The organism is Bradyrhizobium brasilense, from assembly GCF_029714345.1.
GTDB classification, from domain to species: Bacteria; Pseudomonadota; Alphaproteobacteria; order Rhizobiales; family Xanthobacteraceae; genus Bradyrhizobium; species Bradyrhizobium australafricanum.
In genome coordinates, this window is the sequence record NZ_CP121669.1 from 508,540 (window position 1) to 623,882 (window position 115,343).

At 64.6% G+C, this 115,343-nt stretch carries 90 protein-coding genes and 1 tRNA gene (1 of these 91 running past the window's edge); 47 read left to right on the forward strand and 44 right to left on the reverse strand.

From position 1 onward, the window contains the following. Positions 1–401: the beginning of a LysR family transcriptional regulator gene (locus tag QA635_RS02400; protein ID WP_092090019.1), read on the reverse strand. The gene continues 556 nt to the left of window position 1, outside the view; 401 of the gene's 957 nt are visible here — the first part of the coding sequence; it begins with the start codon at positions 399–401; its stop codon lies beyond the left edge, outside the window. Positions 402–501: 100 nt separating this feature from the next. Between QA635_RS02400 and QA635_RS02405 the strand changes: the two genes are divergently transcribed. Further along, entirely contained in the window at positions 502–1,683 is a 1,182-nt protein-coding gene (locus tag QA635_RS02405; protein ID WP_283066617.1) for an MFS transporter, read from the forward strand. A 22-nt stretch (positions 1,684–1,705) separates the two neighbouring features. Further along, complete coding sequence (locus tag QA635_RS02410; RefSeq protein ID WP_283066618.1) at positions 1,706–2,740, forward strand: aldo/keto reductase; 1,035 nt, start codon at positions 1,706–1,708, stop codon at positions 2,738–2,740. 19 nt (positions 2,741–2,759) lie between these two features. Here the strand turns inward: QA635_RS02410 and QA635_RS02415 are convergent, their stop codons facing one another. After that, a complete protein-coding gene (locus QA635_RS02415; protein ID WP_283066619.1) occupies positions 2,760–3,662 on the reverse strand; it encodes a helix-turn-helix transcriptional regulator in 903 nt (300 codons plus the stop codon). Positions 3,663–3,957: 295 nt separating this feature from the next. Here QA635_RS02415 and QA635_RS02420 point away from each other — a divergent pair, with 295 nt between their 5' ends. After that, positions 3,958–5,598 (forward strand): flavin-containing monooxygenase, encoded by a 1,641-nt coding sequence (locus tag QA635_RS02420; RefSeq protein WP_283066620.1) that lies wholly within the window; start codon positions 3,958–3,960, stop codon positions 5,596–5,598. A gap of 131 nt (positions 5,599–5,729) precedes the next feature. Then, positions 5,730–6,923, forward strand: coding sequence for a methyl acetate hydrolase AcmB (acmB, locus tag QA635_RS02425; RefSeq protein ID WP_225645232.1), 1,194 nt, complete (start codon positions 5,730–5,732; stop codon positions 6,921–6,923). 27 nt (positions 6,924–6,950) lie between these two features. Here acmB and QA635_RS02430 read toward each other — a convergent pair whose 3' ends face one another. Together QA635_RS02430 and QA635_RS02435 are read right to left on the reverse strand one after the other, a co-directional pair. Next, positions 6,951–8,084, reverse strand: a complete 1,134-nt coding sequence (locus QA635_RS02430; protein WP_283066621.1) for a threonine synthase — start codon at positions 8,082–8,084, stop codon at positions 6,951–6,953. Between the two features lie 38 nt (positions 8,085–8,122). Beyond that, the gene (locus QA635_RS02435) at positions 8,123–10,168 is read right to left on the reverse strand and encodes an acetoacetate--CoA ligase (RefSeq protein WP_283066622.1); all 2,046 of its coding nucleotides are present in this window, start codon (positions 10,166–10,168) and stop codon (positions 8,123–8,125) included. Positions 10,169–10,350: 182 nt separating this feature from the next. On the opposite strand from QA635_RS02435, the gene QA635_RS02440 reads away from it, so the two are divergent. Together QA635_RS02440 and QA635_RS02445 are read left to right on the forward strand one after the other, a co-directional pair. Further along, positions 10,351–11,352, forward strand: a complete 1,002-nt coding sequence (locus QA635_RS02440; protein ID WP_283066623.1) for a glycoside hydrolase family 3 N-terminal domain-containing protein — start codon at positions 10,351–10,353, stop codon at positions 11,350–11,352. Positions 11,353–11,448: 96 nt separating this feature from the next. After that, entirely contained in the window at positions 11,449–11,601 is a 153-nt protein-coding gene (locus QA635_RS02445) for a hypothetical protein (RefSeq protein WP_283066624.1), read from the forward strand. 126 nt (positions 11,602–11,727) lie between these two features. Here the strand turns inward: QA635_RS02445 and QA635_RS02450 are convergent, their stop codons facing one another. Then, positions 11,728–12,123, reverse strand: coding sequence for a hypothetical protein (locus tag QA635_RS02450; protein ID WP_229161714.1), 396 nt, complete (start codon positions 12,121–12,123; stop codon positions 11,728–11,730). A gap of 600 nt (positions 12,124–12,723) precedes the next feature. Here QA635_RS02450 and QA635_RS02455 point away from each other — a divergent pair. Further along, the gene (locus QA635_RS02455) at positions 12,724–13,326 is read left to right on the forward strand and encodes a helix-turn-helix domain-containing protein (RefSeq protein ID WP_425249122.1); all 603 of its coding nucleotides are present in this window, start codon (positions 12,724–12,726) and stop codon (positions 13,324–13,326) included. A gap of 132 nt (positions 13,327–13,458) precedes the next feature. On the opposite strand, the gene QA635_RS02460 is transcribed toward QA635_RS02455, so the two are convergent. From QA635_RS02460 to QA635_RS02470, 3 genes are all read right to left on the reverse strand, one after another. Then, positions 13,459–13,707, reverse strand: a complete 249-nt coding sequence (locus tag QA635_RS02460) for a hypothetical protein (protein WP_283066629.1) — start codon at positions 13,705–13,707, stop codon at positions 13,459–13,461. A gap of 155 nt (positions 13,708–13,862) precedes the next feature. Then, complete coding sequence (locus QA635_RS02465) at positions 13,863–14,582, reverse strand: Crp/Fnr family transcriptional regulator (RefSeq protein WP_283066631.1); 720 nt, start codon at positions 14,580–14,582, stop codon at positions 13,863–13,865. Positions 14,583–14,772: 190 nt separating this feature from the next. Further along, the gene (locus tag QA635_RS02470) at positions 14,773–15,483 is read right to left on the reverse strand and encodes a Crp/Fnr family transcriptional regulator (RefSeq protein ID WP_229161718.1); all 711 of its coding nucleotides are present in this window, start codon (positions 15,481–15,483) and stop codon (positions 14,773–14,775) included. 550 nt (positions 15,484–16,033) lie between these two features. Here QA635_RS02470 and QA635_RS02475 point away from each other — a divergent pair. From QA635_RS02475 to QA635_RS02500, 6 genes are all read left to right on the forward strand, one after another. Further along, on the forward strand, positions 16,034–17,557 hold the full coding sequence (locus QA635_RS02475; RefSeq protein WP_028336362.1) for a flagellin N-terminal helical domain-containing protein: 1,524 nt from the start codon (positions 16,034–16,036) through the stop codon (positions 17,555–17,557). A gap of 391 nt (positions 17,558–17,948) precedes the next feature. Then, entirely contained in the window at positions 17,949–20,708 is a 2,760-nt protein-coding gene (locus QA635_RS02480; RefSeq protein WP_283066635.1) for a hybrid sensor histidine kinase/response regulator, read from the forward strand. A gap of 73 nt (positions 20,709–20,781) precedes the next feature. Continuing rightward, positions 20,782–21,255, forward strand: a complete 474-nt coding sequence (locus QA635_RS02485) for a chemotaxis protein CheW (protein ID WP_283066637.1) — start codon at positions 20,782–20,784, stop codon at positions 21,253–21,255. A gap of 43 nt (positions 21,256–21,298) precedes the next feature. Then, on the forward strand, positions 21,299–21,688 hold the full coding sequence (locus QA635_RS02490; protein ID WP_018269419.1) for a response regulator: 390 nt from the start codon (positions 21,299–21,301) through the stop codon (positions 21,686–21,688). A 37-nt stretch (positions 21,689–21,725) separates the two neighbouring features. Next, positions 21,726–22,583 carry a CheR family methyltransferase gene (locus tag QA635_RS02495; protein ID WP_283066640.1) on the forward strand — a complete coding sequence of 286 codons (858 nt, stop codon included), beginning with the start codon at positions 21,726–21,728 and terminating at the stop codon, positions 22,581–22,583. Positions 22,584–22,586: 3 nt separating this feature from the next. Then, on the forward strand, positions 22,587–22,904 hold the full coding sequence (locus QA635_RS02500; protein WP_076834731.1) for a pilus assembly protein PilZ: 318 nt from the start codon (positions 22,587–22,589) through the stop codon (positions 22,902–22,904). Between the two features lie 144 nt (positions 22,905–23,048). Here the strand turns inward: QA635_RS02500 and QA635_RS02505 are convergent, their stop codons facing one another. Beyond that, entirely contained in the window at positions 23,049–23,351 is a 303-nt protein-coding gene (locus QA635_RS02505) for a hypothetical protein (RefSeq protein WP_283066641.1), read from the reverse strand. Positions 23,352–23,505: 154 nt separating this feature from the next. On the opposite strand from QA635_RS02505, the gene QA635_RS02510 reads away from it, so the two are divergent. The 3 genes from QA635_RS02510 (at position 23,506) to QA635_RS02520 (ending at position 26,874) form a co-directional block, all read left to right on the forward strand. After that, a complete protein-coding gene (locus QA635_RS02510) occupies positions 23,506–24,138 on the forward strand; it encodes a response regulator transcription factor (protein ID WP_018269422.1) in 633 nt (210 codons plus the stop codon). Positions 24,139–24,313: 175 nt separating this feature from the next. Then, positions 24,314–26,053 (forward strand): L-arabinonate dehydratase, encoded by a 1,740-nt coding sequence (araD, locus tag QA635_RS02515; protein WP_283072164.1) that lies wholly within the window; start codon positions 24,314–24,316, stop codon positions 26,051–26,053. A gap of 101 nt (positions 26,054–26,154) precedes the next feature. After that, positions 26,155–26,874, forward strand: coding sequence for a ribonuclease activity regulator RraA (locus QA635_RS02520; protein ID WP_283066644.1), 720 nt, complete (start codon positions 26,155–26,157; stop codon positions 26,872–26,874). A gap of 381 nt (positions 26,875–27,255) precedes the next feature. Here QA635_RS02520 and QA635_RS02525 read toward each other — a convergent pair whose 3' ends face one another. The 5 genes from QA635_RS02525 to QA635_RS02545 all read right to left on the reverse strand — a co-directional run bounded on the left by QA635_RS02525 (position 27,256) and on the right by QA635_RS02545 (position 34,209). Next, complete coding sequence (locus tag QA635_RS02525; protein ID WP_283066646.1) at positions 27,256–29,364, reverse strand: S9 family peptidase; 2,109 nt, start codon at positions 29,362–29,364, stop codon at positions 27,256–27,258. 192 nt (positions 29,365–29,556) lie between these two features. Continuing rightward, positions 29,557–31,275: an ABC transporter permease gene (locus QA635_RS02530; protein ID WP_283066647.1), complete on the reverse strand. Its 1,719-nt coding sequence runs from the start codon at positions 31,273–31,275 to the stop codon at positions 29,557–29,559. A 201-nt stretch (positions 31,276–31,476) separates the two neighbouring features. Next, complete coding sequence (locus tag QA635_RS02535) at positions 31,477–32,541, reverse strand: substrate-binding domain-containing protein (RefSeq protein ID WP_283066649.1); 1,065 nt, start codon at positions 32,539–32,541, stop codon at positions 31,477–31,479. 22 nt (positions 32,542–32,563) lie between these two features. After that, positions 32,564–33,616 carry an ABC transporter ATP-binding protein gene (locus QA635_RS02540; RefSeq protein WP_283072165.1) on the reverse strand — a complete coding sequence of 351 codons (1,053 nt, stop codon included), beginning with the start codon at positions 33,614–33,616 and terminating at the stop codon, positions 32,564–32,566. 284 nt (positions 33,617–33,900) lie between these two features. Next, positions 33,901–34,209, reverse strand: coding sequence for a GIY-YIG nuclease family protein (locus tag QA635_RS02545; RefSeq protein ID WP_283066651.1), 309 nt, complete (start codon positions 34,207–34,209; stop codon positions 33,901–33,903). A gap of 284 nt (positions 34,210–34,493) precedes the next feature. On the opposite strand from QA635_RS02545, the gene QA635_RS02550 reads away from it, so the two are divergent. Continuing rightward, entirely contained in the window at positions 34,494–35,426 is a 933-nt protein-coding gene (locus tag QA635_RS02550; protein WP_283064566.1) for an IS110 family RNA-guided transposase, read from the forward strand. A 173-nt stretch (positions 35,427–35,599) separates the two neighbouring features. On the opposite strand, the gene QA635_RS02555 is transcribed toward QA635_RS02550, so the two are convergent. The 4 genes from QA635_RS02555 to QA635_RS02570 all read right to left on the reverse strand — a co-directional run bounded on the left by QA635_RS02555 (position 35,600) and on the right by QA635_RS02570 (position 40,575). Continuing rightward, the gene (locus tag QA635_RS02555; RefSeq protein ID WP_283066653.1) at positions 35,600–36,784 is read right to left on the reverse strand and encodes a pyridoxal-phosphate-dependent aminotransferase family protein; all 1,185 of its coding nucleotides are present in this window, start codon (positions 36,782–36,784) and stop codon (positions 35,600–35,602) included. A 131-nt stretch (positions 36,785–36,915) separates the two neighbouring features. After that, positions 36,916–37,749: an LssY C-terminal domain-containing protein gene (locus QA635_RS02560; protein ID WP_283066655.1), complete on the reverse strand. Its 834-nt coding sequence runs from the start codon at positions 37,747–37,749 to the stop codon at positions 36,916–36,918. 183 nt (positions 37,750–37,932) lie between these two features. Next, positions 37,933–38,658, reverse strand: coding sequence for a thermonuclease family protein (locus tag QA635_RS02565; RefSeq protein ID WP_057021088.1), 726 nt, complete (start codon positions 38,656–38,658; stop codon positions 37,933–37,935). Positions 38,659–38,883: 225 nt separating this feature from the next. Then, positions 38,884–40,575, reverse strand: coding sequence for a hypothetical protein (locus QA635_RS02570; RefSeq protein ID WP_283066658.1), 1,692 nt, complete (start codon positions 40,573–40,575; stop codon positions 38,884–38,886). A gap of 411 nt (positions 40,576–40,986) precedes the next feature. Between QA635_RS02570 and QA635_RS02575 the strand changes: the two genes are divergently transcribed. Then, entirely contained in the window at positions 40,987–41,838 is an 852-nt protein-coding gene (locus QA635_RS02575; protein ID WP_283066660.1) for a caspase family protein, read from the forward strand. Between the two features lie 208 nt (positions 41,839–42,046). On the opposite strand, the gene QA635_RS02580 is transcribed toward QA635_RS02575, so the two are convergent. The 4 genes from QA635_RS02580 to QA635_RS02595 all read right to left on the reverse strand — a co-directional run bounded on the left by QA635_RS02580 (position 42,047) and on the right by QA635_RS02595 (position 48,942). Further along, positions 42,047–42,925, reverse strand: coding sequence for an efflux RND transporter periplasmic adaptor subunit (locus QA635_RS02580; RefSeq protein WP_283066662.1), 879 nt, complete (start codon positions 42,923–42,925; stop codon positions 42,047–42,049). Positions 42,926–42,932: 7 nt separating this feature from the next. Then, entirely contained in the window at positions 42,933–43,844 is a 912-nt protein-coding gene (locus QA635_RS02585) for an alpha/beta fold hydrolase (protein ID WP_283066664.1), read from the reverse strand. Between the two features lie 469 nt (positions 43,845–44,313). After that, the gene (locus tag QA635_RS02590; protein WP_283066666.1) at positions 44,314–46,761 is read right to left on the reverse strand and encodes an adenylate/guanylate cyclase domain-containing protein; all 2,448 of its coding nucleotides are present in this window, start codon (positions 46,759–46,761) and stop codon (positions 44,314–44,316) included. Positions 46,762–46,890: 129 nt separating this feature from the next. Continuing rightward, complete coding sequence (locus QA635_RS02595; RefSeq protein ID WP_283066668.1) at positions 46,891–48,942, reverse strand: AsmA family protein; 2,052 nt, start codon at positions 48,940–48,942, stop codon at positions 46,891–46,893. A 211-nt stretch (positions 48,943–49,153) separates the two neighbouring features. On the opposite strand from QA635_RS02595, the gene QA635_RS02600 reads away from it, so the two are divergent. After that, a complete protein-coding gene (locus QA635_RS02600) occupies positions 49,154–49,828 on the forward strand; it encodes a Crp/Fnr family transcriptional regulator (RefSeq protein WP_057021095.1) in 675 nt (224 codons plus the stop codon). 246 nt (positions 49,829–50,074) lie between these two features. On the opposite strand, the gene QA635_RS02605 is transcribed toward QA635_RS02600, so the two are convergent. Beyond that, positions 50,075–50,935, reverse strand: coding sequence for an AraC family transcriptional regulator (locus tag QA635_RS02605; protein WP_283066670.1), 861 nt, complete (start codon positions 50,933–50,935; stop codon positions 50,075–50,077). A gap of 185 nt (positions 50,936–51,120) precedes the next feature. Between QA635_RS02605 and QA635_RS02610 the strand changes: the two genes are divergently transcribed. Genes QA635_RS02610 through QA635_RS02635 form a run of 6 tightly spaced genes read left to right on the forward strand, consistent with a single transcriptional unit; the run spans position 51,121 to position 58,170 of the window. Next, positions 51,121–52,698 carry an ABC transporter substrate-binding protein gene (locus QA635_RS02610; protein WP_283066672.1) on the forward strand — a complete coding sequence of 526 codons (1,578 nt, stop codon included), beginning with the start codon at positions 51,121–51,123 and terminating at the stop codon, positions 52,696–52,698. Further along, complete coding sequence (locus tag QA635_RS02615; protein WP_137483743.1) at positions 52,695–53,696, forward strand: ABC transporter permease; 1,002 nt, start codon at positions 52,695–52,697, stop codon at positions 53,694–53,696. Before QA635_RS02610 ends, QA635_RS02615 begins: the two co-directional genes overlap by 4 nt. Then, positions 53,696–54,529: an ABC transporter permease gene (locus QA635_RS02620; protein ID WP_283066675.1), complete on the forward strand. Its 834-nt coding sequence runs from the start codon at positions 53,696–53,698 to the stop codon at positions 54,527–54,529. Before QA635_RS02615 ends, QA635_RS02620 begins: the two co-directional genes overlap by 1 nt. Beyond that, the gene (locus QA635_RS02625) at positions 54,526–56,214 is read left to right on the forward strand and encodes a dipeptide ABC transporter ATP-binding protein (RefSeq protein ID WP_283066677.1); all 1,689 of its coding nucleotides are present in this window, start codon (positions 54,526–54,528) and stop codon (positions 56,212–56,214) included. Before QA635_RS02620 ends, QA635_RS02625 begins: the two co-directional genes overlap by 4 nt. Beyond that, positions 56,211–57,512: an ArgE/DapE family deacylase gene (locus QA635_RS02630; RefSeq protein WP_283066678.1), complete on the forward strand. Its 1,302-nt coding sequence runs from the start codon at positions 56,211–56,213 to the stop codon at positions 57,510–57,512. Before QA635_RS02625 ends, QA635_RS02630 begins: the two co-directional genes overlap by 4 nt. Before the next feature lie 22 nt (positions 57,513–57,534). Then, positions 57,535–58,170, forward strand: coding sequence for a pyridoxamine 5'-phosphate oxidase family protein (locus tag QA635_RS02635; RefSeq protein ID WP_283066680.1), 636 nt, complete (start codon positions 57,535–57,537; stop codon positions 58,168–58,170). A gap of 376 nt (positions 58,171–58,546) precedes the next feature. Here QA635_RS02635 and QA635_RS02640 read toward each other — a convergent pair whose 3' ends face one another. The 4 genes from QA635_RS02640 to QA635_RS02655 all read right to left on the reverse strand — a co-directional run bounded on the left by QA635_RS02640 (position 58,547) and on the right by QA635_RS02655 (position 65,229). Beyond that, positions 58,547–61,699 carry an efflux RND transporter permease subunit gene (locus QA635_RS02640; RefSeq protein ID WP_283066682.1) on the reverse strand — a complete coding sequence of 1,051 codons (3,153 nt, stop codon included), beginning with the start codon at positions 61,697–61,699 and terminating at the stop codon, positions 58,547–58,549. Between the two features lie 13 nt (positions 61,700–61,712). Beyond that, positions 61,713–62,630, reverse strand: a complete 918-nt coding sequence (locus QA635_RS02645) for an efflux RND transporter periplasmic adaptor subunit (RefSeq protein WP_028335192.1) — start codon at positions 62,628–62,630, stop codon at positions 61,713–61,715. Positions 62,631–62,877: 247 nt separating this feature from the next. Further along, complete coding sequence (locus QA635_RS02650) at positions 62,878–63,531, reverse strand: OmpA family protein (RefSeq protein WP_283066685.1); 654 nt, start codon at positions 63,529–63,531, stop codon at positions 62,878–62,880. A 138-nt stretch (positions 63,532–63,669) separates the two neighbouring features. Continuing rightward, complete coding sequence (locus tag QA635_RS02655; protein WP_283066687.1) at positions 63,670–65,229, reverse strand: caspase family protein; 1,560 nt, start codon at positions 65,227–65,229, stop codon at positions 63,670–63,672. Positions 65,230–65,615: 386 nt separating this feature from the next. On the opposite strand from QA635_RS02655, the gene QA635_RS02660 reads away from it, so the two are divergent. Together QA635_RS02660 and QA635_RS02665 are read left to right on the forward strand one after the other, a co-directional pair. Continuing rightward, positions 65,616–66,422 (forward strand): N-acyl homoserine lactonase family protein, encoded by an 807-nt coding sequence (locus tag QA635_RS02660; protein ID WP_283066689.1) that lies wholly within the window; start codon positions 65,616–65,618, stop codon positions 66,420–66,422. 54 nt (positions 66,423–66,476) lie between these two features. After that, a complete protein-coding gene (locus QA635_RS02665) occupies positions 66,477–67,373 on the forward strand; it encodes an NAD(P)-dependent oxidoreductase (RefSeq protein WP_283066691.1) in 897 nt (298 codons plus the stop codon). A 238-nt stretch (positions 67,374–67,611) separates the two neighbouring features. On the opposite strand, the gene QA635_RS02670 is transcribed toward QA635_RS02665, so the two are convergent. Next, positions 67,612–68,172 (reverse strand): MarR family winged helix-turn-helix transcriptional regulator, encoded by a 561-nt coding sequence (locus tag QA635_RS02670; protein ID WP_425249123.1) that lies wholly within the window; start codon positions 68,170–68,172, stop codon positions 67,612–67,614. A gap of 169 nt (positions 68,173–68,341) precedes the next feature. Here QA635_RS02670 and QA635_RS02675 point away from each other — a divergent pair, with 169 nt between their 5' ends. From QA635_RS02675 to fahA, 5 genes are all read left to right on the forward strand, one after another. Then, the gene (locus QA635_RS02675; RefSeq protein ID WP_283066692.1) at positions 68,342–69,970 is read left to right on the forward strand and encodes an FAD-dependent oxidoreductase; all 1,629 of its coding nucleotides are present in this window, start codon (positions 68,342–68,344) and stop codon (positions 69,968–69,970) included. 9 nt (positions 69,971–69,979) lie between these two features. Further along, positions 69,980–70,207, forward strand: coding sequence for a DUF2783 domain-containing protein (locus tag QA635_RS02680; RefSeq protein ID WP_050401747.1), 228 nt, complete (start codon positions 69,980–69,982; stop codon positions 70,205–70,207). 28 nt (positions 70,208–70,235) lie between these two features. Next, a complete protein-coding gene (locus tag QA635_RS02685) occupies positions 70,236–71,189 on the forward strand; it encodes an MBL fold metallo-hydrolase (protein ID WP_283066697.1) in 954 nt (317 codons plus the stop codon). 2 nt (positions 71,190–71,191) lie between these two features. Beyond that, positions 71,192–72,538, forward strand: coding sequence for a homogentisate 1,2-dioxygenase (hmgA, locus tag QA635_RS02690; RefSeq protein WP_283066698.1), 1,347 nt, complete (start codon positions 71,192–71,194; stop codon positions 72,536–72,538). A gap of 107 nt (positions 72,539–72,645) precedes the next feature. Further along, entirely contained in the window at positions 72,646–73,917 is a 1,272-nt protein-coding gene (gene fahA / locus QA635_RS02695; protein WP_283066700.1) for a fumarylacetoacetase, read from the forward strand. Positions 73,918–74,154: 237 nt separating this feature from the next. Here the strand turns inward: fahA and QA635_RS02700 are convergent, their stop codons facing one another. Beyond that, positions 74,155–74,466, reverse strand: coding sequence for a DUF1272 domain-containing protein (locus tag QA635_RS02700; RefSeq protein WP_028335203.1), 312 nt, complete (start codon positions 74,464–74,466; stop codon positions 74,155–74,157). An 81-nt stretch (positions 74,467–74,547) separates the two neighbouring features. Continuing rightward, complete coding sequence (locus QA635_RS02705) at positions 74,548–75,024, reverse strand: Lrp/AsnC family transcriptional regulator (protein ID WP_050384067.1); 477 nt, start codon at positions 75,022–75,024, stop codon at positions 74,548–74,550. Positions 75,025–75,147: 123 nt separating this feature from the next. Here QA635_RS02705 and hppD point away from each other — a divergent pair, with 123 nt between their 5' ends. Next, positions 75,148–76,266, forward strand: coding sequence for a 4-hydroxyphenylpyruvate dioxygenase (hppD, locus tag QA635_RS02710; RefSeq protein ID WP_283066705.1), 1,119 nt, complete (start codon positions 75,148–75,150; stop codon positions 76,264–76,266). A gap of 184 nt (positions 76,267–76,450) precedes the next feature. Here hppD and QA635_RS02715 read toward each other — a convergent pair whose 3' ends face one another. The 4 genes from QA635_RS02715 to QA635_RS02730 all read right to left on the reverse strand — a co-directional run bounded on the left by QA635_RS02715 (position 76,451) and on the right by QA635_RS02730 (position 81,526). Next, complete coding sequence (locus QA635_RS02715) at positions 76,451–77,563, reverse strand: CaiB/BaiF CoA transferase family protein (RefSeq protein ID WP_283066707.1); 1,113 nt, start codon at positions 77,561–77,563, stop codon at positions 76,451–76,453. A gap of 233 nt (positions 77,564–77,796) precedes the next feature. Next, positions 77,797–78,597, reverse strand: coding sequence for an FAD binding domain-containing protein (locus tag QA635_RS02720; protein ID WP_283066709.1), 801 nt, complete (start codon positions 78,595–78,597; stop codon positions 77,797–77,799). A 13-nt stretch (positions 78,598–78,610) separates the two neighbouring features. Then, positions 78,611–80,950: a xanthine dehydrogenase family protein molybdopterin-binding subunit gene (locus tag QA635_RS02725; RefSeq protein ID WP_076834783.1), complete on the reverse strand. Its 2,340-nt coding sequence runs from the start codon at positions 80,948–80,950 to the stop codon at positions 78,611–78,613. Positions 80,951–81,040: 90 nt separating this feature from the next. Continuing rightward, a complete protein-coding gene (locus tag QA635_RS02730; protein ID WP_283066710.1) occupies positions 81,041–81,526 on the reverse strand; it encodes a (2Fe-2S)-binding protein in 486 nt (161 codons plus the stop codon). Positions 81,527–81,930: 404 nt separating this feature from the next. Here QA635_RS02730 and QA635_RS02735 point away from each other — a divergent pair, with 404 nt between their 5' ends. The 4 genes from QA635_RS02735 (at position 81,931) to QA635_RS02750 (ending at position 86,553) form a co-directional block, all read left to right on the forward strand. Further along, positions 81,931–83,646, forward strand: coding sequence for a PQQ-dependent dehydrogenase, methanol/ethanol family (locus QA635_RS02735; protein ID WP_283066711.1), 1,716 nt, complete (start codon positions 81,931–81,933; stop codon positions 83,644–83,646). Between the two features lie 27 nt (positions 83,647–83,673). After that, the gene (locus tag QA635_RS02740) at positions 83,674–84,873 is read left to right on the forward strand and encodes a c-type cytochrome (protein ID WP_341850452.1); all 1,200 of its coding nucleotides are present in this window, start codon (positions 83,674–83,676) and stop codon (positions 84,871–84,873) included. A gap of 135 nt (positions 84,874–85,008) precedes the next feature. Beyond that, on the forward strand, positions 85,009–85,689 hold the full coding sequence (locus QA635_RS02745) for a response regulator (protein WP_016843264.1): 681 nt from the start codon (positions 85,009–85,011) through the stop codon (positions 85,687–85,689). 90 nt (positions 85,690–85,779) lie between these two features. Continuing rightward, entirely contained in the window at positions 85,780–86,553 is a 774-nt protein-coding gene (locus QA635_RS02750) for a LuxR C-terminal-related transcriptional regulator (RefSeq protein WP_283066717.1), read from the forward strand. Between the two features lie 106 nt (positions 86,554–86,659). Here the strand turns inward: QA635_RS02750 and QA635_RS02755 are convergent, their stop codons facing one another. Both QA635_RS02755 and QA635_RS02760 read right to left on the reverse strand, forming a co-directional pair. Further along, the gene (locus QA635_RS02755; protein ID WP_283066719.1) at positions 86,660–88,033 is read right to left on the reverse strand and encodes an ATP-binding response regulator; all 1,374 of its coding nucleotides are present in this window, start codon (positions 88,031–88,033) and stop codon (positions 86,660–86,662) included. Continuing rightward, on the reverse strand, positions 88,030–89,202 hold the full coding sequence (locus QA635_RS02760; RefSeq protein ID WP_283066721.1) for an FIST N-terminal domain-containing protein: 1,173 nt from the start codon (positions 89,200–89,202) through the stop codon (positions 88,030–88,032). The genes QA635_RS02755 and QA635_RS02760 overlap by 4 nt, the downstream gene beginning before the upstream one ends. Before the next feature lie 465 nt (positions 89,203–89,667). On the opposite strand from QA635_RS02760, the gene QA635_RS02765 reads away from it, so the two are divergent. Then, positions 89,668–91,701, forward strand: coding sequence for a methyl-accepting chemotaxis protein (locus QA635_RS02765; RefSeq protein WP_283066723.1), 2,034 nt, complete (start codon positions 89,668–89,670; stop codon positions 91,699–91,701). Between the two features lie 191 nt (positions 91,702–91,892). On the opposite strand, the gene QA635_RS02770 is transcribed toward QA635_RS02765, so the two are convergent. Then, positions 91,893–92,261: a DUF3175 domain-containing protein gene (locus tag QA635_RS02770; RefSeq protein WP_283066725.1), complete on the reverse strand. Its 369-nt coding sequence runs from the start codon at positions 92,259–92,261 to the stop codon at positions 91,893–91,895. Between the two features lie 184 nt (positions 92,262–92,445). Between QA635_RS02770 and QA635_RS02775 the strand changes: the two genes are divergently transcribed. From QA635_RS02775 to QA635_RS02810, 8 genes are all read left to right on the forward strand, one after another. Next, a complete protein-coding gene (locus QA635_RS02775; protein ID WP_283066727.1) occupies positions 92,446–93,936 on the forward strand; it encodes an MFS transporter in 1,491 nt (496 codons plus the stop codon). A 3-nt stretch (positions 93,937–93,939) separates the two neighbouring features. Further along, positions 93,940–94,773, forward strand: coding sequence for a trehalose-phosphatase (otsB, locus tag QA635_RS02780; protein WP_410469707.1), 834 nt, complete (start codon positions 93,940–93,942; stop codon positions 94,771–94,773). Positions 94,774–94,975: 202 nt separating this feature from the next. After that, complete coding sequence (locus QA635_RS02785; protein WP_225163499.1) at positions 94,976–96,427, forward strand: trehalose-6-phosphate synthase; 1,452 nt, start codon at positions 94,976–94,978, stop codon at positions 96,425–96,427. Positions 96,428–96,875: 448 nt separating this feature from the next. Further along, positions 96,876–96,965: transfer RNA gene (locus tag QA635_RS02790), tRNA-Ser, on the forward strand. Positions 96,966–97,380: 415 nt separating this feature from the next. Next, positions 97,381–98,385 carry a TAXI family TRAP transporter solute-binding subunit gene (locus QA635_RS02795; RefSeq protein ID WP_283066730.1) on the forward strand — a complete coding sequence of 335 codons (1,005 nt, stop codon included), beginning with the start codon at positions 97,381–97,383 and terminating at the stop codon, positions 98,383–98,385. 32 nt (positions 98,386–98,417) lie between these two features. Next, a complete protein-coding gene (locus QA635_RS02800; RefSeq protein WP_283066732.1) occupies positions 98,418–99,011 on the forward strand; it encodes a hypothetical protein in 594 nt (197 codons plus the stop codon). A 37-nt stretch (positions 99,012–99,048) separates the two neighbouring features. Further along, the gene (locus QA635_RS02805; protein ID WP_283066734.1) at positions 99,049–99,663 is read left to right on the forward strand and encodes a DsrE family protein; all 615 of its coding nucleotides are present in this window, start codon (positions 99,049–99,051) and stop codon (positions 99,661–99,663) included. A gap of 123 nt (positions 99,664–99,786) precedes the next feature. After that, positions 99,787–102,648 (forward strand): hypothetical protein, encoded by a 2,862-nt coding sequence (locus tag QA635_RS02810; protein WP_283066736.1) that lies wholly within the window; start codon positions 99,787–99,789, stop codon positions 102,646–102,648. Between the two features lie 124 nt (positions 102,649–102,772). Here QA635_RS02810 and QA635_RS02815 read toward each other — a convergent pair whose 3' ends face one another. The 3 genes from QA635_RS02815 to QA635_RS02825 form a co-directional block, all read right to left on the reverse strand. Next, positions 102,773–104,200 carry an HlyD family type I secretion periplasmic adaptor subunit gene (locus tag QA635_RS02815; RefSeq protein WP_092079172.1) on the reverse strand — a complete coding sequence of 476 codons (1,428 nt, stop codon included), beginning with the start codon at positions 104,198–104,200 and terminating at the stop codon, positions 102,773–102,775. Further along, positions 104,187–106,835: a type I secretion system permease/ATPase gene (locus tag QA635_RS02820; protein WP_283066740.1), complete on the reverse strand. Its 2,649-nt coding sequence runs from the start codon at positions 106,833–106,835 to the stop codon at positions 104,187–104,189. The genes QA635_RS02815 and QA635_RS02820 overlap by 14 nt, the downstream gene beginning before the upstream one ends. 576 nt (positions 106,836–107,411) lie before the next feature. Beyond that, positions 107,412–108,860 (reverse strand): hypothetical protein, encoded by a 1,449-nt coding sequence (locus QA635_RS02825; RefSeq protein ID WP_283066742.1) that lies wholly within the window; start codon positions 108,858–108,860, stop codon positions 107,412–107,414. A gap of 581 nt (positions 108,861–109,441) precedes the next feature. On the opposite strand from QA635_RS02825, the gene QA635_RS02830 reads away from it, so the two are divergent. Then, positions 109,442–110,179, forward strand: a complete 738-nt coding sequence (locus tag QA635_RS02830) for a class I SAM-dependent methyltransferase (protein ID WP_057021161.1) — start codon at positions 109,442–109,444, stop codon at positions 110,177–110,179. Positions 110,180–110,311: 132 nt separating this feature from the next. Here QA635_RS02830 and QA635_RS02835 read toward each other — a convergent pair whose 3' ends face one another. The 4 genes from QA635_RS02835 to QA635_RS02850 all read right to left on the reverse strand — a co-directional run bounded on the left by QA635_RS02835 (position 110,312) and on the right by QA635_RS02850 (position 115,052). Continuing rightward, positions 110,312–111,106 (reverse strand): hypothetical protein, encoded by a 795-nt coding sequence (locus QA635_RS02835; protein WP_283066746.1) that lies wholly within the window; start codon positions 111,104–111,106, stop codon positions 110,312–110,314. 46 nt (positions 111,107–111,152) lie between these two features. Then, positions 111,153–112,466, reverse strand: a complete 1,314-nt coding sequence (locus tag QA635_RS02840) for an O-antigen ligase family protein (RefSeq protein WP_283066749.1) — start codon at positions 112,464–112,466, stop codon at positions 111,153–111,155. 132 nt (positions 112,467–112,598) lie between these two features. Beyond that, a complete protein-coding gene (locus QA635_RS02845) occupies positions 112,599–113,738 on the reverse strand; it encodes a glycosyltransferase family 4 protein (protein ID WP_283066751.1) in 1,140 nt (379 codons plus the stop codon). Between the two features lie 63 nt (positions 113,739–113,801). Then, a complete protein-coding gene (locus QA635_RS02850; RefSeq protein ID WP_283066753.1) occupies positions 113,802–115,052 on the reverse strand; it encodes a glycosyltransferase family 4 protein in 1,251 nt (416 codons plus the stop codon). Positions 115,053–115,343: the final 291 nt, after the last annotated feature.

Genomic DNA, 115,343 nt, shown 5'->3' on the forward strand with positions numbered 1-115,343 from the left:
AGCGTGTCGGTCAGCACGATGTCGAGCGTGATATCGGGATGTTCGCGCATGAAGCGCGGCAGCAACGGCATCACATGCAGCATGCCGAACGGGATGTTGCTGTTCACGGTGAGATGACCGCGCGGCACGCATGAGGCGGCTTCGCGTTCGGCCTCGTCGATATCGGCGAGGATGCGCTGGGCGCGCTGGTAGAAGGCCTGGCCTTCCTCGGTGAGCTGCAGCTTGCGCGTGGTGCGGTTGACCAGCCGCGTGCCGAGCCGGGTCTCGAGCCGGGAGACCAGCTTGCTGACGCCGGACGGAGTCTGGCGCAGGCTGTTCGCGGCAGCGGTGAAGCCGCCGAGATCGACGACGCGGACGAATACGTCCATCTCGCCGGAGCGGTTGGTATCTGTGCGGGCCATATTGAATTCAAGTCACAAATGATTGGATTGCGGCCATTCTAATCCTTCCTCGCCCGGACCGCTATCTCGCTTTGCGGAATCCTTTTGTCCGGAGCGACACATGCCTGCTGCAGTTCTTGCCTTGACCGCCGGTGCCTTTGGTATCGGCACCACCGAATTCCTCATCATGGGACTGCTGCTGCAGGTCGCCGCCGACATGCAGGTATCCGTATCCGCGGCAGGCCTGCTGATCTCCGGCTATGCGCTCGGCGTGTTCGTCGGCGCGCCGATCCTGACGCTGGCAACACGGCGGATGCCGCGCAAGGCGGTTTTGCTGGCGCTGATGGCGATCTTCACGCTCGGCAATGCGGCGTGTGCGCTGGCGCCGAGCTACGGGCTTTTGATGGCGGCACGCATTCTCACCTCGCTGGCGCACGGCACCTTCTTCGGCGTTGGCTCCGTGGTGGCGACAAGCCTCGTCCCGGAAGACAAGCGCGCGTCGGCGATCGCCACGATGTTCATCGGGCTCACGGTCGCGACCCTGCTCGGCGTGCCCTTCGGCGCCTGGTTCGGCCTGATGCTCGGCTGGCGTGCGGCGTTCTGGGCGGTGGCGGCGATCGGCGTCGTCGCGTTCATCGTGCTGGCGGTGCTGGTCCCCGGCCATGTCGGCGCCAACGACAAGCCTGCGCCGCTGCGCGAGGAGCTCGCCGTACTCGGCCGCCCGCAGGTGCTGCTCGGGCTTGCCATGACGGTGTTCGGCTTCGGCGGGCTGTTCGCGGTCTTCACCTATGTGCAGCCGATCCTGACGCGGCTCACCGGCTTCTCCGACGCCGCGGTGTCGCCGATCCTGCTGGTGTTCGGTGCCGGCCTTGCGATCGGCAATGTCGCGGGCGGCCGGCTCGCCGACAAGGGACTTGCGCGGGCGCTGCTGGTGTCGCTCGGCGGCCTCGCCGCCGTGCTCGTCGCGCTGACGGCGGTCGTCTCGATCAAGGCATTGGCGGTCGTGCTGCTGTTCATTCTCGGCATCGCCGCGTTCGCGACCGTGGCGCCGCTGCAGCTCCGCGTACTCGAAGCCGCCGGCGTCGAAGGGCGGACGCTGGCCTCCAGCCTGAACATCGCGGCGTTCAATCTCGGCAACGCGCTCGGCGCCTGGGCCGGCGGCGTCACCATCGATCGCGGCCTCGGCCTCGGCGCGCTGCCGCTGGTGGCCGCCGTCATCACTGCAATCGGCCTGTTGCTCGCGCTGTGGAGCCTGCGCCTCGATCGGCCGATCGCGCTCGCCGCGCAGTGCCCGGCGGAATGAATCGGATCAAGGGAGCATGACCATGGAATACCGCAATCTCGGTGCATCAGGCCTGAAAGTCCCGGTGCTCAGCTTCGGCACCGGCACGTTCGGCGGACAGGGGCCGTTGTTTTCGGCCTGGGGCCGCAGCGACGCCAGCGAGGCGCGACGGCTGATCGACATCTGCCTCGAGGCCGGCGTCAATTTGTTCGACACCGCCGATGTCTATTCGAACGGCGCGTCGGAGGAGATCCTCGGCGCCGCGATCAAGGGCCGTCGCGACAAGGTGTTGATCTCGACCAAGACCGGCCTGCCGATGGGCGACGGCCCGCTCGATGCCGGTACGTCGCGATATCGCCTCGTCGCCGCGGTCGACGCCGCGCTGCGCCGGCTCAACACCGACTATATCGACCTGCTGCAGCTTCATGCTTTCGATGCCTTCACGCCGGTCGATGAAGTGCTGTCGACGCTCGATGCGCTGGTGCGCGCCGGCAAGCTGCGCTATGTCGGCGCCTCGAATTTCTCCGGCTGGCATCTGATGAAATCGCTCGGTGTCGCCGAGCGGCACGGCTGGCCGCGCTACGCGGCGCACCAGGTCTATTATTCGCTGGTCGGCCGCGACTATGAATCCGAGTTGATGCCGCTCGCGCTCGACCAGGGCGTCGGCGCGCTGGTCTGGAGCCCGCTCGGCTGGGGCCGTCTCACCGGCAAGATCAGGCGCGGCCAGCCATTGCCCGCCAACAGCCGCCTGCACGAGACCGCGCAGTTCGGGCCGGCGGTCGACGACCAGAAGCTCTACGCGATCGTCGACGCGCTGGACGCGATCGCCACAGAGACCGGCCGCAGCGTGCCGCAGATCGCGATTGCCTGGCTGCTCACGCGTCCCAGTGTGTCGTCGGTCATCATCGGTGCACGTGATGAGGTGCAACTGCGCGACAATCTCGGCGCGGTCGGATGGTCGCTCTCGCCGGACCAGATCGCGCGTCTCGACCGCGCGAGCGCGGTGATGCCGGCCTATCCGTACTATCCCTACCGAATCCAGGAAGGCTTTGCGCGGTTGAACCCGCCACCGGTGTGAGTCCGTCGCTGGCCCGGTCTCACGCCTGGATGGTGTGCTCGCAGACCTGCCGGCGGTATTCCGCCGGCGTGACGTTCATGTGCTGCCGGAACACGCGATTGAGGTGGCTTTGATCGGCGAAGCCGGCGAGCAGCGCGATCTCCTTCAGCGCGACGCGGTCCTTGCGCAGATGCTGGCACGCATGCTCCACCTTGCGCCGCAGGACATAGGCATGCGGCCGCATGCCGTAATGCACGCGGAATTTGCGGGCGAACTGGACCGGCGTGCAATTGCAGATGTTCGCGAGCTCCTCCAGCGTGATGTTCCGGAAGATGTTCTGCTCGATATAGTCCTCGATCAGCCGGGCATGCGCCGGGCGAAAGCGTCCTTGCGCGCAGGGCATCTTGAACTCGATCGCCGCATATTTCCGCAGGATGTGCACGCTCGCCTGCAGCGCCAGCGCATCATAGCAGAGCCGTCCGCCGGGACCGCCCGCGGCGACTTCCTGGACCATTTGATCGTTGATCCAGGTCAGCATTGGGTCTTCGACCTTGAGCAGGTCGTGAATCTCGATCGTTTCGGCGTCGCGGTCGAAGGCATCGCTCGCGGTCTTCGTCATGAGGGCAGGGGAGATGTAGAAATGGCTGACCTCAATGTCGTTGTTCCAATGCCAGCTTGACGGCTCTGCGCGCGTCATGAGCGACGTGACGCCGCGACCGACGTGATCCTGCTTCCACGCGCCGGTGACGCGGCGGTTCATCGACGTTACGCCGTCGCGATAGAGCACCAGGAGGAAGTTTGCCGACGGCGGGACCCAGATGTCCGACGGCGCATAGCGGAAAATTCGCAGCCGGAAATCGCTTCTCCCGACTGACAAACTATCCAGCTTCATCTCGCCGGGAGCGTAGCGCGGCAGCTCCTCGACCGTGATCAACTGGCCCATCGCGTGAGCCTCCTCCCTGGGATTGGTGGCGCGGTTGACCGCTTGTTCTTGGCCGGACGGCTGAGCGCAGAATAGGCCGCTTTCGCCATTTGCCAAGCCGACCAACGGCAGGTGCTCGATTGCACGGTCGCGTTCCAGAGATTGTCGGTTTCATCCAAGCCGCGCGGCCGAACGGCCCGTAGCCTGCTCTGCGTTTCGGCGATAGCGGCCGAGACCAAATTGACGCAACGCACCATCATCCGGCGACACCGCGGATGGGAAGGTGCGTGCGAGAAGCCAGACACAGGAGGAAATCATGACCGAGACCGTCACAAGGTCGAATGGAAGCAATGGTGCGCATGCAACCACCAAGCTCGACGCCGTGGTCGTCGGCGCCGGCGTCGCCGGTCTCTATCAATTGTTCCGCCTGCGTGAGCAGGGATTGAGTGTGAAGGCGATCGACGCCGGGTCTGGTGTCGGCGGCACCTGGTACTGGAACCGCTATCCCGGAGCACGCTTCGATTCCGAAGGCCACACCTATCAGTACCTGTTCTCCGAGGAGCTCTACAAGGGCTGGAGCTGGAGCGAGCGATTCCCCGGCCAGCCGGAAATCGAGCGCTGGCTGAACTACGTCGCCGACCGCCTCGACCTCAGGAAAGATATCCAGTTCGGCACCACGGTGAAGAGCGCGCATTTCAATGAGGCGACGCAACGCTGGCAGGTCGCGACCGACCAGGGCGACGTGATCGATACCCAGTTCCTCGTCACCTGCTGCGGCATGCTCTCGGCCCCGCACGTGTCCTTCCCGGGACAGGAGACGTTCAAGGGCAAGCTGTTCCACACCGCGCGCTGGCCCAAGGGGCCGATCGAGCTCGCCGGCAAGCGCGTCGGCGTGGTCGGCAACGGCGCGACCGGAATCCAAGTGATCCAGTCGATCGCCGGTGAGGTCGGCCATCTCAAGGTGTTCATCCGCACCCCGCAATACATCATCCCGATGAAGAACCCGAAATGGGATGCAGCGGACGCCGAGGCCTACAAGTCGAAGTTCAAGTTCCTCACCGAACGGCTGCCGAAAACGTTCACCGGCTTCGAATTCGACTTCGAGCACGCCTGGGCCGACCTGACACCACAGCAGCGCCGCCAGGTGATCGAGGACTGCTGGAACGACGGATCCCTGAAGCTGTGGGTCTCGTCCTTCGCCGAACTGTTCTTCGACGAAGCCGTCAATGCCGAGATCACCGAATTCGTCCGCGAGAAGATGCGCGAGCGGATCAAGGACCCCAAGCTGTGCGAACTGCTGATTCCTGCCGACTACGGCTTTGGCACGCACCGGGTGCCGCTGGAGAGCAATTTCCTCGAGGCTTTCCACCGGCCCAATGTCGAGATCGTCAGCGTCAAGAACAATCCGATCGCCCGCATCACGCCTGAGGGCATCCAGACCGCCGACGGCACGGTGCACGAGTTCGACGTCATCATCCTGGCGACCGGCTTCGACGCCGGAACGGGAGCGTTGACGCGGATCGATATCCGCGGCCGAGACGGGCGATCGCTGAAGGATGATTGGGGCAGGGACATCCGCACCACGATGGGCTTGCAGGTCCATGGCTATCCGAACCTGTTCACGACAGCGGTGCCGCTCGCGCCCTCGGCCGCACTCTGCAACATGACGACCTGCCTGCAGCAGCAGGTGGAGTGGATCGCCGATTGCATCAGATATTTGCGCGGCAAGAACCTGAATGTCATCGAGCCGACCAGGGATACCGAGGATCAGTGGGTGGCGCATCACGACGAGACCGCCAACGCAACGCTGATCGCGAAGACCAACTCCTGGTACCTGGGCTCCAATGTCGAGGGCAAGCCGCGCCGGGTGCTGTCCTATTGCGGCGGTGTCGGCACCTATCGCCAGAAATGCGACGAGGTCGCCGCGAGCGGCTATAGCGGTTTCGTCACGCAGTAGGGCTGATTTCGTAGCCCGGATGGAGCGAAGCGCAATCCGGGACCAGTGACACCAGCTGCACCAACCCCGGATTTCGCTTCGCTCCATCCGGGCTACGCAGGTCAACATCACAAGAATATTGGAGGAAGACAATGAGCACGAATTTCAGTGCAGCAGCAGATGCGATTCTCGACGGCGTCGTGACTTCAAACCCGCGCGTTCCCGGCGTCGTTGCGATGGTGACCGACCGCCATCGCAACATCTATGAAGGTGCCGCCGGCAAGCGCCGTCTCGACCAGCCCGCCGATATGACCGCCGATAGCGTGTTCGCCATCTTCTCGACCACCAAGGCGATCACCGGGACGGCCGTCCTGCAACTCGTCGAGGAAGGCAAGCTCGATCTCGACGCGCCGGCCAAAACCTATGCGCCCGACATCGGCAAGCTCCAGGTGATCGAGGGTTTTGACGACAAGGGCGAGCCGCGGCTGCGTCCGCCGAAGCGCGACATCACCACCCGCATGCTGATGGTCCATTCCGCGGGTCTGAGCTACGACTTCATCAATCACACCTATAACCGGCTGGCGCAGGAGAAGGGGCAGCCCAGCGTCATCACGGCGTCCAAGGCTTCGCTGATGACGCCGCTGCTGTTCGATCCGGGCGAGCGCTGGGAATACGGCACCAACATGGATTGGTGCGGCCAGATCGTCGAGGCCATCACCGGCCGTCGGCTCGGTGAGGTTTTCAAGACGCGGATCTTCGAACCGCTCGGGATCATGGACACGACGTTCGAGCTTACCGACGCGATGCGCCGCAAGCTCGCCGGCATCCACGCCCGCAACGCCGACGGCTCGCTCACGCCGATGGATTTCGAGCTGCCGGCCAATCCCGAGATCCACATGGGTGGCCACGGACTTTACGGCACGATCGGCGACTACATGCGCTTCATCCGGATGTGGCTGAACGACGGCGCCGGCGAGCACGGGCGTGTCCTCAAGGCGGAGACCGTGCGGATGGCGGAGAAGAACCATCTCGGCAACAACAAGGTCACCGCGATCACCGGCGTGATCACCTCGCTCGCCAACGACGCCGAGTTCTTCCCCGGTCAGTCGAAGTCCTGGGCGCTGAGCTTCATGATCAATGAGGAGCAGGCTCCGACCGGCCGCCCCGCCGGCGCGCTCGGCTGGGCCGGTCTCGCCAATCTGTTCTACTGGATCGATCGGCAGAACGGTTTCGGCGGATACTGGGCGACGCAGATCCTGCCGTTTGGCGATCCGACGTCCTTTATCGGCTACATCAATTTCGAGACCGCGTTCTACGAATCCCTGAGGCTGCGCAAGGCGGGATAGGGACGGCCAATCGGAGCGCGCTAAAGGCTAGCCCGCTCCGAGCAGCTCCGTGATCAGCCCCGCCGCCTTGATCCCGGTGCCGCTGATGATGACGACGGTGCGCTCCGCCGACCGGATCGCGCCGCGCGCCTTGAGGACGTCGAGCGCGGCGGCGGCCGAGGCCGAGGTCGGCTCGACGAACAGGCCGGTCTGCGCCAATCGCTTCAACGCCGCCACGATGCCGTCCTCGGGAATTGCCACCGTGCCGCCGCCGCTCTCCTTCAGCGCCGCGATCATCTGCTTCAGCCGCAGCGGGTGCTTGATCGCGGTGCCCTCGGCGATGGTCTTGCGGACCGCGCGATCGACCGGCGTATCGACGCCGGCGGCGAAGCTGGCATCGACCGGCGAGCAGTTGAGCGGCTGGGCCGCGAACAAGCGCGGCAGCCGTGCGATCTGTCCGGCCGCGAGCAGTTCCCTGAAGCCGATATAGCAGCCGAGCAGGCTGCTGCCGGCGCCGACCGGCATGATGACATTGTCCGGCGCGGTGAAGCCGAAATCTTCCCAGATCTCGTAGGCCAGCGACTTGGTGCCCTGCAGGAAGAACGGCTGCCAGTTGTGACTGGAGTAGAAGATCTGCTTCGACTGGCGGATCGCTTCCGCCTCGGATTCCTCGCGCGGGCCTTCGACCAGCTGCACCTCGGCGCCGAAGGCGTGCATCTGCGCCACCTTCATCGGCGACGTCGTCGCCGGCGCAAGGATCCTGACCCGCATGCCGCCGGCCGCGCCATAGGCTGAAACCGACGCGCCGCCATTGCCGGAAGAGTCCTCCAGCACCGCATCGACGCCGAGCTGGCGCAGGAACGACAGCATCACCGTGGTGCCGCGATCCTTGAAGCTTGCGGTCGGATTGAACCATTCGAGCTTGAAATGCGGCCGCAGGTCATCCCACGCCTTCTCGACGGCCGGCGTGCAGCCTTCGCCCATCGTGATCGGCCGTTTGATCTCGACCGGCAGCGCCGCGCGATAGCGCCACAGCGACCGCGTCGTGCGATCGATGTCGTCGCGGGAGATGCCCGGCAACGGCGTTATCAGGAGCGGCTTGCCTTCGTCGGAGCACCAGCGCGGGATATCCAGCGGATAGAGTTTTCCGTTGAGCGGGTCGATGTAGTTGGGTGAAGGCATGTCGTGAAATCCCAAACGCGAGTGGCATTCAGCGGCCGTTACGCCGCGCCGGCCTGCTTGCTCAGATAGCTCTTTGCAAATTCGAGATACCAGTCGAGGCATCCTGGATTGGCCATCGCATCGCGATTGATGACCTTTTCGACGGGGTGGCCGAGCAACAGCTTCTTGACCGGCAGCTCCTGCTTCTTGCCGGACAGCGTGCGCGGAATTTCCGCCACGACGAAGATGTCGTTGGGCAGGAAGCGGCGCGACAGCCCGGCCTCGACCGCCTTGTTGATCTTGGCTTTCATCGCGGCATCGAGCGCGATGCCCTCGCGCAGCACCACGAACAGCGGCATGTAGCTGTCGCGGCCGAGATATTCGAGGTCGACGACCATCGAATCCAGCACCTCCGGCAGCGCCTCGATCGCGGAATAGAGCTCGCTGGTGCCCATCCGCAAGCCATGGCGGTTGATGGTGGCGTCGCTGCGGCCATAGATCACGCAGGAGCCGTCGGGGTTGATCTTGAGCCAGTCGCCATGCCGCCACACCGGGCCGCGGCCACTTCCGTCGAAATTGTCGGGGTAGGTCTCGAAGTAGCTGGAAAGGTAGCGCGCGTTGCCGGGATCGTTCCAGAAGCGCAGCGGCATCGAGGGCAGTGGCTCGGTGCAGACGAGCTCGCCGACCTCGTCGATCACCGCGCGGCCCTGCTCGTCGAACGCTTCCACCGCGCAGCCGAGCAGGCGGCATTGCATGATGCCCGGCGTCTGCGGCAACTCGCGATTGCCGCCGATGAAGGCGCCGGCGAAATCGGTGCCGCCGGAAATATTGGCCCACCACATGTCGGCCTGCGCGGCGTTGCCGTTCTGCTTCGCAAGCGCGGCGAAGCGCTCGTTGAACCAGGCCTGGGTATCGGCGCTGAGCGGCGAGCCGGTCGAGCCGAGCGTGCGCAGGCCGGAGAGGTCGCCGACGGCGGCGAGATCGATTTCCGCCTTGGTGCAATTGGCAAAGAACGCCGCGCCGGCGCCGAAGAAGGTGGCCTTGGCGTCGGCGACGAAGCGCCACAGCGTGGTCCAGTCCGGCTTGTCCTTGGTGCCGCCGGGACTGCCGTCGAAAATGCAGCAGGTCGTGCCGTTGAGCAGGCCGTTGGCCTGGCAATTCCACATGATCCAGCCGGTCGAAGAATACCAGTGGAAGCGTTCGCCGAACGAGTTTGGCTGATAGCTGCAGCCGATGTCGTTGTGCAGGGTCGAGAGCGGCAGCGCCACGACGATGATGCCGCCATGGCTGTGCAGGATCGGTTTCGGCAATCCGGTGGTGCCTGAGGAATAGACGATCCAGAGCGGATGATCGAACGGCAGCCATTCCGGCTCGAAGGCGTCGATCGCCGCGCTCCGGCCCGCGAGGATCGCTGACAATCGCGTCTCGGACGGCGCGGCGTCGCTGTGCAGGATGACATGCTGCACGGTCGGCAGCGCGCGCCGCAATTCCTCGATCACACCTTGCCGGTCGTGGCGCCGGCCGGCATAGGTCACGGCGTCGCAGGCGATCAGCACCTTCGGCTCGATCTGCTTGAAGCGATCGATCACCGCGGGCGCCGCCATATCGGGCGCGCAGACGCTCCAGACCGCGCCCAGGCTCGCGGTCGCGAGGAACGCGATGATCGTCTCGGGAATGTTTGGCAAGTAAGCGGCGATACGGTCGCCGGCGCGCACGCCGTTAGCCTTCAGATGCAGCGCCAGCGCTGCCGATTTGCGCTGCAGCTCGGGCCAGCTCGTCTCCGAGAGCTTGCCGTCCTCGCCGCTCGAGATCAGGGCCGGCAGTCCCGCGGCATGCGCCGGCGCGACATGGCGGAAGACCTGGCGCGCGTAGTTCACCGAAGCGCCGGGAAACCACACCGCGCCCGGCATCTTGCGCTCGGCCAGCACCGCCGAATGCGGCGTCGGCGAGCGCAGGTCGAAATAATCCCAGACGCTCTGCCAGAAGCCGTCGATATCGGTCACCGACCAACGCCGCATCGCCTCGAAATCCGCAAATTCAAGGCCGCGCGTCTGCTTCAGCCATTGGCGGTAAAGGGCCATTTGCGGGACGTAAGCTGCTGTCATGGGCGTTTCCGAAAGTCCTTGTGTTGTGGCAGGCGATCGAGGCCCGCCAGCGTGTCTTAACATAGTGATGCGAGCACGGGGAACGCAGTCGAACTGCTGCCTGCGTCATATTCTTACCGCCGCCGCGGCGTGCTATTCCATCGGGCGCGGCTGATTCCGTGCGGCAACCGAATCGAGTGGCCATGTCCGTCGGCGAACTCTTCATCCTCGGCTTCTACGGCAAGGTCGTTCCGCCCTGGCTGAAGGAATTTGCCGCGCAATTCGGGCTCGGCGGGGTGATCCTGTTCGACTATTCCTGCCAGACCCGGCAGTACGACAACAACATCGCCTCGCCCGCGCAGGTGCAGTCGCTCTGCGCCGAGATCGCGGCGCTGCCGTCGCGGCCGCTGGTCTTCATCGACCAGGAGGGCGGCCTGGTGCGCCGGCTCAAGGACAGCTGCGGTTTTCAGCCGCTGCCGAGCGCGAAGGAGTTCAATCTGCTCGCGCGCGCGGAAAAGCAGACGGTGCTGGCCGCAAGCTACGGCGAGCTGCGCCGGCTCGGCATCCGCTACAATTTCGCGCCTGTCATCGACGTCGACTACAATCCCGACAATCCCAACATCGGCAGGATCAAGCGGTCCTATTCGCCCGATATCGGTGAGGTCGAGGCCAATGCCCGGCTGGTCGACTCTGCGGCGCGGCAGGCGGGAGTAGGCCTCTGCCTGAAGCATTTTCCGGGCATCGGCGGTGCAAGCGTCGATTCACACCTGGAGTTCATGGACATTTCCGATGCGCTGCGTCCCGAGCAGGAGGAACTGTTCTACGCGCTGGCGCCGCGCACCTATGGCGATGCGGTGCTGGTCAGCCACGCCATCGTCCGGCAGTGGGACGCGCAGCATCCGATGACATTGTCATCGGCCGGGCTCGGCCGGCTTCGCCGTCGCTTGCCCGAGACGCTGCTGATCACCGACGACATGCAGATGCAGGGGTTGCAGAAGGCGCTCGGCACAAGCGCGGCCAGCCTGCAGTCGATCACCGCCGGCATGGACATGATCTGCATCGGCAACAATCTGTTCGACCAGGAGCAGGAGATGGCCGGCATCGCCGCGGCGGTCGCGGGTGCGGTGCAGGATGGATCACTCGATCAGGCCGCGGTGCGGCGATCCATTGCGCGCGTGCAAAAGCGCAAGGCGCTGTTCGCCTGACGGCGTTGAACCAAATTTTGCGTCGGGCGACCACAAGGTGTGGAACCAAATTTCATTGCCGCGATTTAACAATGACGCTCATCGGGGCTGACAACCATGAAGATGCTCAAGCGTCTCTTCCGATTGATCTGGCTGCGCCGTGTCGCACGCAACCCAGCCGATTTTCCGCCTGCCTCCATTGATCCTGACGAATTCAGCCGCCTGCTTTGCAGCGGGCGCGCCGAGGATTTGCGGACGCTGGCAAAGTGATTGAGCCAGCGCTCGCGGGCCCACGCATAGCGGTGGATCGGATCCAATCGCCAACCCGGTCTTCGGCCAAAACCGGCAAGTCCGTCGCGCGGCCGTGACTCCCGGCAGCGGTCTCGATGCGACCGGCTACTGCTTTGCTTTTTCATGATTGCCGATCCCGACCGCCTTGTAGTCGTAGGTCGGGTAGAACTCGGTGTGGTAGGCGCCCCAGGCGCTGTTCTCGATGACGCGGTTGACCTCGCGCAGCCGCGATGCCGGCAACCGCAGCGTCACCACCTGGCCGATCCCCATCATCACGTACCAGCTGACGACCTCGACACCCTCGGGCGGAAACGCCTTGTAGAAGCCCTGCCGCTCAAGCTGGGCATTGAGCTCACCGAGCGGTCGCGACTGATCATGCTTGAAGAAGATGGTGAGCATGACGGCGTTGTCGGGCGTCGGCGTTGCATCGCTGGTCGGCGCGGTCTGGGCCTGCGCGCCTGCGCCAAGCAGCAGTGCCGCGGCGAGCGCCGCAATCGTCATCCAGGAAATCCAGGATCCGTTCCACCCTCGCTTCATGGCTGCGCCCTTGTTGCTGATCGAGAGGCAGCGATCATCGCGACGCCTGCCAGGGCTGTAAATTGACATTCGCCTGATCCGGTCCCCACCCGATGCGCACCCGATGCTGCCCGGCTTATGTGAACCGTCTCATAGGTGCGCGCGCCCGCGTGCGGTATGCCGACGCCATCCCGATGCCCAGAGGGATGATCGATGACGACCCGGCGAATGGCGTATTGGTGGTTCAGGTTCGTTCTTTCGGGGCGGTTCCTGCAGAAATTCCTTCGGCTCCGGCGCCCCTGAGGCGATGCCGGCCGCTTTTTTCAATCCGGAACCAGGGGTCGGAAACGGCTGCCCGAACCGTTGAAGCTCAATTCCGGGCCGCGAATCCCGCCGGTGGCAGCTCGCTTACCCGTCCCGTAAGAATACTGTAATTCGACTCAAATATGCGAGGTTTGTTGCCAAATCAGCGGTAATCTGCGCCTGCTTGGCAGGTCGGGGCCCAAGGTCACAGTTGCGTCACCCGTAGTTCTACGGAGTCCCGTGTTAACGCGGCCACAAGTTCACCTTTGGTAAACCATACTTATGACGCAACATGACAACCGAGCCGAGGCGCGCCTTCCGGCATGGACGGGTGGAACCGCGACCCTCGAGCCGCAGCCGCTTGAGGCTCAGGGAGCCGCAGTGCCGCGGCCGCAGGCGGACGCCGGTGCCGCGATCGTCCGGCAGTTCAATGGGCCGGTGACGGCGCTGCTGCTCTATATGAACGAGCTCAAACAGCACAGTCAGCAATTCGCACACGCGCCCGGCAATGGCGTCTATCTGCGGCAGGTGATCGAGAACGCGCTCGAGCAGACCGAGCGCGTGTCCGCGATGCTGAAGCAGATTTCCGACCTCTATCCCAATGCCGTCCCGGCCACCGATCTCAAGCCGCCGGGCGACGACAAGCCGGCAGGCTCCCGGTCGCCGGATGTCATGTTCGCGCCGGAAGCCGGCCGCAAGCCGTTGACCAAGCGCGAGCGTGAAGTGCTCAGCCTGATCAGCGACGGCTATTCCAACAAGCAGGGCGCGCTGCGGATGAACATCAGCCCGCGCACGTTCGAGAGCCATCGCGCCGAGGCGATGCGCAAGCTCGGCGCGCGCAACACCGCCGATCTCGTCCGCAAGGCCTTGCTGCATTCCGCATAGAGCGATTTCAAGCGAAGTGGTTCGCGTAAAGGAGACGCGTCAAAACTGAAATCCGGAGCCGCGTTCCGATTCTATTGGGACGCTCTGACCGGCGTTCGGTTCGTTAGAACCAGGTTCTCAGAAATCGTCTTCTCAGAAATCGTCTTCCGCGGCGAAGCACAGGCGCGGCGCGAGCCGAGCGGCCGGCGCGGATGTTTTCGGTTCATCCGGAACGATCGTGACCACCCACGCCGCCGTCGCGCCAGACTTGCTTTCGACGATCGCGCGCACGCGTCCCGTAACGGTGGCGCCGGCCGACCGTATGGTGGCGGTCCGGCCGTTGAACTGGGCCATGCGGAAGCGCCGGGCTTCCTTCCGGTCGGTCGTCTGGTACGTGAACATCGGCTCCCCCGTGCGTCCACGTGAATGTGAGGAAACAGCGTTATCCGACGATGAAAATCGCACGCCGTAGAAGTACGGCTTGCACAGCGGTCAGAGCGCTTTTGAGCGAAGCGGGTGCCGGTTCGCGCGACGACAACTCGGCAAGATAAAGAACTCTAGCGGCCGACTTCCTGACAATTCAGCAGTCCGGCATATTGCGCCTTGACCGCGGCGTAGCATTCGCACGCGGTCTTGATCAGCCCATCCGCGTTGGTGATCTCGATGTGCCCGCGGCTGTAGTGGATGAAATTGGCCTGTTGCAGGGTATGCGCGACCAGCGACACGCTGTTGCGGCGCGCGCCGATCATCTGCGCCATCGCCTCCTGCGTCAGGACGATCTTGTTGCTGCCGGAGAGATCGCGCGTGTGCAGCAGGCATCGCGCCAGCCGTGACTCCACGGTGTGCGCGGCGTTGCAGCCGGCGGTTTGCTGGATCTGGGCATAGACGGCGAGCCCGTGCCGGATCAACCTCGCGCGAAGCGTCGGGCTCTGGCCGGCAGCTGCGCGCAACGGCTCGAGTTCCACAGTCGAGGCGATGCCGGGCACCAGCACCGTGGCGTTGTTGAGGACAGGCCCTTCGACGAGCGGGGCGAATGCGCCATAGATGCTGTCGCGGCCGACCATCGCGACCTGCACGCGCTCGCCTCTCGCCAGCTTGACCACCAGCGAGATCACGCCCTTGTGCGGCATGTATGTCCGCTTGAGCATCTCGTCGGTCTCGACCAGGACCGAATCGGCCGCGAGCTCGACCGTCCGCAGATGCGGCCGAATCAATTCGAAATCGCTCGCCGAGAGCGACGCCAGGAATCCGTTGGGTGATCGAGGAACCGTTTCCAAAGCAACCTCCAGCCTGCCGGCAAAGCTTGTCTCTGGGCCCAGGCTGGCGCGTGCAGCTGGACGTTCATGCAACCTATTCTGGCACGTCAAGGTTCCAATGGAAACATGTCTTGCTTCCAATAGGAATGCGCCTATCGCCGCACATTCGGGTTGTGTGCGCGGTCACAGTTGGGGCTGGGCGGCGCGCCGGTCAGTCTTCCGGCCCGATCAATTGTTCAGCGTGCGCCTTGACCGTCGTATAGCATTCACACGCCGCCTTCCGCAGGCCGTCGATATCGGTGATCTCGATATGACCGCGGCTGTAACGCAGGATACCGGCCTGCTGAAACCCATGCGCGACAATCGAAACCGCATTGCGCCGGACACCGATCATCTGCGCCAGCATCTCCTGGGTGAGCGGCAACGCCTCGCTGCCGCACAGATCGCGTGCGCGCAGCAGCCACCGTGACAGCCGTGCCTCCACCGGATGCGAAACATTGCAGGCGACGGATTGCTGCGTCTGCGCCATCAGCGCCTGCTCATAGAGCGCAACCAGGGTCCGGAAATCCGCGCTGCGATTTGCTGCCTCGCGGAAATCCTCCGCTCGCATCATCGAGGCCGAGCCTGGCACCACGACAATCGCGTCGGCAAGCAGCGGCCGCTCGTGCAGGGCGGCAGACGCGCCCACGACGCCGTCGCGACCGACGGTTGCAATCTCGACAGATTGCCCGTCGGACAGATTGATCATCATCGAGACCACGCCGCTATACGGAAAATAAACCCGCTGCACCGGCGCGCCGGCATCGGCGAGCGCCGTTTCCTTGGTCAGGTCGACGGTTTCCAGAAGGGGATGAAGTTGCGCGTACTCCGTGGGGGGAAGTGCTTGCAACAGACGATTGGGCGGACGCGATACCGCGGACATTGCTGCTCCTGCCGAGGGCGGGAGCACTACGGTCTCGCATCACCTACTCTTGGCGTGTGGAAGGACTGCGAACATAGCTTGCCTGTCCAATTGCACAAGGGTTGTGGTGTCGAAACTATACCCTCTGGAGGGCAGACGGCGTGGCCGCCGCCGGCACCGGTGATCGACGTCGATTCGCGCGGCGCGAGATAGGAGCGCGACTTTGTCTCTCATTTATTGATTTCCATTAACTCTGTTCCTCGCCGGACTTTGCATCGTGGCGACTTGCAACGCCGGCTATCGACGCGCCGGGCCCGCCGCGCCGGGATGCCACAAGTCCTGCACATGTGCAGGAAATTCGCGGCCATGACTTCGGTCCGGCGCCGACCGCGCGCTGCTGCGGCCAGCCATCGCGCCCGCCGCCCGTCGAATCACCGGCAAGGCCGTCCTGGGTATTTGTACGGACCAGCCCTTTAACGAACGGGTAGCGCGGACGGACCAGTGTGACGTGGGTCGCCGTGCGAAATTTACGGCGTCGCGTCAATCGTGTTCATCCAGAAGGGTATCCAGTATGTCCGGCATCGTTCTTTCGGCATCGGTCCGTCAAAACCTGCTTTCGCTGCAGTCGACCGCTGACCTGCTCGCCACCACGCAGAACCGCTTGTCCACCGGCAAGAAGGTCAACACTGCGCTCGACAATCCGACCAACTTCTTCACGGCCCAGTCGCTCGACAACCGCGCCAGCGACATCAACAACCTGCTGGACGGCATCGGCAACGGCGTGCAGGTGCTGCAGGCCGCTAACACCGGCATCACCTCGCTGCAGAAGCTCGTCGACAGCGCCAAGTCGGTCGCCAACCAGGCCCTGCAGGCCGCGGTCGGCTACTCCGCGAAGTCGTCGGTGACGACCGCCGCGATCCCCGGCGCGACCGCTGACAACCTGCTCGGCACCGCGACCCCGACCAATGCAACCCTCACCAGCACCGCCGCCTATACCGGCATCGACCTCACCGCGGCCGGCGCGAACCTGACGTTCCAGATCAACAGCCAGACTGTGACCTTGAACTCGGGCACGAACTACTCCGCCACCCAGGTTCGCGACGCCATCAATACGCAGGTCGGCGCCAGCGCCAAGGTCGCCGCCTCGATCGACGGCACCGGCAAGCTGGTCCTGACCAGCACCAACACCGCCGGCGCCGCGGACTCGCTCACGGTCGGTACGTTCAGCTCGGGCGACGCGACGCAGCTCGGCCTCCCGGCCGGTGCGACGGCGACCGCAAACGGCACGGCTGGCGCGAGCCCGCTGGACACGCTCACGCTGACCATTGGCGCGACCGGCAACGGCACCGCGACCAACATCACCTTCGGCACCGGTGCCGGCAAGGTGAAGTCCCTCAACGACCTGAACGCCGCGCTGGCGGCCAACAACCTGCAGGCCTCGCTCAGTGCGGCCGGTGCGCTCACCATCAGCACCACCAACGATGCCGCTTCGGCGACCATCGGCACGATCGGCGGCACGGCGGCCGGCGCCGGCAAGCTGTTCAACGGCCTCACGGGCAGCGCTCCGGTGCAGGACCCGACTGCGCTGGCGAACCGCGCCAACCTGGTCAACCAGTACAACAACATTCTGGACCAGATCACCACGACCGCCCAGGACGCGTCGTACAACGGCATCAACCTGCTCAATGGCGATCAGCTCAAGCTGACCTTCAACGAGACGGGCTCCTCGACGCTGAAGATCCAGGGCGTGACCTTCGACGCCACCGGCCTCAACCTCACCAAGCTGACCGCCGGCACGGACTTCGTTGACAACGCTTCGGCCAACGCCACCCTGAAGACGCTCAACTCGGCCAGCGGCCTGCTGCGCACCCAGGCTTCGACCCTCGGTTCGAACCTGTCGATCGTGCAGATCCGCCAGGACTTCTCGAAGAACCTGATCAACGTGTTGCAGACCGGTTCGTCCAACCTGACGCTGGCCGACACCAACGAGGAAGCGGCCAACAGCCAGGCGCTGTCGACCCGCCAGTCGATCGCGGTGTCCGCGCTGGCGCTGGCCAACCAGTCGCAGCAGAGCGTTCTGCAGCTGCTCCGCTAAGCGTAGCCGCAACAGACATCGACTATCGAGGCGGCGGAGGAAACTCCGCCGCCTTGTGCTTTGGTTGCGCCTAATCAGTCCGCCGGCTTCAACCAATGAGCGATCGCGTTCCGACCCAGGCGGTCGGCACGTCGCGAACGTTTCGCGGGACTTAGCGGTCCTCAATTCCAATTAGTTCAAATTGCGATGACCGGTGGAACGGCCTCTTTCCCGTTCGGGTGGTAAGGGCCTGTCCTTGTGAAAGTGGCCGTGATGTCGTGATGCGTCGTCGAACTGCCTGAAGGGCTTCATCGTCCGTATTTGCACGGACGGCAAAATTAACGTCGCCGTGAAGCCGGCCAAGTTATCGATGCAAGGCGAGCGTTCCGTAGCACCTTGAGGGGACCTATCCATGGACGATCTGTTGCGCGAGTTCCTGACGGAGAGCAGCGAGAGCCTGGATACGGTCGACAACCAGCTGGTGCAGTTCGAGCAGGATCCGAACAACGCGAAGATCCTGGATAACATCTTCCGGCTTGTGCACACCATCAAGGGCACCTGCGGCTTCCTCGGGCTGCCGCGGCTCGAGGCGCTGGCGCATGCCGGCGAGACCTTGATGGGCAAGTTCCGCGACGGCATGCCGGTGAAGGCGGAAGCCGTGACGCTGATCCTGTCCTCGATCGACCGCATCAAGGAGATCCTGGCAGGGCTCGAGGCGACCGAGGCGGAGCCTGAAGGCAACGACCGCGATCTGATCGATCAGCTGGAAGCGATGGTCGAGCACGGCATGGCGGCGATGTCCGATTCGACGCAGTCGATATCGTCAGGCTCGACGCAGTCGATGGCGGCTGCTGCTGAAGAAGACGTGCCGGTCGTCGAAGCTCCGTCGGTGCAGGCGGCAATGACCGAAGGCACGCTGGTGGTGCAGACGCTGGAGCGTCCGCTGCGTCCGGGCGAGGTCTCGCTCGACGAGCTCGAGCGCGCCTTCCGCGAGACCGAGACCGAAGTCGCCGCGCCGGCGCCGGTCGTGAAGCTTGCACCTGCTGCCGCCGCCGCCGAGCCGGCTGAGGCTGTCAAGAAGCCGGCCCGCAAGGCCGCCGGTGAGGATGTCCAGGAAGGCGACAAGATCGCCAACCAGTCGATCCGGGTCAATGTCGACACCCTCGAACACCTCATGACCATGGTCTCCGAGCTGGTGCTGACCCGCAACCAACTGCTGGAGATCTCCCGCCGCAACGAGGACACCGAGTTCAAGGTGCCCTTGCAGCGGCTCTCCAACGTCACCGCCGAGCTGCAGGAAGGCGTCATGAAGACGCGCATGCAGCCGATCGGCAATGCCTGGCAGAAGCTGCCGCGCATCGTCCGCGATCTCTCCGGCGAACTCGGCAAGCAGATCGAGCTCGAGATGCACGGCGCCGACACCGAGCTCGACCGCCAGGTGCTCGACCTGATCAAGGATCCGCTGACGCACATGGTGCGCAACTCCGCCGATCATGGCCTGGAGACCACCGCCGAGCGCGTCGCCGCCGGCAAGCCGGAGCAGGGCACCATTCGTCTTTCCGCCTATCACGAGGGCGGCCACATCATCATCTGCATCGCCGACAATGGCCGCGGGCTCAACACCGAGCGGATCAAGGCCAAGGCGCTCCAGAACGGTCTCGTCACCGAGGCCGAGCTGGAGAAGATGACCGAGGCCCAGATCCACAAGTTCATCTTCGCGCCGGGCTTCTCCACCGCCGCCCAAGTGACCTCGGTGTCCGGCCGCGGCGTCGGCATGGACGTGGTGCGCACCAATATCGACCAGATCGGCGGCACCATCGACATCAAGAGCGTGGCCGGCGAGGGCGCCTCGGTCACCATCAAGATCCCGCTGACCTTGGCGATCGTCTCGGCGCTGATCGTGGAAGCCGGCGGCGACCGTTTTGCGATTCCCCAATTGTCTGTGGTCGAGCTGGTGCGGGCCCGCGCCAACTCCGAGCACCGCATCGAGCGGATCAAGGACACCGCAGTGCTGCGCCTGCGCAACAAGCTGCTGCCGCTGATCCACCTCAAGAAGCTGCTCAAGATCGACGACGGCGCGACCACAACCGACGCCGAGAACGGCTTCATCGTGGTCACGCAGGTCGGCAGCCAGACCTTCGGCATCGTGGTCGACGGCGTGTTCCACACCGAGGAGATCGTGGTCAAGCCGATGTCGACCAAGCTGCGGCACATCGACATGTTCTCCGGCAACACCATTTTGGGCGATGGCGCCGTGATCATGATCATCGACCCCAATGGCATCGCAAAAGCCCTCGGCGCGTCCGGCTCCTCGGCCCATGACCTGGCCGACGACAATGCGAACGCCCATGCCGCAAGCGGCGAGCAGCTGACCTCGCTCTTGGTGTTCCGCGCCGGCTCCTCGCAGCCCAAGGCGGTACCGCTCGGCCTCGTCACCCGGCTGGAGGAGATCGCAACCGACAAGATCGAGCTCTCGAACGGCCGCTACATGGTGCAGTACCGCGAGCAGCTGATGCCGCTGGTGCAGATGGCCGGGGTCGAGGTGCAGTCGCAGGGCTCGCAGCCGATCCTGGTGTTCGCCGACGACGGCCGCTCGATGGGGCTCGTGGTCGACGAGATCATCGACATCGTCGAGGAGCGGCTCAACATCGAGGTCGCGGGTTCGCAGGACGGCATTTTGGGCTCGGCCGTGATCAAGGGCCAGGCCACCGAGGTGATCGACGTCGGCCACTTCCTGCCGATGGCGTTTGCCGACTGGTTCTCGCGCAAGGAGATGCGCCCGTCGGCCTCGGCGCAGTCGGTGCTGCTGGTCGATGACTCAGCGTTCTTCCGCAACATGCTGGCGCCGGTCTTGAAAGCCGCCGGCTACAAGGTCAGGACCGCGGGCGGCGCGCAGGAGGGGCTCGCGGCGCTGCGTTCGGGACAGAGCTTCGACGTCGTGCTGACCGACATCGAGATGCCCGAGATGAACGGCTTCGAGTTCGCCGAGAACATCCGAAGCGACCACAACTTCAACCAGCTGCCGATCATCGCGCTGTCGGCGATGGTGTCGCCGGCGGCGATCGAGCGCGGCCGGCAGGCCGGCTTCCACGACTATGTCGCCAAGTTTGATCGTCCCGGGCTGATCGCGGCGCTGAAAGAGCAGACCGCCGAACTGCGCCGGGCGGCTTGAGGGAAGAGAGCATGATCCGGAAAAGTGTGAAGCGGTTTTCCGATCGGATCATGCTCAAACAAAAGGTTCATCGATGACCAGCAAGACCGAGACGACTGAGGGCGCCATGGCCGAATACGTCACCGCCGTGATCGGCGGGCAGCTGTTCGGCCTGCCGATCTCGCGGGTGCAGGACGTGTTCATGCCGGAGCGGCTGACGCGGGTGCCGCTGGCCTCCAGCGAGATCGCCGGCGTGCTCAATCTGCGCGGCCGCATCGTCACCGTGGTCGACATGCGCGCCCGGCTCGGGCTGCCAAAGGCCGACGACGGCCAGCTGCCGATGGCGGTCGGCGTCGACCAGCGCGGCGAATCCTATGGCCTGTTGATCGACCAGATCGGCGAGGTGCTGCGGCTCTCCGAAAACAGCCGCGAGGACAACCCGATCAACCTCGATCCCCGCATGGCCAAGCTCGCCGGCGGCGTCCACCGCCTCGACGGCCAGCTCATGGTCGTCCTCGATATCGATCGCGTGCTCGAACTGGTGCCCAAAACAGCTGCTGCAGCGTAACACTCCACCGCGGAGACGGTGGATTCCACAAGGAGGCCAACACATGAAGACATGTCTCGTCGTCGACGATTCCGGCGTGGTGCGAAAGATCGCGCGCCGCATTCTGGAAGGAATGGAGTTCACCGTCATCGAGGCCGAGGACGGCGCGGTCGCGCTCGAGGCCTGCAAGCGCGCGCTGCCGGATGCCGTGCTGCTCGACTGGAACATGCCGGTCATGGACGGTTTCGAATTCCTCGTGCAGCTCCGCCGCATGCCCGGCGGCGATCAGCCCAAGGTCGTGTTCTGCACCACCGAGAACGGCATCGACCACATCTCGCGGGCGCTGCATGCCGGCGCCAACGAATACATCATGAAGCCGTTCGACAAGGACATCGTGATCGCGAAATTCCAGGAAGTGGGCCTGCTGGCGCTCGACGCGTCGGCCGAAGCCTGACACCCAGTTTCACCATTCAGTCCCTTGTGAGGCTCCCGTGACGCCCCCCGACTACGAGTATCTGCGTAAGCTCCTGAAGGACCAGTCCGGTCTCGATCTGTCCGCGGACAAGCAATATCTGATCGAGAGCCGCCTGCTGCCGCTGGCGCGCAAAAGCGGCCTGTCCGGCATCCCCGACCTGGTCGCCAAGATCAAGGCGGGCTCGTCCGCGCACACCGTCCAGGTGGTCGAGGCCATGACCACCAACGAGACGTTCTTCTTCCGCGACAAGGTGCCGTTCGAGCACTTCCGCGACACCATCATGCCGGACGTGCTGAAGGCACGCGCCGCGCGCCGCAGCGTCCGGATCTGGTGCGCCGCCGGCTCGACCGGCCAGGAGCCCTATTCGCTGGCGATGTGCCTGAAGGAAATGGGCGCGGCGCTTGCCGGATGGCGCGTCGAGATCATCGCGACCGATCTGTCGCAGGAGGTGCTGGAGAAGTCGAAGGCCGGCATCTACAGCCAGTTCGAGGTGCAGCGCGGACTGCCGATCCAGATGCTGGTCAAGTACTTCAAGCAGTCGGGTGAGTTCTGGCAGGTCAATCCCGAGTTGCGCGCGATGGTCCAGCACCGCCAGCTCAATCTGCTGCACGATTTCTCCCAGCTCGGCACGTTCGACGTGATCTTCTGCCGCAACGTGCTGATCTATTTCGATCAGGACACCAAGATCAACATCTTCAACCGTCTCGCCCGGTTGATGGAGGCCGATGGCTTCCTGGTGCTGGGTGCCGCCGAAACCGTGGTCGGCCTGACCGACACGTTCAAGCCGCTTCCCGAGCGGCGTGGCCTGTATCGGCCGAGCGGGGTGCGGGCCGGGCTCGCCATGCCGAAGCCGGCCATGGCGGTCGGATATTGAGCAATGACCGAGGACGGCAAATCCATTGAGCGGGTCACCTTCAGCCGGGGTGTCGATGTCTGCATCATGGCCATCGACGGCACCTGGCGGCGCGACTGCCAGCTCAATGCCATCTCGGACACCGATGCCTCGCTGACCGTCGAAGGTTCCATTCAGGGGCTCAACCTGAAGGAGTTCTTCCTGCTGCTGTCCTCGACCGGACTTGCCTATCGCCGTTGCGAACTGGTCCGCGTCAACGGCACCGAAATGGATGTCAGCTTCCTCAAGGGCAAGCCGAGCAAACGCCGATCGGCCGCGGACGAAGAGCGGGCCAGGGCCTGACGTCAAGAGAGCCTGATCCGACCGGGCGGGCAAGGCCCGCGGCCAATCCGGACGATGCGTGGAACAGACCGCCGCCTGATGGGTTGGGCGTCGTCGGGACAATCGAGGTGATGGGGCCGAGCCCGTCGGTTACGGCGGGTCAGTTCAAAAGACGCGCCGGTGCCCCGGAATCGCGCAGGCGGTCGAGCGCCGCGTCGAGCCAGCATCGCATGCCTTCAGGGCGGTAGATGCTGTTAGATAGTGCGGGGTAACGTCGTCGAGAACGACGGTGTCGACGTCGGCCTGCCGCGCGGCCAGCACGGCCTCGCGCGCAATCGCCGCTTCGATCAGCCGCAGGCTCGCCTGGACATGGCCAATCAGCGCGACCAGGTCCGTCACGATCAGACCGTAGGGATCATGGCCCTCGTCCAAGCGCGCTGCAACGCGGTCCGACGCTGCATTTTCCATGCATGTTTCTCCACTGCCCCCCACTTTTAGGGAACGCGGTGCTACTTGTGCGTTAAGCGGACGTCCCGTACAAATACGGGTCCATTGATCGAGATGGTCGAGTTAGTTCTTGTGCGGTCAGGGCAGCACGCTTCACCACTGATGGACGATGCATATGGTTGAGAATGGCGCTCCGCGCGGGGAAATCTTTGTAGTCGACGACGATCCTGCCGTTCGCGAGACGCTTTCAGTGGTCCTCTCGACCGCTGGTTACAAGGTGATCTGCTTTGCGGACGGCGCGGCGTTGCTCGCGGTGGCGCGCAGCAGGACGCCGGCCTGCATCCTGCTCGACGTGCATATTCCCGGTAAATCCGGCCTCGATATCCTGAGAGAGCTGCATGGCGAGGATTATCCGGCGCCGATCTTCATGATCTCCGGTCAGGGTGACATCGCGATGGCGGTCAGCGCCATCAAGAACGGCGCGCTCGACTTCATCGAGAAGCCGTTCCGCGGCAACGAGATCGTGAGCCGTCTGAACGAGGCGATCGACGCCTACACCAGGCGCCAGGCCGAGACGTCGGCGTCGCGGATCGCCGCGCTGCACTTCCCTGGTCGCGAGCCGCTGACCCGCCGCGAGCGCGAGGTGCTCGAGCAGTTCACCGCGGGCGCCTCTAACAAGGAAGCCGGGCGCCACCTCGGCATCAGCCCACGCACGATCGAGGATCACCGCGCAAACATCATGAAGAAGCTCGGCGCGCGCAACGCCGCCGATCTGGTCCGCATCGTGATGACGGCGCAGCAAAAGTAAGCCAGGGCCGGTTTACGTTCCGATCGCCACATTGCGGAGCCTGTGCGGCGCACGTTCAGCGAACGGCACGTCTGCGCCGGGCGCGGGACGACACGTCAGAAAATCGAGTATATGCCTGACGCAGGGCAAGCGCGCCGGGACCGCGCGCGTGCGAGCAATGTCGAGACCCATGGCGATGACGAAGAAGAACAAGACCCCTGATCAACTGCGCAGCGCGCGCTGGTTTGCGCCCGACGATTTGCGCGCCTTCGGCCACAGATCGCGGGCGATGCAGATGGGTTACGCGCCGGAGGAGTGGCGCGACCGGCCGGTGATCGCGATCATCAACACCTGGTCGGATGCGCAGCCCTGCCACATGCATTTCAAGAGCCGGGTCGACGACGTCAAGCGCGGCGTGCTGATGGCCGGCGGCTTTCCGCTCGAGCTGCCGGCGCTGTCGCTGTCGGAATCGCTGTTGAAGCCGACCACGATGCTCTACCGCAACATGCTGGCGATGGATGCCGAGGAACTGCTGCGCGGCCATCCGGTCGACGGCGTGGTGCTGATGGGCGGCTGCGACAAGACCACGCCCGGCCTGCTGCTCGGGGCCACCAGCATGAACCTGCCGGCGATCTACCTGCCCGCCGGACCGATGCTGCGCGGCAACTGGAAGGGCCGCACGCTGGGCTCCGGCTCCGACGCCTGGAAATACTGGGACGAGCGCCGCGCCGGCAAGATCTCCGATAAGGACTGGGTCGACATGGAGGCCGGCATCGCCCGCAGCTACGGCACCTGCATGACCATGGGCACGGCCTCGACGATGACCGCGATCGCCGAAGCCATCGGCATGACGCTGCCGGGTGCCTCGTCGATCCCCGCGGCCGACGCGAACCACATCCGCATGAGCTCGGAGGCCGGCCGCCGCATCGTCGAGATGGTTTGGGAGGATCTCACGCCGCAGAAGATCCAGACCCGCAAGGCCTTCGAGAACGCGATCACGGTCGCGATGGCGATGGGCTGCTCGACCAACGCCATTATTCACCTCATCGCGCAGGCGCGCCGCGCCGGCCAGGACATTTCGCTCGACGATTTCGAGATCGCGAGCCGCAAGGTGCCTGTCATCGCCAATGTGCGGCCGAGCGGCGACCTCTATCTGATGGAGGATTTCTTCTACGCCGGCGGGCTGCCCGGCCTGATGAACCGGATCAAGGCGCATCTGCATCTCGACTGCATGACCGTGTCAGGCAGGACGCTCGGCGAGAACATCGCAGGCGCCGAAGTACACAATGACGACGTGATCCGCACCGTCGACAACCCGATCTACAAGGAGGGCGCACTCGCGGTGTTGATGGGCAATCTCGCGCCCGATGGCTGCGTCATCAAGCCAAGCGCCTGCGATCCGCGTTTCCTCAAGCACACCGGGCCTGCGCTGGTGTTCGACGACTATCCGTCGATGAAGAAGGCAGTCGATGATCCCGATCTCGACGTCACAGCCGATCACGTGCTGATCCTGCGCAATGCCGGTCCACAGGGCGGGCCGGGCATGCCGGAATGGGGCATGCTGCCGATCCCGACCAAGCTGGTGAAGCAGGGCGTGCGCGACATGGTGCGGCTGTCGGACGCGCGGATGAGCGGCACCAGCTACGGCGCCTGCATCCTGCACGTCTCGCCGGAATCCTATATCGGCGGCCCGCTGGCGCTGGTGAGGAACGGCGACCGCATCACGCTCGACGTCGCCGCGCGCACCATCAATCTCGATGTGCCGGAGGCGGAGCTGGCCAGGCGCCGCGCCGAATGGAAACAGCCCGAGCAGCGCTTCGAGCGCGGCTATGGCTGGATGTTCTCGAAGCACATCAAGCAAGCCAATGAGGGCTGCGACTTCGATTTCCTCGAGACCGGCTTTGGTAAGCCGGTCGGCGAGCCGTCGATTTACTAGTTCATCACACCGTCGTTCCGGGGCGCGAAGCGAACCCGGAACCTCGAGATTCCGGGTTCACGCTTCGCGTGCCCCGGAATGACAGCCGGGGACAAAGCATCATGTCAAAACTCAGCGACACCACCCGCAACAAGCTGAAATCCGTTTCCACCGCGACGGTCGCGACCGCGCTGTTCAAGCGCGGTTTCCGCATCCAGATGATCCAGGATGTTCATCCCCTCGGTCCGGATCAGCCGACCATGGTCGGCGAGGCCTTCACGCTGCGCTACATGCCGGCGCGCGAGGACCTCAACAAGATCGAGGTGTTCCGCGATCGCTCGCATCCGCAGCGCAAGGCGATCGAGGATTGCCCGGCAGGCAGCGTGCTGGTGATGGACAGCCGCAAGGATGCGCGCGCCGCGTCGGCCGGCGCGATCCTGGTGACGCGGTTGATGAAGCGTGGCTGCGCCGGCGTCGTCACCGACGGCGGCTTCCGGGATTCGGCCGAGATCGCGCGGCTCGGCTTCCCGGCCTTTCATCATCGCCCGAGCGCGCCGACCAACCTCACGCTGCACCAGGCGATCGAGATCAACGTGCCGATCGGCTGCGGCGATGCGCCGGTGTTTCCCGGCGACGTCATCCTCGGCGACAGCGACGGCGTCATCGTGATCCCGGCGCATCTCGCCGACGAGATCGCCGAGGAGACGTTCGAGATGACCGCGTTCGAGGATTTCGTCACCGAGCAGGTCCAGAACGGCCGCGGCATCTTCGGGCTCTATCCTGCGACCGACGAACAGACGCTGAAGGATTTCGCGGCGTGGCGGAAGGCGAAGGGGCGGTAGCGGCTGCCACGCATTCCGCTGTCGTCCCTGCGAAAGCAGGGACCCATAACCCCAGGGAGGGGTTTGGCGAAGACCGGCAGTTGCGTTGCGTGCCGTGGGACTGCGACTTCCTTGCTCGATAGATCACGCGGTATGGGTCCCGGCCTTCGCCGGGACGACGATGGGGAGGGGACCGCGCAAGCCAACCGAGCGTGTAGCCCGGATGGAGCGAAGCGCAATCCGGGGTTCCTGCTTACCTCGCCCCGCCTGCGGGGAGAGGTCGGATCGCATCGCCAGATGCGATCCGGGTGAGGGGGAGTCTCCGCAAATTCATTTCATCGAGTTTGCGGAGGCGGCCCCTCACCCCAGCCCTCTCCCCGCAAGAGCGGGGCGAGGGAGAAGTTACACCTCCGCCTTGTCAGCCATCCCGACCGCCCACAGCGCGAACGCGTAGACGATCGCGACCTCGTCGAGGCGGTTGAAGCGGCCGGACGCGCCGCCGTGGCCGGCGCCCATGTTGGTGCGCAGCAGCACCGGGCCGCCGCCGCGCATGGTGGCGCGCAGCCGCGCGATCCATTTCGCCGGCTCCCAATAGGTGACGCGCGGATCGGTGAGCCCGCCCATCGCCAGGATCGCCGGATAGTCCTTGGCCGCGACATTGTCGTAGGGCGAATAGGACAGGATGGTGCGGAAATCCTTCTCGCTCTCGATCGGATTGCCCCATTCCGGCCATTCCGGCGGCGTCAGCGGCAGCGTGTCGTCGAGCATGGTGTTGAGCACGTCGACGAATGGCACTTCGGCGACGATGCCGGCGAACAGTTCGCCGGCGCGGTTGGCCACCGCGCCCATCAGCATGCCGCCCGCCGAGCCGCCATGGCCGACGATGCGCTTGGCACTCGTGTATTTCGTCTCGATCAGCGCACGCCCGGCGGCGGCGAAATCGTCGAACGTGTTGGTCTTCTTCTCGCGCTTGCCGTCGAGATACCAGCCCCAGCCCTTGTCGGCGCCGCCGCGGATATGCGCGATCGCATAGACAAAGCCGCGGTCGACCAGCGACAGCCGGTTGGCGGCAAACGATGCCGGCATCGCCATCCCGTAGGAGCCGTAGCCATACAGCAAGAGCGGCGCCTTGCCTTCACGGACGAAATCCTTGCGATGCAGGATCGAGACCGGCACCTGCGCGCCGTCATGCGAGGTCGCCATGATGCGGGTGGTGACGTAGTCCGCCGGGTTGTGGCCGGACGGAATCTCCTGCCGCTTGCGTAAGCTCCGCGTCCGCGTCGCCATGTCGTAGTCATAGACTTCCGACGGCGTCGTCATCGACGAATAGGCAAAACGTAAATTGGTGGTGTCGAACTCGTAGCCGCCCATGGTGTCGAGCGAATAGGCCGCCTCGTCGAAAGCGATCGCGTGCTCCTCGCCGCTCCTGAGGTCGCGGATGATGATCGCCGGCAGCGCATTGGCGCGCTCCAGCCGCACCATGTGGCCGGCATAGAGCTCGACGTCGAGCACATAGACGCCTTCGCGATACGGGATCAGGTCGCGCCAGTTGCTGCGCTCGGGCGCGGTGAGCGGCGCGGTGACGACCTTGAAGTCGATGGCGTCGTCGGCGTTGGTGAGGATGAACAGCTCGTCGCCGCGGTCGGCGATCGAATATTGCACGCCTTCCTCGCGTGCCGCGACCAGCCGCGGCGGCGCGTCGGGACTGGAGAGATCGATCAGCCGCTGTTCCGAGGTCTCATGGTCGCCGCCCGCGATCACGCAAAAGCGGCCGCTCGCGCTCTCGTGCAGGTGGGTGAACCAGCCGGAATCCTGCTCCTCATAGATCAGGGTGTCGTCGGCCTGTTTGGTGCCGAGCTTGTGCCGCCACACCTGCATCGGCCGGTGATTGTCGTCGAGCTTGACGTAGAAGAAGCTTTTGGAATCCGCGGCCCAGACCACGCCGCCGTCGGTCTCCTCGACGAGGTCGTCGAGATCACCGCCGGTGGCCCAGTCGCGCACCCGGATCGAGAAATATTCGGAGCCCTTGGTGTCGGCGCTCCAGGCGTGCAGGCGGTGATCGTTGGAATGCCGGCTGCCGCCGAACTTGAAATATTTGTGGTCCTTCGCCAGCGCGTCGCCGTCGAGCACGACATGGGCGTCGCCGCCGTCGCGCGGCGTGCGGCAGTACAGCTCGTGCTGGCCGCCCTCGCGGAACTTGCGGAAATAGGCGAACGGGCCGTCCGGCGATGGCACGCTGGAATCATCCTCCTTGATCCGCCCACGCATTTCCTTCACCAGCCGCTTCTGCAAGCCGTCGGTGTGGCCGAGCAGGCTCTCGGTGTAGCCGTTCTCGGCCTCGAGATAGGTGCGGATATCGGGATCAAGGATCGAGGGATCGCGCAGCACCTCCTGCCATTTCGGATCCTTGATCCACGCATAGTCGTCGGTCACCGTGATGCCGTGGGTGGTGAAGGAATGCGGCCGGCGCGGCGCGACCGGGGGCGATGTTGTGGTGGCGGATTTGGTCACACGATCCTCATGGTGCGGGGTTCCGCTCTATATCGGGATGAATGTGGCGATTGCCAGATGGGGCGGGCGATTGGACGTCCTCACTATCCCCGTCATTGCGAGGAGCGAAGCGACGACGCAATCCATGGCTCCGCGTATGCGGACCGATGGATTGCTTCGCTTCGCTCGCAATGACCGTGAGGACAGAGCGAGCTACCCGTTCCGCAGCCGCGCGCCCGCATTGCCGCCGGACATCGGGATCCGGTTCACCGCCAGCACCACGGCGAAGGTGATCACCAGCATCGCGATGCCGAGCACCGCGATCGCGGCAAGGTCGCCGCCTTCGTTGAGATCGTAGATCAGGACCGAGAGCACCTTGGTCTGCGACGTGAACAGCACGATCGCCGCCGACAGTTCCCGCATCACCCCGATGAAGATGAAGCACCAGGTCGCGATCACGCCGGTACGCAACAGCGGCGCGGTGATCTGGCGCAGCGCCTGCAACCGGGTCGCGCCAAGGATGCGGCTCGCCTCCTCGAGCTCGGGATGGATGGTCGCGAACGCCGCCTGCAATTGCTGATAGGCCGAGGGCAGGTTGATGGTGAGGAACGCCAGCAGCAGGATCCACAGCGTGCCATAGAGCACGAAGGGCGGCCGCGTGTAGCTCAGGAACAGGCCGACGCCGAGCACGATGCCGGGCACCGCGACCGGCGCGGTGGCGAGGAAGCCGAGCACGCGGTGGCCCGCGATCACCTTGCGCGTCGTGACATAGGCGATGACGAGCGCGAGGATGGTGCCGATGGTCGCGGTCGCGGTGCCGAGGATCACGGTGTTCTTGAGCGCGAGCTGGGTCGACGACAGCTCGGTGAACACGAAGACGATGTTGTGCAGCGTCGCCGTCGACGGCGTCACCAGCGTGGTCGCGTTCGGCGAGAACGCGGCGTTGAGCAACGCGAGGTAAGGCAGGAACACCGGGTTGAGCAGCACCAAGAGGCAGAAGCCGAGCGCGGCCCAGCGCCAGCCGCGCAATTCGACCCGGCGCGGCGCGCCATATTTGCCGCCGATCACCGAATAGCCGCGGCGGCCGAGCAGCGCCTTCTGGCCTTGCAGCAGCAGGATGGTCAGCACCAGCAGCGGCACCGCGGCGGCGGCCGCGAGCTCGAGCTTCGGCGGGTACTGGAACAGGCTCCAGATCTTGGTGGTCATGGTGTGGAAGCCGGCCGGCAGCGCCAGGATCGCCGGCGAGCCGAACAGCGTCATCGCCTGCAGGAACGCGATCAGCGCGCCCGCGACCAGCGCGGGCAGCGCGAGCGGGATCGTCACCCGCCGCGCGGTGGTCCAGGCATTACCGCCGAGGATCGCGGAGGCATCTTCCAGCTCGCCCGGCATGGTGTCGAGCGCATTGGCCACCAGCACGAACACGAACGGGAACGTGTAGCAGGAGATCACGAAGATGATCCCGGTCATCGAATAGATGTTGAACAGCGCGTCGGCATCTTCGCCCGCGAACAGCCGGTAGAGCTGGTTCAACAGCCCGGAATTCGGCGCAGCCAGCAGTTCCCAGGCGACCGCGCCGAGAAACGGCGGCGTCACGAACGAGGCCGTCACCAGCGCGCGGATGGTCTGCCGTCCCGGCATGTCGGTGCGCGACACCAGCCAGCTGATCGGCGCCGCGACGATGCAGCAGATCAGCGCCGACGTGGTCGCGATGATCGCGGTCGTCAGCAGCGGATCGAGGAAATCCGGATTGCTGAACAGCGTGACGAAGTTTTGCAGCGTCGGATGCCGGCTCTTGTCGGTGAAGGCGAACACCGCGAGCCACGACAGCGGCAGCAGGATCAGCAGGATGAGCACCGCCGCGAACAGCCACAGCACGGGGCGTGTCCAGTCGATACGCGGTTTGGAGGCGGGGGAGGTGGTTGTTAGAGTCATGCTATCCCCGATTTGCGCGCCATCCATTCCCTCTCCCCGCTCTTCGCGGGGAGAGGGTTGGGGTGAGGGGCTGCTTCCACGCGTGTTGACGTTGGTGAGACCTGTACTCCCTCACCCGGATTGCATCTTGCGATGCAATCCGACCTCTCCCCGCAAGCGGGGCGAGGTGAAGAACGACCGTGCGACTGACGCTCGGCATCCTCACACCCGAAACAGCCGCGCATAGCGCGTCTTGATCTCTTCGGTCATCGCTTCCACCCCCGCCGGATCCTCTTTCATCAGCTTGATGTCGGAAAGCTTGCGCCGGCCGGCCTTCGGCTGCACCTGGGCGTGCAGCGAATATTGGCCGGTGAAGTCGACGAAGAATTGCTGGGTCTCGCGGGTGTGCAGCCAGGCCTGGAACAGCTTTGCGGCGTTCGGATGCGGTGCACCGGCAAAGATGCCTGTGGGACCCGAGATCGTCGGCGTGCCTTCGGTCGGATAGACCGGCTCGACCGGCTGTCCGGCTTCCTTCAGGAGCACGATGCCATACTCATTGCCGTCGGCCATCACCGCGCGTTCGCCGAGCGAGAGTTTCTTCGGCGGATCAGTCGAGGACTGCACCTGCATCACGCGCTGCTTGGAGAGCTTCTCCAGATACGGCCAGCCGAGCTCGCGCACGATCTGGAACGTGGTGGTCATGATGGTGCCGCTATAGGCCGGATGGCCCTTCACCATCTTGGCCATCCACTTGGGATCGAGCAGGTCGGCATAGCTCTTCGGCGCGTCCTCCGCCTTCACCAGATTGGTGTTGTAGGCGATCGACGACAGCCACAGCCGCGTGGTCACGGCCATGCCGTCGGGGTCGCGATAGTTGTCGGGAAAATGCTTCGCGACGTCTTCGGGCACGAACGGCATCAGCCAGCCGCTCTTCTTCCACGGGATAAAATGCGAGGCATCGGCGCTGTTGACGACGTCGGCGGCGTGGATGTTGGAATCGAATTCCTGCGCCACGCGCTGGAACAGCCGCTCCGAGCCGGAACGCTCGATCTGTACGGTGATGCCGGGATAGGCGGCCTCGAACGCCTTGCCGAGCTTTTCGCCGACCGGCAGGTCCATCGACGAATAGAACACGAGCTTGCTTTCCCTGGTCGCGGCGGCGACGAGATCGGGCGTGATCGCGACCGGCTCGGGCGCGGCGGCGCGTGCCGGTGACGCGAACACCGTGCCGACCGCAAGCGCCGCAGAGCCTTTCAGGACATCGCGTCTGGAAATCGGCTTCCGCATCGCGTGGCTCCGTTTCTTGTTGTCATCGGCTCAGCGCCCGGCAGCGCGCGGGCGGCAAGGTCAGCCAGACCTCGCTGCCCTTCTCGACTGCGGTTTCGGTCGGCGTGGTCACCCGCAGCGATGTGCCGTCAGCGGTTTCCACCATGTAGTCGCGGTTCATGCCGAGATAGACCTGCCGCGTCACGATGGCTTTGAGCGTGTTCTGCGCCGCCGCGGGCGGTTGCGTCGCGAGCTGGATCTCGTGCTGGCGGATCGCGACCGGCGCACTCTGGCCGGTCGTCAGCGTGGCGCCGACCACCTCGAGCGTTGCGCCGGCGAACTCCACGTGGTTCGCATCGCGCGCGGTGCCCTTGATCACATTGGCGGCGCCGATGAAGCGCGCGACGAACTCGGATTCCGGCCGCGCATAGATGTCCTCAGGGCTGCCGAGCTGGTCGATCTTGCCGGCATTCATCACCGCGATCAGGTCGGCGGTCGTCATCGCCTCGGACTGGTCGTGGGTGACATAGACCGTGGTGTAGCGATATTCGTCGTGCAGGCGGCGGATCTCGAACCGCATCTCCTCGCGCAGATTGGCGTCGAGATTGGACAAGGGTTCGTCGAGCAGCAGCGTCTCGGGACCGACGATCAGCGCGCGCGCCAACGCGACGCGTTGCTGCTGGCCGCCGGAGAGCTCGCCCGGATAGCGCTGCGCCAGTGGTTCCAGCTTGGTGGTCGCCAGGATCGCGGCGAGCTTCTTGGCGATGGTGTCGCGATCCATTTTGCGCAAGCGCAGGCCGTAGACGATGTTCTCGGCCACCGTCATATGCGGCCACAGCGCGTAGCTCTGGAAGATCATCGACATGTTGCGCTGCTCGGGCGGCAGCGTGCGCGCCTTCGACGACACCACGCGCTCGCCGACGCGGATCTCGCCGTTGGATGGTTCGAGGAACCCGGCGATCAGCCGCAGCGTCGTGGTCTTGCCGCAGCCGGACGGCCCGAGCAGGCAGACCAGCTGGCCATGATCGATCGTGAGCGAAACATCATCAACCGCGACAAACGATCCAAACCGCTTGACCAGGCCGCGCAATTTCACCGATGCCAAGCGGTCCCTCCATTTTGTTGTGTCGCAGGGATCCGTGCCCGGCTGTTGCCGGCAGTAAAGCGGAAAATGATGACGACGAAAAGTGCTCGTGCCCCGTCAAAAAGTCGTGGCACCTCTTCGTTGCGTCATTCCCCGACCACTCTTCCGTCATCCTGAGGAGCGCGCTCTTGCGCGCGTCTCGAAGGATGCACGGCCCGGATCTCTCGGCGTGCTCCGATTCTCTCGCGGCGGGGGCATGGCCGCCGATCCTTCGAGACGGCCGCTCCGCGGCCTCCTCAGGATGACGGGGAAGGGGTCGTTCTGCGTCGATGAGCCAGTCGGCTGATCGTGGCCCAATCCAACCGAATCAATGCTTCCTTCTTCGCTCGACTCCAGCCCTTGATCTGCCGTTCCGCAGCGATGCCATCGGTGATGCGCTCAAAATACTCTGACCAGACGAGGACGACCGCTCGGCGATTATGAGTGTAGCCGGGGAAGGCACCCGCATTATGCTGTTCGATGCGCGGCGCGAGATCGTCACCCGTGGCGCTGCCGACGTAGAACGAGTTGTCGGCGCAGCGAAGCATGTAGACGTAGATGCCCATCTTCACCAGTCCCGCGCGCGCAATTCACGGATTGATCATGCGGCAAGCGTAGTCACGGTCAATGGGATAAGCATCTATCCTTTCCGCGACCTCGATCCCGTCATCCTTGTAAGCCACGACGCACTGGATCGGATAGAGTGTCCGGTGCGGTAACGGACGGGAGACCGCTTCATCCCAGGGCTTTGAAGCCCGGACCTCAGCGCGGCGCCCCGTCCGTTGTTCCATTGAACCCGAACAGTCGCGAGGGCCGCCTGGCGAGCCCGGTTGCGCAAGGATGGGTGCAGATGGACGCGATCTACGTTGGCATTGATGTGTCGAAGGACCGACTGGACGTGCATGTCCGTCCGAGCGGAGAAGCCTTTGCCGTGGCGCGTGACGGCAAAGGCCTGGAAGAGCTCGTTGCGCGCTTGCAGGCGATCTCGCCGGCGCTGATTGCGGTGGAGGCAACCGGCGGCTTCGAGACGATCGTTGCTGCGGCGCTGGCCGGCGCCCGGCTGCCGCTGGTGGTGGTCAACCCGGCCCAGATCCGGCACTTCGCGCAGGCGGTTGGCCAGCGCGCCAAGACGGACCCGATCGATGCGGCGGTCATCGCGCGGTTTGTCGAGGCGGTGCAGCCGGAGCCGCGTGCGATGCCGGATCAGGAAGCCCGGCTGCTGGCCGAACTGGTCAGCCGCCGACGGCAGATCATCGAGATGATCGTTGCCGAGCGTCAGCGCGAGAAGCGGGCCGAGAACGTCCGCGTCCGCAAGAGCCTTGCCCGCCATATCAAGGTCCTCGAGAAGGAGCTGCCGGAGATCGACAACGACATCGACACGCTGGTGCGCGGCTCGCCAGTCTGGCGCGCCAAGGAGGAGTTGCTGGTCAGCTTTCCTGGCGTGAGCAACACCCTCGCACGGACCTTCCTCGCCGAGGTGCCCGAGCTCGGCACGCTCAATCGGCGTCAGATTGCGAGCCTCGCCGGTCTTGCCCCGTTCACCCGCCAGTCGGGCCGCTGGAAGGGCAAGAGCATGATCGGCGGTGGAAGGGCCAAGCTGCGCGCCGGGCTCTACATGGCCGCCCTGTCGGCCAGCCGATACCATCCGCAGCTCAAGGTCTTCTACCGACGCCTGGTGACCGCTGGAAAGCCCAAGATGGTCGCCCTCATCGCCGTTGCACGCAAAGTCCTCACAACCCTCAACGCCATGCTCAGGGACCAAAAACCATGGCAATCCGCTTGACGAAGAACACAGTCGCTGAGGTGCGAGCGGAGCGAGCCTCGAAGGATCGACGGCCCGGCTATTTCCGCGCACCCCGACTAGCTCGCGGCTACAGCGCGGCCGTCGATCCTTCGAGACGCCCGCCTTTGGCGGGCTCCTCAGGATGACGGGTTAAAGCCTCAGACCGCCTCGGCCTACGCCTTCACGTTCTCGCCGAGCCACTGGATGGCGGCGTCGGCGCCGGCCTTGCCGTGCGGGATGTTCAGCGCTGTCAGCGCGACCTCGACGACGCCGAGGGTGCCGAGGATCATCGGGGCGTTGACGTGGCCCATATGCGCGATGCGGAAGGCCTGGCCCTGCAAATCGCCGATGCCGGTGCCGAGCACCACGCCGCATTTCTCCTTGGCATAGCGCTGGATCGCGGCGGGATCGGCGCCCTTCACGGTCACCGTCGTCACGGTGTTGGAACGCTCGGCGGGCTCAGTGATGTTGAAGCCGAGCACCTGTCCTTCGCCCCAGACCGCGACCGCGCGGCGCACCGCTTCACCGAGCAGCCGATGCCGCAGATGCGCATTCTCCAGGCCTTCGGCGTGCAGCATGTTGATCGCCTCGCGTAGCGCGAACAGCAGATGCACCGGCGCGGTGCCGGCATATTTACGGTAGTGCTCGCTGCCCTCGCGCTCGGTCCAGTCCCAATAGGGCGTGCGCAGATCGGCCTTCTTGTGGGCGTCCCAGGCGCGGTCATTGGCGGCGACGAAGCCGAGGCCGGGCGGCGTCATCAGGCCCTTCTGCGAGCCCGACATCGCGACGTCGACGTACCATTTGTCCATCTCGAACGGCATGCAGCCGAGCGAGGCCACGGTGTCGACCATGAACAATGCAGGATGGCCGGCGGCCTTGATCGCCTTGCCGATCGCCTCGATGTCGTTATAGGCGCCCGACGCGGTGTCGACCTGCACCACCAGGATCGCCTTGATCGTGTGCTCCTTGTCGCGCCGCAGCCGCTCCTCGACCTCGGCCGGACGGATCGCGCGGCGCCAGTCGCCCTTCAGCACCTCGACCTCGGCGCCCATCGCGGCCGCGGCCTGGCCCCAGCCGATCGCGAAACGCCCGCTCTCCAGCACCAGCACTTTGTCGCCGCGCGACAGCACGTTGGAGAGCGTCGCCTCCCAGGCGCCGTGGCCGTTGGAGATGTAGATGTAGGACTTGCCCTGGGTGACGAACAGCCTCGAGAGGTCGCGCAGCAGGCTCTCAGTCAGTTCGACCATCTCGTTGGAGTAGATGTCGAGCGCCGGGCGATGCATTGCCTGCAGCACCTGATCGGGCATCGTGGTGGGCCCGGGGATGGCCAGAAATTCCCGGCCCGCGCGAACGGTCATCGTCCTGTTCCTTTTGGATAAAGCGCGCAAATCATGCGTGTGAGGGGTCAAGCGCGGAGACTATTCCATCGCGGCTTCGATTGCGAGCAGGACGAAGCAATCCAGCGTTTCCAAAACCGCGGGACACAATGCTATTTGCCGATCGATTCGACGACCGCGCGCCAGACCTGGTCCTTGAACTCGGTCGCGGCGGGGCTCGGGAGCTGCTCGACGGTGCCGTGGTTCTTGCGGCAGGCCTCGACCAGCCGCAGCACCCAGATTTCGCCGTCGGTGTAATAGGGATCGCCGCCGCCATTGCGACCGTTGAAGGTCGGGCCGATGCCGGTGACCTGATATTTCGCGGTGACCATGCCGGCGGACTCGAGGTCAGTGGCGAGCAGCGCGCGTTCGGCGTCGAGATCGGCCGCGATGTGATGCGTCACCGCGCCGGTGTAGTGGCTGACGCCGACGCTGCGGTCGAGGGTCGCGGCGCCCAGCCACACCGGGCGCTTCTCCTCGCCCTGATCGAGCACCCTCCAGAACCGGACATGGTTGCGGCGGTCCGCGCTCGATCCGACCGGCCGCTCGAAGGCGAGGTCTTCGCGGCGGTCGAGATAGAACAGATTGCTCACCGGCGCATCCTTGTAGGGACGATCGAGCAGCACGCTGCCCACGATCTCGATCGAGGATTTCAGCGTCACCGGATCGGCCGGGTACCAGCCGGCCTCGTGCATCGCGCAGACCACATCCCTCTTGTCGCCGATCAGCCCGACATTCATCGGATCGCCGGGAATGCCCTGCGCGGTGCGCGTCACCATCGGCAGATTGGCGAGCCCCTTCTGGTGCTCGTAATGCGTCCACAGCGCCGGCAGCAGCAGATAGGCCGCGATCAGGTAGATCGCCAGGACGAACAACAATGCCATCTGCGCTTGCCTGAGGCGGCTGCGCCGGCGCGCGGAAGGCGGATCGATCTCGACATCGCTCATGCCGCGGTCCTTCACCTCTCCTGCTTGCGGGGGAGGTCGGATTGCATCGAAGATGCAATCCGGGTGGGGGCTTTCTCCTCATAAGGAGCGTCGCAAGCGGTGACACCCCCACCCCAAACCCTCCCCCGCAAGCGGGAGAGGGAGCGCGGTGCCGATGAGGCTACAATTCAATCAGACTTCCGACTAGCGCCGCGTCTCGCGGCAGCCGGCGGCTTCGGCCTCCTCGACCGAGCAGAACCAGCGCGTGCCCTTGCTGATCTTCATTTCGATTTTGGCGTACCAGCGGCTGGTCCGCTGGTGAAAGATGCATTCGCCGGAGCGGTTGACGTTGCCCTTGATGGTGCAGTCGGGTGACGGCGCCACCGGGCCGGAGGCCGAGGCGAGCAGGATCGCGTTGGCGCCATCCGGCGGCTTCACCGCGCCGAGCACGGTGGTCTTCTTGTTGCGGACCCGCCAGTCCCACGGCGCGATGAAGGCACCCTGCCACATCCCGGCTTTTGCCTCACGCGCGGCCTTCTCGTCGGCTTCGTAGTCATGCGAGGCGCGGGTGTAGGCCAGCGCCCAGCCGCTCGCGACCAGCCATTTCTGGATGTCCTCGCCGTCGACCTCGCAGCGCGCGATGGTGCGGCCGCGGCGATCGACCGAGCGGGCGTGGCAGGTCCAGGTCTTGTTGCCGGCATGCTTGATCAGCTCGTCGCGCGCCGCGACGCCGCAGGTCCAGCGCTCGCCCTTGGTGTTGAGGCAGAGCTGGTCGGTCGACGGCGCGTCGACGCCTGCGAGCCGGATGCGGACGCTGCCGATCATGAGCTGGTCGCCGTCGCGGATCTTCGGCACGCCGGTGATGTCGGCGGCGACAGCCAGCGTCGGCAGCGAGAGCAGCAGGCCCGCGGTGAGCAGCGTCTTGAACATCGGCGTTCCCGGCCAGGTTCTTGTCGTTCAGATGGTTTTTAGCGTGCGGAGGTCAGTGCCCAACGATTGTGCGGGCAATTGGGCAACCGTGCCAGTGCTGTTGCGTTTCCGCCAGTTTCAACTTCGCGTCATCCCCCTGCGAATGCGCTATTCGCCTTCGAGGTCCCGTAGCCCGGATGGAGCCAACGGGTCGCGCGAACGCGCGCCCCGTTGGCTCCATCCGGGCTACGAAAGGTTCGCCATTCGCTTCCTCGCCAGCGCCAGCGCCATCAGCACGAAGGCCGAGGTGACCTCCGGCCCGCCGACCAGGATGCGGGTCGGCGTCTTCATCTTATTCCACTCATAGGCCCGGTAGGGCCCCTTGCGGCCGCCCTCGCCGAGCCCTTGCACGATGCAGTGCATCGCCGGCGTGAAGGTCGAGACCTCGGCGCCGAGATGCGCCAGCGCCATCAGCGCCAGCGCGGCGTCGAACGGGTTCATCTCGTGGGCGATCAGCTCGTGCGTGACATAGCCGAGCACGCGGGCGCGGATCAACGCGAACACGTTGCCGGGATCGATGATGCGCTGCGCCGCCAGCGGCAGCGCGACGAAGGCGGCGTAGCAGCGGCCGAAATAGGCCGAATAGAGCTCGGGCAGATAATAGATGTGCGAGCGCGGATTTTTGAACGCGCCGCTTTCGACCAGATTCTTCTGGAAGGCGATGATGCGATGCACCGTCTCCAGCCGCTGCGGCGTCTCGATGATCTGCCAGCGGGCGAGGTTGCGGAACGAGACCTCGAGGATGTCGAGATTCAGCGTCGGATCGAGGTCGTTGCCATAGGGCCGCTCGCCGGCGAGATTGTCGATCCAGGTGACGACGCCGCCCTCGTAATCAAGATGATCGTTGAGCGGCACGGTGACGCGCGGCTCGTTGGCGCCCGATCGCACCTGGTAGCCGCGGTAGAAGTCGAGCAGCGGCTGCTGCAGGATCGGATCGTCGGAGCCGGCCTGGGTCGCGGCCGAGAACGAGCACGCCGTGGTGTCGCAGTCCGGCACATAGATGCCGAAGCCGAGATCCTGCTTGATCTGGGCGAAGAAGCGCGAGAAGCGCGGATGCCGGCCCGGCGCCAGCGCGGTGATGACCTTCACCGTCGAGCCGTCATGCGACGGCACCTCCTCGGCGCTGGTCTTGAGGCAGAAGTCCACCATGTCGGCGATCGCGCGCCGCGCGGTAACAGCTTCATCCGGCGAGGCAAGCCCGGTCTCGACGAAGCCGAGCAGCGCCTCGGTGAAGAAGGCGTCGTAATAGGCCGAGCGGTGGCGGATCTGCACCGGCTCCCACATCGGCTCGGCGATGCCGCGCCAGGCCGGGTTGATCAGCGCGCGCGCCGGCGAATGCGCGATGAAGATCCGCGCCAGATTGAACAGCAAGGTCGAGTTCTTGTAGCCGCGCGCGTTCAGCCCGGTCAGCGCCATCAGCAGCTCGCGCCCGCCGACGTCGGGGTCGCCGATCAGGTTGAAGGCGGCATAGGTCGGGATGAAGCCGTTCCTGCCGAACGAACGCAGCAGATGCGCGCCGGTCAGGCGGATCACGCGGTCGATCTCGGCGATCTCCGGCGGGCGGCCAGGTGCGGTCGCGGCCGGCGGGGCCGGGTGGCGCACACCGATACCGTCCATCAATGCTGCGACGGGCGTGCCGATCGCGGCCCAGTCCGGCGCCGCGACGTCGCGCGCCGCGGTGAGCGCCGCGCGCAGGCCGGCGAGGCGGTCGGGATCGTTGAGCGCGGGCAGGCCGGTGCGGCGGAGCAGCGCGCGCAGCGGCGGGTTGCCGAGCGCGGTCCGGTAGAATTTTCCGAGATGGGCATCGCCGCCGCGATAGGCCTGCAGCACGGGGTCGCAGACGTCGTACAGCGACGGACCGTCCTTCTTGACGGTCATCGACCGGCACACCGCGCCTGCGATCTCGTGAAGGCCCAAGAAGCTCAAAGAATCCCCTTTCCCGAGGAACCGGTTAACGCCGCCGCCCGACGGAGTTTCCTGTCGCTCTGCCCCAAACTCGCAAGCCTTTGGAAAGCTACATGAATCGCCACAAAACACAAATGTGACTGAGGTCACGTAACGGGATCTTAACGGCGTCAATGGCCTCTGCCGGGCGGCAGCATGCGGCAATTCGGGTTGCCCCGGGCGGCCGTCCGGGTTAAAGGAGCGTTTGTTGCGGCGCCGCAAATTGAGTTCAATTCAACGGCACACACACCTCAACCCCATTAAACCTGAACGTCTTTGACGCGACTAACTGGCGCGATCTTCGCTTGAGCGCCATCGGGATAAGAATTGGGACTTAGGAACGCTATGGACCTTAGGCAGCTTCGCATTTCCCGCCGCACCATCGCCGTCTGCGTCGCGGTGGCCGGCACGGTGTCGCTGGCGATTGGCGCCCATGCCGCGCTCAACAAGCGCACCCTCGATGTCGCCAAGGGTGGCGACAAGGTCGCCCCCACCGAGCTGACCGGCAGCATTGCGGCAGGCACTTCCCGCCTCGCACTGATCATCGGCAACGGCCACTACCCGGACGCCGCGGCGCCGCTGGCCCAGCCGATCAACGATGCCCGCACCCTGTCGTCGGCGCTGCGCCGCGAGGGCTTTGACGTTGACGTGGTCGAGGATGCGACCAAGGACGACATGTTCCGCGCGGTCGAGCGCATGAAGGCCAAGATCCGGCCCGACACCGTCGTGATGCTGTTCTTTGGCGGCTACGGCGTGCAGGTCGGCCGCGAGAGCTACATGATCCCGGTCGATGCCACGATCTGGAAGGAAGCCGACGTCAAGCGCACCGGCGTCAGCGTCGAGTCCGTACTCGATGCGATGAAGGAGCGCGGCGCCAAGGCCAAGCTCGTCGTGCTCGATGCCTCGCGCCGCAATCCCTATGAGCGTCGCTTCCGCGCGTTCTCGCACGGTCTCGCCCCGATCAGCCCGCCGGAGAACACCATCGTGCTGAGCTCGGCGACGCCGGGCAAGGTCGCCGACGACAGCAAGGCGCCGAACAGCGTGCTGGTCTCGGAGCTGCTCAACAACCTCAACGCCCAGGCCGGCGCCGAAAGCGCCTTCAACAAGACCCGCGTCGCGATCTCGCGCGCGAGCGAAGGCGAGCAGGTGCCGAGCGTGTCGTCCTCGCTGCTGGAAGACATCAAGCTCGGCGGCTGAGCTTCCTTTGCTCTATCCACACGTCGTCCCGGCGAAAGCCGGGACCCATAACCACAGGGCCGCATTGTTGAAGCGAGCCGTGGCGACAGCTCTTCAGACAATTCACATTGGTGGTTATGGGTCCCGGGTCGCGTGGAGCCTGTCATCGGGCGGCGCTTTGCGCCGACCCGTTAGCTTGCCCGGGACGACGCTGTAGATGGAGCGCCGCCTACTTCGCATCCGCGCTCGCGCCGACCGGCCGCACCGGATCGCCCTCGCGCAGCAGCGCGCCGGCGCGGGCGACGACGATGTCGCCTTCCTGGATGCCGTCGCGGATCTCGACCTGGCCGGCCGACATCAATCCGGTCTCCACCCGCCGCGTCTCGACGCGGCCGCCGCGCACCACCTGCACCACGGTGCCGGCGGTGGAATAGAGGATCGCGGTCAGCGGCACCGCGACGCCGCAGCTCTGCCCGGTCTTGATCTGGGCGCGGCCGGACGAATTCACCAGCAGCCGCTTGTTCGCGCCGATGCCGATGAACACCTGGCCGAGCTGGCTGTTCGGCTCGACTGTCGGCGCGATCCGCCGCACCTTGCCGTCGAGATCGCCGGCGCCGAGGACCTTGAGCTGCGCCGTCTGCTCGGTCTTCAGCTTGGCGATGTCGCGGGTCGGCACCATGCCGACCAGGTCGTACTCGCTCTTGGCGATGATCGAGAACAGCGCGTCCTTGCCCGAGACCGGGCTGCCTATGATCGCCGACGACGCCGAGATCGTGCCCGCCACCGGCGCCGTGACATTGACCGAGTTGGCCCCATCGGTCAGCTTCGCCAGCACTTGCCCTGCGGTGACAGTGTCGCCGGGATCGACCATTACCTCCGCCACCTTCAAGCCGAAACGCTCGGGCCGGATCTGCTGCTCGTCGCGCGGCAGCACGATGCCCGAAACCTCGACGATATTGCCGAAGCAGAATTTCGAGGCCTTCAGCACCGTCACCGCCGCGCCCCTCGGCACGGCGTCGGCTTCGCCCGCAGCACGCGCGGGAGCGCCGGCGAGCAGAAGCAGCGCGGAGGCGGCAAGGGCTGAGGCGCGCGTGCGAGGCAAAATCATCGGCAAACTATTCCCAAAATGAGGGCCTCCTGAATACCAGATGCCGCCTGGCCGAGCCAGCCGGCTCCGCGGCCTCGGCCGGTCCCGCATCCGCCGCCAGCTCCAGCTTCGCCAGCTCCAAATTCGCCAGCTCCTCGGCGCGCCAGATATGCCGCAGGATCTCCGGGTTGACCCGATCGGCATGCGTCACCGGCAGCATGTGGCCGGCACCCGGCAGATGCCGCAGCTCGGCGCCATCGATCAGCGCGGCGAGCTTGGCGACAATGCGCTGGGTCACATAGGGCGACAGCCCGCCCGACATCAGCAGCGCCGGCACCTTCAAGGCACGCGCGGCTTCCGCCACGGCGTCAAGGTTCAGCGCGGCGCTGAAATCGCAAGGCAGCTTGTCGGCCTGCTCGATCATCCGCAGCCGCCCGCTCGGCGAGAACTGCTCGCGCGGGCCGGAGCCGGCCCAGAACGCGGTGAATGCCTCGACCGCCTCCATCACGGCGCCGTCGACAATATCCCTTGAGACGATCTGCGCGATGCGCGTGAAGCGGTCGTACAGCCGCGCATCCGCAGGCGTGTCACGAAGCAACGTCGGCAGCACCGGCTCGATCAGCGTCAAGCTGCGAATGTGCTGCGCATAAGGCGAGGCGGTCGCCAGCCGAAACGCGATCGCCCCGCCATAGGAATGCCCGATCAGATGGATCGGCCCGTCGGCCCTGGCGAGCCAGGGTTCGAGCCGCGCGATCTCGCCGTCCAGCGTCCGCGGCCAGTCGCGCCCGCAGGCCGCAACGCCATAGCCGGAAATATCCGGCGCCATGAACCGGTCGCCGCCGAGCGCGGCCGCAAGCTTGGTCCATTGCCGTCCCGACCCCAGCGAGCAATGCAGCGCCACCACCGACGCCGCCGCGTGCGTCCCATCCAAACCCGTCATCAAACCCATCCTGCTTGTTCTTGTTGTCGCCGGGCGCGCGTTCGCACGCGCCCGTCATGACGCGAGCGAGGTGGGGGAGGGGTTATTCCTGGGAGGGGTGGGGGAGGTCGGGATCGTGATTGGGGAGGCAACAGGATTCACTGGATGGTGATGTTGAGGCTCGTGGCAGTCGGCGCCCGGCGCTTCCCTGCGCCCCCTCCGGTGTGAGGGCGGTTGATCGCATGACTCGGGCGCGGTGACGTCGCGGGATGCGGGCGTGTGCTTCTCCCCTCGGGTCTTTCCCTTGGCTATTTGATTGTTGAATCAGGAACGGGGCCACATATTCAATGTCGTCCCGGCGAAGGCCGGGACCCATTACCCCGAATGATGGTTGTGGTGCGAAGCTGGGGCCGCAGAGTCGCGCACCAATTTCACCCTGTGGTTATGGGTCCCGGCTTTCGCCGGGACGACGTGGGAGAGAGTGTGCCGCTTACTCCGCCGCCGCCTCAGCGCTCGGCTCGCCCTTCCAGCTGAGAATCTCCGCGGCGAGGATTGGGTGGTTGAATCCCTTCAGCGCGAGGTCGTCGATGGCGCGGCCTTCGACGAAGGGCTCGACCATGCCGTAGACGCGGCGGCTCACCACGATCTGGCCGGCTTTGGCCTCGCCGCACAGGCGGGAGGCGAGGTTGGTGACGCTGCCGATCGCGGCATATTCCAGCCGCTGCTCGAAGCCGACCTGGCCGAGCGTGGCATAGCCGAGCGCAATGCCGATGCCGAAGCCGAGGCTGTGCCCGCGGTTGCGCCATTTCTCGGTCAGCGGGCCGACCGTGTCGCGCATCTCCACCGCCATCTTCACGGCGCGCGCGGTGTGGTCCGCGAGCTGGATCGGCGCGTTGAACAGGATCATCACGCCGTCGCCGGCATATTTGTCGAGCGTGCCTTCATACTTGAAGATCAGCTTGCCGAGCGCGGCGTGATATTCGCGCAGCACATTCATCGCCTCTTCCGGCTCGGTCGCCTCGGTGAAGGCGGTGAAGCCGCGCAGGTCGCAGAACACCACGGTGACCTCGCGGCGGTGGCTGTCGAGCAGGCCCTCGGGATTGTCTGACGAGGCGATCAGCTGCGCCACCTGCGGCGCCAGGAAGCGCTCGAGCCTTCGGATGCGCTCGAGCTCGCCGAGCTGGGTTTCGACCCGCTGCTCCAGCGACTTGTTCCAGTCCTTGAGCGCTTCGGTCTGCTCGCGCAGCTTGTCGGCCTGCTCGCGCACGGTGGCGTTGGCCTCTTCCAGCGCGTGGCTCTTCTGGTCCACCTCGGTGAACAGCCGCGCATTGCGCATTGCCAGCACCGCCTGGTGCGCAAAGGTCTTCATCAGGCCGATCAGGCTCGACGGGAAATCGCCGGCCGCCTTGCGCAGCACCACCAGCGCGCCGAGCACGCCCTGCTGGTCGACCAGCGGCACCACGAGCACGGAGCGGAAGCCGGCGCCGACCACGACATCGCGCAAGGGATGATCGGGCGGATAATCGAGACTTGCCGCGAGATCGGGAAACGCCAGCGGCTCGCCCTTCGCGGCGGCCTCGCCGAGCGGGCTGTTTGCCGCATCGATCGCGCGATGACGGCCTTCGGCTCCGCTGTCGATGCCAATCGATTGCGTCAGGTTGAAGCTGCGTTGCGCGGCGTCATAGCCATAGATCAGCACGGCGTCGGCGTGGGTGATCTCGAGCGCGCGGGCGCCGACCGTGGGCAGCACGGCGGCAAGATCGAGCGAGGACGCCACCGCGCGGCCGACCTCCTCCAGCACCTTCAGCTCGTTGATCGATTGCGCGAGGTCGCGGGTGCGCTCCTTCACCTTGGCTTCGAGGTCGGAATAGGTCTCGGCCAGCTGGGTGGCCATGCTGTTGAATTGGCCGGCGAGCTCCTCCAGCTCATCGGATGTCTTCACCTCGATGCGATGGCCGAAATCGCCGGCGCCCAGCCGCCGCGCGCCGGTGCGCAGCGCCGTGATCGGCTCCAGCATGCGCCGCGCCAGGATCGTGCCGGCGATGATCGCGACCACGAGGCCGAGCGCGATCAAAAGCGCGATACGCACCAGCTGGTCGCGGATCGGCGACAGCGCCTGCGCGGTCGGCTGCTCGACAAATACGTGCCAGCCGAGGTTCGGCGCGGCCGTTGCTGTCGACAGCACGGCGTTGCCGTCGACATCCTTGCCGGAGGCGATCGGCCTGCCGCTCGGCGACAGCACCGCAGCGACCTGCGGCAGCGCAGCGAGGTCCTTGCCGACCTCCGGACCTTTCGACGAACTCGCCAGCACGCGGCCCTTGCCGTCGACCACATAGGCATGAGCGAGCCGGCCGATCTGGGAATCGCCGAAATAGTCATTGAGGAAGCGCAGGTCGATCTCGGCCATGGTGACGCCGGCATTGAAGCCGGAATGCTGTTCGCCGATCGACATGAACGGCCGCCCGTCGCGAAAATACGCCGGCGCATAGGCGGTGCCGCGGGCGATGGTCTCGGTGAATCTGATATCGCGGGAGAAGTCGGCGTTGGAATTCACGGTGGTGGTCTGGCGCGACAGCCGCAGCAGCTCCCGGCCCTGGCCGCTGATCAGGGTGAGCTGGCTCACCGCCGGCACCTGGCCGAGCAACTGCGCGTAGTCGGCGCGGCGCAGCTCGATCGTATTGGAGGAGGCGCGGGTTACCCAGGAGATCTGGCGCTCGAGGTCGGAGATCGACTGCTCGATGCGCTTGGCGGTGGCGTCCGCCTTCTCGCTCATCGCGTCCGTCAGCGTGCCCTTGATGCCGCGGTAGCTGATCCAGGTCTCGAGCGCACCGTTGACCGCGAGCACGAACACGACGAGGCCGACCAGCGCGAGGACATATTTGGCGAACAGGCCGCCGCGCAGGAACCAGTTCTTGCCCTTGTCCGTAGCCGCGTTCATCCAGCCTCGTCCGGCCCCCAATCGGGTGCGCCGCATGATCCGCCGCTGTTTAGCACGGATCGGCGAGGCGGGGCGGCCGCTCGGGCCGCATGGTTATCCCTTCATATCGGCGGGGGATATCCGGGAATATCAGCGATTGAACAGCTGACGCAGCACGTCCTTCATCGCCGGACTGTCGTGCTGCTCGGCGGTCTCGTCGGGCGGAGGGGGCGGTGGCGGGGCCTGGTCGGGGGCCGGCGGCGCGGGCTGGCTCAGGTCGCGGCTCGGCCGCGATGCGTTGCCCTGGTTGAGGGTGGAAAGGCCTTGCTGCAGCAGATTGCCGATGGTGTCGCCTAGCTGCCCGCCGAGCGGGTCGCTCTGGCCGGCGGCACCGCCGCCCTGGCCGCTGCTGCCGGGCTGCGCGCCGCCCTGCACGCCATTGAGCAGATTGGTCAGCCCGTTGATGCCCTGACTCAGCCCCTGGCCGTTCGCCCCGAACAGGCCCTTGCCCATCTCCTTGAGCTTGCCATAGGCCGCCTGCGGATTGTCGAGGATGCCCTGCATCTCCGGATAGATCCGCGGCGATACCCAGGGTCCCTCGAGCATCACGGGGATGCCGAGGCCGACCGGATTGCCGGCGCGGCCCTGGCCTTCGGTGGTCATCACGAGCTGCGGCTCGACGCGGAACCCGATCTGGCGGGTGTTGAGGTCGATGGTGCCGACCCCGGTCATCTTCACCAGCGGGCCGATCAGATTGAGATCGGTGGTGACGGCCTGGCCCTTGTCGACCTTGAACGATGCCGAGAGCTGGCTGAGATCGGTCGACAATTCCTGGCTCTCCTGCCAGCCCGACAAGGTGCTGGTGGTGAGGCTCCGGATCATCTGCGCTACGTTGAGGCCGAGGATCTTGCCGTCCTGGAGCACGACGAAGGCGGTGCCGGCGAGATTGCCGACGATGGCGCGCTCGCTGCCGCCTTGTGAGGTCAGCGCGATCTTCGCCTGCATCTTGCCGTCGAGCTTGTCGAACTCGGCAAGGCTCTTCAGCACCGGCAGCGCGCGCACGCCGGCGAGGTCGAGCCGCAGCGTGTAGGTTGGATTCGTAGCTCGCGCGTCGATGGTAACGTCGCCATCGGCGGTGCCCTCATAGGCGCCGAGATTGGCGAACCGGCCCTTGAGCACGCCGCTGTCGATGGACGCATCGATTGCCGCCTGCGTGAAGCGGCCGTCGCCGATCACAAGCTCCGCCGCCGAGATGCGCGCCTGCGCGTCGACATAGTTGAGCCCGGCAAGATCGACCGACGCGTTGCTCCAGGTATTGGTGCCCAATGGTTGCGTGGTGCCGGACTGGCCCGTCGGCATCGCGATCGCAATGCGCTGGAAGTCGAGATCGAGCTTCACCAGCGGCTTGTTGCTGGCGAAATCGACCGACGCCCAGCCGGTGAAGCCGCCATCGCCGAGCGTGCCGGACACGCCGTTGAACATCACCACCGTGCCGTTCAGCCGCGCTTCCGCATTCGCCTTGATCGCCGCGGGCAACAGGCCGGGTGCATCGATGCTGAATTCGGCCGGCACGCTCTGACGCTCCAGCGGTGCTTGCGGCGCGGTGGCGCGGATATCGAATTTCAGCGGCTTGTCGCCGGCGCGTGCGTCACCCGTGACGACGATCTTGCGGTCGTCGCCGATGGTCGCGTCCGCATTGAGCGTCTCGATCCGGCTCTCGATCCGGTCGCGCACATTGGAGAAGACGATGGTGCCGCCGCTGACGCTGACATGCCGGATCGTGATGCCGCCGCTGCCATCGGACGCGGAGGATTTCGCCGGCGGATTGTGGTCGCGGGTGCGCTCGCGCTGCAGCGGCAGGTTGATCACCGGCTTGACGATCGCGAGGTCGGTGATGTCGGGCCGGCCCGACCACAGGCTCGACAGCGTCATCTCGGCCTCGACGCTGCTTGCTGCGAACCGGTTGTTGACGTCGCGCCCGCGCGGGTCCTGCAGCACGACGTCGCTCAGCGTCAGATTGACCCTCGGCCAGAGGCCGATCTTGGCGCCGCCATTGATGGTGAGCTTGTAGCCGGTCTCGCGCTCGACCCGATCGGTGATGGTCGATGCGAGGAACGAGGACGGGATCCCGACCACGGCCACCAATGCGATGATCACGATCACGGCAGCGATGGCGGCCCCGGCGAATTTCAGTGCTCTCATGTCGTTGTTCCAGGCCGGGCAAGCGGGGTTCCGTTGCAGAAAGTCGCGGCCGATCACACGAGTTTATCCCGCAAGCGGGATCTGGCTCCAATGACCGGAAAAATAATCCGTTACCGCATGAACTTATGTGACCTCTCCCACACTCTTATGAGGGTGATTTTTGCTAACCGGGCGTCAGGGGACTGCTCGGATGGATTTGGAAGGCAGTACAATGAGCAAACAGGCCGAATTTGCGGTCATTCTGAAGATGAATCCGATGTTCGCCGATCTCGGTGCGGACGAGTTGCAGCGGCTTTCCGGGCTCTGCCACACCCAGCAACTCGCAACCGGTGAGGTGCTGTTCCAGAAAGGCGATCCCGGCGATGCCCTGTTTGGGGTCCGCCGCGGCCAGATTCGGATCGAGACCGGTGCTTCCGACGGCAGCCGGCTCACACTCAACTTCATGGGATCCGGCGACCTGTTCGGCGAAGTCGCCGTGCTCGACGGTCAGGACCGCACCGCGGATGCGACCGCGGGCGAGCCCAGCGAATTATTCGTGTTGCGGCGGCAGGATTTCCTCGGCTTCCTCGAGCGCGAGCCGAAGGTTGCGGTCAGGCTGATCGAATTGCTGTGCCAGCGGATTCGCTGGCAGAGCGAGCGGATGGAAGAATCCGTGCTGCAGCCTTTGCCGGTCCGCCTCGCACGGCGGCTATGCGCGCTGGCCGAGGATTTCGGTTCCGAGGTGCACATCTCGCAGGAACAGCTCGGCATCTTCGTCGGCGCCGCGCGCGAAAGCGTCAACCGGCAGCTGCAGACCTGGCGCAAGGACGGCATCGTCGACCTGCAGCGCGGCCGGATCATGCTGCACAACATGACCAAGCTGACCGCGGTTGCGCGCAACGACTAGAGCAAGCCGCATGCAACGCGCGCGGGAAGATCCGATTCTCTCGCGCGCTTTGCTTGCGAATGTTGACGCACTCCTGCCTAAAAGACGTGCTTGCATGATGAGGCCGGTACCGCTTTCATCCGGCCGCCGGTCCTTGGGGTGACACCCAGCCTTGCTGGCCTCACGCCATCCACCTGCAAACCCCTGCGGTCTCTCCCGTTGATCGCAGGGGTTTTGCATTTCGATAGATGCGTGACGCGAGGGCGCCTACCGCAACACCACTTCGGGATCGGCCCAGCGCAGATACTGGCGCGGTGCGGCGCCGAGCTCGCGCTTGAACATCGCGGCGAAAGCGCTCGGACTTTCATAGCCGACGTCGAGCGCAACGCAGGTGACGGCCTCGCCGGCGCCGAGCCGCGCCAGCGCTTCGAGCAGCCGCACCCGCTGGCGCCAGGCCGCAAAGCTCTGGCCGGTCTCGCGCCGGAACAGACGCGTCAACGTCCGCCGGCTGAGCTGGCAGCGATCGGCCCATTCGTCGAGCGTGAGATCGGAACTCGGATCGACCAGCACGGCCTCGCAGATCGCGGCGAGCCGCGGATCGGGCGGCACCTGCACATGCAGCGACACTTCCGGCATCCTGCCGATCTCGTCGAGCAGGAAATCGACCAGCCTGCCGTCGCGCCCTTCCGGATCGTAACGGGTCGGCATGTGCACCGCTTCTTCCATCAACGCCTCGACCAGCGCGGAGACTTTGATCAGGCGGCATGTCGCCGGAGCATTCCTGATGCGGTCAGGCGTGACATAGATGGTCTGGATCTCGACCTCGCCCCATGCCCGCGACTGGTGCGCGATGCCGGCTGGAATCCACAGGCCGTGGCCGGGCGGCACGACGAAATGGCCGCGCTCGGTCATCATCGAAGTCACGCCCGCGGTCTGCAGGATGAATTGATCGCGTCGGTGCGCGTGTCGCGCGCTGGTGCTTTCGTTCGGATAGGAGGCCGCCATCGCCGCGAGCGGCCGTTCGACCTGTTGCAGCTGTCCGGCATAGTGCGCGGCGGCTGCGGGACCCGATTGCTTGCGGCAAACGCGCAAGCCGGTGGTGTCATTTCGTCGCGCTGCGACTTTCAAGTGTCGTGAGCTCCTGATCGATCGTCGTTTTCGCAGGGTGCTCATGCATCTTCCGGGCCATTTGGCCCGATCGCGATGGTTGTTGTCCCCCTTCAGGTAGCGCGGGATATGGCGTTTGGCAACAATGCCTCACCCCGCGGCATTCGCCGAAATCGAATGTGAGAGCGCGGAGACGGAGAGGTCCGATGAATAGACGCGAATTCACCAAGGCAATGCTGGCCTGCGGTGCAGCCATCCCGTTCGGCATCACGCGGGCGGCGGGCCAGACCCGCGGTGGAACGCTCAGCACCATCATCCAGCCCGAGCCGCCGGTTCTGGTGACCGCGCTGAACCAGCAGCAGCCGACCTTGACGCTCGGCGGCAAGATTTACGAAGGCCTGCTGAAATATGGCGCCGATCTCAAGCCGATGCCGGGCATGGCGCAGTCCTGGGAGATCTCGCCCGACGGCCTCACCTATACGTTCAAGCTGTTTCCCGGCATCACCTTCCACGACGGCAAGCCGATGACCTCGGAGGACGTGGTTTTCAGCTGCATGAAGCTGCTGGTGGAGACGCATCCGCGCGCACGGCAAAACTTCGCCCGCGTGGCGTCGGCGGAGGCGCCCGATCCGCTCACCGTCGTGTTCAAATTGAAGCAGCCGTTCGCGCCCTTCATCGGCTGCTTCGATTGCACGTCTGCCCCGATCGTGCCCAAGCACATCTATGACGGCACCGACTACCGCAAGAACCCGGAGAATGACAAGGCGATCGGCACCGGCCCCTTCAAGCTGAAGGAGTGGGTGCGCGGCTCGCATGTTCATCTCGTCCGCCACGATGGCTACTATCAGAAGGACCAGCCCTATCTCGACGAGATCGTCTACCGCGTGATTCCGGATGCGGCCTCGCGCGCGCTGGCGCTCGAGAACGGCACGGTGCAGCTCGTGCAATGGTCCGACGTCGAATTCTATGACGTGCAGCGCTTCAAGGCGCAGAAGAACCTCGAATTCACCACCAAGGGCTACGAATATTTCGCGCCGCATCAGTGGCTCGAGATGAACAACCGCATCGCGCCGATGAACGACAAGCGGTTCCGGCAGGCAGTGATGCACCTGATCGATCGCGAGGCGTTCAGCAAGCGGGTCTATTTCGGCAATGCCAAGGTGGCGACCGGACCGATCTCGTCGAAGACGCGGTTCTACGATCCGAACGTGAAGCGCTACGAGTTTTCGGTCGACAAGGCCAAGGCCCTGCTCGACGACATGGGATTGAAGCCTGGCGCCAACGGCAAGCGGGCCGAGATCAAGTACATCGTGCCGCCCTATGGCGAAGTCTATCAGCGCTCCGGTGAGTTCTTCCGCCAGAGCTTCGCGCGGGTCGGCATCGATCTCGTGCTGGTCGGCACCGACATGGCGGGCTGGGCCGAAAAGGTCGGCAACTGGGACTATGAGATGACCCAGAATCTGCTCTACCAGCTCGGCGATCCCGCGCTCGGCGTTGCCCGCACCTACGTCTCGTCGAACATCAAGAAGGGCATCCTGTTCTCCAACACGCAAGGGTACTCGAATCCCGAAGTCGACAAATTGTTCGAGGAGGCCGCGGTGACGCTCGACGAAGCCAAGCGCCAGGAGCTCTACAGCAAGGTGCAGCAGATCTTGGTCGAGGATGTGCCGGTGGCCTGGACGCTCGAGATCGAATATCCCATCATCTACGACAAGGCGTTCAAGAACATCGTGACGACGGGCATCGGCTCGCACGAAACCTTCGGGTCGGTCTACAAATCGTGACCCGGCTCGGGAGCGCAGCGGCGATCGGACTTCAGGCGGTCAGCCGCATCGCCCAACTCGTCGCCGTGATCCTCGTCATCGCGACGTTCAATTTCGTGCTGGTGCGGGCGGCGCCCGGCGATCCGGCCCAGGTCATGGCCGGGCAATCCGGCGCGTCCGATCCAAAACTGCTCGACGATCTGCGCAAGGAGTACGGGCTCGACAAGCCGTATTTTGTGCAGCTTGCGAGCCACCTCGGCCGTGTCGTCAGGCTCGACCTCGGCTATTCCTACCGCCAGCGCCGTCCAGTCGTCGATCTGATCCTCGAACGGCTCCCGGCGACGCTTCTCTTGACCGTGACGGCCTTTTGCCTCGCGCTCCTGATCGGCACCGCGCTCGGCGCGCTGGCCGGGCTCGCGGCGGGCAGTGTGCTCGACACGGTGTTCACCGTGCTCTCGCTCGTGCTCTATGCGACGCCGGTGTTCTGGCTTGGCCTGATGCTGGTGCTGGTGTTCTCGGTGACGCTCGGCTGGCTGCCGCCGTTCGGTTACGAGACCATCAACGTCCAGCTCTCGCCGGTCGAGCATGCGCTCGACATCATGAAACACATGATCATGCCGGTCACGTCGCTGGCGGCGATCTATCTGGCGATCTATGCGCGGCTGATGCGCTCCTCGATCATCGAGGTCGCGCAGCAGGATTTCATCAAGACCGCGCGCGCCAAGGGCTTGTCCGGAACGCGCATCGTGGTCGGCCACATGCTGCGCAATGCGCTGGTGCCGGTCGTCACTGTCGCCGGCATGCAGGCCGGCGCGCTGGTCGGCGGCGCCGTGGTGATCGAGACGGTGTTTGCCTGGCCGGGCCTCGGCCGCCTGACCTTCGAGGCGCTGCTGCAGCGCGACTATCCGGTCCTGCTCGGCATCTTCCTGATCCTCTCGATCGTCGTGATCGCGCTCAACCTGCTCACCGACCTGGTCTACCGGCTGATCGATCCCCGCATGACCACGGGGGCGGCGTGATGGACACGGTGCGCGCCTTCCTGCGTCATCCGAGCGGAATGATCGGCCTTGTCCTGCTGCTCGTCGTTGTTGTCGTCGCGATCATCGCGCCGATCGCATTTCCGGTCTCGCCCTGGGAGATGGTCGGCGCGCCGTTCACACCGCCCGGCGAGGACGGATTATGGCTCGGCGGCGATACGCTCGGCCGCGACGTCGCCGCCGGCGTCGCCTATGGCGCACGCGTGTCGCTCCTGATCGGCATCGCCTCGGCGCTCGCGGCGATGGCCATCGGCGTCGTGATCGGTGCGATGTCAGGTTATTTCGGCGGCAAGATCGATCTGGTGCTGATGCGGATGACGGAGTTGTTCCAGACCATTCCGGCCTTCGTGCTGGCCATCCTGCTGGTCGCGACCTTCAATCCGTCGCTGCTGACGATCATCCTGACCATCGGCGCGGTGAGCTGGCCGCCGCTGGCGCGGCTCACGCGCGCCGAATTCCTCCGTCTGCGGCACCGCGAATTCGTCGAGGCCGCGCTGTGCCAGGGCGAACGCACCTGGCGCATCGTGCTCGGCCATATCCTGCCGAACGCGATCTCGCCGATCCTGGTGGTGACGTCGCTGACGGTTGCCACTGCGATCCTGCTGGAAAGCGCGCTGTCCTTCATGGGGCTCGGCGATCCCAATCTGATGTCGTGGGGCTTCATGATCGGCGCGGGCCGCACCGTGATCCGGAACGCGTGGTGGATGAGCGTGTTTCCCGGCCTCGCCATCCTCGTCACCGTGCTGGCGATCAACCTGTTCGGCGAGGGACTGTCTGATGTCCTCAACCCGCGCGTCTCGAGGCGCCGCTCATGAGCGAAGCCATGCAGTCCGGCGCGCCCGTTCTTGCCGTCGAGGGCCTCTCGATCGCGCTCCCCAAGGGAGGCGACCGGCCCTTCGCGGTCGAGAACGTCTCCTTTGAGATCAAGCCCAACGAGGTGGTTTGCCTGGTCGGCGAATCCGGCTCCGGCAAGTCGATGATCGCGCATGCGGTGCTGTCGCTGTTGCCGCGGGGCGTCGACCTCGCGTCCGGCTCTGTGACGGTCGCAGGGCAGGATCCGTCGAAGCTCGACGGCCGCGCTCTCCGCAAGCTGCGCGGCGGCAACGCCGCGATGATTTTTCAGGAGCCGTTGTCCTCGCTCAATCCGCTGAAGCGCGTCGGCAGGCAGATCGAGGAGATGATCCTGGCGCACCAGCGGCCTGCGCCCTCGGTGACCGAACTCCGCGAGCGGGTGCTGACGCTGCTGACCCAGGTCGGGCTGCCGAATCCGCAGCTGCTGGAAAAGAGCTACCCGTTCGAGCTTTCCGGCGGCCAGCGCCAGCGCGTGATGATCGCGATGGCGATGGCCAACCGCCCCGCGCTCCTGATCGCGGACGAGCCGACCACCGCGCTCGATGTCACGACCCAGCGCCAGATCCTGCGCCTGATCGACGATCTCCGGCGCGAGCGCGGCATGGGCGTGCTGCTGATCACCCATGATTTCGGCGTTGTCGCCGACGTTGCCGACCGCGTCGTGGTGCTGCGCCACGGCAAGGTGGTCGAGCAGGGCACGGCCAGCGAGGTGCTTCGCAATCCGCAGGCCACCTACACGCGCGAACTGATCGACGCGGTGCCGAAGGCGCGCCTCGCCGACATCCACGAGGCCATCCTGCGTCCCGAGCCGCTGCTCGAGGTCATCGGCCTGCAAAAGACCTTTCGGGTCAAGCGCGGCTGGCTGCAGCCGCCGCGCGAGGTGATCGCCGCTGATGGCGTCTCGCTGACGCTGCACGAGGGCGAGACGCTTGCGGTGGTCGGTGAATCCGGCTCCGGCAAGTCGACGCTCGGGCGCATGATCATGCGGCTCACCGAACCTGATGTCGGCGCCATCCGCTTTGGCGGCGCGGATCTCCGGCAGCTGCGCGGCGAGGCGTTGCGCCAGGCGCGGCGCCGGCTCCAGATCGTGTTCCAGGATCCGTTTGCCAGTCTCGATCCGCGCCAGAAGGTCGGCGATGCCATCGCGCGCGGACCGATGGCCTATGGGACGTCGCGGGCCGAGGCGATGGCCCAGGCGAACAAGCTCCTGGTGCGGGTCGGCCTATCGGCGACCGCCGCCGATCGCTACCCGCACGAGTTCTCGGGCGGCCAGCGCCAGCGCATCTGCATCGCGCGGGCGCTGGCGCTGAAGCCGCGGGTTCTGATCGCCGACGAGGCGGTGTCGGCGCTGGACGTCTCGGTGCAGGCCCAGGTGCTGGCGCTGCTCGCCGAGTTGCGCCAGGAGATGCGGCTTGCGATGATCTTCATCACACACGATTTGCGGATCGCCGCCGAGATCGCCGACCGCGTCATCGTCCTGCAGAAGGGGCGTATCGTGGAAGAAGGCACCACCGCCGAAGTGTTCACCGCGCCGCGCCAAGCCTACACTCGCGATCTGCTCGACGCGATTCCCGGGCGCGATTTCTTCGACCAGCCGGGCTTTGCGGCCGCGGCCGATGCACGCCCCACAGCAAGGATCAATTCATGACCGACAGCCGTTCAGTTCCCCTTCCGGCCGGCGCGCGCGAGCGCATCGAGGCGGCTGTCGACGCCGCCTTCGAGCAGCAACTCGCGACCACGATCGCCTTCTCGTCGATTCCCAGCACGCGCGGCCAGGAAGGTCCGTGCCAGGACATGTTCGCGAAGCTGCTGCGCGAGCGCGGCTACGAGGTCGACGACTGGGTCATCAATCAGGATGAGCTGAAGACGCTGCCCGGCTACGGGCCGGTCGAGACTGATTTCTCCCGCGCGCGGACCGTCGTCGGCACCTATCGGCCGGCGCGCGAGGAGGGGCGTTCGCTGATCCTTCAGGGGCATTGCGACGTGGTGCCGGTCGGGCCGCTCGACATGTGGGAGCGGCCGCCGTTCCAGCCGGTGGTTGAGGACGGCTGGCTCTATGGCCGCGGCACCGGCGACATGAAGTCGGGCACCATTGCCGCGCTTTACGCGCTCGATGCGGTGAAGGCCGCGGGCTTTGCTCCGAAAGGCCGCATCCATCTGCAATCCGTGATCGAGGAGGAGAGCACCGGTCTCGGCGCGCTCTCGACGTTGCAGCGAGGTTACCGTGCCGATGCCTGCCTGCTGCCGGAGCCGACCGAGGAACGGTTGATGCGCGCCCAGGTCGGCGTGATCTGGTTTCGCCTCAGGGTTCGTGGAATCCCGGTCCATGTCGCGCGCGCCGGCACCGGCTCCAACGCCATTCGTGCCGCCTATCATCTGATCGGCCATCTCGACGCGCTCGAGGCGGAGTGGAACGAGCGTGCCAAGTCGCATCGCTACTTCGGTGCGGTGCATCACCCGCTCAACTTCAATCCCGGCATCATCAAGGGCGGCGATTGGGCCTCCAGCGTGCCGGCCTGGTGCGACGTCGATTGCCGGATCGGCATCCTCCCGGGATGGAAAATCGCCGACTGCCAGGCCGAGATCGTCGCGTGCGTGACCAAGGCCGCCAGGGCCCACCCGTTCCTCGCCAACAATCCGCCCGAGATCGTCTGGTCCGGCTTCCTGTCGCCGGGCTATGAAGCGACCGAGGTGCAGGAGAGCGAGGCCGTGCTCGGCTCGGTCTACGAGCATGTGTTCGGGCGCGAGCTGACGGATTTTCCCTCGACCGCGCTGACGGATGCGCGCTTCTATGGCCTGGACTATGGTGTTCCCGCCTTCTGCTTCGGCGCCAGGATGGAGAACGCGCACGGCTTCAATGAGCGGGTCCAGCTCGATTCGCTGAAGAAGGTGACCAAGGCCTACGCCCTCTTCGTCGCGAGCTGGTGCGGTATAGACACAGTATAAATAACCAAACGGGAGGTTCGCTATGGGTGACCAGAGTGCGGGCGGCAAGCCGCCGGTCAAATCGCAGGAGGATCTCCGTGCGCATTTCGGGCAATTGAGCCCGCTCGCCGAGAAAAAGGTGCTCTACCATCTCGACAAGTTCTGCCGCGACTTCATCGCGCTGTCGCCGTTCCTCGTCATCGCCTCCAGCGACGGCAAAGGTCATGCCGACGCCAGCCCGCGCGGCGATGCGCCGGGCTTCGTTTCCGTGCTCGACGACAAGACGCTGCTGATCCCGGACCGCCGTGGTAACAACCGGGTCGATACGTTCGGCAACATCATCGCGTCGCCCGGGATCGGGCTGATCTTCATGGTGCCCGGCATCAACGAGACGCTGCGCGTCAACGGGCGGGCCGAGATCTCGCAGGAGGTCGATCTGTTGACGCCGCTGACCGTGCAGAACGTCACGCCGATCATCGGGCTCAAGGTGCATGTCGACGAGACCTACTTCCACTGCGGCAAGGCGCTGATGCGCTCGAAGCTCTGGAATCCCACCGCGCAGGTCGAGCGCCACCGCTTTCCGACGCTCGGCCGAATCATCGCCGAGCAGACCGCCGCGATCGAGGTCGAGGTCGCCGAGAAGGCGATGGAAGAGGCCTATCGGACGCGGCTGTATTAGAACTTGAGATCACCCGCATGCGCAGGCGATGACACCGCCTGGTGTGACGCCCTGAATCGATATCCTTCCCCATCGTCGTCCCTGCGAAAGCAGGGACCCATAACCACGACCGCCGATTGCTGGACGATGCTGGAACAACGAGTCCCTCCAACGAGGTCTGCCGCGGAGTATGGGTCCCTGCTTTCGCAGGGACGACGTGTTGGAGGACTCACACCATGATTTCGGAATAATGGAAAAATATCGCTGATTTGCCCGACGTGTCAAGTCGCCGTGTCGAATGCCGGCCGCCGTCGGCTCCTTTGCATGGGGTTGTTTTCGATATTTTGGAGTACGTCATCTCGTACGGGTCGCACCGCTGGCGAGGCGCGGCCTCAGCTCATTCCGCGGCGGGCGAGATCATGTTCGGCGGGCCGGGCGGGCGCTTGGTGTCGTCGGACTGGTGCTCGTTCGGGGTCAGCTCGTGGTCGGCATGCGAGACCACGAGCCGCTTGCCGAAGCGCCAGATCAGGCCGCCGATATCATCCATCACCATGAACATCGCCGGCACGAACACCAGCGACAGCGCGGTCGAGAAGATCAGGCCGCCGATCACTGCGAGCGCCATCGGCGAGCGGAATTCGCCGCCGGCGCCGAACGCGAGCGCTGACGGCATCATGCCGGCGGCCATCGCGATGGTGGTCATCACGATCGGGCGGGCACGCTTCATGCCGGCGTCGATCATGGCTTCCTCGCGCGGCTTGCCGTCGCGGATCGCCTCGACCGCGAACTCCACCAGCATGATGGCGTTCTTGGTGACGATGCCCATCAGCATCAGGATGCCGATCCACACCGGCGTGGTGAGCTGCTTGCCGGTCAGCAGCAGCGCGCCGATCGCGCCGCCGATCGAGAGCGGCAGCGAGAACAGGATGGTGATCGGCTGCAGGAAGGTGCCGAACAGCAGCACCAGCACGGCATAGACCATCATCAGGCCGGCGGTGATCGCGGTGGCGAAACCGTCGGACAATTCGGCGAGGCTCTCGGCGTCGCCGGACGGGCTGACCCTTACGCCCTTCGGCAGGGTCTTCATGACCGGCAGGTCGTAGATCAGCTTGGTGGCGTCGCCGAGCGCGGCATTGCCGACGAGATCGGCGGCGACGGTGGCCTGCCGCTCGCGGTCGTAGCGGTTGATGCTGGTCGGGCCCTGGTCGAGCTGGATGTCGGCGACCACGGAGAGCGGCACGCCGCCGCGTTCGCCGCGCTGGCCGAGCGGCACCCGCAGCTGCTCCAGCATCTGCAGGTCGCTGCGCGCATTGTCCTCGAGCTGGACGCGGATCGGCACCTGGCGGTCGCCGGCGTCGAACTTCGCCAGCGCCGGACCGACGTCGCCGATGGTGGCGACGCGGATGGTCTGCGACAGGCTTTCGGTCGAGACACCGAGCCGGGCCGCGAGCTCGGCGCGCGGACGGATGCGCAGCTCGGGCCGGTCGAGCGCGGTCTCCGAGATCACGTTGGCGATGATCGGAATCCGCTTCATCTGCGTCGCGAGTTCGCTGGCGACGTTGTTGACGATGTTGCTGTCGGTACCGGTGACGACCAGCGAAATCGCGCGCAGGCCGTTCTCGTCGAGGAACCAGAACCTGATATCCGGGACGTTATCGAGCTCCTTGCCGATCGACAGTTCGAGCTCGCGCTGGGTGATCTTGCGGTCGGCCTTCGGCGTGTAGTTAATGATCAGCGCGGCGCGGCGGACCTCCTGCAGGCCCGGCGGCACCCGGCCGCCATCGACGAACACGCTCCGTACCTCAGGCCGCTTGCGTAGCCGCGCCACGATCTCCTCGGTGACCTTCTCGGTGTAGGCGAGCTGCGAGCCGGGCGGTAGCTCCATCGCGAGCAGCGAGCGCGCGGTGTCCTGCGCCGGCAGGAAGCCCTGCGGCAGCAGCGTGATGCTCCAGATCGACGCGGCGAAGATCGCAAAGCCGATCAGCACGGTGACGAAGTAATGCTTCACCGACCAGGTGACGAGGCTGTGATAGCCGCGCAGGATCGGGCCGGGCGGCGGATCGTCGTGGTCGTGATGCTTGAGGAAATAGGCGGCCAGCATCGGCGTCACGAAGCGTGCGGCGAGCAGCGAGAAGAACACCTGCACCGACACGGTGATGCCGAACTGCTTGAAGAACTGCCCGGCAATGCCGGACATGAAGCTCGCCGGCGCGAAGATCGCGATGATGGTGAGCGAGATCGCGATCACCGCAAGGCCGATCTCGTCGGCGGCTTCGAGGGCGGCACGATAGGGCGTCTTGCCCATCCGCATGTGGCGGACGATGTTCTCGATTTCGACGATGGCATCGTCGACCAGGATGCCGGTCGAAAGCGTGATGGCGAGGAAGGAGACCAGGTTGAGCGAGAAGCCGAGCAGGTCCATCGCCCAGAAGGCTGGGAAGATCGACAGCGGCAGCGAGACCGCCGCGATGATCGTGGCGCGCATGTCGCGCAGGAACAGCAGCACGATGATCACGGCGAGGATCGCGCCCTCGAACAGGGTCGAGATCGCGGCCTCGTAATTGCCCTTGGTGAACTCGACCGAGGTGTCGATCAGCTTGAGGTCGACGTCGGGATAGGCCACCTTCAGCGCGTCGATCCGCTTCTGCACCGCGGCCGCGACGACGACGTCGCTGGCGCCCTTGGAGCGCTTGATGCCGAGCGCGACCACCGGCTCGCCGTTGAAGCGGGCGAAGGTGCGCCGGTCGGCGATGGTGTCGGTGACGGTGCCGAGATCGTCGAGCCGGATCTCGCCGCCGCCGAACAGCGGGATCATGGTGCCGGCGAGCTCGTTCAGCGTCTTGGCGCCGGCGAGCGTCCGGATCGCCTGGTCGTTCTTGCCGATCTCGGCGCGGCCGCCGGCGACGTCGACATTGGTGCCGCGCAGGATCTGGCTGACATTGACCGCGGTGAGCCCCACCGCCTGCAGCTTGTCGGGATCGAGCGAGACCAGGATCTCGCGCTCGACACCGCCGATGCGCTCGACCTGGGCGACGCCGCGCACGCCCTGCAACGCGCGCTTGACCACGTCGTCGACGAAATAGGACAGCTGCTCCGGCGTCTTGCCGGGCGAGATCGCGGCATAGGTCACGATCGGCAGGCCGATCACGTCGACGCGCTGGATCAGGGGCTCGGTGACATTCTGCGGCAGGTTGGCGCGCACGCGCGTCACCGCGTCCTTGACGTCGTTGAGCGCGCGGTCGGTGTTGGTCTCCAGCGCGAACTGGATCGTGGTCACCGACAGGCCGTCGGTGATCGAGGAGGAGATGTGGCGCACGCCCTCGACGCCGGAGACGCCGTCTTCGATGGTCTTGGTGACCTGCGATTCAAGTTCCGACGGCGCGGCGCCGAATTGCGAGACCGCGACCGAGATCACCGGAATGTCGGCGCTCGGCAGCCGCGTCACCGCGAGCTTGGTGAAGGAGACCCAGCCCAGCACGAGCAGGATGATCGAGAAGACGATCGAGGGAAGCGGGTTCCGGATCGACCATGCCGAGATGTTCAAAGCCATTAGCGTGTCCGAATTACCGTGATCGCGTGCGATCGAGTTCGTCGGCGAACATGGTCTTGATCTGGTCGCCGTCATGCAGCGAGGTGCCAGCGTCGGCCACGACGATTTCGCCGACGTCGAGGCCTTCAAGGATTTCGGTCGAGGTGTCGGAGGTCAGCCCGACGCGCACCCTGCGGGTCTCGACGGTGTTGCCCTTCACGACCTGCAGGGTCAGGCGGTCGATCGCGGTGCGCGGCACCGCGACGCCGCAGGAGCGCTTGGCGTCGATATTGGCGCGCGCGAACATGCCGACCTTCAGCGTCGGATTGTTGTTGATGGTGATGCGGACATGCCCAAGCTGGGTGGTGCGGTCGATCTGCGGCGAGATCTGGCGGACCTTGCCGACCATGTCGGGCGCATCGTCGCGGCTGATCCGCACATTGGCGCCGGGATTGAGCTTCAGGAGCTGGAAGCCCGGCACCTCGGCGTCGAGCTCGATCTCGTTGTTGATCGAGATCTTGAACATCGGGGGAGCCTGCGGCGAGGCCGGCGCGCCGGGCGCGGTGCGCACCTCGGTGACGAGGCCGGCCGCCGGCGCCCGCAGCACAAGCGGCTTGGCATTGGCCTGTGCGGCCTGCTGCGGCGGCGGGGTCAGCCGCGCCAGTTCCTGGTTCTCGGTGACCGTGTCACCCTCGCGGACCAGCACGTCGGTGACCTTGGAGCCGTCCTGGTCGACATTCACCTGCGCCTCGCGGCGCGGCACGATGAAGCCGGTGACGCGGACCATGTCGGAGAAGCAGGCATTGGTCGACTTCGTCACCACGACCAGCGCCTGGCCCGGCGTCTCCTTCTCCTCCGGATGCGAGCGATGCTCGAACGCGTAATAGGCGATCGCGAGCGCGAGGAAAAACACCGTGCCGAGCGCAGGCTTGAGGTATTGGGAAAAATTCATCGCCTGATCAATCCAGAGCTTGGCGCGTCATCGGTGTTGGTCGAAGTCTCATCATGCTCGCTATCGTATTGCCTGGGCATTCGGAAGGCCGGTGCCATTGTTCCGGATCATGCCCTGACGTCATGTGAGGCGGGTTCACCTGTGGGCCGCGTTGGGCTCGGCCCAACAGCATTGGCCCTAAAGCAAATGCGCCCCGCCGGGGTGCGGGACGCATTGTAGCCTCAAAAAGGGGCCACGCCACCGCCCATCACTTGGCGGCGGTGGCCTTGTTTTCCACGTTCACGACCTGCACGCGCCGGTTCACCTCCGCCATCGGGTGGCTCGGGTCCTTCAGCTTGCTCTTGCCATAGCCGACGGTGACGAGATCGGTGCCGTTGATGCCGTATTTGTCGACGAGATAGCGCTTGATGGCGTCGGCGCGGCGTTCCGAGAGGCCCTGATTGTAGTCCTCGCCACCGGCGGCGTCGGTGTGGCCGGCGACCACGAAGGTCGAGCCCTTCAGGTCCTGATTGGTCAAGGCGCGGCCGAGCGCCTGGACCGAGGGCAGCGACCTGGCGCTGATGTCGGCGGAGTTGTAGTCGAAGTTGATCTCGAGATCGATCTTGGGCTTGTCCTGGACGATGGTCGCGATCTCCTCGCGCTCGGCCGAGGACAGCGAGCGGGTGGTGCGGCCGCGGACGCTCTGCACGAATTTGACCTGGTCGGCGTTCAGCTCCGGCGAGGTGGTCTGCGGGCCGGCCGAAAGGCCGCGGGTCAGCGGCTTCTTGTCGGGCGTCAGCGCTCTGATGATCTGGTCCTCGGTGACATCGTCACCGGCGCGGGCGGCTGCCAGGCAAAACGACAGCGCGGCGCCAACGGTCATGATTGAAACGATCGCGGCCTTTGCCGACGGCTTGAACATTTCGGTCCTCCTGCGCAAGCTGGTGCGGTTCCAACGATTATCCAGATTGATTGCCGGCATCGCTGCCCGGCTCGCACCCTCTGATTAGTCGCTCAATTCCGTCAGCGGTTCGAGCCGCGGGCAGACCTTCGTCCATTGTCACTGCACGCCGTAGTCGGCGAATTCCTTGACGATGTTCGGGTCCATCGCCTTGGCGTTGGCGATGTCGAGATCGCCCTCCGGGACCGCGCCGTTGCGCTGCTTGGCGAGCCCGCGCCCGTACAGCGACGAGGTCAGCCGCGGGTTGATCTTCAGCGCGGCGTCGAAATCCGCGATCGCGTTCTTGTTCTGCCCGCCCTTCAGGTTCATCAGCCCGCGGCTGTCGAGCGCATCGACGAAGTTCGGGCGCAGCCGTAGCGCCTCGTTGCAGTCCTTCAGCGCCGCCTGCAGGTCGCCGATCACGGTGCGGACCCAGCAGCGGTTGTTATAGGCCTCGACATCCTTCGGGTTCAGCCGCAGCGAATTGGTGAAGTCCTTCACCGCAAGGTCGTAGGCCCCCTTGCTGGCATAGACCTGGCCGCGGCGATAGAGCGCCGCTGCGTCATCGGGATTCTTGTCCAGCTTTTCGCTCAGGCTCTTGATCGTCGGATCATCGGCGAGCACGGGCGAATTGCTCGGCGCCGGCGTGGGCTGGATCACCACCGGCGGCGGAGCGGCGGGCGGCGGCAGGGCGATCTCGGGCGTCTTGGGCTGGGGTGGCGCTGCAGTCGGCGCTGCCGCAACCGGAGGCGTCGGCGGCGCCGGTGATGGTGTCGGCGCTGTTGCCACTGGTGGCGTCGGGGTTGCCGCGGGCGGTGTCGGCGTTGCTGCGGGCGGAGCCGGCGGAGGCGCGACCGGCGGTGCCGTCGCCACCTCCGGTGACGGCGACGCGGCGGGTGCCGGCGCGGCGTTCGACGGCCCGGCCGTGCCGGCCGGAATGAACGAGAAATCCTCGGCCAGTGACGACGAGATCCACGGCACTTGTTCCTGCCGCGAGGCGCGGGTGACGCCGACGCGGGTGCGGTTCAGCGTTTCCTCGGCCATCAGGTCGGGGGTGCGGATCTCCTTCAGGAGTTCCCGCACGAACAGGCTGTGGTCGCTGCCATTGTCGGAGACGACAGACGACAGCGCGGCCGAATACATCACCAATGTACCGTTCGGCGCGATCACCGGGGCGAGCCCTGCCGAAAAGCTGCGGAAGCGCCGCTCGAACGGGTTGCGCCGCGAGGCGTCGATCAAGGCGATCTTCACCCCGGCGCCGCGGCTGTTGATTTCCCCGAGCACGGTCTCGAGGCTGAAGCCGTCGCGCCGAACGTCGGCCTCGGCCCAGATCTGCGCATCGATCGGGATCATGTAGCTCTGCCGGTTCGACTGGATGCCGTAACCGGAGAAGAAGATCAGGGCGACCGAGCCCGGCTTGATCTTGCCGTAGAGCCGGTCGAAGGCGCGGCGCATGCCGTCGCCGGTCAGGTTCTCCCCGACCTCGACGGTGAAGCCGTCGCGCTTGAGCTCGTCGGCGACGTCACGTGCGTCGTTGACCGGCTCCTTCAGCGGTGCGTCGGCGTCGGGATATTTGGCGTTGCCGATGACCAGCGCGAAACGGTCGCCGGCGGCAAAGGACAAAGTGGGCGCCGCGATTGAAAAAATCAGCGTGGCGAGCAAGGCAAGGCGGATTTTCATAATCGCAGCAAATCCAGATCGCGGCATTCCAGTGAAATGGCGCCGCTTCCAGCCTGCGCCTCGGGAACCTTACTCTAGCGAAAATCCATTATCAAACCACGGCCAAACCCCGTCAACGGCTTGCGGCAGCATCGTTTATCGCGGTGATACCAGCCAGACCGCAGTGCAGCAGCACGCGGTGATGGCGGCGATCGTCATCCGGCACGGTGCTGGTTCCTGCGGGCCGATAACGTGCCTGCACTCACGAAGGCTGTCGCCACCCTGTCATGCGCTCGTCGCACGCCGCGCGGTTTGACCTTTGCGCGAGGCGATGGCTTTGTGTTCGGGACGGCAGGCTATTCAAAGACAAGCCGTCAAAACAGGCCTTGCAAACAAGAGCGAAACCGATGGGAAACGCCTACGAGATCTACGCCCTGCGCTATGCGACGATGTCGCCGCGCACGCCCCACCTCAACTTCCTGGTGCCCGATCCGCACGACGCCACCGCGCAGGACCTGGATTATTTCGTCTGGCTGATCCGTGGCCATGGCCGCGACATCCTGGTCGACACCGGATTCAACGCCGAGGAGGCCAAGGCGCGCGCCCGCAAGCTGACGCTCAACCCGGTCGACGCGCTGGCCGGCTTCGGCGTCAGTGCCGATAGCATCAAGGATGTCGTCGTCACCCACCTGCATTACGACCACGCCGGCAATCTCGATCGCTTCCCGAACGCCAAATTCCATCTGCAGGAACGCGAGATGAGCTACGCGACCGGCCGCTGCATGTGCAACGGCATGCTGCGCCATCCGTTCTCCATCGAGCACGTCACGCAGATGGTGCGCCACGTCTATGGCGAGCGCGTCACCTTCCACTCCGGCGACGGCGAGATCGCGCCCGGCGTCACCGTGCATCGCGTCGGCGGCCATTCCGACGGTCTGCAGGTGGTGCGCATCGAGACCGCGCGCGGCCCGGTCGTGCTGGCGTCGGATGCCGCGCATTATTATGCGAACCTGCACAAGCGCAGCCCGTTCCCGATCGTCTACAATGTCGGCGACATGGCGCAGGGCTGGGAGACCGTCGAGCGGCTCGCCGGTCATCCCGATCGCTTCATTCCCGGTCATGATCCGATCGTCAGCGAGATCTATCCGCGCGCCAGCGACAAGGTCGATGCCTTCGCGCTGCATCTGGCGCCGTCGCGATCGTTCGCGAAATAGCCTCGCCGGTTGGGCGAGTCTGCAACACGTCAAGAAACGTCAAAAAGAAGCGATATGACTGACACCAAGACGACTGACACCAAGACTCTCGGGTTCATCGGCCTCGGCGTGATGGGTGAGCCGATTTGCCGCAACCTGGTCAAGAAGAGCGGCAAGCGCGTTGTCGTGTTCGACCTCTCGGCCGAGCCGCTGCAGCGGTTGCGCGCCGACGGTGCCGAGGTTGCAGCGTCGGTCGCCGACGTCATCAAGCAGAGCGATGTGCTGTTCCTCTGCTTGCCGAGCGCCAGGCACGTGCGCGCGGTGTTCGAAGGCGACGGCATTCTGAAGAACACGAGAAGCGGCCAGATCGTGGTCGATCTCGGCACGTCTTCAGTCAGTCAGACCCGCGATTTCGCCGCGCAGTTGCAGGCCAAGGGCGCGGCGTGGGCCGACGCACCGATCGCGCGCACCCGGCAGGCGGCGCAGGACGGCACGCTCAGCGTGATGGTCGGCGCGGTGCCGGCGCTCTATGCCGCGATCGAGCCCTTGATCCGCTGCTTCGCCACCGATGTCACCAATTGCGGTGACGTCGGTGCAGGACAGGTGACCAAGATCCTCAACAACATGGTGCTGTTCGAGACCGTGAACGCGCTGGCCGAGGCGGTCGCGGTGGCGAAGCACAATGGCGTCGATCCGAAGCTCTTGCTTGAGACACTGTCGAAGGGCTCGGCCGACAGCTTTGCGCTGCGTAACCATGGCATGAAGGCGATCGTGCCCGGCGTGTTTCCCGAGCGCGCATTCTCGACCGAATATGCGCTGAAGGATCTCTCCTACGCGCTAGAGCTCGCCGCCGATGCCGGCATCAAGATCCGCGGTGCGGAGCTGATCGGCACGGTGCTGCAGGAAGCGATCGACAAGGGATCGAAGGACAATTATTTTCCGGTGATCGCCAAGCATATCGAGCGGGCGTAGGACACACTCCACGTCATCCCGGCTTCGAGACTGCGCGTCGCCCCGCATGGTCTTAGGTTGAGTTGGGCGTGAAGCCAACCCCGGCGTCGTCCTGGCGAAAGCCAGGACCCAGAACCACAAATGTCCTTTGTTGGGCTCGCTGGAATGACGAGTCCCGTTCACAACGCAGGCCGCGGCGTATGGGTCCTGGCTTTCGCCAGGACGACAGCGGAGCGTGTGTCCAAAGCGGAGCGCGTGTCTAATACGCGTCCTTGGCGTCGGCCTCTTCGCTGGTCTGCACCAGTTCGAGGCTGTTCTCGACCTTGCCGAGCAGGCGGCCGAGGTCGCGGCGTTCCTGTGCGGAGAGGCAGGACAGGATCTCCTGTTCCTTGCGCAGCAGGCGCGGGATCAGCTCCTCGTAGAGCGTCTGGCCCGTTTTGGTCAGTCGCAGGCGGAATTCGCGGCGGTCGTCGGCGTTCTCGACGCGCTCGACGATCTCGCGCTCCATCAGCGCCGACACGGCGCGGCTGATGGTGGATTTATGGGTGCGCGTGCAGTGCGCGATGTATTGCGCGCTGCAGGGATCGCTGCGGAAGCCGAGCGTTGCGAGCACGCGCCACGCCGGAATGTCGAGCCCGTAGCGCGCCTGATATTCGCTCGACAGCGCCGAGGACACCTCGGCCGCCAGCCGGTTCAGGCGGAACGGCATGAAATGGAAGAGATCGAGGCGCTTCTTGGTCGGCTCGATAGTGTCGCGCACCTCCGCTTCCACGGCACTGCGTGGCCGGGCTGGAGGCTGGCTTGCAGAGGTCCGTGCCAAAAATCCCTCCAATTTGAGTTGACGGCAGCCCCGACTGGGGGTTTAAGATAGTTGCAAGTGAGACTAATTTAGCAAGGTCGCGGCCGGCTCGCAAGGTCCCGGTCGCAAGCCGGTCACACAGAACCGCAGCCAGAGGCCGCGGCGCAAGGGAAACATCCAGGGTCACGCAATGGCACACGCCAACACGGCACAGGCCAAAACCCAGTTCGGCTATCGCCGTCACCCCGACCAGGAGCGCTCGGGTGCCAACGTCGCGGAGCATCCCGTCGTCGTGGTCGGCGCCGGGCCGGTGGGACTGTCGCTCGCGATCGATCTCGCGCAGCGCGGCCAGCGCGTGGTGCTGCTCGACGATGCCGACCGGATCGGCGAAGGCTCGCGCGCGATCTGCTTCTCGAAGCGCTCGCTTGAGTTCTGGGATCGCCTCGGCGTCGGCGACCGCATGGTCGAGAAAGGCGTGGTGTGGAGCGTCGGCAAGATCTTCCACGGCGCCTCGCAGCTCTACCAGTTCAATTTGCTGCCCGAGGAAGGCCACAAGCGACCCGCCTTCATCAACCTGCAGCAGTTCTATGCCGAGGCCTATCTGGTCGACCGGGTGGGGCAACTGCCTGAAATCGACCTGCGCTGGCGCAACAAGGTGATCGCGCTGGAGAGCCGCAACGATGGCGTTGCGCTGACCATCGCAACTCCCGACGGCTCCTACCAGGTACACGCGACCTTTGTCGTCGCCTGCGATGGCGCCCGCTCGTCGCTCCGGCAGATGGTCGGTGCCGAGTTCGCAGGCCAGGTGTTCGAGGACCAGTTCCTGATCGCCGACGTCAAGATGACGGCGGCATTTCCGACCGAGCGCTGGTTCTGGTTCGATCCGCCGTTCCATGCCGGACGCTCGGCGCTGCTGCACAAGCAGCCGGACGATATCTGGCGGATCGATCTGCAGCTCAACCCGGATGCCGATCCGGTGGCCGAGAAGCAGCCCGAGAATGTCCGGCCGCGGATCGAGCGCATGCTCGGCCATGACAAGTTCGAGTTCGAATGGATCTCGCTCTACAAGTTCCAGTGTCGCCGGATGGCCAAGTTCATCCACGGCCGGGTGATCTTTGCCGGTGATTCCGCCCACCAGGTCTCGCCGTTCGGCGCGCGCGGCGCCAATTCCGGGCTCGAGGACGCCGAGAATTTGGCGTGGAAGCTCGACCGCGTGCTGCGCCGGCTGTCGCCGGAGGGCTTGCTGGAGAGCTATCACATCGAGCGCAGCGCGGCGGCGGACGAGAATATCCGCGAGTCGACCCGCTCGACCGACTTCATGGCGCCGATGACAAGGCAGGAGGCGCGGCTGCGCCAGGCCGTGCTGTCGCTCGCCAAGGACACCGAGTTCGGCAAGCGCATGGTCAATGGCGGGCGGCTCTCGGTGCCGTCGGTCTACGACACGCCGCTGTCGAGCGGAGATCGCGACGACTGGCGCGGCGGCCCGCGGCCCGGCGCCTCGATGCCGGATGCGCCGGTGACGGAACAGGACGGGGGTTCCACCTATCTGACCGACGTTTTCATCAGGCAGGGAACGCGTTTCACGCTGCTGGAGTTTGGCAATGGCGCTGCGGTCGATGTCCCCGAGGGCGTCGGCAGCATCCGGATCGGCGGCGAGGATGGGCTGGTCGACGCGCAGGGCCTTGCCGGCAAGCGCTACGATGCCGAGCCCGGCACCGCCTATCTGCTGCGGCCGGACGGCTATGTCGCGGCACGTTTCCGCAACGCGGGGCGGCCGGCACTTGAGGCGGCGCTGGCGCGCGCAGCCGGCCTGAACTGAGGAGCAGTCATGGCGCTGTCGACCAGTTCGAATTTCGCAAAGCCCGACGACGCCTTCCGCGCCATCGTCGAGGCCCATCGCGGCCTCACCGAGGCGCAGAGCGCCGATCTCGATGCTGCGCTGGTCCTGGTGCTCGCCAACCATATCGGCGATCTCGACGTGCTGCGCGAGGCGATCGCGCTGGCGAAGCGGCGGATGCTGGACGCCAGCCAGCAGCAACAACAGCAACAACAATAGCATTGAGCAAACGGACAGGATTGAACTGATGGCCAAAGGTTTCGCATCGACCACGGATCTCGCGGAGAAGAAGGTCACCTTCTCCGAGATTGGCACCGATCTCTATGCCTTCACCGCCGAGGGCGATCCCAACACCGCCGTGATCGTCGGCGACGACGGTTGCCTGGTGTTCGACGCGCAGGCGACGCCGGCGATGGCGAACAAGGTGATCGAGCGGGTCAAGACCGTCACCGACAAGCCGATCAAATATGTCGTGCTGTCGCATTATCACGCGGTGCGTGTGCTCGGCGCCTCGGCCTACAAGGCGCAGGGCATCGTCGCCTCGCAGGAGACCTATCGCCTGATCGAGGAGCGCGGCCAGCAGGATTGGGATTCCGAATATGGCCGCTTCCCGCGCCTGTTCCAGGATGCGGCGAGCATTCCCGGCCTGACCTGGCCGACGCTGACCTTCGAAGGCGAGATGTCGATCTATCTCGGCAAGCGCGAGGTGCGGCTGATGCAGCTCGGCGCCGGCCATACCTCGGGCGACATCGTCGCCTGGGTGCCGGATGCCGAGGTAATGTTCTCGGGCGATCTGATCGAATACCACTCGGCCTGCTATTGCGGCGATGCGCATTTGCGCGAATGGCCGACGACCTTGAACGAGATCCGCGCCTTCAACCCGAAGGCGATCGCGCCGGGTCGTGGCGACGCGCTGAAGGGCCTCGCCACCGGGCGCGATGCGATCGCGATGACCCGCGATTTCGTCACCACGCTCTACGGTGCCGCCGAATCATCCGTCGCCAAGGGCCGCAGCCTGAAGGAATCGATGGCGGCAACGCGCGAGGTGATGGATCCGAAGTTCTCGAGCTTTGCGATCTACGAGCACTGCCTGCCGTTCAACGTTTCGCGCGCCTATGACGAGGCGTCGGGGATCGACGATCCCGTGATCTGGACCGACAAGCGCGACCAGGAAATGTGGGCCGCCCTGCAAGGAGGATAGCGATGAACATCAATACCTCGCCTGATCAGATCGTGCGCAGCTCAGGGCAGGTCACCCCGGGCTACATGTCCGGCTTCGGCAACAGTTTTGAGACCGAGGCCTTGCCCGGCGCGCTGCCGATGGGGCGCAATTCGCCGCAGCGCTGCGCCTACGGGCTCTATGCCGAGCAATTGTCCGGCTCGCCGTTCACGGCGCCGCGCGGCACCAATGAGCGCTCCTGGCTCTATCGCATCCGCCCGTCGGTGCGGCACTCCGGCCGCTTCGCCAAGGCAGATAGCGGGCTGTGGCGCACCGCGCCGTGCCACGAATACGACATGCCGATCGCACAGCTGCGCTGGGACCCCGCGCCGATCCCGAAGGAGGACATGACCTTCCTGCAGGGCGTGCAGACCATGACCACGGCGGGCGATGCCAACACCCAGGCCGGCATGGCCGCACACATCTATCTCATCACCAAATCGATGGTCGATCAGCATTTCTACAATGCCGACGGCGAGATGATGTTCGTGCTGCAGCAGGGCAATCTGCGCTTCGTCACCGAGTTCGGCCGGATCGACGCCGAGCCGGGCGAGATCGTGGTGATCCCGCGCGGCGTCAAATTCCGCGTCGAAATTCCCGGCAGCCCGGCGCGCGGCTATCTCTGCGAGAATTACGGCGGCGCGTTCACGCTGCCGGAGCGCGGCCCGATCGGCGCCAACTGCCTCGCCAATTCGCGCGACTTCCTGACGCCGGTCGCGAGCTACGAGGACAAGGACACGCCGACCGAGCTCTACGTGAAATGGGGCGGCTCGCTGTTCAAGACCACGCTGCCGCATTCGCCGATCGACGTGGTCGCCTGGCACGGCAATTACGCGCCCTACAAATACGATCTGCGTACCTTCTCGCCGGTCGGCGCGATCGCCTTCGATCATCCCGATCCCTCGATCTTCACGGTGCTGACCTCGCCGTCGGAGACCGCGGGCACCGCGAATATCGACTTCGTGATCTTCCCGGAGCGCTGGATGGTGGCCGATAACACCTTCCGTCCGCCGTGGTACCACATGAACATCATGTCGGAGTTCATGGGGCTGATCTACGGCGTCTACGACGCCAAGCCGCAGGGCTTTGTGCCCGGCGGCATCAGCCTGCACAATTGCATGTTGCCGCACGGTCCCGACCGCGAAGCCTTCGAGCACGCCAGCAACAGCGAGCTGAAGCCGGTCAAGCTGACCGGCACGATGGCCTTCATGTTCGAGACCCGGTTCCCGCAGCGCGTGACCGAACATGCGGCGAAATCGTCGACGCTGCAGGACGATTACTCGGATTGCTGGAAGGGACTCGAGAAGAAGTTCGACCCGAACAAGCCGTGAATTGTGTCCCTCGTCATCGCCGGGCTTGACCCGGCGATCCATCGCGCTTCGAAAAGATGGATGCCCGGGTCAAGCCCGGGCATGACGGCTTCTTGATTGGAGAGACCATGCCCCACCCCAACGACCCAAAGCTCCGCTCCTTCATCGACGTCGCACCGACCTCCGACTTCCCGATCCAGAACCTGCCTTACGGGGTGTTCTCGTCGAAGGATGGCCTTGCGCCGCGCGTCGGCGTTGCGATCGGCGATTATGTGCTCGACCTCTGGGAGCTCGAGCAGGACTCGCGGCTCGATGTCGGGCCGCTCGGCGTGTTCTCGCAGCCGTCGCTCAACGCCTTCATGGCGCTCGGGCCGAAAGTGTGGTCGGCGACGCGGGTGCGGATCAGCGAGCTGCTCCGCTCGGATCATCCGGAGCTGCGCGACAACAGGGAATTGCGGGCGCGGGCGCTGGTGCCGATGGCCGACGTCAGGCTGCACATGCCGTTTGCGGTTTGGGGCTATACCGATTTCTATTCGTCGAAGGAGCACGCCACCAATGTCGGCGTCATGTTCCGCGGCAAGGACAATGCGCTGCAGCCGAACTGGCTGCATATGCCGATCGGCTACAACGGCCGCGCCTCGACTGTGGTCGTGTCGGGCAGCAAAGTGCGCCGCCCCCGCGGCCAGCTGAAGCCGCCGACCGCTGAGGTGCCGAGCTTCGGCGCGTGCAAGCGGCTCGACTTCGAGCTCGAGATGGGCGTGGTCGTCGGCCAGGCCTCGCCGATGGGCGAGATGCTGACGGAGAAGCAGGCCGAGGAGATGATCTTCGGCTTCGTCATCCTCAACGACTGGAGCGCGCGCGACATCCAGCAGTGGGAGTATGTGCCGCTCGGCCCGTTCCAGGCCAAGGCGTTCGCGACCTCGATCAGCCCGTGGGTGGTGACGCGCGAGGCGCTGGAGCCGTTCCGCATGCAGGGCCCGGCGCAGCAGCCGGAGCCGCTGGCGTACCTCAAGCAGACCCAGCCGAACAATTACGACCTGCAGCTCGACGTCGCGCTGCGCGCCGGTGCGATGAACGAGGCGAAGACGATCTGCAGCACCAACTTCAAATACATGTACTGGTCGTCGGTGCAGCAGCTCGTGCACCATGCCTCGAGCGGCTGCGCGATGAATGTCGGCGATCTCCTGGGCAGCGGCACGATCTCCGGCCCCGAAAGGCACCAGCGCGGCAGTCTCCTGGAAATCAGCTGGAACGGCACCGAGCCGGTCGAACTTGCCAGCGGCGTCACGCGGTCGTTCCTGGAGGACGGCGATTCGCTCGTGATGCGCGGCTGGTGCCAGGGCGACGGCTATCGCGTCGGCTTCGGCGAGGTCGAAGGCACGATCGTCGCGGCGGAGTAGCTCCCCGCGCATTCCGCGGCTTCACCTCCCCTTGAAAAGGGGAGGTCGGTTTGCGCAGCAAACCGGGCGGGGATCTGGTCTCTCGGTAGACGCCAGCGCTCGCGGCTGCCCCCCATCCCACCTTCCCCTTTTCAGGGGGGAAGGAGCCCGACAGCGGGTGAAGCGACGAAGCAATCGATCCAGCCCCGGCATGGAGAGAATGGATTGCTTCGCTGCGCTCGCAATGAAGAGTGAGTCTCACCGCTCCTCGGGTCTGACATCCCTCAAGCGCGCCGTATTCGCGGCGACGTCCTCGAGGCTGTATTTCAGGTGCACCCGCTTGTCCGACGGCGGCTGGTTGACCGTGCAGACACCCGGTCGCCACGGCTTGGCCGGGCGGATCGGCCGCGGCGCAAAACCGCCGCCGCAGTTCGGGCAGACATTGCCGAGCCTGGTCTCGGCGCAATCCGCACAGAACGTGCATTCATAGGAGCAGATCCGCGCGTCGGTTGCGCTGGGTGGCAGGTCCTTGTCGCAATATTCGCAGTTCGGTCGCAGCTGCAGCGCCATGGTTCGTCTCTCTTGCCGTTGCCGGAATGATCGCAAGTCATGCCGCAAAAGCGAATGGCGGATTTCCCTCGATTCGAGCCATCACGCCTGTAGCGACTTCAGCGGCAGCCTGGTGCTCTCCTTCAGGCGGTCGAGCACGATCGAGGAGCGCACATGGGCCACGCTCTGGTGCGGCATCAGCACGTTGTTGACGATGTCGGACAGGCTCTTGAGGTCGCGCAGCATCACCTTGAGCACGTAGTCGGCATCCCCGGTCAGCGCGTAGGCCTCCTGGATATCGTCGACGCGGTTGACCAGCTCGCGAAACCGCTTGGCGTTGTCGGGCGAGTGGGTCGCAAGCGTGATGTGGATGAAGGCGATCAGGCCGAAGCCGAGCGCCTCGCCGGCGAGGTCGGCGTGGTAGCCGGCGATGACCTTCTCCTCCTCCAGCCGCATCCGCCGCCGCGAGCATTGCGAGGCCGACAGCCCGACGAGGTCGGCCAGCTGCTGGTTGGTCAGCCGGCCGTCGTCCTGCAGCGCGGCGAGCATTTTCAGGTCGAAAGCGTCCACTTCAGGCATGCGCAGAATGTCCATTTCATGCACGGATCGTGCGCAATACTAGCAAATCAAGGGTCATTTTGCACGCACGTTGCGCAGCAAGTGACGGAAACTGATCTCCAGACAAAACAGGGAGTTGCCGCCATGGGTCCGTTTCCGCACGATGCGCCGCCGGCCGAAATCAGCACTGAGAACCCGATGGGCACCGACGGCTTCGAGTTCGTCGAATATGCCCATCCGAATCCCGGCGAGCTGCACGCCCTGTTCAAGCTGATGGGCTTCGTCGCGGTCGCCCGCCACCGGACCAAGCAGATCACGGTCTATCGCCAGGGCGACATCAACTATCTCGTCAATGAGGAGCCGGGCAGCCACGGCTTCAACTTCGTTGCCGCGCACGGCCCCTGCGCGCCGTCGATGGCATTCCGTGTGGTCGACGCGAAGCATGCCTATGAGCGCGCGCTCGCGCTCGGCGCGGAGCCGGCGGATGTCGCGTCCGCAGCGAAGACGCTCGATGTGCCCGCGATCAAGGGCATCGGCGGCAGCCTGCTTTATTTCGTCGACCGCTACGGCGCCAAGGGCTCGGCCTATGATGCCGAGTTCGAATGGCTCGGCGCGGCCAACCCGCGCCCCGCAGGCTCGGGCCTGTATTACGTCGATCACCTCACCCATAACGTCCATCGCGGCCGGATGGATGTCTGGACCAGCTTCTATGCAAAACTGTTCAACTTCCGTCAGATCCGTTTCTTCGACATCGAGGGCCGCGCATCCGGCCTGTTCTCCCGTGCGCTGACCAGTCCAGACGGCAAGATCCGGATTCCGATCAACGAGGACGCCGGCGATTCCGGTCAGATCGAGGAATATCTCAACGTCTACCGCGGCGAGGGCATCCAGCACATCGCCTGCGGCGCGCGCGATATCCACGCGACGGTCGAGAGGTTGCGCGCCGACGGCCTGCCGTTCATGCCGTCGCCGCCCGACACCTATTTCGAGCGGATCGACGCCCGGCTGCCCAAGCATGGCGAGGACGTCGCGCGGCTCAGGACCAACGGCATCCTGATCGACGGCGAGGGCGTGGTCGACGGCGGCCAGACCAAGGTGCTGCTGCAGATCTTCTCGGCGAACGCGATCGGGCCGATCTTCTTCGAGTTCATCCAGCGCAAGGGCGACGACGGCTTCGGCGAAGGCAACTTCAAGGCGCTGTTCGAATCGATCGAGGAAGACCAGATCCGCCGCGGCGTGCTGAAGGTCGATCACGCGGCGTAAGGACGCCGTAATGCCACGCTAGCGCACAGCCATAGGTGTCGTCCCTGCGAAAGCAGGGACCCATACCGCGGAATCTATCGCGTGTGCCGGGTAGTAGTCCCGCGGAAAAAGCCGCGCGCCACAACCGCGTTTCGTGGTTATGGTTCCCGGCTCACGCTTCGCTTGGCCGGGACGACAACGAGATTTACTTCGCTGATTTCCAAGCCGCCGTCACGTCGCCAATATTCGCCAGTTCCGGCTCGCGGATCGCCGACGGCGTCCGCGAGAAGCGCGGCGCGGGGGCGGGCTGGGTGACGCCGTGGCGCTCGACGAACACCTGGCGTGCGGCCATGTGCGGATGCTTCGGCGCTTCCTCCATGGTCAGGATCGGCGCGAAGCAGATATCGGTGCCTTCCATGATCTGGCACCAGTCCGCGCGCGACTTGCTCTTGAACACCCGGGTCAGCTTCTCCTTCAGCGCCGGCCAGGCCTTGCGGTCCATCTGCGCGTCGAAGTCGGCGTCGGTCAGGTCGGCATGCTTGCGCAGCAGCGCGTAGAACTGCGGCTCGATCGAGCCGATCGAGATGAAGTTGCCGCAGGAGCATTCGTAGACGCCGTAGAAATGCGCGCCGCCGTCCAGGAAATTCTGGTCGCGGCCGCCGCTCCAGCGGCCCTGCGCGGCCATGTCGTAGAACATCGACATCAGCGAGGCCGCGCCGTCGCACATCGCGGTATCGACCACCTGGCCCTTGCCGGACTTCTGCGCTTCCAGCAGCGCTGCGAGCACGCCGACCACGAGGTAGAGCGCGCCGCCGCCGAAATCGCCGACCAGGTTGAGCGGCGGCACCGGCTTCTCCTTGGTTCCGATCGCGGCCAGCGCGCCTGTGATCGAGATGTAGTTGATGTCATGGCCGGCGGCATTCGCCAGCGGGCCTTCCTGGCCCCAGCCGGTCATGCGGCCATAGACCAGCTTTGGATTGCGCGCGAGCACGACATCCGGGCCGAGGCCGAGGCGCTCCATCACGCCGGGACGAAAGCCCTCGATCAGCGCGTCGGCATGGCCGAGCAGGTCGAGCACTTCAGCAATCGCCGCCTTGTTCTTGAGGTCGAGCTCGATGACCTTGCGGCCGCGGGTTGCGACCGCCTTCAGATTCTTGCCGGCGCCGACCCGATCGAGCGTGATGACCTCGGCGCCCATATCGGCGAGCAGCATGCAGGCGAACGGGCCGGGGCCGATGCCGGCGAATTCGACGATGCGGAAGCCGGCGAGCGGGCCCGAGGTGCGGGCGGCGGTCTGGGAAGCAGGTTTATCGAGCACGTTGTTCTTCCGTTGGTTGCGGGGCGCTAGGCGGCTGAGATGTCACGGCTGGCTTGGTGCCGAACTTCATGCGTTCTCCCAGCCGTCCGTGGGACGGTATTTTTAATTAGCTGATTAGCTAAATTGTCTCGCCTAAAGGCGGATGTGGCAAGCACCTTTTGTCCTGTGCCGCCGGTAAAAACGCGAACGGCGCGCATCGCTGCGCGCCGTTGCAGACTTGTGTTTAGGCGCTATCAGCCCGCGGCGACGACCGCCCGCTGTCCCATCACCTTCACGAGGTTGGCGCGGTAATCCGCCGAGCCGTGGATGTCGGCGAGCAGGCCGCTCGCCGGGATCGTGACGCTGTCGAGCGCCGAGGCCGCCCAGTTCGCCTTCAGCGCCTGCTCGATCGGCGCGACCCGCATGACGCCGCTTTGCGACGCGCCGGTCGCGGCGACGCGGACGTCACCCGACTTGGTCTTGGCGACGAACACGCCGGTCAGAGCGAAGCGCGAGGCCGGGTTCGGAAACTTCGCGTAGCCCGCCTTGGCCGGGACCGGGAACGACACGGCGGTGATGATCTCGCCATCCTCGAGCGCCGTCGTGAACAGGCCCTTGAAGAAATCATCCGCCGCGATCGACCGCTTGTTGGTCTTGACCGTCGCGCCGAGCGCCAGCACCGCCGCCGGATAATCCGCCGCCGGGTCGTTGTTGGCGAGCGAGCCGCCGATCGTGCCGCGATAGCGCACGGCAGGATCGCCGATCATCGACGCCAGATTGGCGAGCGCCGGGATCGCCTTCTGCACCGCATCGCTTTGCGCCACATCGTAATGCGGCGTCGCGGCCTTGATGGTGACGGTGTCGCCCGACACCTCGATGCCGATCATCTCCTGCACCTTGGAGAGGTCGATCACGTCGGAAGGCGCGGCAAGACGCTGCTTCATCACCGGAAGCAGGGTTTGTCCGCCGGCGAGGAATTTTGATTCCGCGCCTTTGGCGAAGGTTGCGGCGGCGTCAGCGACCGAGGAAGCGCGGTGATAATTTGTCTCGTACATGGCTCTTCCTCCCTCAACCGTGAATGGCGTGCCAGACGCGATCGGGCGTCGCCGGCATTTCCAGCTTGTTGTTGCCGATCGCGTCCGTGATCGCGTTGATCACGGCAGCCGAGGCGCCGATCGCGCCGGCTTCGCCGCAGCCCTTGACGCCGAGCGGGTTGCCCGGACACAGCGTCGTGGTGTGGGAGAGCTGGAACGAGGGCAGATCGTCGGCGCGCGGCATGGTGTAGTCCATGAAGGACGCGGTCATGAGCTGACCGGTGCCGTCATAGACCACGCCTTCGAGCAGTGCTTGGCCGATGCCCTGCGCAAGGCCGCCGTGGACCTGGCCTTCGACGATCATCGGGTTGATCAGCCGGCCGAAGTCGTCGGCCGCCACGAAGTTGACGAAGGAGGTCTTGCCGGTGCCCGGATCGACCTCGAGCTCGCAGATATAGGCGCCGGCCGGGAAGGTGAAGTTGGTCGGGTCGTAGAACGCCGTCTCCTTCAGGCCGGGCTCCATGCCATCGGGCAAATTATGCGCGGTGTAGGCGGCGAGCGCGACCATCGGCAAAGCGATCGACTTGTCGGTGCCGGTGACCTTGAACTCGCCGTTCTCGATCACGATGTCGCTCTCGGACGCCTCGAGCGCATGCGCCGCGATCTTCTTGGCCTTGGCCTCGACCTTCTCCATCGCCTTCACGATCGCCGTGCCGCCGACCGCGAGCGAGCGCGAGCCGTAGGTGCCCATGCCGAACTGCACCTTGTCGGTGTCGCCATGGACGATCGAGACCTGGCTGATCGGCACGCCGAGCCGCTCTGCGATGATCTGGCAGAACGTCGTTTCGTGGCCCTGGCCGTGGCTGTGCGAACCGGTGAGCACCTCGATGGTGCCGACCGGGTTGACGCGGATCTCAGCCGACTCCCACAGGCCGACGCCGGCGCCGAGACTGCCGACCGCCTTCGACGGCGCGATGCCGCAGGCCTCGATGTAGCAGGAGATGCCGATGCCGCGCAGCTTGCCGTCGGCTTTCGCCTTGGCCTTGCGGGCCGGGAAGCCGGCATAGTCGATCGCCTTCATCGCAGCATCGATCGAGGCGTGGAAGTCGCCGATATCATACGCCATGATTACAGGCGTCTGATACGGGAACTGGGTGATGAAGTTCTTCTTGCGCAGCTCGGTCGGATCGACCTTCAACTGCCGCGCCGCCGTCTCCATCATGCGCTCGATCAGAAAACTGGCCTCGGGGCGGCCGGCGCCGCGGTAGGCGTCGACCGGCGTGGTGTTGGTGTAGACGCCGATCACCTCGGCATAGATCGCCGGAATCACGTACTGGCCCGACAGCAGCGTCGCGTAGAGATAGGTCGGGACGGCCGAGGAGAACAGCGACATATAGGCGCCGAAATTGGCGTGGGTCTTCACCCGCAGGCCAAGGATCTTGTTGTCTTTGTCGAACGCCAACTCCGCCTTCGAGACATGGTCGCGGCCATGCGCGTCGGTGAGGAAGGCTTCCGAGCGGTCGCCGGTCCACTTCACCGGGCGGCCCACCTTCTTCGAGGCCCACAGCGCCACCATCTCTTCGGGATAGATGTAGATCTTGGAGCCGAAGCCGCCGCCGACGTCGGGCGCGATCACGCGCAGCTTGTGCTCGGGCGCGATGTTGTAGAACGCCGACAGCACGAGGCGGGCGACGTGCGGGTTCTGCGACGTCGTGTAGAGCGTGTAGTGCTCTTCGGCCTGGTCGTAATGCGCGATCGCCGCGCGCGGCTCCATCGCGTTCGGCACCAGGCGGTTATTGGTGAGGTCGAGCGTCACCACATTGGCCGCTTTGCTGAAGGCATCCTTGACCGCGGCTTCGTCGCCGAGATGCCAGTCATACACGATGTTGCCGGGAGCTTCGGGATGAAGCTGCGCGGCGCCCGGCTTGATCGCGGCCTTGATGTCAGGCACCGCGGGAAGTTCTTCGTAATCGACGACGACCGCTTCGGCGGCGTCCCTGGCCTGGTTCTTGGTCTCGGCGATCACGACCGCGACGGCCTGCCCGACAAAGCGCACGGTCTCCGGCGCCATCGCCGGCCACGCGCCCATTTTCATCGGTGAGCCGTCCTTCGAGGTGATGGCCCAGCCGCAGATCAAATTGCCGACCTTGTCGTCGACGATCTGCTGTCCGGTCAGCACCGCGATCACGCCGGGCATCTTCATGGCCTCGGCTGAATCGATGCCCTTGACCTTGGCATGCGCATGCGGGCTGCGGATGAAGTGAGCGTAGCTCATGCCGACCATTTTGACGTCGTCGACGTAACGTCCTTGTCCGGTGATGAACCGGCGATCTTCCTTGCGCACGACACGTGCGCCAATTCCTTCAACACCCATTGTCTAGTCCTCCCGACCGGAGATTCGATTTGCCGCCGTTTCCATCGAGACCGGCGGTGGTGAGCTTGATCGTGTGCGGTGCGTGGCGCGCTATTCCGCGGCCTGCGCAACCTTCATGCGGCCTGCTGCGTCGAGCACCGCCTTGACGATGTTGTGGTAGCCGGTGCAGCGGCAGATGTTGCCTTCGAGCTCGTGGCGAACCGCTTCCTCGTCGAGCTTGCCACCATGGCGGTGCACGATGTCGACAGCGGACATGATCATGCCGGGGGTGCAATAGCCGCACTGCAGGCCGTGATTGTCGCGGAACGCCGCCTGCATCGGGTGCAGCTCGTCGCCCTTGGCGAGGCCTTCGATCGTGGTGACGCTGCAGCCCGCGGCCTGGCCGGCCAGCATGGTGCAGGATTTGACCGCCCGTCCGTCGACATGGACGACGCAAGCGCCGCATTGGCTGGTATCGCAGCCGACATGGGTGCCGGTGAGGTTCAGGTTTTCGCGCAAGAGGTGCACGAGGAGGGTTCGGTCCTCAACGTCGACCGAGACCGCCTTGCCGTTTACCGTCAGTTTGACTGTAGACACGCGTTTCTCCCAATAGCTTCGTTATGGGCCCAGTAGACCACGCTTCATGTGGGTCGTAACCGCGATCAAAGTCGTAGTCGCGGCCCTGTCATGAAGGCGCCGGGCAGTGCCTGCGATCCTAGCAGGCGGCCGTTCAATGGGCAATTTGCAAGCAGCCGGTGGCGTGCTCCGGCGCGACGAAATTGCCCGGCAGCGCAAGCGGTTTTCGGCAAACTGACGGTGCTCGCCGCACGCCAAAATCGTCGCCGCGATCGCTACTACCTTCCGCCTATAACGACACAAAAGCGTTGCTGTCATTTTCATCGCCGACGCAGCGACGGAAGATCGCTGGTTCACGAAATTGGGTCGAGAGACGCGCGCGCGATGCACCCATCGCGGCAACGAAACCATATTGGAGGAAGCCAATGAAGCTGAGGAGCGGGATTTTCTTTGCCGGCGTGTCGCTGGTCGCCATAGTGCTGGCAGGCATTGGTGCGTCGAAAGCCAATGATTCCGTCGTGAAGGCGGCGTCTGATCCGAACGGATGGGCAATCGCCGGCCACGATTACGGCAATACGCGCTTCAGCCCGTTGAAGCAGATCAACTCCGAGAATGCCGGAAAGCTGCAGCTGGTCTACTCGCTGTCGCTGGCTTCGCTCCGATCCAACGAGTCCTCGCCGGTGGTGATCGGCAAGAATCTGTATGTGTCGACCTCGTGGGGCCCGAAATACGTCTATGCGATCGATGCCGCGACCGGCGCGCGCAAATGGACCTGGCAGCCCGATATTCCGGATGACGTGCTCCAATACGCCTGCTGCGACGTCAACAATCGCGGCGTGTCCTATGCCGACGGCAAGATCTTCGTCGGCCGGCTCGACGGCAAGCTGACCGCGCTCGACGCCGAGACCGGCAAGGAGCTCTGGACCTCGACGGTCGTCGACTACAAGCAGGGCTCGGTCATCACCTCGCCGCCGCTCGTCGTCCGCGACAAGGTCATCACCGGCTTCGGCGGCGGCGAATATGGCGTCCGCGGCGCCTTGCAGGCGTTCTCGCTCAAGGACGGCAAGCTGCTCTGGCAGACCTACACGGTACCGGCGCCGGGCGAGCCCGGCAGCGAGACCTGGAAGGGCGATACCGGGCTGCATGGCGGCGGCGCCGCCTGGCTGGTCGGCTCCTACGACGCCAAGTCGGACACGGTCTACTGGGGTACCAGCAATCCGGGGCCGTGGAATACCGCGGTGCGTTCCACCGGCGACGGCAATTTCGGCAAGCTGACCAACCTTTACACGGCCTCGACGCTGGCGATCGATCCCAACACCGGCAAGATCAAGTGGCACATTCAGGGCACGCCGGCCGACGCCTGGGACTATGACGGCGTCAACGAGCTGCTGCTCGCCGACCTCAAGATCAAGGGCACCGAGACGCCCGTGCTGATGAAGGCGGACCGCAACGGCTTCTTCTTCGTGGCCAACCGCGAGACCGGCAAGATGATCTCCGCGGAGAAATACGTCTTCGCCAACTGGGCCAAGAAGTGGGACATCAACACGATGCGGGCGGAAGAGGATCCGGACAAGCGTCCGGGCCCGGGCCATCCCGCCAAGGACATCTGCCCGAACCTGATCGGCGGCAAGAACTGGCAGCCGATGTCGTTCAACCCGCAGACCGGCCTCGTCTACATCCCGAGCAACAATGTCTGCATGGACTGGTCGGTCTCTGACGTGAACTACAAGCGCGGCGTGTTCTATCTCGGCGCCGAATTCCCGACCAAGCCGGGCCCCGGGGGCTTCCTCGGCGAGCTCGTGGCCTGGGATCCGATCGCCAACAAGAAGGTGTGGAGCATCAAGGAAGACCTGCCCTTCAACGGCGGCACGCTGACGACCGGCGGCAATTTGGTGTTCTCGGGCAATCTGCATGGCGACTTCCGCGCCATCGATGCCAAGAACGGCAAGGTGCTGTGGAGCAAGAACCTCGGCAGCGGCATCGGTGCAGGTCCCGTGACCTATTCGGTCGACGGCAAGCAGTATGTCGCGATCGTGGTCGGACGCACCGCGGCGCTGCCGGCCTTCCTCGGTGACATCGGCAAGAAGATGGTCGCCGCGGCGCCCGAAGGCGGCTCGCTGTTCGTGTTCGCCCTGCAGTAAACGATCGTCAAGGAGGCAGCATTGTCCGTGTCTTGCATCGCCCGAAACGAACTGCGCACCCCCTCGCGCAACACGCGGTTGGAACATGCAATCCGGACCGTGCTGCTCTCCGCCCTGCTTATGGTGCCGGCCCTGGCGGCCGGCGCCGACGAGACGAAACCGCCGCTGCGGCTCTGCGCCGACCCCACCAACCTGCCGTTCTCGAGCGACGACCCGGGCAAGCCCGGCCTCTATCTCGAGATCGGCCAGGCGGTGGCGCAGAAGCTCGGCCGCACGGTGAGCACCAATTGGTACAAGTCCTATTTCGGCAAGCGCACGGTGCGGGAGACGTTGCTCAGCAAACAGTGCGACGCCATGGTCGGCCTGCCTTTGATCGACGATTTCATGGGGCCGGCGGTGATCTTCTCGAAGCCGATCGCCCATGAAGGCTACGCGCTGGTCGGCAGCAAGGACCGCAAGCTTGCCGGCATCGACGACCTCAGGGGATTGCGGGTTGCGGTGCAGTATCAATCGACGCCGCAGAACCTGCTCGCGCTGCGCGACGACGTCCAGAAGGTGACCGTGCTCAGCCCGGAGGAGGGCATGGCGGCGCTCGAACAGGGCAAGGTCGACATCGCCTTCATCTGGGCGCCGGTGGCGGGTTGGCTCAACAAGACCAGCTACGGCGACAAATATCAGATCGTGTCGACCGAGGGCGACGGCCTGCTCTGGGCGACTGCGATCGGTTTCGCCAAGGCGTCCGGCGCGCTGCGCGATGAGGTCGACGGCGTGCTGCCGGCGCTGCAGCCGGAGATTTCAGCCCTGTTTGCCAAATATGGCGTGCCGAACGGCGCCCCGGTGAAGTTCGGCGAGGCCGACCGCGCCACGACGTCGTCCGTCGGCGCCAGCGAGCCCGTCACGGTCGGGCAGGCCGCGGCCGAGAAACCGGTTCAGACCGCCGCGACCGCCGGCGATGCCAAAGGGGATGCCACCGCCGGGCGGGAGGTCTTTAACGGAACCTGCGCGCATTGCCACGGCCCGGACGCGGTGCAAGCCGAGCGAAAGATCGATCTCAGGCTGCTCAAGAAGCGCTATGCTGACGACATGGAATCGACATTCTGGAAGACGGTCCATGACGGGCGGCCGGCCAAGGGCATGCCGGCCTGGAAGGACGTCTTCAGCGACGACGAGCTCAGAAACGTATATGTCTATCTGCAGAGCGTGCAGGATACCGGCGGATCGAACTAGAAGCTGCGGTTCGCAAGAGGAGCGTTTTCGAGCGAAGTGGATACCGGTTCGCGTGAAGAAAACGCGTCAGAACATGAATCGAGAGCCCCGTTCCGACCCAATCGGAACGGAGGCTTGAGCAGTGCGAGGGTCCTCATGATGGGGTTCCTGATCATCGACGATCACCCCCTGTTCGGGGAGGCGCTTGGCAACGCCATCCGCATCTCGCATCCCGATGCCCGGATCTATGAGGCCACCTCGATCAAGGGGGCGCTTGGCATCCTCGCCAGTGAGCCGAACATCGACCTGGCGCTGCTCGATCTGCTGCTGCCCGACGTGGTCGGCTTCTCCGGCTTCCAGAAGATCAGGGATCGCTATCCGCGGCTGCCGATCGCCATCGTCTCGAGCGAGGAGGACAAGCACACCATCCGCGAGGCGCTCGAAATGGGCGCGGTCGGCTATCTGCCGAAGTCGACCTCGCTCGGCGAGCTCTCGCAGGCGATCGCGCGCGTGCTGAGCGGGTCGGTCTCGGCGCCGCGGGATTTCGTCGCGGTCGGTGCGCTGGAACAGTCCGAGACGGCGCGGACGCTGCGCGAACGCATTCAGAAGCTGACGCCGCAGCAGATCCGCGTGCTCCATCTGATCATCCGCGGCCTGCAGAACCGCGAGATCGCCGCCGAGCTCAAGCTCGCGGAATCCACCGTGAAGGCGCATGTCACCGAGATCCTGCGCAAGCTGAAGCTGTTCAGCCGCAACAAGGCGATCATCGAGCTAGGCAAGATTCCGCTTCCGGTCCCGGAGGCCTGCTCGGGCGCAAAGGCCGAAAAGGCGCCCTAGCCGTGCTGCACTGCGAGGCGGGCGCATTGGAAATCCTGCCTATAGGCTGCCACCCGGCTTTGCGATAACGTCGTGCGCACAATGGCTGTCATGAGCGAGCATCCGAGGGAGGACGGCGCAGCATTGACCACGACCGCGCCCCTGGCGGACAAGCCGCCGCTCGGCAAGGCGGGTGCGCCTCGACTGCTGATCGTCGAGGATCACCCGCTGTTCCGTGCCGCCCTGATCGGCGTGATCGGGGCCGAGTTTCCCGATGCCGAGGTGCTGCAGGCGACGTCGATCGACGGTGCGCTGGATGTGATCGCGGCGCGCGACGGCCTCGATTTGATCCTGCTCGATCTGTCGATGCCCGGCACCACGGGCCTGCTCGGCGCCTACCGGGTGCGTGCCGCCGCGCCGCGCAGCGCGCTTGTGATCGTGTCGGCGCATGACGATCCCCGGATCGTCGGCGGCGCGATCTCGCTCGGGATTTCCGGCTACATCCCGAAGTCGACGCCGAAGCTCGAGCTGGCGCGGCTGTTGCGCGGCATTCTCGAAGGCGCGGTGTGCCTGCCGCCGCGCTTTCGCGATACCGCCGCCGCGCGGAAGGCCCAGGCCGAGGCGCGCGAGCTGGTGCAGCAGCTCGGCCAGTTCACCGCGCAGCAGCTTCGCGTGCTCGACATGATCTGCCGCGGCCTGCAGAACAAGCACATCGCCTATGAGCTCGATATCTCGGTCACCACCGTGAAGGTGCATGTCTCGGAGATCCTGCGCAAGCTCGGCGTGCGCAGCCGGACCGAAGCCATCATCGCGCTGTCGAAGCTGGACTTCGGCAAGCACGACCACGCGCCGGTGACGGCCTCGCCGTCGTCGCATGGCGCCTAGAGCCTTTCCCGTTTCGATGGAATCACAACGGGAAAGGCTCTAGGTTTTTGTCTTGACGCGTTTTCTTCACGCGAACCGGTATCCACTTCGCTCGAAAACGCTCTGCTCATAACCGCGCGCTCGACTGCTCCGCCGCCAGCAGGAACGACAGCAGCGAGCGCATCTCGGCGGGCTTGATCGGCTTCTTCAACAGCTCATGGCCGAAGGCCGATACGTCGGAGGCGGCCTTGGCCGAGTAGTCGGCGGTCACGATGATCGCCGGCACCTTGGCGTTGATCGCGCCGCGGATGACATCGACGGCCTGAATTCCGGTCTCGCCATTGTCGAGATGCAGATCGGCGATGATGGCGTCGGGAATGCCGTCGAGCGCGTGGATGCGCTCGAGCGCCTCGGTCTTGGAGATCGTCACCGCAACGTCGCAGCCCCATTTCTCCAGCAGATGGGCGAGCCCCTCGGCGCTCGAGAGGTCGTTCTCGATCAGCAGGATCTTGGCGCCCTCCATGCCGCCATAGCGATAGTCGACGCTGGCCTGTTCGCGCACCGGGATCGCAACCGGATCCAGCGTGCGAGGCACGGTGACCGAGAACACCGAGCCCTTGCCGGCGCGCGAGCTCAGCCTGATGTCATGGCCGAGCAGGTCGGCAAACCGGCGCACGATCGAGAGACCAAGCCCGATGCCGGCCTTGTCGCCGGCGCTGGTCTCGCCGCGCTGAAACTCGACGAAGATGGCTTCGCGCTGCGCTTCCGGAATGCCCGGCCCGGTGTCGTGCACCTCGATGCAGATGTCATCGCCCCTGGCCCGGCATCCCATCAGCACGCTGCCGCGCTGGGTGTAGCGCAGCGCATTGGCGACGAGGTTTTGCAGGATCCGCCGCAGCATCAGCGGATCGGAGCGAACCACCGCGGACGACGGCATGATCCGGAAACCGAGATTGCGCTTGGCGGCGGTCGCGACAAATTCCTGCTCAAGCGGCTCGAACAGCGAGGCGATCGCGACCGGTCCGAATTCCGGCCTGAGCACGCCCGCATCGAGCTTGGAGATGTCGAGCAGCGTCCGCAGCATGTCTTCGAGCGTCGCCAGCGAACGGTCGATCTGATCGGTCAGCGCGACGCTCTTGGACTCGGTTGCCATCTCGGTCAGCGCGGACAGCGTCAGCCGCGCCGCATTCAGCGGCTGCAACAGATCGTGCGTGACCGAGACCAGCACGGATGATTTCAGCGAGCTCGCCGCCTCCGCCTGCTGCTTGGCCTGCAGCAGGCGACCATTGGTTTTCTCGAGCGATTGCAGCGCCTGCTTGAGCTGCTGGGTGCGGTCGCGCACCTGCTGATCCAGCGCGATCGCGGTCTCGAACAGCGAGAAGGCGTTGAGCTGCTGATCGGTCGATCGCTCGACGCGCGACATCAGCGCCGCGTTGATCTTGCGCAGCTTCTCGGCCTCGCGTTCGAGCGCCGCAATTTGCGTGGTCTTGGTATCCGTCATTGCGGCGCGAGTGCCCGCTTGCCGATGGCGATGCCGGTCAGCGTCTGGTTGACGTGCATGGAGCGATACTGCTCGCCATAGGTCTGAAAGCCAATCACTTTGTTGCGGCGATAGAGCTCCGACATCTCCCGCGACAGCTGGCGCTGCTCGACGTCGAGCCGGCGCAGCACGCATTCGAAGCCGATGAACATCGAGACCTCGCCGAGATCCTCGGTCAGCTCCTTGAGCAGGCGGCTCGTCACGTCGATCGGGTCGCGCTCGCGCGCCACCGTCAGCACCATGCCCTCGTCGATGGCGCAGAAGAATTGCAGCGATCCGTCCGGGTTGGTGCGCTGGATCGACCGCGCGTAATAGGCGCCGCCGACGCGAACCAGCACGGGATGCGCGGCGAACGAGAACAATTCGAGCTTGCTGTCGCTGAGGCCGACGGCGCGGGAATATTCCAGCGCGGCCGGCTCGGCATTCAATTCCTTGACGATGCGATGCTCGATGTCGGCTTCGGTCACCACCATCTTGGTCGAGGTCGGTTCGAAGTGATCGCACTTGAACAGGCGGAACGGCAGCCGGGTCCGGATCAGGATCAGGACGGCGGCATCGGTAAAGGCCTCGCCGCCATGGAAGACCCACGATTTCTCGAAGCGCAGGCCGTCGCCGGCGGAGCCGCCGACCACCGGGATGTCGCCGAGCGACGCATAGATCGCCGACATGATGGTCTCCTCACGCTGGCACATGCCGTCGATGAAGAGCAGCCCGAAGGAATCATGGGTGTGATCGCAATGCTCGGTGCGTTGCGCGAATTCGTTCTGCAATTCGGTGCAGATCGAGCGGCCGTGATCGACCCGAAATGTCGAAAGGTCGAACAGCGGCCGGGCCGCGATGATGAAATCGGCCGCGTTGAAGCCCATCGCGACGACGCTGTCCTCGTCCCAACCGCCGGGCGACAATTCGCCGGCCGTGGTGCAGCCGAAGATCGGTACGTCGGGCATGCGGCTGGACAGTTCGGCAATGAATGTCTGCGGCTCGTAGACCGGCGACACGAACACCACGAGCATCGCGAGATCAGCCGTCGCCAATTGGCGCGCGATCTCGTCGGCTGCTTCCCGCGGCCCGTCGGTCTTTGCCTGCACCACGACAATACTGTCGGCGGCGCTACCGTTCTGCTTCGCCAAAGGCGCTCTCCCTGACCAGAATTTTTTGCTTTTCTTGGCGCGGCCGATTGAACCCGCGCGGGTCGTGAGGGCATCCGGACCATGCCGCGATGGCTGGCGTTCCGGCTTGCCCGTGATTTTCAGGTCGTGAGGGGAAATGCCATTGGCCGGGCTATTGCGCCGGCAGCTACGCTCGCCGCAAGCGCCAATGGCGCCGGTCGACGCGATGACATGGGACACCTCCCGATGTGTGTTCTCCTGGCCCGGGCAGGGTCAGGTTTGATCGGTTCTAAACTATCGGGCCGGACCCGCGCGTCAATCGCCTTACCCACCCGGCTAGCCCGACCAAGGTAGTATCGCGCCGGACCGGGCGGCCGCTGCCCATTTACCGGGCCTTATCGATTCTGCCTTAGTTTTGCGCTCCGGGGTCTGGGGCGGGTTGCTGCCGGACCCCGCGTGGTTTTCAGAATGAAGACGGGGGTTGGAATGTCGGGGCTGAAGCGATCGTTGTCGATCAGGATCCCAACCCTCAGATTTCGCGCCAAGATCATGCTCGGCTTTGCCGTCACGCTGGCGCTGTCGGCAGCCACCATGGGCTTTGCCTATATGGGCTTCGAGCGGGTCTCCGCCGGCGTCGGCTCCTATCGCCAGAGCGTCGCGGAAGCCGATCTGGCCCGCAACATCGATCGCGAATTGATCTCCTACCGTTCGCTGGCGCGCTACTTCGTTGCGACCGGCAAGGAGGACGACGCCAAGGCCGCGCTCGCCGCCGAGGGCAGCCTGAAGGATGCCATCATGGCGTCGATGAAGGGCACCACCAACCCGGCCCGGCTCGAGCAGATCACCAAGCTGGAGCGCGAATTCCGCGCCTTCACCAAGATCTTCGCCGAGATCGTCCGCATCAAGAACGACAGCGCACAGACCGCGCAGAACAAGCTGACCCGCAGCGCGACCTCGATGCGCTACAAGCTCGACGATCTCCCGAGCAACGCCGATGATTCCGAGCTGCAGTCGATCCAGTTCGGCGCCAAGAAGGTGGCCGACCAGCTCCAGTCGATCACCGGGGCCGTCAATACCTTCGTCGTCAACGGCGACAAGACGGTCGCTTCCAGCGCGCTCGCCCGGCTGAAATTCGCCGACAATCTGGTGAAGGCGATCACCTCGAATAACGAGCGGATCACCCAGAGCGTGAAGGACATCACCGCGCTGCTCGAAGAGTACCGCGAGGCGCTCGCCAAGCTGATCGCGAACGCGAAGTCGATCGACGAACTGACCGTCGAGATGACGGAGTCCGCGGCCGCCATCAGCCAGGGCGCGGCGGCGATGAAGTCCGATCTGCTCGCCGACCAGAAGCGGCTTGAAAACGAATCGCACACCATGATCGGCGAGACCGAGCAGCTGATCCTGATGCTCGCCGCCGGCAGCTTCGTGCTCGGGCTGGTCTGGGCGTTCCTGCTGGGCAAGGGTATTTCGCGACCGATCGCGGCGATGTGTGCGGCGATGCGCGAGCTCGCGGCAGGCAATTTCGACGTCGTGCTGCCGGGCCTCGGCCGTCGTGACGAACTCGGCGAGATGGCCGGCGCCGTGGAGGAGTTCAAGGTCCAGGCGATCGCCAAGGCCGAACGTGATGCCGCGACCCAGGAAGCGCAGAACAAGGCGAGTGCGACCGCACGACGCAACGAGCTGATTCGTTTTGCCGACGAGTTCGAATCCGCGGTCGGCTCGATCGTCTCCAACGTGTCGGCCTCCGCCGTGCAGCTCGAATCGGCGGCCGGTACGCTGACCCGGACGGCGGAGACCACGCAGAACCTGTCGAGCCAGGTCGCCGGCGCCTCGGAGGAAGCCTCCAGCAACATGCAATCGGTCGCCTCCGCGACCGAGGAACTGTCGGCGTCCGTCGACGAGATCGGCCGTCGCGCCAAGGAATCCAGCCAGATCGCCGATTCCGCCGTGCGTCAGGCCGAGCAGACCGACGCGCGGATCGGCAAGCTCTCGCGCGCTGCGCAGGAGATCGGCGACGTCGTCAAGCTGATCACGGCGATCGCCGAGCAGACCAATCTGCTGGCGCTGAACGCCACCATCGAGGCGGCGCGCGCCGGCGACGCCGGGCGCGGCTTCGCGGTGGTTGCGGCCGAGGTGAAGTCGCTGGCGAGCCAGACCGCCAGGGCCACCGACGAGATCTCCACCCATATCTCGGGCATGCAGGCGGCGACGCAGGAATCGGTCGCCGCGATCAAGGAGATCGGCGGCACCATCGGCCAGATCTCCGGGATCGCGACCAACATCGCAAGCTCGGTCGAGCAGCAGAGCGCGGCAACGCAGGAGATCGCGCGCAGCGTGCAGAACGTTGCGCAGGGCACACAGGAAGCGGCGTCCAGCGTCACCCAGGTGAATCGCGGCGCCACCGAGACCGGAGCTGCTTCCGAAGAGGTGCTGAATTCGGCCCGCTCGCTGTCGGTCGAGAGCTCGCGGCTGCGCGAGGAACTCGACCGCTTTATGGCCAATATCCGCGCGGCGTAAGGCGCGCGCGGATCTATCCATCGTCGTCCTGGCGAAAGCCAGGACCCATAATCACCACTCACTATTGTTTTAAGTGCAACTCGCCGCGTGCCCTTTTGTTGGGCCGCGGCGTATGGGTCCTGGCTTTCGCCAGGACGACGAATTAATTGCCTGTGCCGGGACGACGCTGTTTGGTTGGCGGGATGATGCGACTAATCCCGTCCGAACTGGTGCTTCAACTCGACCTTGGCGCGCTCCAGCCGTGATCGCTCGGTCTTCGGCAGCGTCTTGCCGGCGCGGTTGATATAGAAGATCAGCATCGAGAGCGCGGAACGATAGGCGCCGCTCTTGCGGCGCGCGCTGTGCTCGGCGGATTGCTTCAGCGATGATGCGATCTTCTTCGCGCTGGTCTGCTTGAACACGCCGCGCTTGAGGTCGAGCGCGTCGCTCTCCTTTGTCACCCGCTGCGACCAGCGCTTCGCCGTCCTCTTGCTTGCGCCACGCCTGCGACGCGTTGTGCTCGTGGAGCGTGCCGGTGATGTCCTTGCCGTCTTGCGCGTTGCTTTCTTGTGTGCGGCCATCGATGCCTCCGTGTCTTTTGAGCCGAGAACAGTTCGCCGCGATCGCGGTTCCTATGCCGCATTGCGGGAACCCTTGCCGGCCTGCGGCGTTGACATCGCGTGGCGGGCACTCCGTTTGCCGCAATTCCGGGTGAGTGAACCTTGGAACAGATCGTTCCGGGGTTTTTCTCATTGGTCGATTCTGATGACAGTGCAGCCGACACAATTGAGTTCCGCGACGACGCAACAGGCCGTGGCTCCGGTCACGCCGGACGATGACCGCATCATCGAGACCTCGATTCCGGTCCGGCTCGACAATCTCAGCTGGAGCCGCTTTCACACCCGCGTCGTACTGGCGCTCGGCATCACCTGGATCCTCGACGGGCTGGAAGTGACGCTCGCGGGTGCATTGTCGGGTGCGCTGAAGGACAGCCCGACGATGAGCTTCTCCAATGCCGATGTCGGTCTTGCCAGCAGCGCGTATCTCGCCGGCGCCGTGCTCGGCGCGCTGGGTTTCGGCTGGCTTACCGACCGGATCGGGCGCAAGAAGCTGTTCTTCATCACGCTCGCACTTTATCTGTCGGCGACCGCCGCGACCGCGCTGTCGTGGAATGTCGCGAGCTACGCGCTGTTTCGCTTTCTCACCGGTGCCGGCATCGGCGGTGAGTACACCGCGATCAACTCGACCATCCAGGAACTGGTGCCGGCCCGCTATCGCGGCTGGACCGATCTCGTCATCAACGGCAGCTTCTGGATCGGGGCGGCGATCGGTGCGCTGAGCGCTATCATCCTGCTCGATCCCGCGTTCCTTGCGCCGGACCACGGCTGGCGGATCGCCTATTTCACCGGCGCGGTGCTCGGCCTCGTCGTGCTGCTGATGCGGATGTGGATTCCGGAGAGCCCGCGCTGGCTGATGATTCACGGGCGTCCCGAGGAGGCCCACAAGATCGTGGCCGATATCGAGACCTCCGTGCTTGGTCACGAGCAACCAAGCGCAGACTTTGAGAAGATCAGGCTCCGGATGCGCGATCACACGCCGCTGCGCGAGGTCGCGGTGACGCTGTTCTCCACCTACCGGCAGCGCTCGCTGGTCGGGCTCACGCTGATGGCGGCGCAGGCGTTCTTCTACAATGCGATCTTCTTCACCTTCGCATTGATCCTGACCGACTTCTTCGGTGTCGCCGCCAGCAATGTCGGCTGGTACATCCTCCCCTTCGCCGCCGGAAACTTCCTCGGGCCGCTGCTGCTCGGCCGTCTGTTCGATACACTCGGCCGCCGCACCATGATCGCGCTGACCTATGGCATCTCGGGCGTGCTGCTGGCGCTGTCCGGCTATCTGTTCTCGATCGGCGTGCTCACCGCGCAGACCCAGACCATCGCCTGGATGGTGATCTTCTTCTTCGCCTCGCCGGCCGCGAGCGCCGCCTATCTCACCGTCAGCGAGACCTTTCCGCTGGAGGTCCGCGCGCTCGCGATCGCCGCCTTCTATGCGATCGGCACCGGCATCGGCGGCGTGATCGGACCGGCGCTGTTTGGCGTGCTGATCGACACCGGATCGCGCAACAGCGTCTTCGCCGGCTACCTGCTGGGGTCGGCGCTCATGATGGTCGCCGCAGCGGTCGCATGGCGCTATGCCGTCGCGGCCGAGCGGAAATCGCTCGAATCTGTCGCGCGACCACTGGCATGTGTGGAGTAGACTATGACGAAGCATGACGTGGCCGAAATGCCCATGGATGATGACATCGCCCCTGACGCCAAGACGGACAGCGTGCCGACGCCGGCGTCGCTGATCCCGCCGCTCCGCCAGGCCGCGGTGCTGCTTGACATCGACGGCACTCTGCTCGATTTCGCGCCGACGCCGCGCGAGGTCTGGGTGCCGCCGGAACTGTCGACCACGCTGAAGCAGCTGCATGAGCGCACCCACGGCGCGCTGGCGCTGGTCAGCGGCCGCTCCCTCAACGACATCGACCTGATCTTCGCGCCGGAAGTATTTCCTGCGATCGGCGGCCACGGCGCCGAGATGCGGCTGCAGCCGGACAGCGAGGCGGTCGCCGCACACGCGCCGCCGCTCGACAAGGAATTGAAGCGCCGTCTTGCCGCGATCGCAAAGCTCAGCCCCGGCATTCTGCTCGAGGACAAGGGCTATTCGCTGGCGCTGCACTACCGGCTGGCGCCGCAGGCGGAGAAGGCGATCTATGAAGCGGTGTCGCTGATCCGCGCCGAGTTGCCGAATGCGCCGATCGAGGTGCTGCCGGGCAAGAGCGTCTGCGAGATCAAGCATTCCGGCTTCACCAAGGCGACCGGCGTGCTCGAGCTGATGACGCATGAGCCGTTCAAGGGACGGCGCCCGTTCTTCATCGGCGACGACGTAACCGACGAGACCGTGTTCGCGATCATGCCCGATTTCGACGGTCTAGCGTTCTCCGTCGGCCGTCGCGCAACCGGCGTCGCCGGACATTTCGACGGACCGAGCGATGTGCGCGAATTCCTCGCGCATCTGCTCGACGTTGATAGGGACGTTAGCCTGTCCTAACCGAAACGCATTCATCGCAGCCGAATCGAATACGGTGCTTTTGCGTCGTGGCGTCAACCTCGCGCGTAATTTTCTTTTCGCGAGTTCCCGCGAGTTCCGTGCGTGTTCGCCAGAATTTGGTTTCAATTGGGAGATTCCTTGATCAGGAACCATCTTGATGAATGGTTGTTAATACGCGAGTTGACCAACAGGAGGGGACCTGGTGAACCTCGTCGTCGTATCGAACCGCGTCTCGCGCGGAAAACCCAATGAACCCATGACGGGGGGGCTGGCTGCGGCATTGTTGCCGGTGGTGGAAAAGACAGGGGCAATATGGGTTGGTTCCAGCGGACGCGTCCGCGACGGGAACCTGAAGGAACCTTTCGCAGAGGTCGAAGCGCTCGGGGCGGGCGCGCTGGCGATGCTCGATCTGCCGGCCGCGCACTATGGCGGCTATTACGAAGGCTTTGCCAATTCGGCGCTGTGGCCCGCGATGCATTCGCGCGCCGATCTGATTCGTGCGTCTCGCGAGGACTACGCGAGCTATCGCGAAGTGAACGCGTTCATGGCGCGCGCGTTGCTGCGCTTCCGCAAACCGGATTCCGTGTTCTGGGTCCAGGACTATCATTTCCTCGCACTCGGCGCCGAGCTGCGCGATCTCGGCGTCACGCAGCCGATCGGCTTCTTCCTGCACACGCCATGGCCGGCGCGCGCGGTGATCGCGGGCGTGCCCAATCATCGCGAGCTGATCGAGGCGATGCTGTCCTATGACCTGATCGGCTTCCAGACCGATGAGGACTGCGAGAACTTCCTGAGCTATGTGCTGCACGATCTCGACTTCGAGGTGCGCGACGGCGTGATCAATTCGTCGTTCGGCCGCACCCGCGCCGCGGTGTTTCCGATCGGCATCGACCCCGGCAAGTTCGCGCAGCAGGCGACCAAGGCGATGACGCATCCCGACGTGACGCGGCTGCGGCGCAGCCTCAACGGCGAGAAGCTCGCGATCGGCGTTGACCGGCTTGACTATTCCAAGGGCCTCGTCAACCGCATCAAGGCGTTCGACAAGATGTGGACGCTGCATCCGAACCTGAAACGTTCGGTGTCGCTGCTGCAGATCGCAACGCCCTCGCGCGGCGCGATCGAAGCCTACGGCAATCTGCAGAGCGAGGTGGCGAAGCTCGTCACCGACGTCAACGGCGTGCATGGCGAGGTCGACTGGACGCCGATCCGTTACCTCAACAAGGGCTTTGGCCAGGGCGTGCTCGCAGGCCTCTACCGCACCGCGCAGGTCGGCGTCGTGACGCCGCTGCAGGACGGCATGAACCTCGTCGCCAAGGAATATGTCGCCGCGCAAAACCCGGCGGACCCCGGCGTGCTGGTGCTGTCGAAATTCGCCGGTGCGGCGAACGAGCTCGACGCCGCGCTGCTGGTCAATCCGCACGATATCGACGGCATGGCGCGCACCTTGGCGACTGCGCTCGCGATGCCGCTGACCGAGCGGCGGATGCGCTGGGAAGCGATGATGGAGAAGCTCAACAGCGGCACCATCCAGCAATGGTTCGCCGATTTCATCGAGGCGCTGCAGGATACGCACAATGCGGGAAACGCGGCGCTGCCGGAGCCACCAACCCTGTGGCCGCGCCGCACGGCGGATTTTGCCGCGCGCTATCACTGAGCGAGCATGACGATGCAGGATGGGTGCGTTGGTTCGCCCATCCGCGGTGCTGTCGTCCCTGCCTAGTGCGCAATTGGGCACTAGGCAGGGACGACACTGAATGTGTTGCGCGGCTAGTGGTCATAACTTCGCGTTCTCGCGACAGGGCTCGCGAAAGCGGGAATCCGGCATCCGTTTTTCCAGGAACGATGCGGCCCAATAGATTCCTGACCCGCGCCTGCGGCGAGCCTCCGGACGAAGAGGCGGGTTGATCGCATGCACTCATTGATTTGCGCCGGTCCCTGACCGACCGCCGGCCAAAATCGCGCGCGGCCGCGCGCAAGGCCGCGGCGCGCGGCCGCCGTCGCTATCAATTTACCCAATGTTTTCAATCTGTTGTGGAAATTTCGCGCTCCCGGCCTGCGCTCCCTTGCAAAATCCGCCTCAGCCCTTCAAGAGAGGGCCTCCCGGAGAGATGGCCGAGTGGCTTAAGGCGCACGCTTGGAAAGCGTGTGTGCGGGAAACCGTACCGTGGGTTCGAATCCCACTCTCTCCGCCATTTGATCCTTGCACGCCAAACGACGATTGCGCCCGCTTGGGTTGGCAAGTTGTGCTGAATGCACGCCCATGGCCAAGGCAACAACAGAAGCCGTTTATGAGACCTGGTCGGGGCGGAATGTAAAGAATCGCCGCACCGAAGCCGCCCGTCGTCGGCAGAACGACAACAACGCGGCAAAACGCCATCGCCGATGCCGGCCTGATTTCAAACCGCGACAGAACCGTACGAGACGTCGATCCCTCGCTGCCGGGCGTGGGGACACGCACAATGGATAATCCGGAAGGAGTAGTGGGCTCCCCCATGGGGAGAAATAGCGCGCGCCGATGAACTGCATGAAACTACGACAAAATCACCGATCGGCGAGGGCGGAGATCCCATGGGACAGACCGCAAAAAGGGAATTGCACCCGTTGCGCATGCTGGCGCTGCTGATTCCGCTGCTCACGACCGTTCCGCTGTCAAACGTGGATGCACAGGCGCAACCTGCTGCACCGCGTCAATTGCGCCGTGAGCCGCCGCCGCAAAAGCCGCAGGTGACGATGAATGCCTGGACGGTCGGCCTCGCCGGGGGCCTGCTCGAGGGCGCGCCCATTCGTCTCGCGGCCGAAATCGCCCGCGTCGTAGACGATGGCGACAAGCTGCATGTGTTGCCGGTCGTGACGCGCGGGCCGACGGAGAATGTGAACTCACTGCTGTATTTGCGCGGCATCGATGCCGCCATCATCAATTCCGACGTGCTGGAGGAATACCGGAGCCAGGTGCCCGATATCCAGCAACGGCTGGCTTTCGTGCTGAACCTGTTTCCGTCCGAACTGCATATCTTCGTTCGTCCCGAGATCCAAAGCCTGAGCGATCTCGCCGGCAAGAAGGTGAACTTCAATAATCTGGGTACTGCGGCGGCCTATTCGGGGCCGCTGATCTTCAGCCGCCTGGGCCTCGATGTGGAAAAAACCTTCATCCCCCATCAGGTCGCGCTCGAACAGATGCGCAAGGGCGAGATGGCCGCGGTCGTCTTCATCACCTCGAAGCCGGTGGATGCTTTCGTGCGCGGCCGCTGGGAGCCGGGGTTCAAGTTCCTGCCTGTTCGCTATGACAGGAGGTTCGAAGACTTTTATCTTCCCGCCTCGCTCGAGGCCACGGAATATCCCAATCTCATCAAGCAGGGCGAGCGCGTCACGACAATCGCAGTGCCGACCGCTCTGGTGGCCTTCAACTTTCCGGCCAAATCGAACCGCTATGAGCGCCTTGCGCGCTTCGTGGAGTATCTGTTCTCGCGGATCGACAAGCTGCAGCAGCCGGGCTTCGACCAAAAGTGGAAGACGATCAATCTCGCCGCAACCGTTCCCGGCCTGACGCGCTTCCCCGCAGCGCAGGCGTGGCTCGATCGCGAGCCGCGCGCCGCCGCAAATACATCGCAATGAGACGCGCGGCGACCTGCGCGGTGGCTGGAGTCTTGCTCGCAAGCGGCATTGCTTCGGCGCAGGCGGCAGGACATCGCCAGATCGCCCAGCTCCGCGACTGCTCCGCCAAGGACCGCTCCGAACGGCCGGAGTGCTCCGAAAAGACACCGCGGGCGTCGGCGCTGCCCCAGGCGAACCTGGGTAACAGCTGGGTCGTCAGCCTGACGACTTCACCGCTCGACTATTCACCGGTCGCCACCGCTACGACGTCATCGCGCGACGGTGCCGGCGAAAGCGGAATGACGCTTTCGATTCGCTGCCATGGCGGGCGGAGCGAACTGATCGTCGCCGGATCCCGCGTGTCCGGTCGCGGCGATGGATATGCGATTTCCTACCGCATCAACGACGGTCCGCCGCAGCAAGTCGCGGCAGCTGTGCCTGCGTCCGGGACCGGTGTTGCGTTCGGCGGCGATGTGATTCGCTTGCTGCAGTCCCTTCCGGACGGCGGAGGTCTCAGTATTCACCTCGCACCCCGTACCGGACCGGCGCTGGATGCGGTGTTCCCGTTGGGCGGGATGGATGTGGTGCGCGCGAAGATCACCGCTGCCTGCAGGTGGCCACAACCGACCGCAAAACCCAACGGCTAGGGATTTCAATAACGTGTCTTTAACAGGAGAGGCATCCATGCGCGTGTTTCAGCAAATTGCGAAGGTAACCATCATCGGAGCCGCAACGGTGCTGCTGTCCGCTTCATACGCTGCGGCGGAGCAAGGCGGCGGACGGTACTGGACACCGACGACAACGAACCGCACTGCGGACTATCAGCACGTTTCAGAAAAGGTCCAAAGGGTTCATGTCTCGCGCAAGGCGACCACCCACAAGAAGGAGCGATCGCCTCTCGACGCCAACGCCCGGCTTCCATCCAACGCCAAGTCGCACAACCTGATCCTGCAGGTGAACACGAACGATCCCGCAGCCATGAATCTCGCGCTCAACAACGCCGTCAACGTTGCGCAATATTACAAGGATCTCGGCGAGAAGGTGAAGATCGAGGTGGTTACCTTCGGACCCGGCCTGCACATGCTGCGCGACGACACGTCGCCGGTGAAAGCCCGTCTCGAGGAAATGGCGCTGAGCACGCCGGAGGTCTCGTTCAAGGCCTGCGGCAATACCCAGGAAAAAATGCACAAGGCCGAGAACAAGGACATCCCGATCGTTCGCCAGGCGGAGGTGGTGAAGTCAGGCGTCGTGCGCGTGATGGAACTGCAGGAGAAGGGCTGGTCCTATGTGAAGCCGTGACCTGTGGCCTAACCCGAAAGGGGTGGGTGGGGTCCTCCATGCGGGTTGTAGGCTTCGCGCTGCGGTACGGCGCATAATGCCGTACCTCAACAGATCGTGTCGCCGTGCGACGGGTGATTGCGGATGGGCCCGGTGATCCTCAAGGACAAGGCAGTTGCCGGCTGCGACATCGCAGATGCGTCGCGCCGGCTGCTGCCCAGGGCGGGACGGTCCGCGCTGTCGTGGACGACTGCTGCCATGCTCGCAATGGCATGCGCGCCGGAAACACGGGCTTCCCCGGATCGAGCCCACCCATCGACGCAACCGCAGCATTCGGCGGCTGCCCGCAGTCTCGGTTTCATCGAAGCGGCAAGGAACGGCGCTCCCGAAGCCTTGCCGCCGGGTCGAGGTGGCAATGACAGACCGGTGCAGGTCGCTCAAGCGAGCGTCAACGACCCGGGGCAGGCCTCGAAACGGGAATACAACTGGGCGGAATCGCTCTCCTGCGAACTGACGAATGCAAGACGTGACATCGAGTTGCTGCAACGTCTCGAGCAGGAGCGCTATCGGGCCGAGTCGCTGGAGCAGAGTCTCGCGGCGGCGCGCCGCGATATCGAGGCCCAGGCCGCGTTGGCGGGCAAGGCGGTCCAAGAGAAGCAGGCCGCGCAGGACGGAGCGGAGTTGCTGAACTCCCTGCAAGAGACGCGTGAGCGGGCGGAGCGCCTGGAGCGGGATCTGGCGGCAGCGCGGCGCGATGTCGAAACCCAGACCGTGCTGGCGACAAGGGCGCGTGAGGAAGCGTCTCGGCTGAAGGCAGCGGCGGAAGAGGGCGTGGCGGATCTGCAGCGGGAGCGCGAGCGGTCCGCGCGGCTCGAGCAGGATCTCGAGGCATTGCGCCGCAACGTCGAGACGCAGACGGCGCTGGCGGCAAAGGCAGGCGAGGAGGTTTCCCGGCTGAAGGGGATGCGTGAAAGCGGCGCTACGGAGCTGCAGTCGGCCCTGCAAAGGGAGCGCGAGCGGAGCGCGCAGCTGGAGCAGGATTTGGCGGCAGCGCGGCGCGATGTCGACACCCAGATGGCGTTGGCGACAACGACAAAGGAAGAAGCTCTGCGGCAGAAGCAGGCAGCGGACGTCGGAGCCGCCGAGCTCAGGCAATCACGCGAGCGAGCCGAGGCGCTGGCGCAAGACCTCTCGCTGTCGCGGAGCTCGATCTATGCATACGAAGCCCAAGTCCGTAAATCCGGAGACGAAGCGACGGAGCTCAGGCAGGCGGTTGCAAGCTGCACGGCTTCGGTCAGCAAATTCACACCCGACGAAGGTGAGCGGTTCGCACGGCTGGAGCGGGACCTTGCGGCTGCCCGCAGCAACGTCGAGACCCAGGCCGCGCTGGCGACCAAAGCCGGCGAGGAGGTTTCCCGACTGAAACAGCAAAGCGAAGGCGGAGCGGCCGAGGCGCAGGGCTCCCTGCAAAAGGAGCGAGAGCGGTCCGAAAGGCTGGAGCAGGATCTCGCGGTCGCGCGGCGTGATGCCGAGACCCAGACCGCGCTGGCGGCAAAGGCGGCCGATGAAGCCCTGCGGCAGAAGCGGACGGTGGAGGCCGGGGCCGCCGAGCTGCGGGAATCGCGCGCGAGGGCCGACGCGCTGGCACAGGAGCTTTCCCAGACGCGAAGCACGATCTACGCCTTCGAGGCGCAGGCCCGCAAAGCCGGTGAAGAAGCGGCGGAGCTCAGGCAGGCGGCTGAGAGTGGCGCAGCTGCGGTTCACAAAACCACACCGGACGAACGTGAGCGACTGGTGCGGCTGGAGCAGGATCTTGCGGCTGCCCGCAGCGATGTCGAGACGCAGACCGCGCTGGCGGCGAAAGCAAGCGAGGAAACCGCCCGACTGAAGCGGGAAAGGGAAAGCGGTGCGGCGGAGTTGCAGAACTCACTGCAAGCGGCGCGGGCTGACCGGCTGGAGCAGGATCTTGCGGCAGCGCGGCGCGATGTCGCGACCAAGACGGCGCTGGCGACGAAAGCAGACGAGGAAACGTCCCGGCTGAAGGCGGTGGAGAAGAGCGGTGCGGCCGAGCTGCAAAAGGAGCATGAGCGGTCCGCCAAGCTGGAGCATGATCTTGCGGCAGCACGACGTGATATCGAGAGCAAGGCCGTGCTCGTGACCGAAGCGGGCAAGGAAACGTCCCGGCTGAAGGCGGCGGAGAAGAGCGGTGCGGCCGACCTGCAAAAGGAGCGTGAGCGGTCCGCCCGGCTGGAGCAGGATCTTGCGGCGGCGCGACGTGATGTCGAGAGCAAGGTCGTGCTGGTGACCGAAGCGGGCAAGGAAACGTCCCGGCTGCAAGCTGTGGGAAAGAGCGCTGCGGCGGACCTGCAAAAGGAGCGTGAGCGGTCCGCGCGGCTGGAGCAAGATCTGGCGGCAGCGCATCGCGACAGCGAGACCCAGACGGCGCGGGCGGCAAAGGCAAGCGAGGAAATCTTGCTGCAGAAGCAGGCGGCGGAAGCCAGCGCTGCCGAATTGAGGCAATTGCGCGCCAGGATCGAAGTGCAGCCACAGCACCTCCCTTTGTCGCGGAGCGCAATCCATGCGTATGAGGCCGAGGATCGCAAGGCGCACGGCGCGGCGTTGACGACCGGTGCGACCGCGCGGGACAAGTCCATCGAAGTGGCCACCAATCCAACCGCCGAACAGACGCGAGCGGCGCCTGTTCGCGCGGTTGCTCAGCCTGCTCCCGAGCAGGCCGCTGAAGCGGGAGGGTTGGTTGCGCGGGCGAGCTCCTTGCTGCGTCAGGGCGACATAGGCGCGGCGCGGCTTGTACTCGAGCGCGCCGTGGAAATGGGCAGCGCCCAGGCGAGCTTCGCGCTGGCAGAAACCTACGATCCCCTGATTCTTGCGAAGTGGGGGACTTACGGCACGCGCGGCGACGAGCGCAGGGCGCAAGACCTCTACGCCAAGGCCAACGCCGCGGGAGTCCATGAGGCGAAATCGCGTCTGGAGGCGCTGCGCCGATAGCGCATCTGCCAATCCACCGGCAATTTCACCGCCATCGTCCTAACGACGGGCACCACCGCGATCAGCTTCGCTCTCACGCGCGTGGCACCTCGCCCGGCCGCAACGTCCGGCGACGGGCTTCGCCTTACCGTTCGCGCAGGGCCTCCTGCCGGTACCGTGCCAGCGGCGAAAGCAGGTAGCTGATGATCCTGCGCGTGCCGGTCTTGATTTCGACCGTCACCGCCATGCCCGGCCCGAGCTTGACGAGCTTGTCCTCGATTTGCATGTGCGTCCGGTCGAGCGAAACGCGCGCGGCGTATTCCAGCTCCTGACCTTTAGGCTCGCTGCTGCTCTGCGCCGCGCCCAATGTCCGGTCATTGGGGTTGCCCTGTTGCTTTTCGCGCGTGATGGCATCCGTCGACACGCTGAGCACATCGCCATGAAGCAGCCCGTACCGGGTGAAGTTGAACGTATCGACCTTGATCTCTGCCTTCTGGCCGGGATGAACGAAGCCGATGTCGCGGTTCGAGAGCATGGCCTCGATCTCGAGCTGGCTCTCGCTCGGGACCACGACGGCCAGCGCCTGAGCGGGCGTCACCACGCCGCCCACCGTATGAACGGCAAGCTGCTGCACGACGCCGTCGACCGGTGCGGTCAAGCTCTGCAGTTTTGTTCGCCGATCCGCCTTGACCACCTCCTGGGCGGCGCTCGCAGCCTTCTGCTCGGCCTTCGCAAGAGCATCATAGGTCGCGCGGCGATACTCCGCGGCAGTCTTGTCCTTGGTCTCCTTCAGCAGCGCGATCGCCGCATCGGCTTCGCGCAGCCGGCTCTGCTGCAGGACGAGGTCCTGCTGCATGGCGACCAGTTCCTGATATTCGGAGAGATAGACGACCTTCGACGCCAATGCCTTCTCGACGAGACCCTTGCGGATGTCGACGCGCTCCTTCAGTACCGGAATCGTCGCCTCCAGCTTGTCGACGCTCGCCGATGTGGTCGCCCGTTCCGCCTCCTTCTGCCCCTGCTGGCGCTCGATTTCAGAAAGCTTTGCGCTCTGCTCGGCACGCTGGCTGATCAGGAACTGCCGATGCATCTCGATTTCGGCGGCACTTGCGTTTTGCGGCGGCCGGAAGGCCGCGAGCGGGTCTGCGGCCAGCGCGGCGCGCAGCCGCGCGACGTCCAGCTCGGCTGCAAGCAGATCGCTCTTCTGGCGTTCCTGGTCGGCTTCCGTCATTGTCGGGTCCAGCTCGATCAGGACGTCGCCGGCCTTGACGCTCTGGCCGTCGCGGACGCGGATGGCGCGGACCACACCGGTCTCGAACGGCTGGATCAGCTTGGTGCGCCCGCCCGGCACGATCTTGCCGGTCGCGCTGGCGACGATATCGACGCTGCCGAGCGTCGCCCACAACAGCGCGATGCAGAACGCGGCGATGATGCAGGCCCCGATCGCGCGCCCGATCGGCGATGGCGGCGATTCGGCGATCTCGAGCGCCGCCGGCAGAAAGGCGATTTCGTGCTCGCGGCGGCGAGGTTCGCGTCTCGGGAACGCGACGACATTGCGGCTAGCGGACGTCATGGATACCGGCCTGCAGATAATGGAGGTTGGCGTAACGGCCGTTGGTGCGGATCAGCTCGTCATGGCTGCCGTCCTCGACGATGCGGCCATGCTCGAGGGTGATGATCCGGCTTGCATTGCGCACGGTCGACAGCCGGTGGGCGATGACGAACACAGTCCGTCCGGCGGAAATCCGCCTCATGTTCTGTTGGATCGCGCGCTCGCTTTCGTAGTCCAGCGCGCTGGTCGCCTCGTCCAGGATCAGGATGCGTGGATCGGTGATGAGTGCACGCGCGATTGCGATTCGCTGGCGCTGCCCGCCGGACAGGCTGCTGCCGCGCTCGCCCACGACGGTGTCGTAACCCTCCGGCAGTTCGAGGATGAAGTCGTGGGCGCCGGCTAGCTCCGCCGCTTCGATGACGCGCTCCATCGGCATCGCCGGATCGGCCAGCGCGATGTTGTCGCGGACCGTGCAGTTGAACAGTACGTTCTCCTGCAACACGACGCCGATCTGACGCCGCAGCCAGCTCAGGTCAACCATCGCGAGATCGACGCCGTCGACCAGCACGCGTCCGCTCTCCGGGACATAGAGACGCTGGATCAGCTTGGTGATGGTGCTCTTGCCCGAGCCCGATGAACCCACGATGCCGATGACCTGGCCTGGCTCGACGCTGAAGGACACGTCGTGCAGCACCTCGGGGCCGTCGATGCGGTAGCGGAAAGTGGCGTGCTCGAATGTGACCTGACCGCGGATCGGTGGCAGCGCCGCGCGGGCCGGCGTGAAGCTCGGCTCGGGAATGGTGTTGAGGATGTCGCCGAGACGATCGATCGACAGGCGGGCCTGATGGAAGTCCTGCCAGATCTGCGCGAGTCGCAGAACCGGCGCGCTGACACGCGCGGCCAGCATGTTGAACGCGACGAGCTCACCGACAGTGAGGTCCCCGCTGACCACCAGGCGGGCGCCGAAGTAAAGGGTTGCGGCGATGACCAGCTTGTTGATCATCTGGACCGCCTGGCTCGCCGTGTTGTTCAGGCTGAGCACGCGGAAGCTTGCGGACACATAGCCGGCGAGCTGCTCCTCCCAGCGGCGTTGCATCTGCGGCTCGACCGCCATCGCCTTCAGCGTCTCGATACCGGTGACGCTCTCGACCAGGAAGGCCTGGTTCTCGGAGCCGCGATTGAACTTCTCGTCGAGGCGCCGACGGAACAGCGGCGCGGCTCCCGCGGAGATGCCGATGTAGAGCGGGAAGGACGCCAGCACGATCCACGTCAACGTCGTCGAGTAATAGAACATCACCGCAAGGAAGACGACGGTGAACAGCAGATCGATCACCAGCGTGAGTGCCGAGCTGGTCAGGAACTGGCGGATGTTCTCGAGCTCGCGGACGCGCGCCACCGAATCGCCGACGCGGCGGGTCTGGAAATAGGCGATCGGCAGCGCCAACAGGTGACGGAACAACCTGGCGCCGAGTTCGACGTCGATACGGTTTGTCGTATGCGCGAACTGATAGACGCGCAGCGTCTCGAGAACGGCCTCGAACACGGTCAGTACGACAAGGCCGACGACCAGCACGTCGAGCGTGCTCATGCTTCGATGCACGAGCACCTTGTCGATCACCACCTGGAAGAACAGCGGTGAGACAACGGCGAAGATCTGAAGGAAGAACGACGCCGCCAGCACCTCGCCGAGCAGGCGACGATACTTTTGCATGGCGCCGACGAACCAGGAGATATCGAAGCGCCGCGCGAGATCGGTCAGGCTGGCGCGCCGGGCCATCAGGATGATGCCGCCGTCCCAGATCGCCTCGAGTTGCGCCTGGGTGATTGCTTCGGGGCGCGGAGACAGCGGGCGCTGAACGAGAAGCTTGTCGTCGATAACCTTGCCGAGGATCAGGAAGCTGCCGTCGCGCAGCACCGCAATTCCCGGCAGCGGGGTGACGGCAAGCCTGTTCCAGCTCGTCCTCTGCACCTTTGCCTTGAGTCCGAAATCCTTGGCGCAGCGCAGGATTTCAGTAACGCCGAGGCGCGCCGCGCCGATCCGGTGACGAATTTGGCCGGGGTCGGCAGCGATTCCATGGCAACGCAGCAAGATCGCCAGCGCAATGAGCCCGGATTCATCGTCATGTTCGGATTCGACGCCGGCGGCCGGGGATTCGGTGTTTGTGTTCGCCGGATGGATTGCGGCATCGTCGCGAGGCCCGCGCATCAGGATGCCAGGTCTCATCGCCAAGAAGCTCTTCGTGAGACCGTCACGAGCCCGCATCAGGCCCTCGCCGGCGCGGTGCATCAGGCCGGCGCCCAGGTCAAACGAGCGCGTGCGGATGCCGACAAATGCATGACGTGCGCGCTGCGCGAGGCTCTGTGATCCAGCACAGATCAAACCGCCATCCCAGATCGCTTCGAATTCCGCGCGCGTCATCCGGCTCGGATGCGGCGAGGTCGGGTGCAGCACAAGCGCCACCTGGTCGTCGATCTTGCCCAGCAGCAGAAATCCGCCGTCACGCAGCGAGGCGATTCCGGGCAGCTGGATACCCGCAAGGCGGGTCCAATCCATTGTCCGCGAGCGGACCTTGACCCCGAATTCGCGCGCGCAGCGAAGCATCGCGCGGACGCCGATCTCGTCGCTCCCGCAACGATCGCGGAGCTGGTCCGGCACAGTATTCACGCCATGGAGGCGCAGGAACAGAGCTAGCGCGCGAAGCCCTAGATCTGCGGCGGGGGCATTTCCGTTCTGGATCGCCATTCTTACTCAACCCTTCGCGGCTACCCGGCCGCGTTAGTGTTCCTTCTCATGCATTTCCAAAGACTGGGAATTCCAATGCCGCGCATCGACAGAGCATGCGACATACCGCTTGCTCGCAGCCAAAAGGCGCAAGCAACATCAAAGCACTAGGGCCTCGAACCGCGAGGGGATTTCAAAGCAGTGGGATTTTAGACCTGCCCCCCGACTGCTGAACCGGTTCGTTAATGCGCAAAAATGGCGAAAAAAGTTTCAAATCTTGATTTTTGCACCGTTATGTTGCGCGCAAATTTGCCGCATACCCGAAGCTGTTGCGCCAGCACGCATTTCTATCGCTTGGAAACAGATGCGAGCGATGAAGCCAACCGAGACCAGGACCCGCGCGTGACGGCCTCCTCGCCGTTACCGTCCGCGATCGACCGCCCGTTTCCAACTCCCAACAGTTTGATGGTACTGCACCCGGGCGCAGAGCCCCCGGGTGCAGTAGCCGGATCAACCTTGAGGTTTGCTCAAGAACGAGTTGTGCGTCCAGCCGGTCCCATTCGACATGGCCGCCACGATCTGACCAGCGTCGACCCGACCGGTGCTACCGGCCAGATACTGGTTCAGCAGCGCAAAGCCCTGGCTTGCCTGGGAGGCTCGCGCGCCTTGATCGGCCCAACCGGTCGTCTGCGATGCTGTGTTCGCCAGGGTGCTGGTGTCGCCCATCTGCTGCTGCAACTGCGCAAAGCCGTGGTTTGCCCAGCTCCCTGCGTTTCCGCCAGTCGAGCTGGACGGCCGGGGATCCGTCACGCTGATCGTCTGCGGGTCCGACGACATCACAGCGCCGGTGGTCGGATCCATAGCGCTCGCGGTCAGCGTGAGGTTCGCGACCGGATGAGCATTGCCCTTGTAGTACGATGTCAGCGTCAGTCCGCTGTCGACCTGCGCGGACGTCAGGGTGATGTTGTTGCCCCTGAGCGTCGTGCCGTCGCCGGTCGTGATCGTCTCGTATCGCGGCAATCCCATGATGTTCAGGGTGAGGTTATCGTTGGGGTCGGTCGTCGTAACGGTCGTCCCCAGGTCGACCTGACCGCCTCTGCCGGCCACCCAGAGCGACTTGTCCGCGACGTCGAGCACCGGTGCGGTCACGCTTGGAGTCGTGGGGGTTGTCGGCGTCGTGGGGTCGGTCGGCGTCGTCGGCTGCGCCGGTATCGTGGGATCGGTCGGCGTCGTCGGCGTCGTCGGTGTCGTGGGCGTCGTCGGCGAAGAGGTGCCCTGCAGCGGAGGCGGCAGATCGCCCTGCAACTGCGTCGTATTCATCGTTGTGAAATAGAGTTGCTTATAGCTGGTTGTCAGCTCGACCCAGTTGCTCATCCCGACGCCGGGATTATTCACGAATACGCCATTCTGGTAGACGTACCCCGCGGTGGCGTCTCTCCACCAGTCGGCACCGATATTGGCAACGTAGTGTTCGTTCGGATTGTCGACCTTCATGCTCGCCGTGACGAAAACGCCGTCGATCGTTCCGGGCGTGTAGGTGCCGCGGGATCCGCCCGGCCAGAAATGGTCGTTGTATCCGCTGGTCGGTGCATCGACAGATACGCTGCCATCCGCGTTTGTAGTTTGATTCCATGCAATGTTCGCGTTCCCGACGAAGTCAGCGGTGAAGTGGGCGCCTCCGAGGGAGCTCGTGTCCTGGTCCTGCACCTTGACCCAGCCGCCGCTCGTGAGATGCACCCAGGTCTCGAAATTTGCTATGTCGACGCTGCCCGGATTAACCGTCTGCCCGACCTCGGGATAGATCTGACCCCATCCGGTGATGGCCGAGAAGCCGGCAGGAGGGGTGCCTCCGCCACCGTTTCTGCCGGAATACCAAGAGTAGGATGAAGGAACGCCCAGCGGGAATCCTTCGCTATTGCCTGTGGTATTTTGAGTGATGACATCGTTCAGAGCGGCCAAGCTAATTCTCCATTGCAGACCAAATTGAGGACGAAGAATTCCACTGCCGCGCATGGGGGACGCGCGACATACTGCATGCTCGTAAGGTCTTGCGACCACGAACAGATTTCAATGCACTGCAGGCCTCGAACCGCGAGGAGATTTCAAAGCAGCGGGTTTAATGAATTTGCCCCCCCGACTGCTGCGCCGTTTGGTTAATGAGCAAAAATGGCGAAAAAACCTTCAAATCGTGATTTATACACACGTATATGGGGCGCAAATCCCTTGCTCTCGACGCACGTGTGTCGCGGCGACTGATGCTTGTCGATGCTAGCGCGGATTGAGTTCTGCGCGCCGGGGTAGCCCGCAAGGATTATTGCGACAACCTCAAGATCAAGAACACACTCGCCGGTGAAGATGGATCGGTTCTCTTTGAATGGCGGCTCGTGGATTGGCGAATCTGAAGCCCGACGATTCGGCGATCCAACAGCGCTGGAAGGACACGCGGTCGCCTGATCGCGTACGACGAACTCGAACGCACGCTCTCGGCGCGGCTGCGGTTCGCAGGCTGAGGCGAGCGCAATTCAATTGAGGAGAGAACGATGGCTGTCGTCAGAGAGGCAGAGTTCGGGTCCAACGATCTCTATACCGGGAAAGGTTATGCTGAAGCCCATCCAGGCTGGCATGACGAAGATGCAGGAACCAAGGCCGCGAAGATCGCCAAGATCGTGCGTGACAACAACGTCACCTGCCGGACGATCGTCGACATCGGTTGCGGGGTGGGAGGCGTTCTGAACGCCCTGCTCGAGCACGACATCTTCCGTGACTCGACCGCCGTCGGCTACGATATCGCTCCGTATGCCATCACCGCCGCCAAACCGCGCGAGCGGGACAATTTGCGATTCCACTGCGGAGACTTCTCGCATACCAGCGAAAATTACGATCTTCTATTGTGCATCGATGTCTTCGAGCACATCGATGACTATATGGGCTTTCTGCGAAGGATCAGAGGGCGCGCGAAATACTACGTGTTTCACATCCCGCTCGACATGACCATCCTCGGCGTTCTGCGAGGTTTGCCTCTCCAGCGGCGCAAGGAGGTCGGTCACCTGCATTACTTCGACCAGACGACCGCTCTGGCGACGCTGCGCGATACCGGTTTTGAGATTATCGACAACCAGTACACCCGGATGGAGGATTTCCTCCATGTTCATCCCGAATGGCGAACCGCGAAATCAACCCTCGCCATGGCTGGGCGGCAATTGGTTCGGAGCATTGCCGGAGAGGACCTTTCGGTGCGTGTCCTTGGCGGGGCATCGTTGATGGTCCTCGCCAGCTAGATCATGATGCGTTTCCACGGAATCGCATCATGATCTCATCTCCTTGTTTGAGCATGATCTTTTCGGAAAACCGGTTTCCACTTTTTCGGATCATGCTCTAGTCAATTCCATCGGGAGCCAGAGTTCAGATCGCTATCGCAAGGGCGGCGGAGGATCGGTCTGCAGCTGCGATCTGGTCATGGTCGTGAAGAAAAAGTACTGGTAGGTCGTCGTCAATCTGACCCACGCACCCATGCCGATGCCAGGATTGTTCACAAACACTCCATCACGGTAGAGGTACGGAGCCGAGGTGTTTCTCCACCAGTCTCCGCCGAAGTTTGCAATCAGATTTGCGTTCGCGCTATCGGTGCGCAGCTCTGCCAACGAAAACACTCCGTCGACCGTTTCAGGAGCATACGAGCCCCTCGGCTCCATCCAGAAATGATCATTGTAGCCGGGCGGCGGCGAACTCATCCTGATGCTTCGGTCGGGCTCAAGAATGAGATCCATCGTTGTAGAGGAGTTGTCGGAGAAATCCGCCACGTAGTGCCCGCCACCGACCGAATTCGTTGCCTGATCCTGCACGAGCCGCCAGCCACCACTCGTCGAGTGTACATAGACGCGATAGTCCTTCAGATAGATATTGGCAGCAACGTTCGGAGCGCCAGCTTGCGGATAGATCTGCCCCCAACCCGTCAGTGAAGTGAAATCAGAAGGCGGAGCGCCGTTTCCAGTGGCGGCAGCGCCTCCGGCATACCACGAGTAGGAGGTTCTGACTCCGTGGGGATAGATGCCGGCGTCATGCCCGGAATTTTGCGATACGACGCATTCGATAGATAAGGACACGCAAATGGGCTGGTGAGCACGCTTGCCCCCGGCACCCGGTGACGGGACGAGAGCTTCGAGGACCATGAGCGCGGTGAGGGAAATGGCAAGGTATGTCTTCACGCAAGAATTCCTAGCAGGGGCCGGTAAAACAGCAGCGAAGTTCGGCTCAGATGGCTCCCGGGCTCCCCAATGCTTCAGTCCGTGAACCGGCGATCATTGGGGTCGGCGATTCACGCGATCCGTGGGCGCGTTCAACAGCAGCTTCAGGTTGGGCCAGCACCAGGAAAATGCCGAGTATCAGATACGACAACGCCACCGTTTCCCTGTTGAAGCTGTCATCGAACAACGCCACCAGCGTTACGCCAATGAACATGGCAATCCAGAGGTTCAGAGGTTGGATTTGCGCCGACTTCCTTCCATAGCAGGCAACAAGCTTCCGCCGGTCCGACATTGCGGCCAGCGGAAGGCTGAACCAGAACACGGTAAAGGAGATCAGGCCGACCACGCCGGTTTCGAAGAACATTTCTACGAACGCACTATGCGCAAGCAGGGCGAATGGGCTGTAGAGCGCCGTTTGACCGGGGCCGTATCCAATCAACGGTTGTTCGAGTGCAAGCGTGGACAGATAGTACCAATGGTAAATGCGCCAATGGACGGAGCTCGGAGCCGTGCGCCAATCCCAAACCGTGTAGTTACCGCTCAAGATATAATCCGGAACCGAGCTCAGCTCCGAAAACGATGCTCCAAATGGAGATGTCCATATGACGACAACGAATGCTGCAGCGAACGCCGGCAAGAGGGCAGGCCGCTGGGCAAAGATATATATGGCGAAGGTTACCCCGAGTAGCGCGACCCCAGTCCTTGACGCAGCGAGGGCGAGGGCGACTAGAAAGAACAGATAAACGACAATGTCATTGTATCCCATGGAAAGGCGTAGTTTGCGACGCGACAGCTCGCAAAGGAAGAAGACCAGCACCAATTCGAGACTGAAGGATACCGGGTGCGCCGAGGGGCCCGCCGCTCGTGCATACTTGTCGTATGGCGATGCAAGCTCGGTATATCCGGCCAGGTATTGGAACAATGCGATCGCCGACATCAGAAACAGCAGAACAATAAAAACACGATGGATGTTCGGGCAAAAGCCGGGAGATTGATAAATGGAAGAGACCAATATCACAAGCATGAACAGGTAGACGTACCTGATGATTTCGTACCACGCGACGTATTGATCGATGATGCTCCTCGTATTGACGACAAGCGACAGTACGGCAGTGGCCGTGAAGACCGACAAGCATATTAACAGCGTGAAGAGTCTCCGGTGTATCCTGACATCTCGCATGTTCCAGGCTGCCACGAGGCCGACCGCGATGATGATCAACGAAAGAGTCGATGAAATGCCGGTGCCGTACAGACGATCGATTCCGTTGGAGAACGATCTCACAAAAACAAAGAAAAGAAAGAATGTCAGGAGCGCATTCATCTTGAGCGGAACTCCGGCTCACTCAGGGGTCGAAAGACAGCCCGAAGATCGGCGCGGCGTCGCGCCGGCTGGGGACGCTTCCAGCGCAAGGCGGCCAGCACGTGCTTGCCGCCACGCCACCCGAGCAACGCGCTAGGCTGCATGGGGAGGGGCGGTCCGGCGCCGCACGTCTTGGTGTGGCTCGATGGCTCTGCGATAGCATCCGAGCGTTCGTTCGGCGACAGAGTGCCAGTCCTCTCGCTCTGCCAACCAGCGGCGCGTTTTCTCGCGGAGTTCGGGCGGCCACGGACTGCTTGCAAAGGACGCCAAGCGACCCGCGAGCGCTGATACGTCTCCCAAATGGAAATAGTGCGAGTTGTCTAATCCGATCTCCAGAAGAGCGGGAATGTCACTGGCGACGACCGGCAGGCCGAAACTCAAGGCCTCCAGCAGCGCGATCGGCAAGCCCTCGTGCGAAGAAGGCAGGACGAAAATGCCGGCATGGGCGTACAGCTCCTGTAGCGCGATGCCGGACTGAAAGCCTGCCACGACTGCCCCGGAAGTCGCCTCGGCGCGCGCTGTCACCTCCGCGGTATAGGCATTGGGATGTTCGGATGTCCCGACCAGCACGAGCTTCCATTCGTCGAGCCTGGCAGCGGCAAAGGCCTGAATCAAGTCGAGGTGCCGTTTCTCCGGAACCAGCCGGCCCACCATCAGCACATATCGTCCCGGCGTAAGCCCGAACTTCTCGAGCGCTGAGGTGCTACTTGGTACGTCGGGCAGGGTGATGCCGTTTGGAATAAGGTCTGAGTTCAAGCCGTACTTGTCCCGCACCAGCTTCCGAATGGTCTGCGAGATCACGATGCGGCCGTCGGAGAACCGCATGCCCCAGGCTTCGCCAGCGTGCAGAACCGCCTTGGCCAGTGGGCCCCACTTCTCGCGGTCGTAATCCGGGCCATGATGCGTCACGACAACATGCAGTCCCAGCAATCGCGCGAGCGGCGCCATCAAAGCCGGCCCGATGGCCTGGATGTGCAATACGTCCGGTCGTTGCCATGCGGCGACCAGCACGCCGAGAAACGAGTGCACAATCGTCTCGAGGCCGGACGCTTTCGGGCACCATACCCGCTGGTAGCGCACTCCGTGCCACTCGTCGCCACGACTGGGCGGCATATACGAGGAGCGGACGATCACTTTGACATCGCATCCCAGCTTCTTGAGATGGGGACACAGATGCTCCGCGTGAGTTTCAACCCCTCCCTGCACATTGGGGAATCCACGCAGGCCAAGCATGATTACCCTCAGTACGAGATGATCCGCACTCACGACGAATTCCTCCTAAAATCTACAAACTATTCATGGACTCCTTGCGCCATTTACCGCTGCAGCCACCACCGAGGTTCGCTCCGGCAGCAGTGATCGGTAGACGGCCATCAGCTCGGCGTTGTGCTTTTCGAGGGAGAAGTGCTTCTCCACACGAATCCGTCCGGCGGCCCCCATCTGTGCGCGGAGCTCGCCGTCGCCCATGAGGCACTCGAGATGGGTTCGAAGTTCGTCGACATTGCCGGGCTCGAACAGAAATCCGGTCTCCCGGTCTTTCACGAGCTCAGGAATGCCGCCAATGCGGGTCGCAATGACGGCCTTGCCCTGCGCCATCGCCTCCAGGACCGACATCGGGCAATTCTCGCACCACTCCGAAGGCACAACCACTATGGATGCTTCGGCTATTGTTTTGCTCAGCGTGTCTCCGGAGAGGTGACCCGCAAACTGCACGTTTTGTGCAAACTGCGACTTCAAGTCATCAGTCAGCGGGCCCGTGCCCGCAATGACAAGTGGCCACGGACATCCCGCCGCCTGATGGGCGCGCAACAGCGTCTCCGCACCCTTGCCCGGTGCGAGCCGGCCGCAGTAAAGAACGTATCCGTTGTCCCGGCCGCGCGGCGAAATGTTCCTGACATCCACGCCGTTGTAGAGCAGCACCGTTCGGTCTGGGGAGAAGCGGCGGGATACCGAATCCTGCATGAAGAGACTCGGTGCGATAAAGCGATCCACTTTCTCGTAGCTTCCGAGCCATTGTTGCGTGACTGCTTCGAGGTAAAGCGTGGCACTCTGCGCCAACGAGCCGTCGGAACAACGATGCGTCAGCACGTGATGGAAGCCGCCGGTGAGGCATAGCGAGCACAATTGGTTTCCGAGCGCCCGCGTGTGTACCGGACAGACCGGCTTCGTATCATGCAGCGTCAGGACAACCGGGATTCCGCGCGACTTGGCGACGCCGACGATCGATGGTGTCAACTGATGATAGACGTTGTGACAGTGCATCAAGTCTGGTCGCGTTTCGTCGATCAGGGATGCGAGCTTGCTTACGGCCTCGCGCGAGTGGATCAGCGCGAGAGCGCCCCTGATCTTGGAGAGGTAGCCGCCGTTGCGATAATCCTGACGAGACACAAAATGGGTCGAGTAGGGTGACTCGATATTCCGCTCGTGCTGCATTGCGAAGTCAATGACTTCCACCCCGCTGCCCGTCAGGAACGCTCGTTCCTGAAACAGAACGGTCTCTGCGCCACCATTGTTGAAGAGGTATTTGTTAGCGAGGAGTACCTTCATTAATGAGCCGTTCCATCGATACGCAGATCACAACAGCCACCCGCGCCTGGTGCTTTTTGTGCTCGACAGAAAAAGGCTATCTTGAAAGCCATCCGAGGCAGGTGGCGCATTCAGGGTGGGGATGGGCGAATTGAGGGGTACCTATGAGTGAGTACCGGTGTCGCAGTTGCGTAGATGCAGCGGTTCCACGATAAATAGAGGGCAATGCCTGCCAGTGCCTATGAGACGCTCACTGTTCTCACGATGGACAATTTGAAGATGAATATCGGCGGCGCGTCGCGCGTGGAATTA

Coding starts and splice junctions, on each gene's coding strand:
- QA635_RS02405 (WP_283066617.1), top strand. CDS start 502: ATGCCTGCTGCAGTTCTTGCCTTGACCGCCGGTGCCTTTGGTATCGGC.
- QA635_RS02410 (WP_283066618.1), top strand. CDS start 1,706: ATGGAATACCGCAATCTCGGTGCATCAGGCCTGAAAGTCCCGGTGCTC.
- QA635_RS02415 (WP_283066619.1), bottom strand. CDS start 3,662: ATGGGCCAGTTGATCACGGTCGAGGAGCTGCCGCGCTACGCTCCCGGC.
- QA635_RS02420 (WP_283066620.1), top strand. CDS start 3,958: ATGACCGAGACCGTCACAAGGTCGAATGGAAGCAATGGTGCGCATGCA.
- acmB (WP_225645232.1), top strand. CDS start 5,730: ATGAGCACGAATTTCAGTGCAGCAGCAGATGCGATTCTCGACGGCGTC.
- QA635_RS02430 (WP_283066621.1), bottom strand. CDS start 8,084: ATGCCTTCACCCAACTACATCGACCCGCTCAACGGAAAACTCTATCCG.
- QA635_RS02435 (WP_283066622.1), bottom strand. CDS start 10,168: ATGACAGCAGCTTACGTCCCGCAAATGGCCCTTTACCGCCAATGGCTG.
- QA635_RS02440 (WP_283066623.1), top strand. CDS start 10,351: ATGTCCGTCGGCGAACTCTTCATCCTCGGCTTCTACGGCAAGGTCGTT.
- QA635_RS02445 (WP_283066624.1), top strand. CDS start 11,449: ATGAAGATGCTCAAGCGTCTCTTCCGATTGATCTGGCTGCGCCGTGTC.
- QA635_RS02450 (WP_229161714.1), bottom strand. CDS start 12,123: ATGACGATTGCGGCGCTCGCCGCGGCACTGCTGCTTGGCGCAGGCGCG.
- QA635_RS02455 (WP_425249122.1), top strand. CDS start 12,724: ATGACGCAACATGACAACCGAGCCGAGGCGCGCCTTCCGGCATGGACG.
- QA635_RS02460 (WP_283066629.1), bottom strand. CDS start 13,707: ATGTTCACGTACCAGACGACCGACCGGAAGGAAGCCCGGCGCTTCCGC.
- QA635_RS02470 (WP_229161718.1), bottom strand. CDS start 15,483: ATGTCCGCGGTATCGCGTCCGCCCAATCGTCTGTTGCAAGCACTTCCC.
- QA635_RS02475 (WP_028336362.1), top strand. CDS start 16,034: ATGTCCGGCATCGTTCTTTCGGCATCGGTCCGTCAAAACCTGCTTTCG.
- QA635_RS02480 (WP_283066635.1), top strand. CDS start 17,949: ATGGACGATCTGTTGCGCGAGTTCCTGACGGAGAGCAGCGAGAGCCTG.
- QA635_RS02485 (WP_283066637.1), top strand. CDS start 20,782: ATGACCAGCAAGACCGAGACGACTGAGGGCGCCATGGCCGAATACGTC.
- QA635_RS02490 (WP_018269419.1), top strand. CDS start 21,299: ATGAAGACATGTCTCGTCGTCGACGATTCCGGCGTGGTGCGAAAGATC.
- QA635_RS02500 (WP_076834731.1), top strand. CDS start 22,587: ATGACCGAGGACGGCAAATCCATTGAGCGGGTCACCTTCAGCCGGGGT.
- QA635_RS02505 (WP_283066641.1), bottom strand. CDS start 23,351: ATGGAAAATGCAGCGTCGGACCGCGTTGCAGCGCGCTTGGACGAGGGC.
- QA635_RS02510 (WP_018269422.1), top strand. CDS start 23,506: ATGGTTGAGAATGGCGCTCCGCGCGGGGAAATCTTTGTAGTCGACGAC.
- araD (WP_283072164.1), top strand. CDS start 24,314: ATGACGAAGAAGAACAAGACCCCTGATCAACTGCGCAGCGCGCGCTGG.
- QA635_RS02520 (WP_283066644.1), top strand. CDS start 26,155: ATGTCAAAACTCAGCGACACCACCCGCAACAAGCTGAAATCCGTTTCC.
- QA635_RS02530 (WP_283066647.1), bottom strand. CDS start 31,275: ATGACTCTAACAACCACCTCCCCCGCCTCCAAACCGCGTATCGACTGG.
- QA635_RS02535 (WP_283066649.1), bottom strand. CDS start 32,541: ATGCGGAAGCCGATTTCCAGACGCGATGTCCTGAAAGGCTCTGCGGCG.
- QA635_RS02545 (WP_283066651.1), bottom strand. CDS start 34,209: ATGGGCATCTACGTCTACATGCTTCGCTGCGCCGACAACTCGTTCTAC.
- QA635_RS02550 (WP_283064566.1), top strand. CDS start 34,494: ATGGACGCGATCTACGTTGGCATTGATGTGTCGAAGGACCGACTGGAC.
- QA635_RS02555 (WP_283066653.1), bottom strand. CDS start 36,784: ATGACCGTTCGCGCGGGCCGGGAATTTCTGGCCATCCCCGGGCCCACC.
- QA635_RS02560 (WP_283066655.1), bottom strand. CDS start 37,749: ATGAGCGATGTCGAGATCGATCCGCCTTCCGCGCGCCGGCGCAGCCGC.
- QA635_RS02565 (WP_057021088.1), bottom strand. CDS start 38,658: ATGTTCAAGACGCTGCTCACCGCGGGCCTGCTGCTCTCGCTGCCGACG.
- QA635_RS02570 (WP_283066658.1), bottom strand. CDS start 40,575: ATGACCGTCAAGAAGGACGGTCCGTCGCTGTACGACGTCTGCGACCCC.
- QA635_RS02575 (WP_283066660.1), top strand. CDS start 40,987: ATGGACCTTAGGCAGCTTCGCATTTCCCGCCGCACCATCGCCGTCTGC.
- QA635_RS02580 (WP_283066662.1), bottom strand. CDS start 42,925: ATGATTTTGCCTCGCACGCGCGCCTCAGCCCTTGCCGCCTCCGCGCTG.
- QA635_RS02585 (WP_283066664.1), bottom strand. CDS start 43,844: ATGACGGGTTTGGATGGGACGCACGCGGCGGCGTCGGTGGTGGCGCTG.
- QA635_RS02590 (WP_283066666.1), bottom strand. CDS start 46,761: ATGAACGCGGCTACGGACAAGGGCAAGAACTGGTTCCTGCGCGGCGGC.
- QA635_RS02595 (WP_283066668.1), bottom strand. CDS start 48,942: ATGAGAGCACTGAAATTCGCCGGGGCCGCCATCGCTGCCGTGATCGTG.
- QA635_RS02600 (WP_057021095.1), top strand. CDS start 49,154: ATGAGCAAACAGGCCGAATTTGCGGTCATTCTGAAGATGAATCCGATG.
- QA635_RS02610 (WP_283066672.1), top strand. CDS start 51,121: ATGAATAGACGCGAATTCACCAAGGCAATGCTGGCCTGCGGTGCAGCC.
- QA635_RS02620 (WP_283066675.1), top strand. CDS start 53,696: ATGGACACGGTGCGCGCCTTCCTGCGTCATCCGAGCGGAATGATCGGC.
- QA635_RS02625 (WP_283066677.1), top strand. CDS start 54,526: ATGAGCGAAGCCATGCAGTCCGGCGCGCCCGTTCTTGCCGTCGAGGGC.
- QA635_RS02630 (WP_283066678.1), top strand. CDS start 56,211: ATGACCGACAGCCGTTCAGTTCCCCTTCCGGCCGGCGCGCGCGAGCGC.
- QA635_RS02635 (WP_283066680.1), top strand. CDS start 57,535: ATGGGTGACCAGAGTGCGGGCGGCAAGCCGCCGGTCAAATCGCAGGAG.
- QA635_RS02640 (WP_283066682.1), bottom strand. CDS start 61,699: ATGGCTTTGAACATCTCGGCATGGTCGATCCGGAACCCGCTTCCCTCG.
- QA635_RS02645 (WP_028335192.1), bottom strand. CDS start 62,630: ATGAATTTTTCCCAATACCTCAAGCCTGCGCTCGGCACGGTGTTTTTC.
- QA635_RS02650 (WP_283066685.1), bottom strand. CDS start 63,531: ATGTTCAAGCCGTCGGCAAAGGCCGCGATCGTTTCAATCATGACCGTT.
- QA635_RS02655 (WP_283066687.1), bottom strand. CDS start 65,229: ATGAAAATCCGCCTTGCCTTGCTCGCCACGCTGATTTTTTCAATCGCG.
- QA635_RS02660 (WP_283066689.1), top strand. CDS start 65,616: ATGGGAAACGCCTACGAGATCTACGCCCTGCGCTATGCGACGATGTCG.
- QA635_RS02665 (WP_283066691.1), top strand. CDS start 66,477: ATGACTGACACCAAGACGACTGACACCAAGACTCTCGGGTTCATCGGC.
- QA635_RS02675 (WP_283066692.1), top strand. CDS start 68,342: ATGGCACACGCCAACACGGCACAGGCCAAAACCCAGTTCGGCTATCGC.
- QA635_RS02680 (WP_050401747.1), top strand. CDS start 69,980: ATGGCGCTGTCGACCAGTTCGAATTTCGCAAAGCCCGACGACGCCTTC.
- QA635_RS02685 (WP_283066697.1), top strand. CDS start 70,236: ATGGCCAAAGGTTTCGCATCGACCACGGATCTCGCGGAGAAGAAGGTC.
- hmgA (WP_283066698.1), top strand. CDS start 71,192: ATGAACATCAATACCTCGCCTGATCAGATCGTGCGCAGCTCAGGGCAG.
- fahA (WP_283066700.1), top strand. CDS start 72,646: ATGCCCCACCCCAACGACCCAAAGCTCCGCTCCTTCATCGACGTCGCA.
- QA635_RS02700 (WP_028335203.1), bottom strand. CDS start 74,466: ATGGCGCTGCAGCTGCGACCGAACTGCGAATATTGCGACAAGGACCTG.
- QA635_RS02705 (WP_050384067.1), bottom strand. CDS start 75,024: ATGCCTGAAGTGGACGCTTTCGACCTGAAAATGCTCGCCGCGCTGCAG.
- hppD (WP_283066705.1), top strand. CDS start 75,148: ATGGGTCCGTTTCCGCACGATGCGCCGCCGGCCGAAATCAGCACTGAG.
- QA635_RS02720 (WP_283066709.1), bottom strand. CDS start 78,597: ATGTACGAGACAAATTATCACCGCGCTTCCTCGGTCGCTGACGCCGCC.
- QA635_RS02725 (WP_076834783.1), bottom strand. CDS start 80,950: ATGGGTGTTGAAGGAATTGGCGCACGTGTCGTGCGCAAGGAAGATCGC.
- QA635_RS02735 (WP_283066711.1), top strand. CDS start 81,931: ATGAAGCTGAGGAGCGGGATTTTCTTTGCCGGCGTGTCGCTGGTCGCC.
- QA635_RS02745 (WP_016843264.1), top strand. CDS start 85,009: ATGATGGGGTTCCTGATCATCGACGATCACCCCCTGTTCGGGGAGGCG.
- QA635_RS02750 (WP_283066717.1), top strand. CDS start 85,780: ATGAGCGAGCATCCGAGGGAGGACGGCGCAGCATTGACCACGACCGCG.
- QA635_RS02755 (WP_283066719.1), bottom strand. CDS start 88,033: ATGACGGATACCAAGACCACGCAAATTGCGGCGCTCGAACGCGAGGCC.
- QA635_RS02765 (WP_283066723.1), top strand. CDS start 89,668: ATGTCGGGGCTGAAGCGATCGTTGTCGATCAGGATCCCAACCCTCAGA.
- QA635_RS02770 (WP_283066725.1), bottom strand. CDS start 92,261: ATGGCCGCACACAAGAAAGCAACGCGCAAGACGGCAAGGACATCACCG.
- QA635_RS02775 (WP_283066727.1), top strand. CDS start 92,446: ATGACAGTGCAGCCGACACAATTGAGTTCCGCGACGACGCAACAGGCC.
- otsB (WP_410469707.1), top strand. CDS start 93,940: ATGACGAAGCATGACGTGGCCGAAATGCCCATGGATGATGACATCGCC.
- QA635_RS02795 (WP_283066730.1), top strand. CDS start 97,381: ATGCTGGCGCTGCTGATTCCGCTGCTCACGACCGTTCCGCTGTCAAAC.
- QA635_RS02805 (WP_283066734.1), top strand. CDS start 99,049: ATGCGCGTGTTTCAGCAAATTGCGAAGGTAACCATCATCGGAGCCGCA.
- QA635_RS02810 (WP_283066736.1), top strand. CDS start 99,787: ATGGGCCCGGTGATCCTCAAGGACAAGGCAGTTGCCGGCTGCGACATC.
- QA635_RS02815 (WP_092079172.1), bottom strand. CDS start 104,200: ATGACGTCCGCTAGCCGCAATGTCGTCGCGTTCCCGAGACGCGAACCT.
- QA635_RS02830 (WP_057021161.1), top strand. CDS start 109,442: ATGGCTGTCGTCAGAGAGGCAGAGTTCGGGTCCAACGATCTCTATACC.
- QA635_RS02840 (WP_283066749.1), bottom strand. CDS start 112,466: ATGAATGCGCTCCTGACATTCTTTCTTTTCTTTGTTTTTGTGAGATCG.
- QA635_RS02845 (WP_283066751.1), bottom strand. CDS start 113,738: ATGCTTGGCCTGCGTGGATTCCCCAATGTGCAGGGAGGGGTTGAAACT.
- QA635_RS02850 (WP_283066753.1), bottom strand. CDS start 115,052: ATGAAGGTACTCCTCGCTAACAAATACCTCTTCAACAATGGTGGCGCA.